Genomic DNA, 114,307 nt, shown 5'->3' on the forward strand with positions numbered 1-114,307 from the left:
GGGTGTAGAACTCCGTGACGGTGAACGGGAGCTCCGAGAAGTCGAGGTCGATATCCTGGGCGTCCCGGATGAACTCGAAGAGGTCGTCGGCGACGAGTTCGACCTGTGCGAGGAGTTCCTCCCACCAGGTGTGGAAGTTCCGGACGTCGCCGACGTGTTTGATGACCTCCTTGTCGGTGAGCGAGCGCATCGTGTTCGAGCAGTAGCCATCCTGGGCGAACCCCTCCACGTAGACGGCGTGCTCGCCGAAGAAGTCGTAGCCCGACGTGACGCCCATCGTGATCGGGTCCGACCGGCCGGGCAGGCGCACCTCGAGGCCGTCGAACATGATGTCCATGTGGACCTCGCCGCCCCCGCGGTAGCGCCGAATCTCGCCGAACATCACCTCGCCCAGCGGCGTCCCGTCGATGGTCTCCTCGCGAAGGACCTCCTCTAGCGGCCCGTAGACGTCGACGGGGTTGATGATCGAGTAGGAGTCAGTCGGGATGTGAAATAGCGACTCTGCTTCGGTATCACCGTCTGCTTCTGCTTGTAGCCGGGATGGCTCGACGATTGCGTTGAACCGCTCTGTTTCGACCCACTCGTCGGTGTACGGGTTGCGATACGCGACTGCTGTGTCGACTGCCTGGGGAATCTCTCGAATCGCCGCACTGAAGCTGATCGGTTCGGGACCCCCGTGTTGCTCGGCGTACCAGTCGGGTAGTTCGGTGACGGTTCGCCCATCGAGGCCTGCGAAGACCGTAGCTGTCTCTGGGTCTTTCATGGATTCCATTCCACAGGCGCAATGCGTTCCGAACCGCGCCTGCACCCATCGCAGGCGCAAAACAAACGCTACGTATCGTCGATATCTGGAGTTGTCCAGATTGATGCGACGCGCTCGGCGAGGTCTTGATTACGTTCCCTGAGATTGTCCTCAGTCCAGCGTTCCAAATCCTCGAAATAGCTGTTCAGTTCGACGTGGCTTTCCATAAGGAGTTCTCGCTTCTCCGCGAACGGCCGATTCGAGAGTTCGGGGTTGTACCCGCTGAGAGTCAAGTTACCTAGTGCGTGTAACCACTGGTCATGAATACGCTCCCACTCTTCGCCGAGCAGATCCTTCCATTCGTCACCCCACTCGTTGTCATCGATGGTCTGGGGCATCACATGCTCTATCGTTAATTCATCGTACTGTACTGGCTCTTGGTGGCCGAACTGCTCTTCGAGCGTCCAGAGAATAAGCCACGTTTTCTTCTTATCCCGGTTGTACATATCGAACCGATTGATATTATCGAAGAGTTCTGCGTCATCAGGCCACCCTTGACTCTCCAGATAGGCGAACAGCGATTCTTTCTCGTTGCCATCTTCGATTGAGCGGGCCGCAATTGGGAACGTCCGATAGTACCCTCGGGTACTACGACCGCAAATGAATCGACGGAGCACGAAGCTCTCTAGTCCGTGAAGGATGTCGAGGAGCTCATCGAGGCTGAGCTCATCGGAGTTCCACCGGTCAAGCAAATTCAGGATCAATTGGTGGGCAGTCCCGATTTCCAGATACTGGATGCGTTCTAGCGCATCCGTCAGCTCCTCACGGGGGGCTGTTCCAGGCCGATGGATCCAGAGGTACAGATCGGCATAGTACGATAATTTGTCAACCAATTCGTGAGGAGTCAGGTCTGCGGTTCGTTGCTTGAACTGATGATAGATCTCATTCTTCTGGACGTATTCACCGTTTCGCATCATATAATCCCGATAGAACTCAGTGAGATCGACCCCGCCATGACGGTCTGTTTCTTCGAATTTTTGCTCGAATGGCATCCAGTGATCGTCGTTGAACTGGTCCTGTTCGGTCAGAGATAGCTGCATAAAGACGTGATTCCGGATAAGATCCGATTCCTCAAGCTGGAGTCCACGCTCGTTCAACGTCTCAAAAATCGCATAGGGATTCTCATCTTCAGACGTCGTAATCATCACCAGTGGAAGCTGCTGGATGATGATTTGTTTGAGCCGATCTAAGGTTTGTAGTTCGTCGTCGCCGTTGAGGTCGTCAATCCGTTCATAGAGGAACTCATAGCTGCTATAGATCGAAGTATCCGCCAAATCCCCATCCACAGATTCCTGTTCAACGATTGCAAAGAGGGCGTCTCGGTCCTCAGCGCGGGAGACGACCTTGAATTTCTCAACCCCGTCTTTGAACTCGTCGATAAGATACTTCTTGTTGATCTCCTCAGCGAAGTTCGTGTACTGTTCGCCTCCGATTTCGGCTGCGTAGTCACGAATAGCGCTCAAAAACAGCGTGAGTGAAATAAGGCGCTGCTGTCCGTCAATCACGAGATATTCGGGAACTGTCCCGGGTCGGTGGTTGCCGGGCATAACGACGAAAGTCCCAATGAAGTGTTCTTCCGAGATTGAGTCGGCTTCCAAGAGATTCTGGATATCAGACCAGAGAGCTTCTAATTCCTCTTGTCCCCACGAATAGTTCCGTTGGAATACTGGTATGACAAACTGCTTCTCGCCCGCAAATACGTTCTGGAGAAATTGATCTTCGGCGTCCATTCGTGAATCTATGATAACCACCTAATGCGAATCTCATAAACATAAGGGAAGTCACCGGATAGAATCGTCCTATACCGCCGTGATTCAGTCCTTTGTAGAGGTCTACGGTTCGGTAGCTGAATATATGGGTTCTTGATCTGTCGTTTCGGTCGCCTGAAGCAGCAACGCCCACCAATTCGCGATTGCATCGTCTCGGCCCCGCGAATAGGGGGTTAATCGAATTTTTCGCTGAAAGGCGCGACGAACTTCACAAAAGGCAGCTGGATGGCCTGTTGTCAGCGACTACTCTCGTTCTTCGAGGACGATTCGCCTTGCCTCAGCTACCAGTCCGTGAGCATCAGCCATTGCTTTAGCATCAAGAGCGACGGCGGCCCCAACACCATCCTCAAGGACGAAGTTCATCTCAATAACGTTCTCGAAGCACTGCACCAAGCAGGTGAGATTTCCGTGGTCTCCGGAATAGGTGTCTTCATAGATTGGAGCAGTTAATGATTCCATCCGAGAATCGTCAATCGCGGATTCAATCTCCTCGGTAGTATATTGCTCAGCGACATCATCCCTGAGATAGACGATCTCGTATGAATTCTCCTCGTATTTCACGATACTACGAAGGTGTCCATCTGTTCGTTGCTCGAAAAAGTTCTCGAGACGGGTGGCCATCCTTGTCGCCATATTACCATCTCTCGTCTCTTTCACTATATGTGTACGGCAAAGAACTCGGCGTAATATTTCAAGTGTTCGACTTTTAGGGGTCAGTACTCCGCTGACGACGGACCTGTTCGGGTATTGGAACCCAGGGGTGTGCTTCCCAGCAATGCCGAGCGTGGCTTTGCGGTGAGTCGAACTCTCTACTACAGGATCCACACTCGTAGGTGGCATCGGGCCAAGGCTCGCTGACGAACATCGCTGTCACCGTCGTCGCCACCGGCTCGGGGGCCTCGCTCCGCGTAACGTACCTGTAGCCGAGAACCGTCCGTTGCCCCATCGCTGTTCGGGCGATCTCGGTTGGCTTGTCCTCGGGGAGATACACCCAGCGAACGAAGTCGTCGACCGATTTCTTGGCTGAGGGCTGGAGGATGAACCATCGCTCGTGGTCATCTCGGAACAGGTAGCGTTCGGTCCCCCTGTTTTGGAGGTATATTGGGTCACCCCTGCCCGGGACGAGCCGTAGTCCGAGCGACGTCGATACCGGCTTCAACAGCTGGTCGACGACCGATGGGCCGTCATCTGTCTGGCTGTCCGAATCAGCCTCCGCTCCGAATTCATCGAGACTGGCATTCGTGGTCACGGGGACCACCTCCCGAGTGAGGCCTGTTCCCGGTCGGACTCAGCTGGAACTTCGCAGAGAAACCGCCACTTTGGCTGCTCTCGGATCTGCTTATCGGGGCGATTTCCCGCTTGGCCGGGGTCCGTTTTACCGGCACAGTGCCAGCCCTTGTCTCTGAGCGCTTTGATCATCGAGCCGTCGAAGTCGGCTCGCACGAACGTCAGCAGGAGCCGAACGCCTCGTCGCCGACCGTGCCGACGCACGAATCGTTCCATCGACCGGGCGAGGGCGGCAGAGGCGAGATTGGGGAAATCGACGCCGATGCAAATCCGTGCTGCCTCGACGATTTCGTTACCCTCGAATCGCGTTCCGTCGTACTCCAGCGAGCGAATCAGCGGATAGCGCCACGTAATCGCACCTAGTAGCTGGTCCTGGTAACAGAGTCCGTGATGGACGAGATTCGTCCGGGGGACATCGTCCATATAGGAGTGATGTGCTTCGTAGATCGCGCCGGCGACATGGCGCGGGATCGATTCGATATGGACGCGCTCTGCGAACCGCAAACCGAGCGGCGCCGTGACCGGCTGCCCCTCCCGATGGATGGGACACGAGCACCCCTCGGGGGTAGGCGTATATTGGAAGCCGGTACTCCGTATTTGGTCTAGAGAGTGAGTTTCGGTCACGAGTCGGTGTCGTCGGTGCGCTCCTGTCGGTCGTTGTATCGCTCCAGTTCACGCCCGATTTTCTCGAGCGCCTCGACACCACGTTCGAGGAGCTGATGGGTGGCTCGCGCCAGTCGAAGCGTCTCCATCAGTGCTCCCCCTCCGGGGGTTCGATGAGGTCGTTGCTCTCTTCGGCGAGTTCTTGGATTACCCGTTCCACGTCAGCCTCCTCGACAACTGTCCGATGTGCGAGCGGGGCAGGATATGCCCGGTCACCCTGGCTGCAGAGCACGACCAGCCACTCGTCGCTTCCATCCCCGAGCACGATGTAGTGGTCGCGATCAGCGCGCTGGAACACTCTTCGATCAGGGCGAGAGACGGCTCGCCAGTTCTCGGGGAGCGTCGGTGACGGCCGTCCGCCGTCGGCGAGGGCGACGACGTCGTCGGTAAGGGTCGCCATCGCGGCGTCGATCTCCTCGCCGGGGAGGTGCCAGCACGCCGCGGCACCGTCGCACTCCAGCTGCGAGACCACTTGATTCCGGAACGCAATGTAGTGCTCACGGGCGAACTGCTCATCGTCGTAGTAGTCGAGTAGGAGTGCGCACGCGAGCTGGGCGGGCCCGCTGCCACTGTATCCCCACTCGAATCCGCTTGGACTGTGGTTAACGAGGTCGAGACTGCGTTCGAGGGAGAGCCGCCGATGCTCCGAGAGGTTCAGCACGACGGCTTGGCCGTCGACGCGGAAGCCGACGTACTCGACTGCGTCTCGGTGAGACTGACCGGGCGATGCAACTGGAACCGATTCCGAACTGGCCATAGGTACATTCCTGTTCATTCGTTGCTCGGGGGCGGTTCGGTGACCCCCGCACCCCTCTCGGGGGCAATAAACACTACCGCCCCGGAATGGAACATGAATTCTAGGCCAATTACTGACCGTAGAAGGCACCGAAACACCTGCTCAATAGACCTGCATAGCACATGGTAAGCTCCGGGTTCGAATGTGACAGTTTCCCCGCCAAGCGGGCTTGGTTATGCTAGTTGAACAAAACAAATCATCCGTCGCTACATAACCCTCCTCAAGGCCGTTGATGGGGGGTAACCAACACGCCTTCCGACTATTCAGTAGGGTAGATCCATTCCGGGATTGTGTTAGGGCTGGACTTGATCGGTCGGACGGATGAGGACTTCGTTGATATCGACATGGGGTGGTTGCGAGACGACGAACGTGATCGTTCGAGCGATGTCGTCCGGCTGAAGGGGACGCAGCCCCGCTGCGTATTCCTCGATACCCTCTTTGATTTCGTCGTCAGGGATGTGTTCGAGGAGTTCTGTCGCGACCGAGCCCGGTTCGATTGTCGCCACCCTGATCCCGTCTGCCGCAACGTCCAACCGGAGTGAATCGCCGAACATCTTCACACCGGCCTTTGCCGCGTTGTAGTGCGACCCGTTCTCCATGAGGAACCGTCCGACGACCGAGGAGAGATTGACGATGTGACCGCTCTCTTGCTCCAGCATCGTCGGAATGACTGCGTGGGTGAGTGTGATTAGGCCAGTTAGATTGACGTCGATAGTGGTCTGAAGCGTCTCCCGATCCGCATCAGCGATGTGGGTGAGAGGCATGTATCCCGCGTTGTTCACGAGAATGTCGATTCGACCGTATTCTTCGGTCGTCGCGTCGACGAGCGCGTCGATGTCGTCGTCGTTCGTAATATCGGTCGGTACGACGAGTGCATCGCCATCGTCCGCTTCGATCTGTGTTTGGAGTGCCTCCAATTCACCTTCCCGTCGTGCAGCGAGGACAACACTGGCGCCACGGGATGCGAGTGACTTTGCCGTCGCCTCACCGATCCCGGAGGACGCTCCAGTGACAATCGCAACCTTTCCATCCAGTTCGGAGCCGAAATCGTCTGACATCAACTGGAAGGAGGAGCATGACGGCGTTGAGGGTGATGCTATCTGGAAAGGGGGTTTATATGGCCGGCTCGCCGAGCGAGGAAGTGAGGAGTCGACGCTCGCCGCGTCGGAGGAGAGCTGACAGTGAGGGTTGTGAAATATCTAGTTCCTCAGCGAGTTCCTCGGCTGTGACTTGGCGCGGACTCTCGTAGTACCCACGGGAGATGGCGAGCCTCAGTGCCTCACGTTGCCGGTCGGTTAACCCATCCTGTAGCTGGTTCTCAGAGCTGGACGGGTCAGGCGTGATAGAGATGAGCTCGAATGAAATCCCGTTGTCTTCACACGTCATACGGAATTCGTTGAACGTCTCGTGGTCTTTGAAAACCTTCGTCTCACGCCAGCCCTCTGGTGTGATGGTCGTCGATTCCATTTTGGCTACCCCAGAGCGACTGTTGTCGAACGACTCGAAGGGAGTATCATCAAGATCGACATGGAGTTCGTAGACGGTCTTGTCGTCTGTTTCTCCGAGTAGGGTTACTTCTTCGACTTCGTCGAGCGCAGCCAGTTCCTTTTCGGAGACGTCGTCGTCGATGTCGATTTCGACGACAAACGCTTGGACATCTGGCTGGAGACAAAGCGCATGCGTACATGTGATTTCGTCCGGCTGGAGTTCCGTCGTGATACTGACGAGTGGAAGAGACGATGATCGGAGGTAAAATTCTGTAGTGACGGTCATTACACAGTATTAGGCGCCTCTGTCAGTTAAGTTCCTGTGTCTACCGGACCAATTTCGATCTCTGAGGTCACAACGGATCAGCTACCCACCAGAGCTGCCGAGATCCCTTCATCCATCAGCCGTACCCAACGCGCCAAGCGTCGGATCTGCTGATTTGCTTTACGGGAAGTTGGGGGTTACATAGACCATTTCCTGTCGGAGGAGTCCCTGTAAACACGGAGTCCCGAACGTTAACTACCGGTGAAGCATACGTCCATGTATGACAATTACGACTGAGTTCTCCCTCAGTTCACCGTCTCTCCCACTGGTCAGCATCACTGAGAAACTCCCGCCAGACCAAATTGAGTGCGTTCACGGACTCTGTTTCGAACAGGACGCCCGGATGTTCATCGTCAAAATTGATTCCGAGATCAACGTCTCAGAAGCCGACTTGGAATCGCTGGACGAAGTCCAAGAGGCGACAACAATCGGCTACGCGGGCGAACAAACCGTCCACAACCTTACGATAGACCTCGACGACGCGATCTCGGAAGTATTCAGTGGGGGCAGTTCCGTAGCGGCCAAACTCGAGCCGACCGTCGTCACACCGGACGGATGGTACGAGAGGAAAGTGTACAAGGACCGTGATGCGTTCATGGAGTCCCGGACCCGCTGTGAGAACTACGGGATCTCGCTCGACCTCATCTCGATGACCTCCACTTCCGCTGCATCGGACGATGCTATCCCGTTTGGGTTGACTGAACGGCAATATGAGGCGCTGACACTCGCGCTCTCTCGTGGCTACTACGAGAGCCCACGCCAGACCTCGACCGAGGAGCTCGCTGCGGAACTCGGCATCTCACAACCCTCGCTCTCGAGACTCCTCAGGCGGGGTGAGCGGCAGCTACTTTCTTCGGCGCTCCAAACACAGGAGCACTTAAACACGGTTTCCAATTAGCACCGTCGCTATCTGACCGTAGTCCCTCTGATCTGGTAGACAGAAACCTACTATGAAGACAGTCGAGCTCAACAACGGCGTGGAGATGCCGATTCTCGGGTTTGGAACGTATCAAATTGAGGATCTCGACGAGTGTGAACGCAGTGTCTCGGAAGCACTCGATACGGGGTATCGACTCATCGATACCGCGGCGTCGTATGAGAACGAGGAGGCGGTCGGGCGGGCAATCCAGAAGAGCGACGTGCCGCGAGACGAGGTGTTCGTGACGTCGAAGCTCTGGGTACAGGACACTGGCTACGAAGCCACCTTGGACGCGTTCGAGCGGTCGCTGGACCGACTGGGCCTCGACTACCTCGACCTGTTTCTGATTCATCAGCCCTACGGCGACGTCCACTGTTCGTGGCAGGCTATGGAAGACCTCTACGAGGACGGTAAGATCAGGGCGATCGGGGTCAGCAACTTCCATCCCGACCGCGTGATGGACCTTATGGTCCACAACGATGTCGTCCCAGCCGTCAATCAGATCGAGACACATCCTTTCTACCAGCGAATCGAGGATGCAGCATTCCTCGAGGAACAGGACATCCAACACGAGTCGTGGGGGCCGTTCGCCGAAGGGCAGAACGACATCTTCGAACACGACGTGTTGACCACGATCGGAGACCGCCACGGCAAATCCGCTGCACAGGTAGTGCTTCGATGGCTCATCCAGCGCGAAATCGTCGCTATTCCGAAGTCGGTTCACGCCGACCGGATCGCCGAGAATTTCGATGTCTTCGACTTCGAACTCACCACGGAGGAAATGGAGACGATTTCGGAACTAGACGACGGAGAAAGCCAGTTCTTCGACCACCGAGACCCGGAGATGGTGAAGTGGTTGGGGGAGGCTGAACGGGACACGTGAGCTGATCTGAGCGCTCTCTCTACGTGACCTATCCGTCTCTCAGACGCGATCTCCGGTATCCCCTTCGCCACTTCAGAGACGACGGGAGTTAAATACGGTTTCCAGATAGCATCGAAGTCTTGGATATCAAACCCGCAATTCGCATACGTACAAAATATGGATGTGACAAACGTTCCGTCCGCTGATAGAGAAGAATCCGATCACCCGGCCCAAGTGACGACGGCGCTCGTTTCGGATGGTGTTTCGAGCGAGTTCGACGGGAATACCGTCCGCTCGGTGGAAGTTACGTTCCGACCGGGAGAACGAACCAAATTCCACACGCATGCTGGCGTACAGGTGTTGTACGTCACTGAAGGCGAAGGAATCGTCGCGACCCGCAACGGAGAACGTGAGGTCTCGGAGGGCGACCTGATCGTCTTCGAGCCTGATGAAGAGCACTGGCACGGGAACACACGGAATGCCGATTCGCCGTTCAGCCACCTCGCCTTCATGGCTGAACCGGACGGATCTGAAGTAACTGCCCTCGAAGAACCATAACCATGGAATACACTACTCTCGGTTCGACCGGAATGGAGGTCAGCCGCATCTGTCTCGGCGGGATGAGTTTCGGCGTGAGCGACTTGCACGACTGGACGCTCGACGAGGAGGGCTCGCGCGAGATCATCGAACGCGCGATTGACCTCGGTATCAACTTCTTCGACACGGCCAACGCGTACTCGAACGGGGAGTCCGAGGAGATCATCGGGGACGTTCTCGGAGAGTACGACCGCGACGAACACGTCGTCGCCACGAAATGCTACTTCTCCACGAACCTCTTCTCCGATGCAGACGAACCACACCCGAACGCGTCGGGACTCTCCCGGAAGACTGTCGAACAGGAACTGGAGAATTCGTTAGACCGACTGGGGATGGATACCGTTGACCTCTACCAGATCCACCGGTGGGACTACGAGACACCCATCGAGCAAACGCTGCGTGCCCTTGATGACGCAGTACGACGCGGGAAGGTTCGATACATCGGCGCGTCGTCGATGTGGACTCACCAGTTCGCCGAGGCACTGTACACCAGCGAGCTCCTGGATCTCGAACAGTTCGTGACGATGCAGGACCACTACAACCTCGCCTACCGCGAAGGCGAGCGGGAGATGTTCCCCTTCTGCGAGAAAGAAGACATCGGCGTCATCCCATGGAGTCCGCTCGCACAAGGATACCTCACCCGTCCCCACGAAGAGATGACGGCAACGACCCGCGGCGAAGAGCTCACCGAGACGCACGAGGAGTACCGGATGGGCGGCGGACCGGCCGTCAACGAGCGCGTCGAGGAACTCGCTGCGGAGAAGGGGGTGACGATGGCACAGCTCTCGCTGGCGTGGTTACTCCACCAGGACGTCGTTGATGCGCCGATCATCGGCACCACGAGCGTCGAACATCTCGAACAAGCCGTCGAAGCACTCGATATCGACCTGACGGATTCAGAGATAGAGTACTTGGAAGAACCGTACGAGCCCCTGCCGATTGCTGGCGCTCCTGTCCCTGGGTCGGAAGCCAACTAGAGCTCGGTGATCTGAGGACTCAGTCACTCCACAATGAGAGAGAATACCCTAAGCACTTCGAACGATTCAGAGATCGATAGAACGAGTCGTCGAAAACTGCTAGGGGCAGCTGCAGTGGCAGGAGGGGGCTTCCTTGCGGGATGCATACACCAGAGCGGGTCCGAGACGGAAGAGCAGAATACCCCCTCCCAGACTGCGGATGAGAACAGCGTGCTGATCGTGTTTTTCTCTCGTACGGAAAACACCCAGGCTGTCGCTGAAATCATTCAGCAAGAAGTGGGTGGAGAGATGTTCGAAGTGTTGCCGGCAGAACCGTACCCCGTAGATTACGACACGCTCGTATCCCAGGTAGACGAAGAGAACGAAGCCGGCTATACACCGCCTCTCCAATGTAACATGGAGAATATCGAGGCGTATGACACCGTGTTCTTCGGTGCCCCGACGTGGGATATGCAATTGCCACCGCCAATGAAGACCTTTCTGAGTGAACACGATTTAGGCGGGAAAACTGTGGTCCCGTTCAATACGAATGGTGGGTATGGCGTCGGGAGTAGTTTTCAAACGATCGAAGATCGCTGTCCCGATGCCGACGTACGGGAGGGATTCTCTACTCGGGGTGGGTTGGAGAGAGATGGTGTGTACCTGGCAATCCGAGACGATCGGAGAGAGGAAGTCAGGGCGGAAGTGACTGACTGGTTCCAGAGGATTCAGATGTAACCTCTGCCTTGCCGGTACCGTGGCCGCACCCTCTCAGGGATTCACCAAACAGGACGGCGTAGCGTTCGGCAACGTATTTGGCAGTTGCAACGTACTGTCCACATAATTGAGGATGGCTGTACTGGACGATCTCTCGGGGTTCGAGTTCGAGGACGTGATGGAGGACGTGTTCCGCAACCTCGGCTACGAGAACGTCCGCCAGGCCGACCGCACGGCTGACGAGGGTCGCGACGTCATCATGGAGGAGGTCGTCGACGGCACGCGGCGTGCGATCATCGTCGAGTGCAAGCACACGGGGACGGTCGGACGGCCGGTCGTCCAGAAGCTTCACTCGGCGATCGCGACGTTCGACTTCGACGGCCCGAAACGCGGAATGGTCGTCACGACCGGCCGGTTTACGAACCCTGCTCAGGAGTACGCCGACCGCCTCCAGCAGAACGACGACCCTCATCCAATCGAGCTGCTCGACGGCGAGGACCTCCGGGAGATCGCCGACGAGATCGGCCTCGACCTCTACAACGGGCGCATCGAGATACTCTGCGACGAGACGCTCCGTCCGTACGACCCGGCCGCCGACGTCGACGCGGCCGTCACGGAGGCGTTCCGCGACATCGAGAACATTGAAGTCGCCGACCTTCCAGAACCGCATTCGTCGGTGACGTTCCGCCCGGTGGTCGCGGTCACCGCGGACACGAACGCTGTCTTCGAGACGTCGGTGGGCGTCATTCACCGGATCAACGATCGGACCCGATTCGTTGCCCACGCCGAACGCGGGCAGCCACAGGTCGTCGACGAAGACGTCGCGACGCTGGTCACCGAGAATCTCCACGCGACGGTCGATCTCGACGCCGAGCAGTTCGGAGAGGTGTTCGACGACGTCGAGGAGCGCCGGTTCGGCCAGACGCAAACGGAGTACAAGGAGTGGGCCGTCGAGCGACTCCAGCAGCACCACACGACGACGGTGACCTACACCGGCGACAACAACGTCACGTACAACAAAACCTGTGAGCCGAACCGCTCGGATATCTCCGTCCAATCAATTGAATCAGTGTACCTCCCCGAGGTTCGACAGACGACCGACATCCAGGAGTACACATATCCCTACGAGTACTACGCGGCAGGCCCGTCACGAGTAACCGCCGAGGGCGGCGTCCATCGGTGCGTCCACTGTGACACGAGCGGCGTCGACGAGACGTACACCTACTGTCCGAACTGCGGGGCCATCGCCTGCACCAGCCACATCAAAACGGAGCGGCTGGAAGGCGAGCCGATCTGTACCGGCTGTGCGGTGACGGAACGGTTTGCGCTGAAGACGAAGTACTTCTACAACGAGGAAAATCTCGAGGCGTTCCGCGAGGAGTACGCCGAGATGCCGCTTCACGAGAAGGCGATGGAGAACAAGTGGCTGGCCGGGGGAAGCGTTGTCGCGACGCTGCTGGTCGTCGTCGGACTACTCGTCATCGGCGGCATCATCTGAGCGGGCTAAGCGTTCACGCCGGCTCAGCGACCAGCTCTTCGAGCGCCTGCTCAAGCGGGCCGTGGAACTGCCAGCTAGCCCGATCGAAGGCTTCCTCGGTCGGACCATCCCAGCGCGGGAAGGCGGAGTGACCACTCACCTTGACGGTCCACTCGGACGGCTCCTCGAACGGGTTCCGGGTCGGGAGCTCGACGACGTAGAGGTACTCCTCGTCGCCGTGAATGCCGTCGGCTGGGTTCTCGACGCCGTGTCCGAGCAGGAACATCGGCTGGTCGAGGTGCTCCATATTGTCCGGCTCGAGGAGATCCGAGGGTTGGTCAGCGTGGATGCTCCGATCACGCCCTTCGTCAACGTAGAGGGTCATCGTCGAGAGCGTGTCGAGGAACAGGAACTGGGCAGCGGCGTATGCAGGCCCGCGCTCTGTTCGTGTCTCGTCGAGCAGCTGCTTCAGCTGGACAAGGTCACGGAGGACGCTATCGGGATACCCGTCCGAGTGGCGGTAGATTTGTGCGATGCGGTCGGTTTCCGACTGTTCGTCTGCCGTCTCGCTCCGTTGGATGAATCGGAGTTGACTTCGTGTCGACATCGATCACCTCCGACGCGTGTGCGCCGGCACCCATCGCCGGCGCAAAAACAACATAACTCGGATATTACACTTGTTCTGCGACTGGGCCGTCGTAATCGTGACTGACGTCGGTCGGATTGGATAGCAGGCAGACCATCATCCCGTCCCGGGTGTACGCCAATCGATGGTCCGTCCGGACGCGTGAGCCATCCTTCCGCCATTTCACCGTTTGGCCGGTCCAGACCCCGTCTGAACACATGTTTGGGACGTTGGGGAACACCTCTTGTTCGAGGACCGTCCTTTCCTCTTCGTCCTCGTACAGGATCGTCCAGCGTCTCCCCGTCATCTCCTCCCGATCGTAGCCCAGGATCTCGGCATACCGCTGATTCACGTAGACGAATCGGCCGTCAGCGTCGATGAGGCCGATTCCCTCGTCGACGACGTCGATCGCCTCGTACACGTCTTGCACACGTTGTTCCGATCGAGACTTCTGGACAAGGTTCCGGATTCGGTTGGCCAAGATCTCGAACTGGTCGATGGAGCCCGATTTCTGGAAGTAGTCAGACGCTCCGACGCTGATGGCCTCGCTGGCGATCTCCTCTGAGCCCTTCCCGGTCAGGAGGACGAATGGACGTTCGAGCCCGCGGGCTCGCATTTGCTCTAGGAACTTCAGGCCGTCCATATCTGGCATGTCGTAGTCGCTCAGGACGCAGTCGATGTCCTCCGACTCTAGGTGAAGCAATCCCTCTTTTACCGAATTACGTGTTACGACTTCGATGTCAGGATCGATCTGTTCCAAGATATCATTCACCAGGTCGGTGAACTGCGGGTCGTCATCGATGTGCAGGACGTCGATCGAATCAGCGTCCTCGGCAGGTCTCTCTTGGAGTTCCCGTTGCGACGTGAGGTCACTCGGAGGGTTGATCTCCTCCTCCATCTCCGCCGTCTGATCTCGGCGGACGATGACTTCGTCTGTGTCCACACTCACAGTACACCCTACCCAACTGAACGTCACACAACCGTCGTCGGGGCGCTGCGGTCGGAGCAGGGCATTCAGCGCGTCGGGATCGACGGTGTCGTAGAGTGGTGATAACGAACACTCGTCCACATCCAAGGCTTCGGCAACCGCCGTGACGACGGCTTCACTTGGTGAGCCTTCTATCTGTTTCCGTATCATCGTTCGGTTGTGACTGTAGAAGCGTGAATCGTCGTAGCTATCTCTTTGGCGCGCATCTTCATTCTCTCATTCGTTGACCGAGGGGATGGTTATTGCTCTCGATTTCGGCACCGTTTAAAAGAGTGCTCCGGCGACACCGACACTGGGTGCGTCATCTGCCCCGTCGATACGGTGCCCTCTCGATAGATCTGGACGCTTTGTCTCGCGTCCCCGTCAGGTACGGAGTCGCCCTCCTTCGTAGAGATCTTGGACGATGCGGGCGGTCCCTCGGCGGAGGCGTTGAGAGAGTGAGCTGTCGCTGATCCCGAGGAGGGCCGCTAGTTCGGCTTGGTCGATTCCTCGTGGGACCTCGAAGTATCCCTCCTTGTACGCCGTTACGAGCGCATCTGACTGCTCGGCGGTGAGCAACTGCTCTTCATCGACCACGGTCGGATTAGAGATTTTGTGGAGTGTGAGGGGAATGCCTTCGGCCCGGAGGACCCGCCGAAATGCGGCCAGATCTGCATGGTCCTTGAACTGGATTCGGAAGTCCCAGTCCTCGTCGGCCCCCTCAGCCTGCAGGAGATCCGCGCCGACATCAACGAGGGACTGGACGAGACCGTTCACGTCAGAGGCCCATTGCACCTCGTACAAGGTCGATTCCGTAGACCCGGAAAGCCGCTCGAACCCCCCAACCAGTGGGCTCTCCTCAAACGAAGCCTCGATCGCGGTTTCCTCGACACCAGTGACCCAGAACTGCGGGATGACGGTCCCCTCCCCGAGCGGCACCCGCCGTTCGAGTTCGACAGTCGCGTCTGGGTGCTCGCGGAGGAGTTGCCCGAGTGCGAATGATTCTGCGGGTACGGAAACGTCAACCTCTGTTATCATGGATCCACGACCTCGCGTCGGATTCTCCTTGGATTCCTCGGCTTTCCACCACCGGTACAGTACAGGTAGTAGTTCGTCTTGTTCTTTGCTAGCATAGGTAAAAGTGATTGGGGTCGCTACTAGCGGAGCTAGCGATTCCTCAGCCCTGTCCGAGAATCGTGTCGGCGGTCGCGGCACCGATCATACTAAAGATCGCACATATGCTGACGGCCCTGAGCGTCTCAAGAGGCGTTTCCTCGAACGTCGAGGGAGCGGCGAAGGCGAATGCGAGGAGTCCGACCGACAGGTACGCCACAAGCATGAGCGAGACGAATCGGCGAGGGATCACTCCGCCGATGCCAGCGTCACTATCCGACCCGATGTTGTGCTGGCTATCAGTCTCGTAGAGGAGCGCGTAGCCGACCACGAACACGATGGCGGTCGTCAGCATAATATGCTGAATTTGCATCCCATCCGCGAGGCGCCACGTCTCTTCGGTTAGCACGAGTGGGCTAGCGACGAAGAGACCGCCGACGATCTGCTGAACGAAGTCGCTGATTCTGAACGGGTGTGATCTCGGCATAGTGCTCCCTTCGTGGAGTGTAGAGATAAGGAACGACTCGTCTCCGTGGGTGGAGTCCGGTTTGGAGGAGGCAATCAGTCGATCAGCGTTATGTCGAAGGGAGATCCCAATCGATTGAATCACGGATGACGCGGGTGATCAACGGTAGCGAGGACACAGGAAGGGGGCTCGGGGATAATCAGCCGTTCGTCCGTCGCTCCTGCTCTTCCAACTCTTCTTCGTGGTCTTCGATGGCCTCTTGGTGGGCTGCCTCGTCACCCGCGACGCGCTCTGAGAGCTCCATCAATCGATCTTCCTTTCCGTAGAGAATGACCGTGTCCCCGGGCTCGATCTCGGTGTCTGGACCGGGTGCTCCAATGTACGCCCCCTCCCGTAAGATGCCGAGCAGGAGGACACCTTCATCGTTGAGGTCACACGAATCAGGTGTTTCGTAGGCGAGCCAGTCGTCCTCCTCTACGTCGATTTCCGCAACCCGGTACTCTTGCTGGAAACCGAGCATTTCTGTATAATCTCGAAGTTCAAGGTCCGTCGTCCGTTCGAGTGACCATTCGATGAACGGAGTCAGCAATCGATTCAACCACTCGCTACGCGCGGCGAGGACGAGTAGAATGACCCCGGTAAGGATGTAGACGAGGTTGAAAGCATTTCCCCCCTGAGCATCGGTGAACGAGAGGACAAGTGACGCGATGACGCTTACTAACCCCACGCTCCCGAGCCGGATGAGCGCCTTGATGATTTTCCGCCGTTCCGGTGTCGCCACTGTCTGTTCCGCCTCTTCTGTCGTATATCCCGCACCGGAGAACGCCGACGTCGATTGAAACGAGGCGATATCCGGAGACAGCCCCGTCATCCGAAGTGCGATCGACCCGATCCGGACGATCAGCAGTGACAGGGCAAAGATGACCAGCAACGAGACAACCGATTCCGTGGCGACCATAACCTGTAGACGTTGGCCGCGATACTAGGTAAAACATCCCCCAGAAGGCGTCGTAGGCCGATTACATCGGAGCTCCTCCCATTTACGTTTGGTCGTGCTCACCGCCTATTCGTGGAATACAGAGAATAGCGCTGTCCGTCGCTGCTCCGACAACATTCGGTATGACGAACGCAGTGGCCCTCAGAGCCATCAGTATGAGCGCCAACTTCTGCATGATCGGCGCTGCAACCCCCGATACAATTCTTGGTCAACGGTGAGCAATTTCCGTGACTTAGATGGAAGAAATAGTGCACCGGTGAACGGCTGGACAAAACATCTTATATTACTGGTTTGGCGAGTTCGATCAGCATACCCCAAAGCGGGGGCATTTAAACGGTAAAAATAGGTTGTCTCAGCAACTTCGCGCTTTTTGCGCTTGCAAGCCGTTACCATGGATAGGTGCAGGTCAAATGAGCCACGCTACAGAGAGCCACACTCCAGAAAGTATACTCACTGTCACGGGAGAGAACTGGTGGCTGGTTGCGCTCCGAGGAGCCCTGGCGATTGTATTTGGTATACTGGCGTTCATCTGGCCGGGTCTCACACTATTCGTACTAGTGGTCCTGTTCGGGGCGTACGCCATCGTGGATGGTGTGTTCGCCTTTGTAAGTGCGTACCGGGCCTCCAAAAATCGCGATACTGCGTGGCCGTTTCTGCTTGAAGGAATTCTCGGCGTCATCGCGGGGATCGTTGCCTTTCTGTGGCCAAATATTACGGCAGTGGCACTATTGTACGTTATCGCTGCGTGGGCCCTGATAAGTGGAGCCCTTGAGCTGTACGCGGCGGTTAAACTCCGCCGGGAACTCGAAAGCGAGTGGTGGCTTGCACTGAGCGGCGTCGCGTCCGTGATCTTCGGGCTTCTCCTCGTCTTCTTTCCTGTCCCCGGGGCCCTCGCGGTAGTCTGGCTGATTGCCGCCTACGCGATCATCTTTGGCGTGTTATTGCTCGCGCTCGCAATCCGACTGCGTCGCTGGCAGAGTAGTGATCGAACACCCAGCGAATCTACGACACCCACCTAGTAGTGGGATTGTTCCTTGTCATGGTCCTCATCACGGAATGTACGACTTGGATGGTGTTTCATCTCAGAGAAGCTATACGAACCTATTATCGTCACAGCCACCAAGGTAGACTATGAGCGTCTTGGCCGAGTTCACACTTTCGTCGGAGGAGTTTCACTTCGGGGAAGTTCTCTCTCGAAACTCCCCAAGGCACGTCGAACTCAAACAGGTAGTCCCGATACAGAAGGGTGCCGCTCCATATTTTTGGGCTGAAGACGACGATGCAGTCCGATTCGAGGAGACACTCCGAGGGTACCAGTGTATCAAGAGTCTCAAACGGATCGATCAGATCGGGGACCACGTTCTCTATCGAATTCAGTCGAGCGAAGAGACAAACATATTCTCCGGTATTCTCGAATCAGATGGGGTTTTGCTCCAAGCGAGTGGGGATACTACGTGGAAGCTTCAAACGCTCTTCAGCGACAGAAAGGAGTTGGGAAAATTCTTTGACTTCTGTGTAGACAACGAAATTAACATTCAAGTCAGACATGTTTATCATCTTTCTAGTACGAACGAGGATGGCGGGGATTTTGGATTAACTTCGAAACAGCGTACGGCTCTCGCAGTAGCTGCCGACCACGGGTACTTCAAGTCACCGAGCGATGTCACGCTTGATGAGATCGGGGACGAACTCGGAATCAGCTCGCAGGCGTGCTCGAAACGCATTCGGAGCGGCGTCGAAAAACTCGTCACAAACGCCTTGGAGACCACGAGGTGACCTCGTCACCGATGATCATATCGGCGGATAACTGGGTAGTCAGAGCAACCCGCAATGCTAACTATTCACACGGGGAATAGTGCATGGGGAGCATGCCCCACGAGAAGCAATGAACACACGGAGTACCGAACGCGTCCGGCCAATCGAGGTGAATTGAATGCTTGACCGACTGACTCGCCAGTTACGGGAGGCGGATATCGATCTCGTTGACAAGGGGGATGAGTACGAAGTATCTGCAGATGTTCCCGGGTTCGACAAGGAGGAGATTACCCTTCGCGTCCGGGATAACGTTCTCTTCATTACGGCCCGGCATGAGGAGTACGAGGGTGAAGGGGAGGGGAGTTACCTTCGGAGTGAACGCGAGCAACGAGCGTTAGTCGAATCCGTCCGATTTCCGGAAGAGATCGATGCCGATCGGGTTACTGCGAACTATCGAAACGGGGTACTCACAGTCACCCTGCCAAAATCTGAGACGCCAGAGATGGAAAGCAGGGAAATAGAAATCGAGTAACTCTCCATATCCGCGAATCGAAGGACCACAAGGGCACCCATGAAGGTGTGCCATCAAATCATCTTTCCGACAACCGGGCGGGCATGCTGTGGCTACTAGGTTCCGAGCGTTGAACGTCTCTGGCAACGCTTCGGAGCGTTCACTGTCTTCTTGATAACTGGGTAGCCACAGCAACCTCTACCGCTATCTACCCCTGTGACAAACACTAACATGGGGTTCTGATTGCAGAACCATACAGACCCCGAAACCAATCATGCCTATTGAGCTCCGTGTCCAGGGATTAGCGCCGGAAGATACCGGCCGTGGAATTGCCCGCCTCGGCCAACAGACCCGTGACGAATTAGGCGTTCAACCGGATGACGTCGTCCAGATAACCGGTCGTCGACGCACCGTTGCGACGGTCCGACCAGCATACGAAACCGATCCCGAGGACGTTATCCGAATCGACGGAAACACTCGGGCAAACGCGGACGTAGATATCGACGACTACGTCGAAGTGACAGAGGTAGATCCGGAAGAAGCTACTTCGATCACGGTTGCGCTCCCCGAGCGCATCATTCTGCGTGGGGCAGAGCCGTATCTGAAGCGTCATCTCCTCAACCGACCCGTCGTTCGTGGCGACACGATCCACCTTCGATTGCTCGGCCAACCGTTCGTCTTTATCGTCACGCAGACGACTCCAACGGGTCCCGTTCTCGTGACCAAACAAACGACCTTGGAGGTTCGCGACCAGCCAATTACCGAGGAAGATCTCGAGGGGGAGCGCTCCGAACTCCCGGATGTCACCTACGAGGACGTGGGTGGACTCGAGCGGGAGCTCGGACTCATCCGGGAGATGATCGAACTGCCGATGCGGCATCCGGAACTGTTCCGTCGCCTCGGCATTGTCCCGCCCAAGGGTGTATTACTCCATGGGCCGCCCGGAACTGGCAAGACTCTGATTGCGAAGGCCGTCGCGAATGAAATCGACGCCAGCTTCTTTTCGTTGTCGGGGCCGGAGATCATGTCGCGGTACTACGGCGAATCCGAAGAACAACTCCGCGAAATTTTCGACGAAGCGCAAGAGGACACGCCTGCGATTGTCTTCATCGACGAACTCGACTCGATTGCGCCGTCGAGGGACGAAGTCACCGGAGAGACGGAGCGACGCGTCGTGGCGCAACTGCTTTCGTTGATGGACGGCCTCGAAGCCCGCGGTGACGTCATCGTCATCGGCGCGACCAATCGTGTCGATGCGATCGACCCAGCACTCAGACGCGGCGGGCGCTTCGACCGCGAGATCGAGATCGGCGCTCCCGACCGGGATGGACGCCTCGAAATCCTTCAGATTCACACGCGGGATATGCCGATTGCGGACGATGTTGACCTGGAAGGGTATGCTGACCGGACGTACGGATTTGTGGGGGCCGACATCGAATCGTTCGCAAAGGAAGCCGCGATGCACGCGTTGCGGCGTGTCCAGGAGGAGATCGACATCGAAACCGACCACATCGAACCGGACGTTCTCGAGGAGATCGAGGTCGCGAGGGACGACTTCGAGGCGGCCTTACAGAACGTCGAACCGAGCGCGATGCGGGAGGTGTTCGTGGAGGTCCCGGACGTCACCTACGAGGATGTCGGCGGGCTCGAGTCGGTCCAACACGAGCTCGTCCGGTCGGTCGAGTGGCCGCTCTCGTACCCGCGGATGTTCGAGAAGATTCACACCGAGGCACCGAGAGGAATTCTTCTGTACGGGCCGCCCGGGACGGGGAAGACGCTCCTCGCACGGGCAGTTGCGAACGCGAGTAACGTGAATTTCATCTCGGTCAAAGGACCTGAGCTCCTCAACAAGTACGTCGGCGAATCGGAACGAGGCGTTCGAGAGGTCTTCCAGCGGGCCCGACAGAACGCCCCGACGATTATCTTCTTCGACGAGGTCGATGCAATCGCCCCCGAACGCGGCGAGTCGTTCGACTCGTAGGTGACCGAACGAGTCGTCTCACAGCTGCTGACCGAACTCGACGGGATCGAGGAGTTACGGGGCGTCTTCGTCCTGGGTGCAACCAACCGGCCAGACATTATCGATAGGGCACTCCTTCGGCCCGGTCGATTGGAGAAAAACATCTATGTCCCAATTCCAGACGACGAGGCCAGGCGAGAAATTTTCGGCGTGCACACACGAGAGATGCCGCTCGCTGACGATGTCGATCTGGACACTCTTGCGGAGAACACAGAAGGGTACACGGGCGGCGATATCGAGGGTATCGTTCGAGAAGCGAGCATGCTTGCGCTGGACGAGGCCGTGACGGCAATCGAACGCGACGGGGTCGAATCGCCCGAAGAACTCGACGAGGCCGCTGACGAGATCATAATCGAAGCGGAGCACTTCGAACAAGCTGTTCGGAAAGTCAAACCATCGGTCACGAAAGACATGCACGAGTTCTACGAGGAACTCGTCGACGATCTGGGTGGCGAATCGTCTGACGAACAGACTGCTCCAGCGGAGTTCCAGTAGCCATGCGCAGCAAATACAGGATCGCGACGGTGATGGGCATCCCAATCGAGATTCACGTCTCACTGCTCGTGATCCTCCCGTTCCTCGCGTGGCAACTCACTAGTCCCCAGTATATCGAAGCGTGGACGGGGATAATTAACGCCATCTCGCCACTGTCGATAACGCCGGACACGTTGCTGTCGGGTTCGACACCCTGGCTGATCGGAATTGCTGGGCCGGTGAGCCTGTTCGTGGGCGTCGCAATCCACGAACTCGGCCATGCGTGGGTCGCGCTCCGATACGATCTCACGATCCGCTCGATCACGCTGTGGCTGTTCGGAGGGGTCGCTCATATCGAGGATCTTCCCACGGAATGGCGCAAGGAGTTCTGGATCGCTATCGCCGGCCCAATCACGAGCCTGCTGCTCGGCGCTCTTGGATACGTGCTCCTTCAGGTGATGCCACCGTCGGCCCCCGTGGCCGGCTTTGTCTTCGGCTGGTTCGGACTGACGAACGTGGGGCTGGCGCTGTTCAATCTGCTGCCGGCGTTCCCAATGGACGGCGGGCGCATCCTGCGGGCCCTGCTTGCTCGCTCGCGGCCGTTCGTGGAGGCAACCCAGCGTGCAGTGCAAGTCGCGACGGTCGTGGCGATCCTCCTCGCCCTCGTCGGTATCTTTACCCTGGATATTCTGCTGCTGCTGATTGCCGGATTCGTCTTCCTCGCTGCTCGCTCCGAGGCGACGATCGTCATGACGCAGGAATTACTGAGTGGTGTCCGAGTCCGCGATCTGATTCGCCCAGAACTGCCAACTGTGCGTGCCGGAACATCGGTCCAGGCACTGATTGATCGGATGTTGCGCGACCGCCGAACCGAATACGTGGTCGTCGATCAGTCCGGGACGGTGCTAGGCGTCGTCACGCTCGCGAACATCCAGACGCTCCCGGAGATGATCAGTCCGGAGACGAAGGTTGATGACGTGATGACCGAGGACCCACCGACGATCTCCAGCGACGATGATGCGTTCAAGCTGTTTCGGAAGCTCGGTGAATCCGACGCACATTGCGTGCTGGTCGAGTACTTAGGGCAGGTTCTCGGACTCGTCTCTGGAGACGACTTCCTGCAGATTCTCGCGCTGATGCAGGGCTCGGCGAGGTTGGATAACGCCCTTCCGCGGGCTCCCACCGGAGAACCGTCACATGCGTTCCGACGAAGTCGGGCTGATTGAGGCGATATCGTTCCCCGTTGGAGGGATGGTGGGCGGCGGTATCTTTGCTGTTCTCGACGTCGGTGCGACTATCGCTGGCGGGTTCGTCTAGGCTACGTTCGTCGTCGCAGGAATCACGGAATGGCGCGGCTACGCCATTTTCTTGGAAGGCAGCAGATTCAAGATGTAGTCGATGACCTCTCGCGGACGTACATCGACGTGGAGGTTGAAGCCGAGTTTACGCGTGGGTCGTAAAATGGGACCCGGTCGCTGGATACGAAGCGGTTCCGCGTCGTCGATGTCCTTGTCGCGGACACCGATGACTGCCATTTGTAATCACAATTCTGACGCGAGAGGAGTTTCTATCGACGGATCTAGCAACGCTCTACCGGTGTCGATTGGAGAGGGAATTGCTATTCCGTGAGCTGCAGACGCAGTACGTATTGGACGAGTTCGATACGAGCAATCAGGATGTTGTGGAAATCCTGCTGTACGCACCGTTGCTGTCGCTGATGGTGAGTTGTGATCTGTTGGATCTAGCCACCGAACAGACGGACGATGAGATCGTGTTTCTGCCAGAACGGTGGGCGGCGACCTTCCGGTCAAATGCCCAGTTCCCCTCCACGAATCCGGCGAGTACCTCGATTACTCGCCATCGTCACTATTGGAACGACGGCTCAAAGGGGTACAGAGGATCTACACGCAACAATCGAGCCTGCAAGAGACACTTGCTACCGCTACGCAATCGGGTTGTGTGTCTTATCTAAAGACGAATGACACGACAACTATTCCGCGACGGACTAATTGACCGAATAGTGGCTGAGACAGCGTATACGACCTCTTCGACAACGGAGTTCACCCGATCGACTACCGAGCTGAATTCTGGGGAGTCCCTACGCTAAATGCCCCACCTCGTCAGGTTCCTCGACGTCGTCGAACTCGCCGCGCTCGACAGGCTCCCAGTCCTCACCCGGCTCTGGACTCCACCAGTCGACCTTGTAGGCACCCGGTGCGCCGAGAATCTTCACGCGTGCCGACCCATCAGGCAGGTCGCGCCGCAGTTTCTCGTCGACGTGGAGGTTCCAGGTGGTGGTAGAATCGAAGCAGGCGAGCACGGCCTCCTCGTAGCCGCGTGTCTCGCGGGATTCCTGGAGTTCGACCTGGGTGTTGCAGTTCTTGCAGAACACCCCCTCGAAGGGGATGTGCGTGAAGACCTCCTTCCCGCAGACGGGACACCAGAGGAACTCGAACAGTGCCTCACTGTGTCGGTCACGTACTTCGAGACTCATTGTTGGACTGACCCGGTCGTACCGGGCCACCCCTCGTGCCCGGCCGAAAAACAGCACACAATGCGGATTCACCCCGCTCACCGCTCGGCGCCGTAAACGATGCGGGAAGGAGCTTCGTATCCACAGTCGGGGCAGTCGTACCACCGCTGGACCTTCGCCCCGTCTGCCGCCTTCTCGCCGACGCGAACGTCGTCGTTCGGACACTCCGGGCAGTTAAGGTCCGGTGCGGGCCGCTCCCGGAGCTCGTCACGGAACGATGTCGCATCCTTCGTCTCGTATCCCCGCGACCAGACCGGGTAGCCGTCGACGAGAATCACCCCGCGCCACTTGTGCCGGTAGGAGTCCGGCGCACGATGCAGCACGGCTCGCGCACCGGTCTCGGTGTTCCGATACGCAAGCGTCGGCGAGCGGCTCTCGCGTCGCCAGTTGGTGATGGGAGGCATTGGTTAGAAGTGGACGTCAGCGGGCACGATCCAGAGCTCTTCACTCTCCTCGAGGAGTCGATCCAGCTGTCCACGGTGGCGAATGCCGGTTCCGTGTTTGGTGTACAGGAAGATCGTCGGGCCGTCGTACGCACCGACCTTGTGGAAGGCGTGCCGGGCGAGGTCCTCGTCACGCATGATCTCCTCGTCGGAGAGCTCGTCGATGGCCTCTTTCACCCGGTTGAGATTGCGCTCGAACTCTTCCTTCGTCGCCTCCCAGCCACGCTCGAGGAGATCCTGGCCGTCGTCGGAGTCGACGGGGGCTGCAGTCGGGAGCTCACCCCATCGCGCCTTCCCCGCAACGGACGTGTCCTCCTCGTCGAACGTGACGTAGTAGTCGAAGACGGCGCCGGCATGTGGGTCCGCGCCGACCAGGCGGTCGAACACCGAATTTCCGGTGGCCAGTGCGTCGTCGTGGGTCGATTCTTCTACCAGAGCGTAAATTACCATGTGCATCTCGAACACCTCGAAACGCCGACGCACCGGGAGTGATTGCTCGCTCGCTCCAGCTGCGCCGGCACCCATCGCCGGTGCAATAACAAACACGGCTCTCATGAGAACTCATAACTGATGATTGGCATCTGAGGCTGTGTGAATGGCTGAACGTAGTATGAGTGGCTTGAGCTATATTGGGTGTGTGATTGATTAGAACAGAAGGGAACTTTTACGGCTGAATGTGTTTGGAATGAAATGAGGATCGCAACCAAATCGGACTTCTCCTCAACACAGTACTGCTGTTTTCGATTCTAAGTAGTTCCAAATACAAAACCAGATACCTGAAAGCAGTCGATCCTACGCGATTTCACCCGGAACGCGTCACGAGTCGGTCAGAAGTTGCCGAAGCACGTAGTGCAGGATACCGCCGTGTTCAACATATCGCACACCGGCGGGCGTCCCGACCTGGGCCGTCACCGGGAACTCGACCGACGACCCGTCCGACCGCTCCGCAGTCACCGTCAACTCGGCCATCGGCTCCAGCCCGTCGTCCAACCCGTAGATAGCGAAGACTTCTGACCCGTCTAGTCCGAGCGCTTCACACGAGTCGCCGTCCTGGAACTGCAACGGCAGCACGCCCATCCCGACGAGATTGTCCCGGTAGATGCGCTCGTAGCTCTCGGCGATGGTTGCGCGAACGCCGAGGAGGTCGGTTCCCTTCGCCGCCCAGTCACGACTCGAGCCGGTTCCGAACTCCTCGCCCGCCATCACGACGAGGGGCGTCCCCTCCTCGTGGTAGCGCTGGCTGGCCTCGAACACGGTCGTCTGCTCGTCCGTCGGCTGGTGAATCGTGTAGCCGCCTTCGACGTCGTCGAGCATCTGGTTCTCGATGCGGACGTTGGCGAACGTCCCCCGCATCATCACCTCGTGGTTGCCCCGGCGGGCACCGTACGTGTTGAACTCGTGAGGCTCGACACCGTGGTCCATCAGCCACTGCCCGGCGGGGAGGTCCGAGCCGAACGGTCCTGCGGGGCTGATGTGGTCGGTCGTCACCGTATCACCCAGTGTCAACAGACACCGTGCATCCTCGACGTTGGAGACGCTAGGTTTCTCCAGTGGGAAGTCCTTGAAAAACGGCGGTTCCCGGATGTACGTCGAGTCCTCGTCCCACTCGTAGACCTCGCCAGTCGGCGCATCCAACGCCTCCCATCGTTCGTCGCCCTCGAACACGGAGGCGTACTTCTCCTCGAACATCGACGGGTCGACGAAGTCGTGGACGGCTTCGTGGATCTCGTCGCTGTCCGGCCAGAGGTCCGACAGATAGACCGGGTTGCCGTCCTCGTCGTACCCCAGCGGGTCGTGCTCCAGATCGATGTCCATCCGACCGGCCAGCCCGTATGCCACCACCAGCGGTGGGCTGGCGAGGTAGTTCGCCCGCACTTTTGGATGGATGCGTGCCTCGAAGTTCCGATTCCCGGAGAGTACGCTCGTCGTCCAGAGGTCGTGTTCGTCGATCGCGGTCTCAATCGGTTCGGGGAGTGGCCCTGCGTTTCCGATGCAGGTCGTACAGCCGTAGCCCACGACGTTGTAACCCAGGTCTTCGAGGTACGGCAAGAGTCCCGATGCTTCGAGGTACTGGGTGACGACGCGGCTGCCGGGTGCGAGGCTGGTCTTGACGTAGTCCGGGACGTCGAGGCCGCGCTCGACGGCGTTCTTCGCCAGGAGCCCGGCTGCCAGCATCACGGACGGATTTGACGTGTTCGTACAGCTGGTGATGGCGCTAACGACGACGCTCCCGTGCCCGATCTCGATTTCGTTGCCGTCGAGGTTCACTGTAGCGCGCTTCGTGAGGGGTCCCAGATTCTGTTTTTCAGTGTCGCCCGCTTGTTGAACGCCGCCGTCAGTTCGTTCGGCGTCGGTTGGTTCTCCGGTCAACTCGGCCTGGGTGTTGCCGCCCTCTCCGAGCCACCGGGCCAGCGCCTCCTCATCGATTTCATCGAGGGCTTCTTCGAACTCGCCGTGGAGTAACTCCCGGAAGTGGCCCCGCATGTCACCCATCTCGACGCGGGACTGGGGCTTCTTGGGGCCGGCGAGGCTTGGAGTGACTGTCGAGAGGTCCAGTTCGACTGTCTCGGTGTATTCGGGATTCTGCTCGCCGAACAACCCCTGGGCGTCCAGGTAGTTCCGGACGAGTTCGATGTGTTTCTCGTCGCGGCCCGTCAGTTCGAGGTAGTCGAGGGTGGCCTCGTCGACGGGGAACATGCTGATGGTCGAGCCCTGCTCGGGGGCCATATTGGCGATGGTCGCCCGGTCAGGGACGGTCAGCGTCTCCACGGCGGGGCCGTAGAACTCGACGAATCGGTCGACGACGCCGACGTCCCGGAGCAGTTCGGTGACGTGCAGTACGAGGTCGGTCGCTGTCGCACCCTCGGGGAGTTCACCCGTAAGTTTGACGCCGACGACTTCGGGGAGGTTCATCGTGATGGGCTGGCCGAGCATCGCGGCTTCGGCCTCGATGCCACCGACGCCCCAGCCGACGACGCCGATGCCGCCGATCATCGGCGTGTGACTGTCCGTGCCGACGAGCGTGTCCGGAAGCAGCCAGTTCTCGCCGTTCTGCTCGCGTTCGTGGACGACCTGCCCGAGATACTCTAGGTTCACCTGGTGAACAATTCCCGTTCCAGGTGGGACGACGCTGAAGTCGTCGAAGGCGTTTTGCGCCCACTTCAGTGCCCGGTACCGTTCGCTGTTGCGCTCGTACTCCAGTTCGACGTTCTTCTCGTAGGCGTCCTCGCTACCGAAGTAGTCCACTTGGACGCTGTGGTCGATCACGAGGTCGATGGGCACCTCGGGTTCGACGAGAGTTGGGTCGCGGTCCTTGCGGTCGACGGCCGACCGGAGCGCCGCGAGGTCTACGACGGCAGGGACGCCTGTGAGGTCCTGGAGGATGACCCGGGACGGCTGGAACGGAATGTCGGCGTCGGAAACGTCCGGTTGCCAGCCAGCGAGGTCACGGATGTCGTCCTCGGTAATGTCCTCCCCATCGGCGTTTCGGAGGACGGATTCGAGCATGACACGGATGCTAACCGGGAGTTTATCAAGTTCACAGAGGCCTTCCTCTTCGAGGACGGTGAGGTCGGCCATCTTGTAGGTCGTTCCATCGGCTTCGAACTCGCGGATCGCATTGAAGGGGTTCATTATTGTGGAATACTTCAAACGGAGTAACGGTTATTCTTGTCCCCGTTCTCGGGAGACGGGATTCGAGCAGTTGGACCTGCCCGAAGGGGTTCAGAGAGCTCGTTGCTCTCGCGTTCGACGAGTGGTACAGTTCTGCATAAGGTGGCACTGCCTTCCTCGCTAGTGTTCATGGGTTCAGGCACCCGTTTCTTGGCCAGTCTTACTGTCCATGCGTTCAGGCGCGATTCGTGACAACCGCATCGCGTTCCCGGTGACGCCGAGGCTCATCCCCATGTCGCCGACGATGACCGCGACCGCGACGCTCACCAGTCCCAGCGGGACGCCGAGTGCAAGCAGGGCCTTCACGCCGAGGCTCGACCAGATGTTCTGGCGGATCACGCCGTTCGCCGTGTGCGACAGCCCGTAGAGATACGGCAGCTTGCTGATGTCGTCGCCCATCAGCGCGATGTCGGCGGTCTCGATTGCGGTGTCCGTTCCGGCCGCGCCCATCGCGATGCCGACCTCAGCGGTCGCCAGCGCGGGCGCGTCGTTGATGCCGTCGCCGACCATCGCCACGTCGCCGTACTCCGCCTGTAACGCCTCCACGGCATCGACCTTCTCGTCGGGCAATAGTTCTGCGCGATACTCGTCGACGCCGACCTGTTCGGCGATCGCACGGGCCGTCCCCTCGTTGTCGCCGGTCAGCATCACGACGTGCGCGACGCCGAGTTCGTGCAGCCGTGCGACCGCCCGTTCGGCGGCCGGCCGCACCTCGTCGGCAATGGCGATAATGCCGATCAATTCGGTATCCGTGCCGACGAGGACGACCGTCTTCCCCTCATTCTCGAACCGCGAGATCGCGCCGTCCTCGAGGTCGGCACAGTCCTCGCGTTCGCACTGCTCGTGGGCCACTTCGGCGACTGCGCCGCCGTCGGCACGGAGGTGGGCGTGCGACAGGTCGAAACCCAACTCCTCGAAGAGGGCGGGCTTGCCTGCATAGTACGTCTCGCCGTCGATGTCTGCGCTGATCCCCTTTCCGGTGATGCTCTCGAATTTCTCGATACTCGGCACGTCATCGCCGGCATCCTTTTCGGCGCGTTCGAGTATCGCCTCGGCGATTGGGTGTTCGCTTCGCTGCTCGAGTGCAGCCGCGTGCTGGAGTACCGTCTCGTCGTTCGTACCGCCAAGCGCTACGACGTCCGTGACCGCGAGTTCGCCCTTGGTGAGGGTACCAGTCTTGTCGAGGGCGATGGCGTCCACCTCGCCCATCGCTTCGAGGTGGTTGCCGCCTTTGATGAGGACACCGTTCTTCGCGGCACTGGTGATCCCCGACACCACGGAGACTGGGGTCGAGATGACAAACGCACACGGGCAGGCGATCACCAGCAGAGTAAGCCCCCGAATGAACCACGCCTGCCAGTCGCCCGCGAAGGTGAACCCGTAACCGGCTAGGTCCACCGACACCGGATCAGCGATAACCAGCGGCGGGATAGCGGCGGTCAGGATTGCCAGCACGACGACGAGGGGTGTGTAGTAGCCGGAGAAGCGGTCGACGAACTGCTCAGACTCGGTCTTATTCGCCTGTGCGCCCTGGACCATCTCGATGATCTGCGAGAGCGTCGACTCCGAGGCGGCCGAAGTGGCCTCGAACTCGAGGTATCCTTCCTCGTTGATGCTGCCCGCGTACACTTCGTCGCCGGCAGCCTTGTCGACGGGGACGCTCTCGCCCGTGATCGGCGACTGGTCGACTGCACTCTCGCCTTCGATGACCGTCCCGTCGAGCGGAATCTTGTCACCGGGGCGAACAACCACGGTCTCGCCCACCTCCACCTCCTCGGCGGGCACCGTGACTTCCTCACCATCGCGAAGGACGGTCGCCTCGTCGGGCGAGAGTTCCATCAGCTCGCGCAGGGAGTCCCGTGCCCTGTCCATCGCATAGTCCTCGAGCAGCTCGGCGATGCTGAACAGGACGGCCAGCGTGGCGGCCTCGACGAAGTAGCCGATACCGGTCGCGGCGATGATGGCCGTCCCCATTAGCAGGTCGATGTCCAGACTCCGGTTCTTCGCGGAGTAGTACCCGCTACGGACGACCGGGATGCCACTGGCCGCGACGGCGCCGAGGAACAGGACATCTGCGATGTGGAGCGGGTACTCGAGGACACTTGCGATGGCGATGTTCTGTCCTGCGAGGAAGAACTCGAAGAGGAGCCCGACGGTGAGGAACGCCGCGCCGAGCCACGTCTTCTTCGCGCGAGGACTCGTCCAGACCTCCGATGGTGGCGCGATGTCGGCGCCGTCGGTCGCTTGGTTGTCCTCATCATCGCCCTCAGCGTCCGAGCCCCCGACGACCTCGTAGCCGGCGCCTTCAATCGCCTTGATTACGTCGGCTTCGCTAGTCCGATTAGGGTCGTACGTGACGTTGGCCGTGCCGGTGGTCGGCTGGAGCGTGGCGTCAGTAATGCCGTCGACACGCTGGAGGCTCTTGTCCACCTTTTGGGCGCAAGAGGGACAGTCCATCTCGGGAACGGCGAGGCGGGCGGTCAGCTCACGTCGCTGTCCGCCGCCGCTCGTTCCTCCTGCTGCGTCCGGATTCTCTGTCATCACGTCACGGTAGGAGCGGGAGTTCGATATGTCTTTGTTGGAATATTCCAACTACGGCCCTCAGTGGGATGCCAGCCGTTCTTCCGCTACCCGCTCTCCGGCGACATGTTGCTTCGCCAAATGTTCTTCCGCCCGACGGAGTCGGTAGGTGAGTGTTGACCGTGGCACGTCGAGATGCTCGGCGAGCTCGCCGACATCGACCTCGCGGGGTGATTCGTAGTAGCCGTGTTCGACGGCGGCCTGGAGAGCAGCCTCTTGGGCTGGAGGCAATCCACTCGGTGTTCCGTCGCTTCCCCTAGCTGATGTTGTGTCCGCTGTGCGGAGCATCTCCATCTGGGCGCACTCCCCGACGGCGACTTTGAGAGCGTCGAAGAACGCCGCCACGTCGCCATCGCCGGAGTGGATGAGTCGCCACGTGTAGTGGCGGCCCTCGTGACGGGTCTCGAACAAGACGCCGTCGCCGAGGTGGTCGCGAGCGATGTGGGGGACTGAGGCGCAGGTCGGAGTGCGCTCCCAATCTGAGTAGAGGATGAGCGCGTCGTCCGTGCGGTCGAGGACGCGGGTGGTCTGTGTGGCGTTGCAGTCCTCGGTGGCGAGACAGTCAGCGTAGTAGTCGCCGTTGAGAAAGGCGTCCTCGATGGCGTTGAGCGCCTCAGGCGTACCGGTGGCATGGTCGACTCGCCAGAGACGCTCGGCAGTGGCGTGCAGCGAGAGCGAGCGAACGCGAGCGTCGGGGTGGTCGGCGAGGGCGTCCGCCACCCTGTTGCAGCCGGGCTCGTATTCGAGAGCGAAGACGAGTTCGCGCATACCCCGTCTAAGGCCTGCTACGACATAACCCATGGCCTGCAGCGTTGTCGACCAGTAGACCTCAGATTACGTCGTCAGGATCGTGAACTTCCTGCATTCGCTGTGCTTCGGCCGCGTATTGCTCCTGGAGGTCGGGGTCATCGACCATGCCAAGATTGCCGGGTTCAGCATCCACTGCTGCTGTCGTATCTCGGACGTCGGTGAAGGACGTGAGTGCGCGTTCCTTCCGATAGTACTGTTCTCCATCGGGTGTTGCGTAGGTGAGGATGATCAGGTTCTGCTCGTCATCGGAGTACGTCCGTTCGACAAGCCAAACACGAACGTCATCTTCAGACTGATTTGACATACTTAGACGTCCCCCGACATCCACTAAGGGATTGGTGTTACGGCTTGCCGAGACTCGCTGTCTCGAAGGGTGACTCTCCGGTCGGAATGAGCAGCTCCTGTCGGTCTCCGACTCGCGCGGCCAGCTTCCGTTTCAGGTACTGTCTCGCCGTCGACGGTGTGAAGACGCCTTTGTCGAGCATGTCGCCAACGACGTCTTTGAGGGCCGCGAACTGTCCCTGGAGGGTGCCGTCGCCGACCGGCTCGCCGTCGTACCAACGCACCGTCGCGAGCGCACCGTTCCCGACCGTCTCTCCCTGTTCGACTGTCTCCGAATCGTACTGCAGGCCGAACCACAGCGTCCGATAGGCGGTCACCTCGAACGTCGTCGACACCACGAAGAACGCCTCGTGGTGGAGGTAGTCGAGATGGTCAGCGACGATCTCGTCGAGGGTGAGCCCGGTGGCACGAGGCTTCGGCTCGACGACCGTCGACGGTCGAATCTCGTCAGCGAGGTAGCCGTCGACGGCATCTGCCTCGAGGCCATCGGCCAGCTCTGCGACGAGCTGTTTCGCCGACTTGGACTCGGTGTCTTCGCCACCGAACGGAGATTCAGCCGAAATTCGGTGCTTGAGCTTGAGGTTCGCTGCGCCCCAATGGCTGTAGTGGAGCGTGTACTGTCCGTCTGTGCGTTCGTACGCAACGAGTGCGCGGTGTCCCATCGAGCAATCACCTCACGGGGCGATCGCGACTGGATCTCCCCGCACCCCTCCCGGGGGAAGAAAAACAAACAGCTGTGACCGGTTCGAACAGCCTACTGGGTTAGTTCTGTCCCGGCGATTATTCATAGTCCTGTACTAATAGTGGGGCAATGTCATTAGAGTCGGAAGAAATTCACCAGCTGCTAGAATGGGCAATTGACTGGCAACACGATATCAGCCGTAATTCGACACCTGATGCGTTTGAAGCAAGCGAACGCTCGTCGTCACCGTGGGCTCGCCATCGTTCAAATTATGCGTTCGAGAAACTAGCACAGGAGACTTTCCCGCTCTATGACTTGGGAATTGCTCCATCTGATATAATGTCAGATGTGATGGGCATCATCCAAGACCTGGCATTCGAATCGGACGCTGAGGTAGACTGGGACGAATATCACTATCCCGTTGAGGAATCGATTGAAGAAGATGGACTGGTATCGACGTACGAGGCAAAAGTCAATCAGGTCATTGCTGAAATCGGGCAGGGTGAGCAACTGGAAACTATCTTCTATTTCCCGTTGAATATACAATGGGCTGGCTCTCCGCCAGAAATTGAGATTTTCGATATTACCTTCCAGCCAATCTCTGAGTCTGAATGGTCTGAGCAGCTTTCAGAATTTAGAAGGTATCCCGACACATTCGGAACTGGGACGGTGGAGTCGCTGTGTGAGGATACAGATTATAGCTATTGGACGACGACTATTCAGTCGAAAGGACGTAGCTATGCAGCGAATAAGCTCAATACTGCTCTGAATCTGTTGTGTGCGAAGATCAATCATACACTCTATTGTTGGGAAATTCAGCGATTGAGCGAGCGGGACCAGTCCTCGCCAGGGAACCCACGGTGGTCATGGATACAAGAACCGATGGCTGTCCTTACAGCTGGCACTGACCATCCATTAGAGGTCGCCATCACCAATAGGAGTTCACCTCGCACTGTGGACTTGGATTGGACTAATGGAGATCTGCCGGAGCGGTTTGAGGAGATCCCGTCCTTCAATTATGGCGCTGATGGACTTGCAGGGATATTCCAAGATGCTCTTTTAGAGTATCAGCGAGCAATGCTCGAGACAGAACGTCAGAATGCATTTTTCGGATTTTGGCGGTGTATTGAAGAACTCACATTAGCTGGGCACGGTGAAAAAAGCGAAATCGTTGACCGGGCGATGTGGGCATATAGTGTCAGTGCCAGTGAGGCCCACGAAATATTTTTCAAAACCATCACTGAGCAGCTCTATGACACACGGAACAAATGGGTCCACGAAGCAAACTGGGGGGACATCTGGGAAATCCATGAACGCGTGGCCAAGTACTTAGCTGATTCATTGATTCAATTATATATAGACGATTTCTATGGGCTGGATCAAAACGTGGTGGCAGAGGCCTTCCGATATGCCCGTATGGAAGAGCCCCAGCGAGAAAAGAAGCAACGCCAGGCCAAACAACGTCTGGAGGCACTAAATGAACTCAATAATATCGAGCAAGACTGTCCATAGTTGATTTGGCGGTTTACAGGTTGGGCAAGTAGTGTGCGAAGCTCTCCGGCGGAGTCCTGAGCTAGCGAAGGTCTCGGAGAACTTCGACCCTCGCGATTCCGATGTCGTGGTCCGTAAGGTCCTAAACTTTCGTAGACCTCAAAGTCATCGTAGCCGTTCTAATTTTCGGCAGGATTTGGAAGCACCTCGTGGGAATCGTTCGTGCTGACGAGCAAACACTGCCTCGTAATGCTCCCGCTGGGACACCGCAGTCCCGTCTTCCTGCTCTGATTTTGTTGCAGTCCTCCCTCTGCCCGGCTTCGTGTCGTAGTGAGGGACGAAGAACGGTACTCGGACAATCGGGTCTGACGGCCACTCGCCGGGTCCTGTTCACTGTTGGCCGCGGACTGAACGCCAGGCACCGACACGGTTTCTGAATCCTCCGTGCCGGCCTCAGAACGGACACGCTCGCAGGTGGGGCGTGATGGAAAGCTGGCGTGATTTCCCCGCGCCGTGTAGACACAGGGATTCGCCGTTTCCATCCGACTCCCAGAGAGGTGTTTTCGTCCGACATTGACCGCGCCGACCACATCTCGGTCGCACTCATACTCACAGCTGGGACAGTAGAAGTGGCCGCCGTTGCGTAACTCGGTGTGATCTGTCGGGGCCTTCACGGTCTTGCCGCGTTCGCCACATCGCGGACAGTAGCGTGATGTCCCCCAGGGATTCACCGTCTCGACGTCGAGCCCGAGGAGGTCACCCTTGTACCGGAGCCGCTCAAGTAACTTCCCATGGGCCCACGTCGAGATGCTCCATGCCGTCACGCCACCCGTCTCTTCGGCCTCAAACTGCCCTAGCGACTCGAGGACGATCGTCTCGCACTCGTGAACGGCCGCGAGCCACACCAGCTGATTTGCTACATCGTGCTGGATCTGGTCGCGGAGACGTCGCTCCTTCCGTCGCGTCCGGCGATATTCGCTGAGGAGGTGAGCGAACTGCTCGGTATGGCTCTTGCCCTGTTGGCGGAGTTCGGCAAGGCGGCTGTCTATGCCCTCGGCGTCGGCTTTCACTCGAAACAGTTTGTCCTTCGCGTGGTGGTCGACGAAGTTGGGTGGCGCGATCTGGGATTCATCTTTCCCGTCTTCAGATCCGTCTAACACAACCGCAGTTGCCTGCTTTTTCACGCCGAGGTCCACAGCGAGAACACGGTCGGAAGTGGTGTCTACGGAGGTCTCGGGAACATCCACTGGCACGTCCAGCGTATAGCCGTATTCGGAGGAATGCAGTGTCGGCGCTTTCAGCTCCCCTGCCTCAAGCATCTCGTTGAACCGTTGGTGGGCTGGGAACCGTATTTCGTGCTCTGTCCAGTCGGCATACGAGTTGGGCGATAGCGAATCCGGCGCCTTCAGCATCACCACGACTTCTCCGTCCGCGGCTTGGACCTCGTGGATGTCTCCACGACTGTCCGGGCCGAAGGGAACCGTGTCGTCGGGCTGGGGACAGTCGACGAGGTCCGTGTATGCTTCAGGAAATCGGCCATTCCGGTCGTAATGATTGTTTAGCTGCTCGACGACGGTTTCGATATTGCTCCACTGGATGTACGGTGAGTCTCCACTATCGAATAGGCGGCTTCGAAGCTGCTGCCATCCAACCCGCCTGATTTTTCGTTCCTCGACAGTTTCGACGATGAACTGGAAGGCACGGTACTTCTCACGATGAGCTTTTAGAATCCGAGTAACACGATGGTAGATACATCGCTTGAATCGGTTGTAGAGGTATGCGTCTGTGTCCTCGAACGGCTCGTACTCGTCGTCTCGGACGTAGGTGTGGTCGTTGCTATCGCGGGACTGAATCGCTTCGAGGTGCCTGTCTCGCCAGTATTCTTCCTTGAGCAATCGACGGAGATGGCGTTGCCCGAGCTCTAGGATTCGGGAACAGGCAGCGTGATACTCTCGGGGAATATGGAATTGTTCAGTGAGGTGGGTCATTTGTTGGCCTCGTGGTTCTCTCCCCCGCACCCCTTCTGGGGGGCAATAAACAGCCTCAGGAGCGAGACATCCGGATTCATCGTTATACCGCCGCTCAGGACTCGATCTGTGTTCCGGCGTCCCCGCTGTCTTCCGGCTGGGAGAGCAGACTCACGTCTTGCAGGAGAGCTCTCGCTGCCTCTATCCGCTCCTGATCTGCGTTGTCGAGTCCGGCCGTCTCGATGCGTTTGAGATTGGTGAGTGAGCGATGCAGTCGATATCCGGGTGTGTTGCGTGGGTCCATTTGAAGCGCCTCGCCGATTCACGGCGCAGAGAAACCTCTCCGGCTGCGGGTAGCTGTCGGACGGGGCCTGCTCGTTAACCAACATTGGTGTGTTTCTGTGTCGCTATGTTGGTTAAGGCGAGTCCTGACCCGCTTTGCTGGGTCCGTAGCGAGCTGAGCCACACACCCGGCACTCCCAGATCGGTTGCCCCGTCCACGCCGCATCCGGAACCGACTCATGGGTCTTGAACCGATGGTTGGTCGCGCGTCCACAGGTTTGACACTCGAGTTCCTGCGTCGTCGGTACCGACGACGCCTGGCGATCAGCCGCAGCCTCGCCAGTGGATTCGGTCAGCGCCATCGCTGGAACCAGCCACACCGCATCGTCGGCGTCGTCGAGGACCGCGTCGAGACGCGACACGTCGCGGATGCCGTCCCCACGCTGGTCGTAGAGGCGCGTCGGGGCCTGCTCCGGACGTTCCGACGCTCCCTGCCCGTGCCACCCAGTCCGGTCACGGGCGGCACTGAGAAGCCGCTCTCCCTCCGCTGCCGACACCTGTACTGCGTCGGGGAGTGAGGGCCATTGCTCGGCCAGCTGGCGCGCCGGCGCCTCGTCGAGATCATAGATGAGCGTGTAGTCGTCGACGGCCGGCTCCGCCTCGTTGGCAGAGAGGAGGTTCGCAGCGGCGCCGCCCTTCGCGACGGCGCCGTAGAACGTGGTCGACTCGACGACCAGGTGGACGATGCCGAGGCACGTCGTCGACGCTGCCTCGTTCGTGCTAGTGGCGTCACTCCCGAGATGGTTAGTGAGACAGAACCGGCATTTCGTCTGGCCGTCTGGGACTGACGCCCCACAGGACCGGCACTCCGTGTTTGATTCAGTCGCGTCGCTCGGATACCCTTTCTCGGTTGTGGCAACGCGCTGCCGATGGGTTGCACTGTCACCGCATTCGCTAAGTTTCTCATCCGGAATATGCGATGCTTCGCCGATCGGTCGGAGTTCTTCGAAGTCCGTGTAGTAGTCGTTCATCGATTGGCTCATGGATTCGTCCGTAATGGTACTTCAACCTGAGGGGGTGGCAATCCTCCTTGAACGGTGTTGTATTCAGGGATGACGCCTCCGCTGAAGGTAACTAGCCCCTCGCACGGCAATTGGAGACAGTCGGTGGTAGTCCTCTATTGCACGCACATCGACCACGTTCCGTCCTCGTCAATTTCGAGAACGGCATCGAATAACGGTCGGAGGGTCTCAACCGTCTTCTCGTCATACGCCTCGGGATCTAGATGGAAGTGCGCTATCGCTCCTGCCGACGAGAGACGCCTGGTAAGGAGATGGAGAAATCTGAACGCCCGATTGAGTTCTGTGGCTTCGAGAAGATCTGTGAGTGAATGGAAGCAGACGACGGGTTGCTCATCGGTACTTTCCCACTCCGAAAGCTGTTCACTAATTCGTATTCCGAGGGTCGTCAGATCCGATGGGTCGAGAACGGTGTTAACCTCTATCCGTTCAGGTGGAAGCGCATTCTTGGAAGGCCGTGATGCAGATGATCGTGTGAAGTCTCCAACATTGATGAGTGAAATACGTGCGGGGGTCTCTTCCTCGAACTCCCATGCGTTGAGTCGGTTCGTGCCTTGGGACTCGTACGTTACCCCGAGCACATTTGCCCGACTGGTTGGGACGGCGGACAACAAGTCGTCGCATCCCTCCTCTTCAGAGTGACTGCTGCTTGGCGCGAGAAACAGCACGTTTGTCTCTTGATCAAGTTCTCTGGACCCAGCGTCCGATGCTCCTCGAATCGTTATCGTGCCATCGTTAGTAACCTCCACTACACACTCATCGTATTCGAACGACACCGAGAGATCTGTCTCCTCTGGCTTGTCGAACAGGGCGTTCAATGCGTCCACATCGATTACGTCTTGTAATGGCGTGAGTGCGGTCGGTTCAACACCTTTGAACCATGCCACTGCTCGAATCACTCCTGTACTCGGACTATCTCCGTAGTTGAAGGATGGGGGGTTGGTCTCGTTGTTTGGTCCCATTGATAGTTACACCGTTGAGTACGATTCTCCCGCCGGGGCCTGTTCGGTGGACCGGAAACGTAATTTGGGGTGGTACATAGATTCCAATTCTCCTGGTCCAATAGGTCTTTTGACTTGTTTGCTTTTTCTGACCGGTCAGAGATATCTATTCTATGAGTTTCCCCAGACCGGTCAGAATACCCTGTGGTAATGGGCGGTCTCATCAGCGATACCAAATTGGATATCCTCCGACAGCTACGTTCTGAACCACTTCACGGCTATGGGCTTGCCGCTGAACTGAACCTGAGTCATGGGTATATCTACACACATCTCGGCGAGCTACAGGAGGCAGGGATGATCGAAGTAGCGGAGGAACGCGACGGGAAGAAGATCTACCGACTTACCCAGAACGGTCAATATTTGGTGAAAGCCTTCGACGATTAACCAAGGTTTCAGAGCCTTCGCGCTACGCGGGGGCTGACGTCGAATCGTCGACCTCCTCTAGTTCGTTCCATCGTGTGCGTATCGTTACTGGCGTTGTCTCCGCCACCTCTGCGAGATCTGTTTGCGTGAGAAATTGTCCCTGCTCTCGAGCAGCCTTATAGAGGCAGGCCGCTGCGACACCTGTCGGTTGGCATCCATTCGAGATAATTGTCTCTTCAGCGCTCTTTGCGAGTTCAAACGCCCGCTGTCGGACCGTGTCAGCGACGTCCAATTCTGACGCAAAGCGCGGAATGAACGACTGCGGCCTCCTCGGTGGGGTGGGAAGCCCTAATTCTGTATTCAGCGTTTTGTACGCGTTTCTCACTCGAGACAGTTCGACGCGTGCTGAATCAGCGACCTCATCGAGTATCACTGCTTGACCGTTACACCGGCAGGCCCCGTAGACGCTGGCCGCGGCGATGGCCTCGATGGATCTGCCACGAAGCAGATCCTCGTTCTGGGCGCTCCGGAAGAGCTGACACGCCTGGTCACGGACCGAATCTGAGAGTTCGAGCGCACTCGCCAGCCGGCGGACTTCGCCCAGCCCGTGTGCGAGATTCCGTTCCGCTTTCGACCGCCAGCGCCCACGGGTCTGCTCACGGCGCATCCGCGCGAGTCGCCGTCGCTTCTTCCCGGAGAGTTCGTTTCCCTTCGCGTCGGTGCCGCGACCGATTTCCGTCGACAGGCCGCGATCGTGGCGAGCCGCAGTAAGTGGGGCGCCTGTCCGCTCGCGCTCCTCGTCGTCGTACGCCCGCCACTCCGGCCCGTGATCGATGCGCTGTTCGTCGATGACCAGCCCACAGTCTTCGCAGATTGTTTCGACCGCGTTCGTGGTGACTCGGCCGTCACATTCGGGGCATTGGTTCGTGCTCGATTCTGTTCGGACGTCTTCGTCGAAGCCAGTTTCGTAGATGTCTCTGGTTGCCATCGTTCTCACCGTGATCGGGGAACTCGCCAGTACAGTGAGCCCCTCACCCATTGAGGGGGACAATAGACTCTATGCGGGACTGCAGCTCCTTCAGGGGGACCGATGCCGCCAAATCCTTATTAACTGTAAATGGGTACTACCCGGTACAAAGAATGCCTCTCTGCCCTGATTGTCGAGATGACGCGATGAAAGGCCTGATCCAGAACGCAGAACAGGTGTGTGACGAGTGCGGGGAGACGTTCTAAAACGATGCCGTTGTGCCCTGACTGTAAAGACGGAGCACTGACCTACAGCGCCCAGCTTGCGGACGGAGAAGAGAAAGACGACCGAACGTGCGACGACTGCGGAGAATCCTTCTAACAACAAAACCATGCCTGTATGCCCCCGATGCAAGGACGAGTCCAGCTTCAATACCATCTCGAAAGGCGACGGCGACCGGACCTGTGACGAGTGCGGCAGAAAGTTTTGAATGACAAACGACGAGGGTAGCGACGAACAGCAAGACGGCAACAGCGATGGGGACCGTAATAGCGATGACGTAGATCTTTCTCAGCTGGCCCTCGAAGAAATCCGGCTTCGATACCAGGAAGAAGCAGAACGGCGAACCTCTGTCGAATCCAAAATCGGTACCGTACTGACAGTCGACGCAATCATCGTCTCTGTAGTCAGCATCTTTTCCCACCTGAACATTATGCACTACGCGGCGATGGCCGTCGCACTGATTTCAGTCTTCAATGGCATTACTGCTCTCTGGGTCCGAGACTACCACAGTCCGGGCCTCAATATCGAAGACTATCTGCAGTACATCGATGATCCGCCGGAACCAGTTCGTCGGGAACTTGTTAAATCGTATCTCACCGTGATTACGGGGAACGAGGAAACTGATGGCCCAGATATGTTCTTCAAAGGGAACCGGACCAGAAACGACGAGAAAATGGCGAAACTGGATCAGTGCTTGAAATTGACTGCTGTCTCCTTGACGTTGATTCTATTACATCCTATTCCGAGACTAATACAGAGTACTGGGTTATTGGAGTACCTACTTTGAGGGTAGTCAGTGACCTTAGTACCATCATTAAACAACCCTTGCCTCTGATTCTGTTGGTTTCGAGCAAACAGTTGGCGAGGATTTTCAGTCCAAACGTTGATGCCCACCGATTCTGAAATCTTTGACAACGTGACTCAGCTATGGTCGGTGCAACAATCAACTCGGTATTCGTAAAAACCGCCCCTTCAGAACTCGAAGACGACGACAACTTAGGGTACGAACTGCAGAAAACCAAAGACGATTACGACAGTCCAGTCATTATCCAGGAAGCCGATATGCGGAACGCACGAGGAAGAAGGTATACTCTGGTGAGCGGCGCACATGTCTTCCCAGAAGATGTCCAAGCCACGATGAAACCGTATTTTGAAAGAGCAAATTTCTCTCATCATCTCAATCCAGGCACCACCGACACCGTCGAAGAACAAGAGGTGCGAGTCATGGTCGAAACGGCGGATGGGGAAAATTACCATATTCAGAAGCTCGATGAAGGACGATACTACGTATCACACGACAATAAACCAGTCAAACCACCAGAGGCCGTCAACAAAAAGGCAGAGAACGTTTTCCCAGACTACGAACCAATGCTCTGATGACTAATCTTGGTATCACTCTCTGAGTTCTCTTACGAGGGTCAAATGGTACCACTCCGGTCGCCAGCTCAATCGTTGGATCTCCGGGGGACATGTGATTCGTTGTCGAGGTCGTGGCTGCGCGCGCAGCGACGTTAGGAGCGAGCACGGAGCGGAGGGTGGGGCGGCGGGGTTAGGGTTGGTCCGGCACACAGCAAAAAAGAACGGCGTCGCGCTCGCCTACTCTTCCCACCACCGACCGCGCTCTGGGAATTCGATCCTGCTCCAGCCCGTAATGGCGATGCTGCACCGCCCCTGGTACCAGTTCTTCTTGACGGCCCGGAACCGGACCGTCTCACCTTCGCTCACGACCGTCTGCCCGGATTTCTCCCAGCAGGTGAACTTGATTTTCCCGCTATCATCCGCTATCAGCCCAACTTGCTGAATCGCGCTACTACTGGGAGACCAGAGTTCGATTATCTCGCCTTCGACCGTCACCTCGCCGACCGGGACGTCCGGCACGTCCGCGATGGGCACGATTGCCCCCGGCGCCGCCTTCAGTTCTTCGAGGGTTTCCAGCACCGCCTTCGTGACGTCCCGCCCGCGCTGCACCTTCTCGGCCAGCTGCTTCGCGACGACCGCTCTCGACCAGCCGCCCTTCACTTCGTCGCTGATCCGCATCGCTTGCTTGTTGACCTCCGCGAGTTCCTCTTGCGTCAGCCTCTCTCGGGGATCCGTGCGCTCCGTCGGCGCCGGCTCGTCACGACCACACTGCTCGCTGACGGCCTCTCGCGTGCGCTGCTCGCGACCCTCCTGCGTTCCCAGCTCGGCCTGGGCACTGATGCGCTCCAATTCGGCTTCCCGCGCTCGAATGCGCTCCTCCTGTTCGAGGGTGACACCGTGAATCCGATCCTCGCTCGTGTCCGCGATCCCCTCCGGGTGGTTCGCATCCACCTTTGCCTGCGTCTCCTGCTCGACCGCCGCCTCGAACTCCGGCGTCTCGTCGACGACCGGGAAGCCGTCCTCATCGACTGCCTGACCGCCCGCTTTCTCGAATGCCTGTTCATCGACCGTAACGACCTTTCCGCTAGCGTTGTTACTTGACATTGGAGTTCACCAACTCCGAAGGCGCTCACGCGCCGACTCCGCGATGCTCCTACATCGCGGTTTTCCGACGACAACGACCGACAGAACCATCTGCGCGCTCTCGCTCGCGCCTTCGCGAGCGCCCTACCGGGCGCGAGCGAGAGCGCGCCTGCATGAGGTGGCCCCAACCAGCACCGCGCGCCGACCCGCCCGGAGCGAGCGGCCAGCGGAGTAAGCGTGGGGGGTGAGCAGCCACGCCGCGCAACCCCTCGCGCTTACCCGCTGGCGTCGAGACCAGATTCATTTTAGCCCGGAACGGGCGCGGGCAGTGCGGAGAGCGCCCGCACGCCCGGAATGGTCGGTCGCGAGCGACGCGGAGGGCGGCAGCGGCGAGCGGGGCGGGCCGATACGTACACACCTGTCCAGCCGGCTATGTCGCTCGGTGAGCCAATCACCGCCCTGGCGGACTCAGAAAGGGCGAGGCCGCCTCGGCCGTCCCCCGACCCCGCAAGCACCGCAGGGACGAGGCGCGCAGCGGCGGTCGCGGGACGTCGAGCGGCCGAGGGCTTTCGGGTGCCATTCCCGATGTCGACCGCGATTTAGCTACTGACCCGTAGAATTCGAGTCTTCGTCGTCGATCAGGACGTCGACGCTCTCTGGTGTCACCGCAAGGCGGATTCCTTCCACCGTGAACTGTACTTCCACGTTCCCACTCGACGAGTTCAAGATCTGCTCGAGTGCTTCGACGTCGACAGCGTCGTACAGCTGGTACTCGTCCCGATCCAACCCACACGCTTCGAGCGTCTCGATAATCTCGACGACGAGGTTCGGCGATGCCCCGGGTCCCGTCCTTGAAGAGCAATTCATCTCAACGTTCGACGCTTAGGACGGCCGGCATTTAAAGACCAATGAGTCAATTGTAGTTGCTTGAAGATTTTCTGGTTGACTTAGCGCGTTCGGGATAGCGTCGGCGCAACCACAAGCGATTATGCGCTTTGACGCCGACTGGATGTCTCGCGCTGATGACCGCATTCTAGAGCATCTCTCCGAAGCCGGCCCCGATACCCCAAAGGAAATGGCGGACAGTGACCGGGTTCGCTTCTCCCGCCAACACATCAATGCCCGCTGCAAAACGCTGGTCGAATACGGCCTCCTCGTCCACCTCGGCAACGGCGTCTACGACATCACGCGATCGGGAGAGCAGTATCTCGCCGGCGACCTCGACGCTCGTGACCTCGATCCTGAATAGCGTCAGCTGTCGCCGGCGACTAGGTCCTCGATGAACCGGAACCCGTTCACGAACGTCATCGAGTCACCGTACCCCTCACTCGCGAGCACGGTTTCGGCTCCCTCGCCGGCCGCGATATCGGTCGTGTAGATGTACACATCGGTCGCCGTTCCCGCGCTGAGGTGTTGGGCAGCTAGGGCAGCAAGGGCGGCGTCCGCACGCTCGACCTCGTCGGCGGGTCGGTCGTCGGCGTTCGCGATGTACCGCTGGACGCCGTCCATCACCCGCGAGACGACCGGCTTGGAGAACTCGAGCGGCGCCGCAACCGTCGCCCAGCCCTCGTCGATAGCAGCGTCGATAGGTGGCGCCTCGACGTCGGGGTCGTCGACGGTTAGCTCCTCGTACACCCGTTCGGGCAGGACGAAGGTGACGTTGTTCCGGCGAGCGAAGCGCCGCACTGCCTGGTAGCGACTGTTCGACGGCTGTCCCATCGCGACGAACAGGCCGGTGTCAGCGATGTGGAGCCGGCTCACGCGTCGTCAGCCGCGTCGCCGTCGATGGCCAACTCCTCGAGCCCTGCCCCGGCCTCCTCTATCTCGTAATGTTCGTGGACGACGGGCCGGAGCGCCTGCAAGATCATCTCCGCCGCCAGCGGCGAGATGTCCAGATCCTCCGCCATCAGCCGGTGGGTCACCTCACCGCGTTCGCGGGCGACAGCGTAGGTGAGCGCGGTCGCGAGGCCGGCGACGCCATGTCGGTCGATGTAGGTGTCGATGTCGGCGTCCGTCTCGCGGCGGCCGACGGCGTCGATGAGCGCCGGCGTGATCGTGTACTCGCGGTCGCCCGCGGCGGTCGTCACGGTCAGGTCGATCTCACGGGCGGCGTACCGGCGGGGCTGCTCGTCGTCGGTGACGTCGACGACGCCGGCGTCGACGAGCCGGTTGACGTAGCTGTAGGCCGTCCCTTGGGCGAGTTCGAGGTCGTCCATCACGTCCTGGACGGTCGCCTCGCCCTCCCGGGCGAGATACGCGTACAACTGGGCCAGCTGTGGCTCCTTGAGGAGGTCAGCGACCGAGAGGAAGTCCTGGACGATGTCGCCGTCCGCGCGGTTTGAGGTGCGTGACACGGTTCGTTCTTGATTACAGTTTACAGTGAACCAGTAATGAGTGTTGGGGTCACTCCACCGGCGCCGTATCGAGGTGGTCCTCAAGGTTGCGCGTCCAGTAGGCGGCTAGGCCACTGGGGTTACAGCGAGCGCAGAGTTGGAGCGTCCCCTTGAGATGCCCGAGTTCAACACAGAACCGCGTCAGTTCCGCAAGCGTGTCGACGACGAGACCGCAGCCGTCACAGGTGACGTAATCGCGCTCGTCGGGATCCGGCCGCGTCTGGGTGGCGCAGTCGACACAGATCGGGTGGGTGACCCGCTCATCCTGGCCCCAGGTGTGCGCCTCGCCAGTCTCGGCGCCGGACGGAGCATCACAGAAGGCACAGTCGACGAGGGTTTGCTGCGTCACTCGGCCTCCGCGTCGGCGTCACGGGCAGCCGTCCAGCCACGATGGCAGACAGCCAGTTGAGTGATCGAGTCGAAGGCGGTACCGCTCGGTTCGTGGACGAGGACTCGGCCCTCAGGAATGGGTGTGACGACATCCGTGCCAACGATATCACTGACCGGCTTTGTTGAAACCCTCTCGCCGTCTTGCGGTTTGCTGAGAAGCCAGTTTCGCATCGAATCCGTGTAATCCGGTGGGAAGAGTCGCTCTTCTCAATGTCAACGCTGAAGGGTTTCAACAGAGCCCACTGACCAGATTGCGGGCCGTCGCGTCGTCGATGTCCGCCGTCACAACGCTGACGGCATCATGATCTTGGGTGAGAAGCGCTTTCTTAAACTGTTCGTAGTCGGCACTTGTGTCATTGCGAGGATTTGAATCAGGCATAGTGAATCGCGCTAGGCGCCTGAGAGCGCGCCTCGCGCCTCATGGCGCCGACAGACTCATCGTCAGTAGCTGGTGGGATAGTGAAGCAGGCCCCCAAGCTTCGGGAGTGTTAACCAACAATTTGAGGTCACTCCCGGGACCGTTGGTTAAGGAAAGTTCCCGACTGTAGAACTGCAGAAGAGAGCACAAATCCGGGGAAAGACGAGATCTGCCTCTGGTGAGCGGCTACCTAGGGACGGTGACTTGTCCCTCTTGCGGTGCTCAGAATCGCTCGAGAAGTTGTTCGTCGATCTCTCTCAGTGCCTATTCGGTCTTAATGGCTCTATTGAAATATTCAGATAGTGACATATTCACAACCCCCGCGTTCAGTACAGATAGACTACTGAACGTCTCTTGGATGGAGATATGAGCCTTCCTTAGCAAGAATCCACGTCGTCTGTAGCTCGTCGTCGGTTGCAGTCTCTGGAAATAGTATGCATTCGTCAGATTCTCGTGAGTTTTCGATTACAACCTGATTGAGTTCAGAGTGACTTGAAATATGGTTTGGAGTATCTTTCATGGGCAATTCAGACATATACGTCGTCCGACACCCGCCCTATAGAAAAATGTTACACCTGATCAATTGATTATAGACGTTAAAAGCAACAATAGTAGGTACCCTTGATAGTCGATACGCACTCTTCAGCAATCAGCTGTTTCAGACCGTGTTGTGTGTGTGAAGAAGGGGATTTCAACAGATCCAACCGAGCGTTAGCCATTGAGACTGGTAAAGAGTAGAAGGCATAGCCGCACTGCGTGAGTAGATGCCGTCGGAATTTCGTGGTATATCCTCGCTCGCCGGGTTGTTTGAAATCGGGTGGGCGATCGGTCTCGAATACTCTGACGGACTCTCGAAGCCAGTACCCACGGTCGGAACCGTTATCGACCTTGTCATCAGTATGGTACTGTTGGCACAGGCGGTCAAAGACCTCCCCGTGGGTACAGCGTACGCTGTCTGGACTGGGATCGGAGCGGTTGGAACAGCTTCGCTTGGAATTGTCCTGTTCGATGAACCAGCACTCGTTCGGATCGCGTGTATCGGTGTGATCGTCGTTGGAATCGTTCGGCTCCACCTTGCATCTGGTGGATACGGATTTCATGTTGTTGAACCGCAGGCACTTCGAACTGGTGGCTGTTCAATTCACGTGACAGGATGAGAATTTCTTCGTTACCGCCAAGCGCTTATAGGCACACAGTGATAGTCGGAACCAATGGGATCCCCTGGACCAGCATCCGACATTACGATCGACGAGATCAGGGGGTTCTTCAGCCGAACCGGCCAACCATCTACCCCGTTTTTCACTGAAGAGGTCGCCGACGCGCTGGAGTGCCCTCGCCAGACTGCCCGTCGCCATTTGGAGGAACTCGCGGAACGAGACGAGATACGAACCAAGGGAGGGACCGACTCAACACGGGTCTGGTGGAACCCCGAACAGCGTCGATCGGGTGGCCAGCAGGCAGATGAGGAACAGTTTCGTGCTTTCGTTAGTGCTGTGGAGGATTACGCGATCTTCATGCTTGATCCCGAGGGCACGGTCGCCTCCTGGAACGAGGGGGCCGAGCGGATCAAAGGGTATTCAGAAGACGAGATCATCGGCAAGCACTTCTCAACGTTTTACACTGACGACGACGTCGCTGACGGTGCCCCCGAGCGGAACCTCGAAGTCGCTGCGGCCGAGGGTCGCGTTGAAGACGAGGGATGGCGAGTTCGCAAGGACGGATCGAACTTCTGGGCGAATGTGACGATCACCGCCATCCGGGACGACGACGGGACGCTCCAAGGGTTCACGAAGGTCACTCGGGATATGACCGAGCGTCGTGAGTACGAACAACAACTGAAAGAACAGGCGGAACGCCTTGAACGGCAGCGCGACGACCTCGAAGCGGAACTGGACGATATCTTCGAGCGAATTGACGACGCGTTCTACGCCCTCGACGAAGACCTCAAGTTCGAGTACGTAAACGAGCGCACCGAGGAGTATCTCGGTAGATCGGCCGGTGAGCTTCTCGGGCGGAAACCGTGGGAGGCACTCGACGTCGATCGATCGGACTCGATCTTCGAACGGTTCGAAACGGCGCTAGCTACGCAAGAGCCGACGAGTTTCGAGCGGTACTCGGAACCATTGGAGATGTGGGCGATGGTTCGGGTGTATCCCTCCGAGTCAGGCTTCTCTGTGTATTTCCGGGATGTAACTGACCGCAAGGAGCGCGAGCGGGAGCTGAAACGGACGCACGAACTATTAGAACACGCAGAACGCATCGCGGACGTCGGTGGTTGGGCAATCGATACGGCCACGAGAGAGCTGGAGGTGTTCTGGACCGATCACCTCTTCGAGATGTTAGACGTGCCGCGCGACAAGGAACCGTCGCTGGAGGAAGCCCTCGAGATTTACCACGAAGACGACCGACTAATCCTTGAAAATGCCATTGAAGAGGCACTCAACTCCGGTGAGCCATTTGACGTAGAGATCAAGTTCAGTACGTCAAGCGGCGAAATGCACTGGCTCCGCATCAAAGGTGCCCCCGACGTCGTGGATGGGGAGGTCGTATCACTCCGCGGAGCAGTTCAGGACGTCACAGAGCGGAAAGAGCGCGAGCGGAAACTGCAGCGGGTTCGAGAGCGGATGGAATTCGCCCTCAACGCGACCGATGCGGTCGTCTGGGATTGGAATGCTGATGCTGACGAGGCCTCATTTTATCCCTCGGCAGAGTCGCTCTACGGAACCACTGTCGAAACTTGGGAGGAGTTCCTTGATGTCATTCATCCTGAGGATAGACAGCAGGTCCAGCAAGCGATCGAGAACGCTCTCGAAATGGACGAATCGAAGAGCGAGGAAGTTCGTATCGTTCGAGACGGAGAGGTGCGGTGGATCGAAGCCCCGGGCCACCCTGTCGAAGATGATGACGGGACGACGCGGATGGTTGGGGTAGCGCGTGATATAACCGAACGGAAGACATTCGAACAGAAGCTCAAGGAGTCGAACGAGCGCCTCCAGCAGTTCGCGTACGCTGCCTCGCACGACCTGCAGGAGCCGTTACGCATGGTGTCGAGCTACCTCCAACTCATCGAAGATCGCTACGGCGACGTGCTCGATTCTGATGGCGAGGAGTTCATCGAATTCGCCGTCGATGGGGCCGACCGGATGCGCGACATGATCGACGGACTGCTCGACTATTCGCGCGTCGAAACGGAGGGCGACCCGTTGGAACCCGTGGATTTGAACGCTGTCGTCGAGGGCGTGCTTGCTGATCTCCAGTTCGAGATCGAAGACCACGACGCCGAGATAACGGTCGAGAAACTCCCGTCGGTTCGGGGTGACGCCAGCCAACTCCGACAGGTACTCCAGAATTTGCTGGAGAATGCCATCGAATACAGCGGTGACGAACCCCCGCGTGTCCATGTTTCGGCGACACAGACTGGCGACGAATGGGTCCTGTCAGTCAGCGATGAAGGGATCGGCATCGATCCTGACGACCAGGATCGGATCTTCGAGATCTTCCAGCGACTTCACACGCAGGATGAACGTGACGGTACGGGGATTGGACTCGCGCTATGCAAGCGAATCGTCGAGCGTCACGACGGCGACATCCGGGTCGATTCGGAGCCCGGTGAGGGAGCCACGTTCTCGGTATCGCTCCCAGCTCCAGAGGATACCTAACTTGTCCGTCGACGCACTGTTCGTTGATCCATTCGCCGTGATGAACACGATTGGGCTCGTCGCGTTCGCGCTGGTTGGTGCGACCAAGGCGATACGCGAGGAGTTCGACATGTTCGGAGTCACTGTGGTTGGCCTCGCTACGGCATTCGCTGGCGGGATGGCCCGTGACATCCTCGTCAATCGGGTTCCGCTTGCACTCAACTCACCCATCGAGATCGGTCTCGGCCTGTTCGGTGTTGGACTGGCCATAGGGGTGAGTGCTGCACTCAAGTCAGCCGACACTCATCTAGTGACTTTGCTCTCGGATGCGATCGGGCTCGCCGCGTTTACCACGACAGGTGCCATCGTCGCAACGCAGGCTGACATCCCGGCCTTCGGCGTTGTCGCAATCGCGACGATCAACGCGGCCGGGGGTGGTGCTGTCGCGGATATCCTGTTGGATCGCTCGCCGTTTATTCTGCTCGATGACTTCTACGCCAGTTGCGCGGTCCTGGGTGGCAGCACATACTGGATTGTCGCCACTGCCGGCGGCTCGAATGGAACCGCTGCAGCGGTGTGTGCAGCAGTAGTCGTTGGAACACGAATTGCTGCCCTTATCTACGGCTGGTCGATCCCAACAGCACAAGTACTGGGGTTAACACGCGAATAGCACCATTCGTGATTCGTGAACCCAGTATAACTCCGGCAGCGTCTCCCCTATAGAATCAATCGAATGCGGTACCCATCTCCAGAGGGAGATTGGTTCGTCGATAGGGTCCTGACGGCGGAGCACCATTATTGCCGAGCGATGATCCAACCAGCCGATAGCGGTAGTTTGATGTATCCAAGCGTCCCCTGTGCTGCTACAGTATACACTAATGGACAAAGTTGTACACTACACTGCTCGCGTCTGTGAGGGAGCGGACCTTGATGCCGAGACAACTCGGGAGGTGACACACCTCCTCTTCGAGGAGGCAACCGAGACACAGATCGGTGCATTGCTCGCTGCCCTCCGTACGAAGGGTGAAACGGGAGCCGAGATTGCGGGGTTCGCGCGGGGGATGTGCGACGTAATGCGGACGATTGACCCCGACCGGTCCCCGCTGGTCGACACCTGTGGGACGGGCGGGGATAACTACGATACAATCAATATCTCGACGACGAGCGCAATCGTCGCAGCCGGTGCAGGTGCGGCGGTCGCGAAGCATGGAAATTACTCGGTATCATCATCCTCTGGCAGTGCCGATGTCCTCCAAGCCGCGGGGGTCGAAATCGATGCCGAACCACGAGAGGTAGAGGCACAGATTGATTCAGACGGGATCGGATTTCTGCTCGCACCAAAGTTTAATCCGGCGATGAGGCAAGTGATCGGTCCCCGTCAGGAACTCGGTATTCGTACGGTTTTCAACGTCCTCGGCCCGCTAACAAATCCCGCTGGTGCGGAGGCACAGTTGGTCGGTGTTTACGACCCGGATCTTGTACCAGTCGTTGCTGATGTGCTTGCTCGATTGGCCGTCGACCGTGCTCTGGTCGTACACGGAGCGGGGCTGGACGAAATTGCTGTACACGACGAAACGATCGTCGCCGAAGTGTCGGGTAGCCGTATCGACCGATATCGAATCGAACCCGAAGATCTCGGTGTCGAAGCGCACGATATTGAGGCGCTCGCTGGCGGGACGCCCGAAGAAAATGCGGCCGATCTCGAGCGTATCGTCACCGGCGCCAGGGCGGGCGCAAAACAAGACGTGATCCTCGCAAACGCGGGGGCGACGATATACGTTGCCGGTCTCGCCGAGTCGCTGGAAGCAGGTGTCGCTCAAGCCCGCACAGCAATTGACTCAGGCGCCGCAGCCGCCAAGCTTGACGACTTGCGTGCCGATTAGCTACTGTGTGTCTATCTCTCGATCTACAGATGGGAGGTCGTTAACCGCCCTATGTCATATACATTCTGAGGCTGTCTGAACATCGTCCCGAACCAGTCGTAAGCGGCAGACCAAACGATCGCCGGAATCCCCGCTGCCGACTCGGCCACCCGGAAGAGATCGCCTCTGCGGTGGTGTGGCTCTGTTCCGAGGACACGTCGTATGTGACCCGGCCAGCCACTCCCCGTCGATGGCAGATACTCGATCCAGTAACTCCGCATGTGGGTTCCCGGGACTCCAGACACGACCGGGGTAACGCCGCTTAATCAGTAGTCCACTTGGCCGATGGTATGGGACTGCCCGTGTCCGAAAGTGGAGAACTCGGAATCATAGTCGTGGGATCGCCTACGATTGAGATTCAAAACATCGTCAGCAGTGTTGACTTTTGACATCAGCTTAACCTCAACGGCTCTGTTGAAATCCTATTCTTCATATATATTTCAGCGTGAAACACATGCTCACTACACGTGCGAACTGAACACTTCAACTCCAGAAAACACTTACCAGTTGTACCAGAAGTCGGATTCATGAATCGGCGAACACTTCTTACTTCGATTTCTGTGGGCGCGGCTACAGTCGCTGGTTGTACTGGGAGGGATGAGAACGATGAAACTGGGAGGAAATATGAGGAGTGTGACCTCAGCATCATTTACTATAGGGAGTTGCCCGAGGATGTCAAGACTGAGGTTGATACTGCCTTCTGAGGGTCAGTACGAGAGCGACGAGGAGTTGCTCTGGCAGCAGGTTGCTGGACCGGATGTGGAAGCGCTCAAGCGGGGAGAAACGTACTATGCCCCGCAGGTAGACGTTGAAAACGGTGTTCACACCCTCCAGTTTGAGGAGACAACGCCACAGTATGATTCAACGAAGCATCTTACTGTACCTGACGTGTCTGAAGTACCGCTAAATATCTCGTTCACTATCAAAGATACAGAGGGAACAGTTCTGAAAGAGGTGGATCGAACTATCGAGGAGAAAGATAATGACCGGAAAGTGCCGGTTGCTACCGAACTTGGAACATATCTGGTAGAGGTTACAGTTGAAGGCTGGGGAACCGTCACTGAGTCGGTGACACTTGAATATACTACTCACCAAGTTTTGTTGAATACCCAAGAAAACGACGAAGCAGAATCATCGTTTTCCGTATCCATAACTCAAAATCCAGCCACCACCCCGGCCAAATGTCAATGGTGAAATTCTATGGCGGGGAGAGAATACCACTCAAATGATTAAGATGCGTGCTTGGCCTTTACTTACCGTAGCAAATGATTATTCCAGCGGTGTGGTGCCGTGGGATCCCGCGTCTTCAGGCGCGAGAGGATGTCAACTGAACAGCACCGTTTCAACAGAACCGATCTATGTGAATATTTTGGCGCATAGTGATCCCATAGAGAGACCACCACCTATTTCGTATATAAATGCTTATTCTCCACGTAGGCATGATTACTTCAGAACACTCTCCAACGATAGAGAACGTCGTCGCTTCAACTGGGGTGGATCGAGAACTCAACCTCGATGCGGTCGCTGAAGACCTCGACGGAACGGACTATGACCAAGAGAAGTTCCCCGGGGCAGTTTACCGGACCCAAAACCCGAAATCCGCCGCATTGATCTTCCGGTCGGGCAAAATCGTCTGCACAGGTGCGAAAAGCACCGACGACGTCTACAAAAGTCTCGACATTGTATTCGATGAACTCCGTGACCTAGGTATCGACGTTCCGTCTAATCCAGAGATCACCATCCAAAATATCGTTTCGAGTGGCGACCTCGGATCTACAGTCAATCTAAACGCTATCGCCATCGGCTTCGGTCTCGAAAACATCGAATACGAACCCGAGCAATTCCCGGGCTTGGTCTATCGCATGGACGACCCCAGCGTGGTCACCCTTATCTTCGCTAGCGGCAAAGTCGTCGTCACAGGAGCAAAAGAACCGGCGGACGCTGGCCGCGCACTCGACGTTATCTCGTCACGTCTCGATGAACTCGGCCTGTTAGACTGACTGATCTCGATCCACTTCCGTTCGTCAGTTGCCGCAGTTGTTTAGATAACGTCACTTTGCTTTGCACGTTGAGGGAAGTCACAATTTGAATGGTCGAAAAGGGCAAACGAAGCGCCGTTAGACAGGTATTCCAGAGCTAGTTAAATATCAGCTCACTTCGCTGGAGTACTGACGACAGGAAACGCAGTAACTGACCACGATCACCAAGTTTGCGGACTGTACTGAGCAATTCAGCCACCCAAATCTGTCCCCTCTGTGAGAGATACAAGTCTTCCATTCAGCATGGTTCCACCAACATCACCGGCATCTGATAGAAGTATCGACGTTAGATTCGCACGTAGAGTGAACAGTAGTTTCATAAGATTATATAGCTAAAGAAGAGGATTTCATCAGAGCAAGCAGGTTGTGTACTAGCGTCTCGGTCATCCCGTCGAATTGAGCGAATCGAATAGTATTAAATTACACCCATCAAGCGACAAATTCCGAGATGGCGGGTCAGAAGGACGTGATCCCATGTACATATGTACATCTACAGTCTTGAGTTAGGTAGAGACCGCAATGAAAGTCGCACTACTCGGTCCTGAAGGGACTTATACCCAGCAAGCAGCAGATGAATTTTTCTCCGACTACGACTACACACCGATCTTTTATTCGACAATCACAGACATCTTTGACTCAGACATCGAGACGGCGATCATCCCCTTCGAGAACTCCCTCGGCGGCGGCGTCGAAGGAATGATCGACCTACTCTGGGAGCGAAATATGACAATCACTGGGGAGCAGGTCCTCGAGATCAATCACTGTCTGCTCTCTAGAGAGAGTGACCTCGAGGCGATTGAACGAGTTCTCTCTCATCCACAGGCACTGACTCAGTGTGAATCGCTCATTCAAGAACACGGCTGGGAGACTGTCGAAGCCCCTTCGACTGCGAAAGCAGCTAACGAGGTCGGACCAAACGAGGCCGCGCTTGCATCGGCGCTTGCTGGAACCATTCACGGTCTGAACGTCCTCGGGGAAGGCGTCCAGGACACGAAATCAAATGCTACCCGATTCCTGATCCTGAATGGACCGATGAACGAAGAAGCTGACAAGACGTCACTGACACTTGACCCAAGTGAAGATCGCCCAGGCTTGCTCCACAGCATTCTCGGCTGTTTCAGTGGGCATGAAATTAACCTCTCATACATTCAATCACGGCCAACGAAACGCGAACTCGGTGACTATTACTTCTACATTGAGGCGGAAACTAATCAGGGGAGCGACACGTTCGAGAAGGCCCATCAGTGTCTAGAGACGTACGCTGCAGTGGATATCTTAGGTTCGTATCGAAGTGCGAACCATCTATAGCAGAGTTAGAAGCTCGTCTCGAATCTCACTCTCTGCTAAACTGCAGTCAGCTTGACTGCTAGATCTGCCAGCATATTTCTTATACTTACCGATTCGGGGAGTAAAGCAAGAATTCAGATCATTTCCGATCTCGATTTAGTCGATGTATTGTGATTCCCATTCACGGCGTTCCTCGATTATTTGCTCTCCCTCGTCTGTAATCGCGTAATAGTTTATGCGTAGGATATCCGTTCGGTCCTCCCCGAGGACGTCTGCGAGGGCGTCGGTCCGGTCGATGAGTCGGTGGGCGCCCGGAACTGGACGCGCTTTTTGTCGCTACTCATTATGTGTACATTGTGAGCTACGCTCGCCTCATGTCGACGACCGATCGGCCGATTGTCAGTCAGACACAGTATCAGTACCCACAAAGCGTCTCTGCTCACTCGGACTGAAGCCGCAGTTTCATCCTGACCGGTAGTAATTGACGGTAGTTCTGACCAAAGATCGAGCAGAGTCGTCGCTGTCGGTGGCGGTCAGCCGCCGACGCGACGGCGTTGCCACTCGCAGGAAGGCTGGCTCGGTCGGGCGTTAGCGGTGGAACCGATCGTCCGGTGGCCGATTTGCAGGGACGGCCCGAGGCACCGCGAGGGCCGTCCATGCTGCTCGGCACAGCATCTTGATGAACTCCTTGAACGACCACGACCAGAGGCGACGCCCGCCACGGCGGGGCGTCGCCACGTATTCCCAATGCAGATACCGCCAAGCGTTCTGTAAATCCGCCGCCCCGAACGGTGATGGATCCGCTTCGATCACCAACAGCACTTTTAGCCAACGTCACCACTTTCCCAGTGAATCGGGAAATTTTAAATATGAACCATCCGCCGTTTCCCGTCTCAGTTTTCTAGTTCTGATGGATCAAGTCGGTACTGTATCATGAGTTCCCAGAACCAACTGATTTGACTTCGGTAGCGACGAACAATGCAGCGAATAGTCCGAACGTCCGGTTTCGAACGAGGGAAAGCGAAACGTCCATGCTACATGAGGTAGAACAGCGGGAAGAGAATTACCCAAACGATATCGACGAAGTGCCAGTAGAGCCCGAAGAACTCCACCGGACGGTTGTCCTCAAGGTAAGCGTCGATGCTCACGATTCGGTAGATCATGAACGCTGCGATGAGTAGGCCAAAGATGACGTGCAGCGCGTGTAATCCGGTCGTCACGAAGTACAGCGAGTATTGGAGTTCGGTGAACCAGTAAATACCGTGAGCGAACTCCTGGCTCCACTCGTAGCCCTTGATGGCGAGGAACGTGAGTCCGAGCAGCAGCGTGACCCCCATCGACGCCAGCAGCCCGCGCTTGTTTTCGCGTTCGGCCATCACCAGACCGAGGATGACCGTGAAACTCGAGGTCAACAGGACGTAAGTATTGATGAGCCCGATCGTCGACGACGGCGGCACGGTCTCGAAGTTACCCCAACCAGCGTGGAGCCGCATGAACACGTATGCCCCGATGACGGCACCGAAGACGACGACGTCCGAAGCCAAGAAGAACCAGATACCGGTCTTCGTCGTGCCGACCCCTTCGAACGGCCAGCGCTCGGCGATGGCCATCTCGGGTGCATTGAACTCCTCACGCCCGTACTGGAACAGCGCGATCCCCAAGATGCCGACGCCGACGAGCGAGATTATTGGATAGAGAATACTCTCCGATCCAGCGGCCGTACCGGGGAGCTCCGCCCCGCGTGCGGTCGCGAAGTCGGCGACGTAGGGAGTCAGTCCCGACAGCCCGAGGAACATGACAAACATACCGAGCCCGATCCCGAACGGCCAGATACTCGCGTGATCTTCGTGGTCAGCCTCAAGCGACTCAGCCTCACCGGTTCGCTCATGGGCGACCGCACCGCCGTCGGCCGCCGTCGCATCGTCGACGAACTCGAGTTCCCCGCTCGCATAGCTGGGCCGGTTCGGCCAGTTCTCGAGCGGCGGCGGCGAGGGAATCGCCCACTCGGCGGTCCGCGAGTATGCCCATGGGTTATCGGGCGCATCGGGCCCCGAGATAAAACTCTTCGCGAGTGTGATGAAAACGAGCAGAACCCCCGTACCGATGACGAAGGCCCCGACGGTCGCCAGTTGGTGATAGAGTTCCGTCCCCTCGGGATAGTGGAAGACACGCCTTGGTGTCTCCCATGCGAGGAACATCGGGAAGTACAGCAGATTGAAGCCGAGGAAGTAGACGGCAAAGCTGAGCTTTCCGAGCCGTTCATCGTACATTTTGCCGGAGATCTTTGGCCACCAGTAGTAGAGGCCGCCGATCAGTGCGGTAACGCCCGCCACCATCACGTAGTGGAAGTGTGCGACCACCCAGTAGGTGCCCCGGAACTCGTAGTCGAGGACCACTGCACCGAGGAAGACGCCCGTGATGCCGCCGATGATAAACAGGATAAGTGCGCCAAGAGTGAACAGGAACGGCGTCGTAAAGCGCACGCGGCCCTTGACCATCGTGTAGATCAGCGCGAAGACTATCAAGTCGAAGGGTAACGAGATACCGATCGTCGTCGCCATGAACAGCGTCTTGATCGGGAGATTGATCGTCGTCAGAAACATGTGGTGCATCCAGACCAAGAAGGACTGCACCGCGACAAGCACCATCGCAATGATAACCCACTTTCGGCCGACGATCCGTCGGCCAGTAAACGTTTGGAACGTCTCGAGCATGATTCCTAACGCGGGGAAGAAGACGATGTAGACCTCCGGATGGCCGAAGAACCAGAACAGGTGGGCCCACAACAGGCTCGAGCCCTGGTCAGTGGCGAAGTACTGTGTGAGCAGGAGGCGGTCGGTCAACATGAGGATCAGTGCGGCCAGCAGTGCCGCGAACGCGAATAGCATCATCCAGACGGTTAGGAGGATCCCCCACGTGACCAGCGGCATGTTCCACAGACCGAGGCCCTCAGCACGACAGCGGTGGATCGTCGTCAGGAAATTCACCGTACTGAGGGTGGTTGACATGACGAACAGGGTCAACGCGAGGATCGTCGTATTGCCGCCCATCGTCAGCGTATAGCCGGGGTTGTAGATCGGCACGTTCAGCGGCGCGTACATGTACCAACCGTTGGCCCACGTCGTCCCCTGGAAGAACGAGAGCAAGACGAGAAGCCCCGAAAAGAGGAAGAACCAGTAACTCAGCGCGTTCAGGCGCGGAAACGCCATGTCCGTCGACCCGATCTGGAGCGGAACGATGTAGTTCCCGAAGCCGAATCCGAGCGGCGAGATGAACCAGAACACCATCAACAGCCCGTGGATCGAGACTGACTGATTGTACTCGGTGTTGGTGAGGAGTCCAGTGCCGCCGAACTCCCAGAGGTGAGCGCGGAACAGCAGTGCGAGGACGCCGCCGGCGACGAGGAAAAACAGCGCCGTCGCGATGTACAGAATTCCGACGTCCTTGTGGTTGGTTGTTACCAGCCACCGCTTGATACTTGTTTGTGGCGGGAGCTCGCTCATGGAGCACCACCTCCTGACCGGTGTCTCGAGTCGACACCGGTTTGGAGCGTGGTGGGGTCGGTTTCGGCCGCAAAGCTACGGTAGAAACGGCTTTCGGAACGCGAGATAAGATTCATAGTCAACACTTCCCACTACGATTAAGCACATTATGATATCCGGTGCACTTGCAAGCAATATTTCTCGTGTTTTGGCCCGGCCGCGATTGAATTTGACTCCATGGAAATCCCGCTAGTATACCTAGGGTGTGAAGTATGTCTTGGAGCCACGAATGTCGTTCTATAACATGCACCCTATGTATGGGAAGGTGACGGACCTCAGATGCGACGAAACAGGAGAATTGGGATCGCAGCCCGGCCGATCGAGATTGGCAGCGAACTCCGTATCACCCAGCCACCTGAAGACATCTGGGTCCATACGTCGCCCCGGCATTATTGACGTGTACATCGCAGGATAGTGTCGCTCGAACTCATCGCTTTTCTCCAGCGACGGTCCTGCCTCAAGTCGCACTATGTCGATCCGTCGACCGCGGATCCGATAAGCGCCAGCCCGACAGATCGGACAATGTCGATCCTCTCGGATGGCGTCGACGTGATCGCATGCCGCGCTGTGGACGACCACCAGCTCGGCCGAGCGGCATCGATACTCAACCATTGTCGTTCACCGTTGAGATCGACGTTGCGTGGACCATGCCGTACATCCGACAGTACTGGCCCGCCGTGGGTCCGAAGTCGCCCAACTCGATGATCGCTGTTGGTCATCCACAGTGCGGGCAACTACTGCCTCGAGAGCCAGTTTCTTCGCGATTCGGCTTGTACTGTTGACTGCCTGTATCCCGGGTCATTGTCCTGAGCCGAGATAGGCATCAACCGCGTGTTCCAGCACGCGGTTTCTCGAAGAACTATCCCCGAGCGTGATTCCTGTCTCCATCTAGACCTTCTACGGCATAAAATACAAATTTCTTTTACCCTTTTAACTTGTAATATCGGCTGATTTAATCGCTATTCAACAGGTCAGAAACAGGTACTCGCATTTTCACGGAGCGAACCGCTAACGTGGTGGGTGAGTAAGCGAGGAAATCACTGGCTCTGTCTCGAAAGTGTCAAAATTCCGTATCCAGAGACGCCGAAGGCGAGGGCGGCGATACCGGCGATAAGAAGAGTATCGGCGTAGCCGACGACCGAGGCGATAGCGATGAACACTGGCGGGCCGAGGGTCGTCCCGAACTGCAGAACACTCGTTCGGATACTCATAACTCCACCGCGGAACGCATCGGGTGCGAGCCTATTCAACGCCGTATCGGTAATTGGTTCCGCGAACCCCTGACCGATACCGAAAAGGAACAGAGCACCGACCAGAACCGGGATAGAACTGGTGATCGCAGCAAGTGACATACCGACACCGTAGGTCACGAATCCGAGCGTGATGAGCCGCGGCGGCGAGAGATGGCGAATGAGACGGGACGACTGCGAGGATGTTATCCCCATCGTTACCGCCGGGAGCCCGAGCAAGAGTCCAATCGCACCTGAAGAGAGGCCGTAGGACTCATCAAGAATGAACGGTACAACTGTGAGCTGTGCGCCATAGAGGATGAAGAAAATGCCGAAGATGGCGACGTACAACCCGAGGGCTGCCCATGTTGGCACCGCTCGAACTGCGTTAGTGATGTACGAGATTCCGGTCGAGTTCACACTACTCGCAGGTTCGGTGAGAACTGCAGAGCCAACGACGGCGACGACGATTCCGATTCCGAAGCAGACGAACGGGACGGTCCACGAGAGTTGCGCAAGGCCACCGCCGAGGAGGGGATAGCCCGCTGCACCGATGGCGATGATCGCTGCGTTGAGACCGATAAGCTGACTCTGTTGTTCTCCCGAAAACAGGTCACCGAGCAACGTCACGGTGAGACTCATGATGGCACTTCCGGCTGTTCCCTGCACGACGCGGAGACCGAGAATCGTCGTGAATCCGTCGACAAATACGACTGCGCTGCCACTTACGCCAAACAAGAACAGCGAAGGGACCAGCACGCGCTTTCGACCAATCCGGTCAGCGATGAGGCCGACGAAGGGCGTGAATACGACGCCGGGCAAGGTAAATGCCGAGATGAGGAGACTCGCTTGACTCGGCGAAATATTCCACGCTGCCTGAATCGTCGGTAGTGCTGGACTGATGAGAGAGACGCCCATCACACTTACGAGCGTACTCGCAAAGATCACGAGGACCGTCCGTGATCGCTGAGTATCTGTACGGGAGCTAGAGAGGCGAAATCTCATAGATAGTATCCCTAGAAAGTCGTGCGTCTAAATACCACCGAATAGCGATACAGGGTCCGTTATCGTAGAACGAGGATACCGCTGGACAGGCAGTCGGTTCGACCTCGAGTGGGCAGTCTGATACGCCTCGGGCGTCCGGTTGATGTCGTTATCAGTGTGGGCGCAGCCACTGATTTAATGGTCGTGTCCACCCGCTGCCGGCGCGTCGATACCGTCATAGAACGGGAGTTCCGGGTGCGGTACGTGGATTCCGACGCTCATTAACCCGTGTGCCAGCAGGACGTACCCTAGGATGACGAATGCGAACCCGAGCAGGCGGTGCACCCGCCGGCGGTGGACGACGTCGACGGCCTCGATAACTGTCCCGTAGGCGAAGACCGCGGGAATCGTTCCGATACCGAGGGCCGCAAGTGCGACCGCCCCGCCGGTCGGCGATCCGATCGCGAACGCGTAGAGGTACGCCGGGTAGAGCACCGGACACGGTAACAGACCGTGTAGTGCCCCCAGTCCGACGATCCCAGGTCCGCTCGCGAGCCGGTCGACGTGACCCGTCAACCGACCAGTGAGCCGCTCGAGCCCCGGCAAGTGAACGCCGCCGGTTGTCCGACCGAGCAGGTAGTATACGCCGGTCGCGACGACGAAACCGCCGACGACGATTCCGATCCCGCCACGGACTACGTCGACGATCGGCGTCAACTGGTCAGTCGTCAGGACGACAGCGGCTCCAAGCGTCCCGAATGCCGCTCCTAGTACGGTATAACTAGCGGCCCGTCCGAGGTTGAACAACGCGTGCTGAGTCACCTCGTGGACCGTAAGGTGACCGCGCTGCCCGCTCGCCGATCCGGTCGCCGTTTCGGTCCCTCCGTCGGTCGCGGGCTCGGTCATCCGACTCGAGTAAAGTGTCACAAGCGGCCCGCACATCCCGATGCAGTGGGCGCCTGCGAGGAGTCCGATGACGACGAAGAGAGCGACGTCGGTGCCAAAGAGCGTGAGGGGATCCATCGTGTCTCGTATCTCGATCGTTCGAAGACGACCTTGTCTCTATCTATACACCTATGGATGTTGTGCGTTTCGGCTTCACCGCTGGCCATCGCCCATGATCATCGACCGGCAGTGGCTACGACCATTTCCGGAACTGTGTCGTTTCGGCGGCGACTGCGACTGAGCCGACCACCCCGACCGCGACGGCCCCGAACTGAAGTAGTGTAGTAAACACCGAGTCGTCGCTGTCACTACTGTGGTCTGTTTCATCGTGATCGTGAGTGCCAGCGTCGGATTCCACGTGAGCGTCGACTGTCTGGGCGACGAACTCGTCGTTAGGCTCACCGGTGATGCGGAGCTCCCAGTCACCGTCCGATGGCAGCGTCTGAACGTCGCATAGGTGCCGTCTTCGGTCTCGGCGAGCTCGACCTGGAACCTGTCACCGGCCTCACTCTCGGCAAGCAACCGGACGGTCCGTTCTGACTCGAGGTAGTCGTCGCCGTCTGTGAACGCGGCCTCGAAGACGACCGGTTTCCCTTGCTGGAGGCGGAGTCGCTCATCGTTCGCGTCACGGTCGGCGGGCGTCGCCATCAGTTCGATATCAACGTCGCCCTCGCGCTCGATAGTCGCCGTTCCGGGACCGTCGTCACCGCCGACAACGGCTGCCGTCGGGACAGAGGTGAGTAGTCCCGAGAGGAGGACGACCAGGACGAGGATCGCAACCTCGAATCGAACAGCGCGGGTGAAGGCGGTGATCGCGCCGTCGTCGGGCTGACCGCCGTCGTCGCGGATCCGCGTCCCGGCGCCGCCCAGCACTCTGCCGACGAATCCGTCGCAATCCGCGTCGTCGGGCGACTCGAGTCGCCGGAGGAGGACGATCCTGGTGAATCCTCCCAGGCCGAGCCCTAGCAGGACCAGCAGCGTCTTCGGCGAGAGGGTGGCGCCGTAGACGCTCTCGCCGAGCGCCGCGAGGGACGGGACGTGCCAGGAGGCGAGACCGAGCCCCGTCGCGACCGCGAGGGTCACGCCGGCGAGCGCCAGCAGCGAGTAACGTCAGATCGCACTCGCGGCAACGGTCGTTCGGTCGGCGGGTGCCGTCTCACGGAGCAGGAGCGGGACGACCAGGGCGAGGACGACTAGGCCGCCGACCCACAGCCCCGCGCTGGCGACGTGCGCGAAGTCAAGGATCGCCCCCTGCAGGCGATTGATCGCAGTGGCCGAGTGGCTACTCCAGCTGACGGCCGCACCGACCCCGATCGCTCCGACCAGCGAGCCGCCGAGCCAGATGCGTCGAGGAATGCCACCGGCGACGACGGCCCCAAAGAGGGCCAGCACGGCGGCAGCGAGGCCGAGCTGAACCAGCCACGCTCGGCTGAGGGGCATGCCGGCGAACTCGAGGACAGTCGCCGTCGAGAGCGATCCCACCGCCGTTGCTCGAGCGACCCGAGTGCGGAGACGGAGACGAACAGCAACGCACTTGCAACGGTGAGCAGCCGCTTCAGTCGTCGGTCGACCGACCGCATCGACGAGCCGACACGATCGGCAATCGGGTAGACGGCGACTCCGGCCGTAATTGGACCACCGACGAGACCGACGAGCGCGACCAGCAATAGTCCCTTGGCGGCGGTCTCACCGGGCGGTACGCCTTCGTCTGGCTCGTCGTCCGCGTATGCCTCGAGGACGGCATCCCGGTCGAGCGGTTCGTCGCCGACGCTGAAGACGAACGACCCAGTCACCGTATGGCCGTCGTCGGCAAGAATCTCCCACTTTACGCTGTACATCCCCTCGGCCGCTTCGCCGTCGGTGGCACTCTCGAGGGGCGTGCGTACGAGCTGAGGGTCGTCGGAGTCAACCGTGGCGTCGCTGCTGACATCATCGCCGTCAGGACCGCTGACGGTGACATCGGCGGTTTGAACTCCATCGCCGGAGAAGGTGAGCGTTACCTCTTGGGGAAGTGCCTCGACCTGTTCGCCGTTGGCGGGATCTGAATCGCTCAGGTAGGCGTGGGCCGCAACCGGCGTCGCAACGCTCGCCAAGACGACGACTACGACCGCGAGTATTGCGAATAGCCACAGCCGGCATCGACTCGCAAAAGCGTGTTCGAGCGATTCGTCCCAACTCATGCTATTCGGGGACGTACTGGACGGTGTCGACGTCGTCCTCGACAGGAACGTACTCGATCAGCTCACGGTCCGCCATGTCGATCACCGCGACGGTGCCGTCGGCGCTTGCGGGCGTGAAGAAGTAGCCGTCGCCCGAGACGCCGGACCGGTGGAGGCTATGCGTGTTTTCTGGGCGTTCGATCTCGCCTGCGTCGATTCGATCGACTACCTCAAGTTCGTCAACGTCGACGACGGTCGCGTCGGGACTCATCGTGTTTGCGGTGAATCCGTATAGCGTACCGTCAGCTTCGTAGTACTCGAGGGCGTCGGGGCCGCCCTCGACGCCGACGGTGCCAACTTCATCGCTGTCCTCGCTCGTCGCGTCGAGGAAGCGAATCTCCTCCTCTCCGATGTTCCCCAGCAGTTGCTCGTCGGGCGTGAGATACATCCCGCCAGCGAGATCGAGTTCGTCGACGACCTCGTTGGACTCGATGTCGACCACGGCGGTCGTGCCGACACCGCCCGAGCGCTCGAAATAGGCAAGGCTGGCCTGCGGGCTATAGCCCTTGTAGTGGGTGCCGCCCTCGTCGCCGAGTTCGATGGAGTCGATTCGTTCGTAGGCGTCCATGTCGATGACGTGCGCCGCTGGGTCGTTGACGTTCGTCGCATACCCCGTCGAGCCGAAGTCTTCGTGATAGAGAAGCTTGCCGTGACCCTCGGCGCCGAGGCCGGCTTCGACGGTCTCGACGACCTCGTGGTCCGTCGTATCGATGACATAGAACGTTCCCTCGGCGTCTGAGTGAGCCCACATCTCCTCGTCGTTCGGGTGGTACATGTGGGTACCGGCGGGGCCCATCGGGACCTCGGCAGTAATCTCACGGGTCTCGATATGGATCACAAGTACTTGGGAGGCCGATGTCTCGATGACGAAGAGCTGGCTCCCATCGTTCGTCACGACCGCGTCACCGTGTGCGTAGCCCTCGACGCCGTCGGTGATCTCGTCGACAACCTCGCCCTCGCCCGGATCGATCAGGCCGATCGTCTCCGGGTCGAACGCGTAGGAGAGTCCGGCACTCCCCTCAGTGTCGGTTCCATTCTCGCTGTTCTCTCCATTCTCTTCAGTCTCATCCTCGTCGCCGCCGAGACAGCCATCGAGGCCGATCGCGAGGCCGCCGCTCAGTACCTGTACGAACTGTCGTCGGTCGGTGGCTCGGTCCATATCGGGGAGACTGCCTAGGTAATCGCGATTGTGGTATGATTTTCGAACCTAGTTCAGTCAGTCGTCGAGCTCCGATCACGAACGTTAGTTCATCAAATAATTCATCTATTTAATCACTTTCGCACCTATTCGACCGATGGGAGACGGAGTAAATTCACTGCTGGATCCCCCGAATCCGATCGACGGTAACCTCAACAAGTCGGATAAAATTGACTGTATCCGGTACGACATCAATAGTACCCCCATTTTCGAGAATGGCACGCTCTGTCGGGCCTCCAATCGCACCGACCACTGTTTCCTCTAACTCATGTTGTAGTGCAGCGACAGCGTCATGTTCGGACGCAATCTGGAAGAAATGATCGACTGTCTTCGGCGATGTAAACAGGATACCATCCAATTCACCGTCTATAGCGTGTGAAAGCGAGTGACCAGCAGTCTCTGGTCGTCGCAGGCGATACAAGTGCGTTTCGTGAACGACTGCACCCGCTGCGTTTAGCCCCTCAATCAATACGTTGCTGCCGTGCGCACTTCGTGCGAGTTCGATGGTTTTTCCGTCGATATCAGCAGATAACTCGTCGACGAGGCCTGTAGACGAGAACGACGATGGAACGACACCGACCGAATATCCGTGGTTGCGTAACGCAGTCGCAGTCTGATCCCCCACGGCACAAACTATGGTTTCCCGTTGTTCCCATCCGTCTGCAGCAGCCAGGTCAACACCGGTTTTGCTCGTGAAAATACAGTAATCTGCGTGCCATGGGCTCTGACCGGTCGGTTCTATCGTAAGCATCGGATCTGGGACCGGCGATACATTGAGTGACCGGAGATACTTGACCGCTTCGACGATTCGGTTGTCGTCTGGACGGAGGACAGCTACTGTTGGCTGGGTCATACTAGTAGGTTAGCTAATGTCGAACTTGTGTGTATCGAGAATGAACTCCCAGTCTTGACGATTCAACCGCACTCCTGCTAAAAATGAGCCGTCTCCTCTGACAGATAGTAGTAGACTTTAAGACAGATACGATCGGCATCTGAACCGTATGAATTCTTCCGACAATGTCCTAGAGTTCTCTCCAGAGGAGCGGTTCCAAATGATAAACGAGGCAACGAATCGTATCTGGGATCACTTAGAGAATCTACCGGATCAGCCAGCTACTGATACCGAGAAAAGTGATGAATTGGCGAAACAGATCTGCAGTTGCAGACTTGATTTCGAATTCGGTCAATAGATACATCGGCGCTTGGCTAACTGCACCGGCACTATCCCGTATCGAAGCGAACGTAATAGAGTGGTTCTGTGAGATTATCGGCTACCCAGAAGAGGCGTTCGGACTCCTTACGACAGGAGGCTCAATAGCCAATCTCATAGCGACAATCACTGCCCGACACGAAAGCCTGTCAGAGGTGTTTCTTGACGGCACTATTTATACAAGCGATCAGTCCCACCACTCGGTAGCCAAAGCCGCAGTATTAGCCGGACTTCCCGCAGAAAACGTCCGTTCAGTCTCAACCGATGAAGAGTATCGAATTGAAGTAGATACCCTCGAAGAGATGATAGAGGAGGACCGAGCTGCTGGAAAACGCCCGTTTCTCGTCGTCGGTAGCGCAGGGACGACTAATACAGGAGCAGTCGATGATCTCGACGCGCTTGCAGAGGTCTGTAATCGGGAGGACATGTAGATTCACGCTGATGGAGCTACGGCGGCTTCTTTACGCTTACCGAGAAGGGGCGCGAGCAACTGGCAGGAATTGAACGATGCGATTCGGTTACCTTAGACCCTCACAAAGGGCTATTTCTTCCTTACGGCACTGGTGCGTTATTGGTTCGGGACGAGCAGTCGTTGACTCACACTCACGCAATCGATGCGGACTATATTCCAGATTGGGATCCTGACTCCGCGTTCGTTGATTTCAGCTATCTCAGTCCAGAGCTCAGCCGTGATTTCCGTGGGCTGTGTGTCTGGTTACCGTTGAAAATGCACGGTATCGAGCCGTTCCGGATGAATCTCGGGGAGAAACTCGAACTCGCGCGCATAGCTACGGCCAAGATCAAAAACATCGATCACGTTCGCGTAGTAGCAGAGCCACAACTTTCTACACTTGCATTCCGTCTCAATCCGCCAGGCGTGGAGGGAGAAGAACTCGATAAACTCAATCAGGAACTACTTAAAGCGATAATCGTCGACAAGGCTGCCTCCCACGTGAACTTTCTCTATCTACATATCGATCCCGCCGAGATAACACGGGACTCACAGCGACAGTCCATATAGGGATAGTGAAAACCGGATGAGTCGCTGAAGTGTCTCTCCCCGAAACCTGCTCGAGGGAATATTCGCAACACTATTCCGGTATGATGGGTAGAGACCCTGAATCGAACGGTGATAGCGATCGAAGTGAGGTAATCCCATCGGACGCTGACTGTGCAGTTATCGATCCGTGAACGCACTCGCAACTAACAGCGGGAACACGAGCGTTGCTTCGGCCTCGACTTGCGTGTAGTTCGTTTGCTCGTCTTTGATCTTCCCCCACGACACCGCTTCGTTCGGTGGCGCTCCCGAGAGAGACCCGTCTCCTTCCATCCCCGTAGAAATATAGACGACGTAGTCTGCACCGCCGCGAAACAGATTCGTCATGATCGCGTGGTGTTTTGGCACACCGCCACCGACAGCTATCAACCCTGTCGTATCTGCGAGCAAACCGTCCTCGATGAGCGAGTCGTAGTCGTCTAGGATTTCGATCCCAACCTCCGAATCGTATCCTTGTCGGTAATAATAGAGAAAGTTACCGACTTCTGAGTCTGTCAGTGCCGGGCAGTAGACGGGGATATCGTTGTCCGCGGCCTGTTTCAAGACGGAATCTTCGTCGTCAAGCGTCTCTCCCAGCTCTCGTGCGAATGCTGTCGGCGTGCGCACTTTGTCGTCCGTGAAAAAGTCGTCGAAAAAATCGTAGAGGTACTCCTCAAGCCACACGTACCGATCAGACGGAACGAAAATATTTCCGAGTCGGTTGATGCCGCGGTCGCGAAGTCTTGCCTCGTCGGCGTCCCACTCACCAATCTTGAATGGTTTTGCGGTCTTAATTACGTCTTCCGTCAACGACCCAGACGTAGTGATGAGCACGTCGATATACCCTTCGCGGACCAGATACGCGACGACTTCACGTAATCCGGAAGAGATGATATTCGAGGTGAACGTGAGGTAGATGGTTGCGTTCTCCTTTTGCATTCGGTCGGCGATATCGACGGCTTCGGCCAATTGTGTCGCTTGAAATCCCGTTGTTTCATAAGCCGCAATAAGGTCGTGAAAGTCGAACTCCCCATGGAAATCATATCCTCGGACGTCTGCCGTGGTTAGTTCGTCGTCACTACCCGGAACAACATGTTCGTGCGATTCGTCTTCCTCCATACGATTCCGTAGCGCGACGACTGATTTGAATGTCTCGAGATGAATCGCTCGCTATTCATTACTAGCGGGAATGTTGGTTAACCTACCAATGGAGGTAATGGTGGGGATAGGAGTAACGGCTGTGTGGCACAACCATCGGTACACCTGTTCAACTGCGAGAGCGGAACGTTTCACATGAGAGAACAGGTCGTGTCGTAGACCAGCAAATATCCAACCGCAGTACTGGAAGCCGCGCCCTTCAGGGCGCGGTGGATATCACCCAATGGTTCCACTCGTGATCAGTAGAAGTATAATTCCAGCTACTAACACCAGTGTTAGCCATCCAAAAAATATTATCGCGGCTTGCCGGCCTGTGACCTGGTCACCGTTAAGGATTTCGTCAAGCTCCATATGCAGTAGTACTCGTCTGGTCGAGATAAATCGTTTGATCTGGTCTGTTCTCTAACTCTATCACGATTCGTTTGACTTGATTTTCCGGAGTTTCTCGAGGAGTTCGCCGGTCGAACTGCCATCGTCGAACGTTATTTTTCCTCGATACTCGTTCGGCTGGTTGTCCGACTCCGATTCAATCTCAGAGATCGCTCGTTCGTGACGCTCGTACTCACGCTGGTCATAGTCACCTATTCCCATGTAAATCCGAAGTTCGCGAGGATTCGTAATCAAGGTATCGGTCACCTCCGGAATAGCGGTATAGACGCTCTAGCAAGCTTCCACTAACATCATATTTAGTAGTACAGTATAATGGGACACAGTCATTTCGCGTTCGATTCCATCCCTATCTATTACAAACGCACGTCTGTAATAGACTCATCCATATACTTTATTCTGTGAATACATGTGAGTACCCTATGGGGGGGGGTGGACTCAACTATCATTGGAGGAGTCAACCCAAAATTCTCTTAGGACATAATAGTACACACATCATGGACAATTTTGACGTACTCTATAAGTTGCTGAAGAAAGTATCCTTGCGGATCGTGAAATCAGAGATTCTACAGCGAGCCTTCCAAACGAAGTCATTATCGGAGTTGTCGCTCGCTCCGGTGAATTTGTGACACCTCGCGGAACGACCGTAATCAGACCGGGCGATCACGTCATTTTGTTCGTTGATACAGATGTACTCGAGGAAGTCATTGGGATTATTTAGCGCGAAATCAACACAGCTTATAGGCCGCAACTGCCAGTACGTACGTATGGCAGACCTCAATCCGACTGCGAAACGAATACACCAGATCAGTCCCGATCCTGTCGAGTTGACGCTTGACGACGGAACGACGGCCATATTTCATATTTCCGGGGCCGAATTCTTTCAGCAGGAATTTCAGGCGGAAGGTGTTTGCGAGGACGATGACGCGGACTATCGATTCATCACGAGCACGGATAACGAATCGGTTCTGGTCGGACGAAAAGGAGTAAACGAATCGGCGTGGACGATGATCGGGACGATAGTTGAAGTCAACAGAGACAGATTGTAATTACCTGTTCGCTACGAATCATACTGCGCTCCCGCTCGCTACGTATCGCAATGTGAGGTAGAATTCTCGTTCTAGTCGGTTCTTCGCCGACCTAACTGCCGTCAGTACGGTTGACGACGGTTAGCAGTTCTCCTGGAATACAACGTGTTCGTCCGGTAGTATATAATAGTCCGGCTTTTCCAAACAATGCCGGTGACGGATTTAGAGTTTCAAAATTACATTCATATCACTGTAATAGAAATCCATCATCTCGTTCCGAAAACAGGAGTGCATATAATGATACAGCATACTCGGATTATTTGCTGAAGCTAGTGATATATCTGACTACTTAGCGATAATCGTCCAAGTATGAATCGCTGATTTCGGTCTCGAGGTCGTCGACGTATTCCATCAGGATCTCCGGCAACTCGGTGGTGTACCGTTCGTCTGTGAATCGATACTTCGGGCCGATGATGGCGATTGCACCGAGAACACTCCCATCAGGACCTGTCACACGTCGCCCGACTTCTCTGAGACCGTCGACGTACTCTTCATCGGCGAATGCAACACCTCGATCGCGAGTCTGCTCGAGTTCCCGGAAGAGTTCGTTCCGATCTATGATGGTGTGTTCCGTCTGTCGAAGGAGTCCCCAGTCGTCCAGTACTGCCTCAACGCGCTCGTCGGAGAACTCAGCGAGAATTGCCTTGCCGGTGGCGACGCTGTGGAGATAGTAGTAGATCCCGGCGGAGGTCGGGGCATCGGAGATGTGTCGTTCCTTGGATGAGAACTGACTATCTGGATGAAACGATTCGTGGACGAGAATGCCGCGATTATCGTTCTCGACGACGAATTCAACCTCTTCGTCGATCCGATCGGAAAGCTCTGTTACGGTCTGCTTCGCCAGCGTATACGCCGTCTTGCGTGACCGCGCGTATTCACCGTGATTGAGGAACCGTAATCCGATGTGATAGACCGCTCCCTCTTTCGTGAGATACCCCTCTTCGAGAAGGGTCTGAAGGTGGAGGTGAATCGTACTTCTCGCGATCTCTAATTCACCGGTCAATTCATCGAGTGTTGCACCCCCCAATTTCTGGATTGTATTGATTACGACCAGTGATCGTTCTGTTGTTTTCGCCGTCTGTTTGGCCATACCTCTCCGTATCAGTTACATCGGTATAAAGATTCGCTCCAATCGGATTATTAAGTACTACTGTCGCTCCTATCAGAAATTTGTATGCGGCACACAGTTAGCGGAGGTGGTCTCGTAGGATTCGATAGCGATACGATCCGTTGTATCCTCTCGACCACTTCTCCAAGTACGGTCGACTTTCACAGAATAACCCGAACAACTCCAGAGAGAACCGGTTGTCGATCTCGTCTTCGACACCCTCGTACAGTACTCGTGATTTTATGTAGGGTCCTCTCGTCGGGTGATCCAGACACTCCGTTTGTAGATACGCTCGCACTATGTCGTCGGTTTCCGCGATGTCGAACGTCTGTAACTGGGATGGGACTTTGGTCATGGTGATCGAGGTGACTCTAGCGGTTACCGGGGTGCGTATAGATAGCTTAGTCCGGATGAACCATAATGATGTTGCTGTGGCCACATCGGCTCCGGATCGATGCACATCCTGTCCTCGTTTCGGGAACGAGGACGGTTACAATAGGTTGCTTCCGGTGATGTACTCTCTTCGGATTCCGACTCAGTAGGAATCGGCTGACCCCGCATATACTGGGACCTCATACGGTTACATGTACTATGAATGATCGCGCTGAAGGACCTCGACCAGCGATATCGCGCCGTGAGCTCTGCATCGCAGCCGGTGGCACGGGTATCTCAGCTCTCGCAGGCTGTTCGACTGAGAAGACGAATCCACCCCAAGCCAAGAATGTGACGACGATAACGGACCACTCGTCGCCAGACCTCGAGAAGTGGGTCGATGAGGTCCCCCGACCGGGTGTCGCGAAACCGTCCGGAACGAAGGACGGGCACCCCCGCTACGAGATAGCGATGCGCGAGATCGAGCAGAAGCTACACCGCGACCTCCCAGCGACGACCGTCTGGAGCTATGACGGGCAGTTCCCAGGCCCAACGATCGAAGCCGAGCAGGGCGAACCGATCTATGTCCGCTGGACGAACGACCTCCCGGACGAGCATCTCCTGCCCGAAGACACGACGATTCACAGCGACATCATTCCGTACGATACGCCGGGTGTACGGACCGTAACGCATCTCCACGGTGGAAACGTCGAGTCCGAGAGCGACGGTCACGCGCAGGCGTGGTTCACTCGAGACTTTCAGAAGACGGGCCCTGAGTTCGAGAAGAAAGACTACTACTACGTAAACGACCAGCCGCCGGCGACGCTGTGGTATCACGACCACTCACTCGGCATTACGCGATTAAACGTCTACGCGGGCCTCGCGGGGTTCTATCTCTTGCGGAGTGACCACAAACGAAGCCTCGGTCTGCCCGAGGGCGAGTACGAAATCCCGCTCGTCCTTCAGGATCGGAGTTTCGAGGAGGACGGATCGCTGTTCTATCCGACGGCCATTTCGGACGAGCAAGGCGGCAGCGACGAATCGTATCCCGATCCGAGTATCGTTCCGCAGTTCTATGGGGACACGTCCGTCGTCAACGGGAAGGCCTGGCCGCGCCTCTCCGTCGAACCCAGATCGTATCGGTTCCGGCTCCTCAACGGGTCGAATAGCCGATACTATACCCTCAAACTCCGCCAGTATGACGAGTCGTCGGGCGAGACTGGTGGGGATGGACCGTCGTTCGTCCAGATCGGGAACGACGGCGGCCTCCTCTCGACGCCGGTCGAGATCAGCGATCGCCTCGAGCTCGGTGCTGGCCAGCGCGCCGACGTCGTCGTCGACTTCTCCGAATACGCCGGCGAGACGCTGCTGCTCCACAACAACGCGCCCGCTCAGTATCGTGGCAGGACGGGTTTGGAGGACGACGACATCGTTTCGCTCCCCGAGATCATGCTCGTGGACGTGAACGAGGCCGGAGATTCACAGGATGCTACTGAGCTCCCCGACGAACTCACTCGTGTTCCCGACATCCCCGTCGATTCGGTTGACAACGAGCGATATCTCACGCTCAACGGCGGTACGGCCGATGACTACGGCCGGCTGCTCCACTTGCTCGGAACGGCTGAAGAACCGGACGGCCTCAAGATCGACGCCCCCGTGACCGAGGAACCTGTGCTCGGTGACACCGAAATCTGGAGTTTCGCCAACCGAAGTGGGATGTCCCATCCGATGCACCTCCACCTCGTACACTTCCAGATGCTGGGCCGACAGCCGATCGGGGACTACGATCCAGCCGAGGATGAGATCGACCTCGACGTGCTCGAGGCGCCCGAGCCGTACGAACGAGGATGGAACGACGTGATCACCGTCGATCCCGGTGAAATAGTCCACGTGATTGTCCACTTCGGAGAGCATGACGGGCTGTTCAACGATCAGACGGGCACGTACATGTGGCACTGTCATATGCTCGAACATGAGGACCACGACATGATGCGCCCGCTCGAGGTTCGACCCCGCACAGACGATACTAGTACTCGTACTGAGTTGGACGCAAGGCGTCGGCCCGAATAGACGAAAGAGGCGACAGAAACGTCTCTCACCGTCGCCTCCAGAATCGAACCTGCTAACAGTGACTTGAGGCCACGAAGATACCCCGTCACTAGCGGAGGAAACGGCGTAATCGAGAACACTCTCGTCCTGCTTACTCCCGATTCCAGATCGTCGTAAGCTCACCGGCGACTTCCGGATTTCTGAGAGTGTCACTATCTGTGAGCGGTCGGTCGTTGACAATGTGCTCGAGGATTTTATACATCGTCTTTCCAGAGTAGGTTTCGGGTAGTTCGGGTGTAAACACAATGCTTGCTGGCCGGGCAAACTCACCGAGGTATTCAGCGACTGCATCCGCAACCGCGTCCCGAATGGCGGTCCGATCCTGCTGTCCTTGCTCAAGCGTCGCAAAGACGCAGAGCTCGGTCTCGCCGATAGTACGCTCAGCGACGGCAGCGGCTTCGGTAACGCCGTCAACGGTCGTTATTGCGGCCTCGAGTTCGGCCGTTCCGATGCGACGGTTGCCGATCGTAATAACGTTGTCGTCGCGGCCGATGATCGTCACGTATCCGTTGTCGTCGACGACGGCACGGTCGCCGGTGAAGTACCGCCAGGAATCCGCCCGTGGGTCCGAAAACGCCTGCCAGTATTCTGCGAGAGCCCAGTACCGGTCTCCCTCGAGCGGAACAAGCATCGACGGCCAGGGACGGTCAATCGTCAGATAGCCGGATTCGCCCGGCGGGAGCTCGCGGCCGTCTTCGTTGACGATCTGGATTTCGATTCCAGGTAACGGAGGTCCGACTGAACCGGGCTTTAACTCGTCGATCCCAGGACGGACCGAGATGAGGACACATCCAGTTTCGGTCTGCCACCACGTATCGACGATTGCGCACCGTTCCTCGCCGACGTTGGTGTAGTACCACTCCCAGGTGTCTGGACCGATCGGCTCACCGACGCTACCGAGCAGGCGCAACGACGAAAGGTCGTGGGACGAGGGAAACGACTCACCCCACTTCATGAACGTCCGGATTACTCCCGGCGTCGTATAGAAGACCTCCACACCGTTCCGTTCGATCATCTCCCACGGACGGTGGCGGTCCGGATAGCGGAGACTTCCCTCTGCGAGGACGACCGTCGCACCCGAGAGCAGTGGCCCGTAGACGACGTAGGAGTGACCGGTAATCCACCCAGCATCGGCCGTACACCAGATCGTGGTCCCCGGCGTGAGGTCGAATACGGTCTGGGCCGTCCACGCGACACCTGTGAGGTAGCCCCCGGTTGCGTGAGTCATCCGTTGCGGTTCGCCGGTCGTTCCTGATGTGTGGATGTGAAAGAGGGGGTCGGTTGCCTCCCGCAGCACTGGGGGCACGTTCGCACCGGTAAACGCCTCGACGAGATCGTCATAGTCGTATTGGTTCCCACCGAGGTGCATATCGTGACTCGAACCGAGTCGATCGACGACGATTGTCGGGACCGATTCCTCGATCGATGCCAGTGCCGTATCGGCTTTCCGCTTCTGATCGATCACGGTCTCCTCACGGAAGCTACCGTCACATGTGACGAGCGCGCGTGAGTCAACACGTTGCATCCGTTCAGCGAGCGCGTTGGGGGCGAACCCCGAAAAAACGACGTTATGGAGCGCACCGATACGAGCACAAGCGAGCATCGTGATCGGTAACTCGGGGAGTTTCGGCAGGTAGATCGTGACGACATCGTCTTCTTCGACGCCGAGATCACGGAGCGCGGCTGCGACAGCTGACACCTCGCGATAGAGATCATAGTACGTATAGGTCCGACGCTCGCCACGTTTCCCTTCCCACCGCAATGCGACCTGATTCTTCCGCTCCTCGAGATGGCGGTCGATGCAGTTTTCTGCGGCGTTCAAGCGCCCACCAACGAACCATCGGTAGAACGGCGCATTTTCCTTGTCCACGATGCGCTCGTAGGGCTCGCTCCACTCGAGCAACGATGCGGCGGTGTCCCAGCACGCCGGCCACGCGCGATCGGGGCAGTCACCATCGGTTGGCTCCGTCGCAGTCCCGTCGCGACCGAATGCTTGTGGAGTCCGAACCGTTCGGTTCTTGGAGGATAGATATACCGGTCTCTCTTCGGTCATAGATTTGTCTCTTAGACGTCCATCCCCCTGTAGATTCTGTTTGTTTGCCCACGGTACTGTGATTTATACATGTGGATAGGGAATACTAGCATAGTGGATCCAAATTGATCTCCGAGAACCAGTTATGGACAGCGACTAAAAGTTGTCAGTACGTGTTTGCCTCAAAGGCTCAACCTCGATACAGTGCGTGACAGAAGTTACTTCGTGGTCTCAGATCACCTGCTAGAGTTCTTCGTAGAGTTTCACTGCTGATGCCACTGACGCGTTTGAGTGTGCTATCAAGGAAAACGCCAATCTAATTCTAAAGGAAACAGCGAGAGTTCCACGGGTCACCTGACCCGTGGGTGAATCGCGTACGCTCGATTAATGTTCCGTCTCCTCGATGTACCGACGAACCACGTCCTCGGAAACAGCACCAGTCGTCCCAATGTAGTATCCATCCTTCCACATTCCACTTCCCCAGAAATACCGCTGTTTGATTTCTGGATGGCGTTTCAGAATCGTTCGGCCCGAGTAGCCCTTGAACTGCTTAGCAATCTCGGCAGGACTCCATTTCGGGTCAGCCTCCACGAACAAGTGAACGTGGTCAGTAGCAATCTCCATCGACACAATCTCGTGACCGAACCGTTCAGCAGTTCCTTGGAACAACTCCGCAAGTTCGTCTCGAACTAGCTCCAACATCCCGTGTCGATACTTCGGGCACCACACGAAATGATACTTACACAAACTAATCGAATGTGCATGACTCCTGTAATCTCCCATCCTGATCCCTACTTTTATCATCATTTGATTCGATAGTCAATGTATGGGTATCGAAGAAGTCACGAAGACCGCACGCACCCGGCTCTGCATAGAGTCTGGTGAGCGGTCGTGGCTCAAAGATGCCCGCTTCACCGCACGAGACATCTCCAACGGCACTCTCGAACTCAAGCAACAAGGCTACTCTCGCACTGAGATTCAGAAGAAAGTTGACCGCGATGACTTCCTGCGGAACAACAAGTGTGCAGTCGTCGGGAAAGCCCTGCAAGCGTGGGACTCCTATAAAGAACTCCTCAATTGGTGGCACGACCAAGACGACACCAACGCCGGGAAACCGTCGCCACCCGCCACGGACAAGAAGGGAGCATACCCACTCGTTATGGCGCACACCGAAGGTTATCGACTCACCTACAACGACGAGGACGACCGCGTTCAGTTCCGTGTGAGTCCGAAGCCGTACAAGAAGGTGAAAGGGCACCTTCGAGGGCGACCGGAAGACCTCAACCTCATCGAGTCGGCCTTCACGGATGACGAGTGGTCGTTGGGGCAGGCCGAACTTTTGTACCGAGATGGCGTGTACTACCTACATGTCACGGTCAAAACAGAGGTTGAAGTGCCTGAACCAGAAGACGCTGACACACTCGTCGGCGTAGATATTAATGAGCGCAACATCGCCCTCACCGCTCTTAATCGTGAGACGATGGACACTCTCGGAACACTCGTGCTTGACTACGGCTCGGTGAAAGCCGAACGCCAACGCTACCACACCATCACCAAACGCTGTCAAGAACACGGCCAACACTCCATCCACCACCAACTCGGGGAGAAAGAAGAACGCTACACCGAGTGGATTCTCCACCGAATGTCCCGAATCGTGGTGGAGTTCGCCCAACAGTTCTCGAACCCAGTCATCGTGTTCGAGGATATGGAAGGTATCCGCGACGAGATCAAATACGGTACATACATGAACCGTAGACTGCACAAACTACCGTTCCACAAGTTCGAGAAATTCGTCTCGTACAAGGCGACGTGGAACGAGATCCCCACGGACACGGTAGACAGTTACTACAACTCGAAGTCGTGTTCGTGCTGTGGACACCGTGGCTACCGCCAAGGTCGGCGGTTCCACTGTACGAATGATTCGTGCGAGGTTCAGCAAGACCACGCTGACCGAAACGCGAGCGTGAATGTGGCGTGGCGAGCGTGGGCGAAACACGCTGGCATAGACGTTGAATCGATTAATTACCGGACTCGCAAAACCCAACCATTTGTTCGGAAGGTGAGCCTGTCTGGGTCGGGGCGCTCTGTAAATCGCCCATCCTCATCCCGCGAAATCGCTTCGCGTGGAGTGCTTACGACGTAGGCTGAGGGAATTAGAAAAGCCACGGGTCACCCGACCCGTGGTCGTTTACGCTGTGAATCTAGGAATGAATTGTATCTCCATCTCGAGATTCAAACTTTATACTCCTGTATCTCCACTATTAAATAACAATGGTCTGGTCTGTTCGGCTCAGGGACGACGAGCATGAAACGAGGCAAACCGAATCCGATGCAACTATCTCTACATGTTCAGAGTGTGGGTCGAGTAGCGTAGTCCGACATTCTGATCAAGGTGAGCGAGTTTGTGAGGAGTGCGGTCTAGTGATTGAGGAAGCAATGGTTGATTCGGGGCCAGAATGGCGAGCATTTAATCACAAAGAGCGACAGGAGAAGTCGCGTGTCGGTGCCCCAACTACTCAGACAATGCACGACAAGGGGCTCACCACCAAAATCGACTGGAAAGATAAGGATGCATACGGCCGCTCGATTTCCTCGAAGAAGCGTTCGCAGATGAACCGGCTACGGAAATGGCAGAGCCGTATCCGGACGAAAGACGCCGGTGAGCGGAATCTCCAGTTCGCGCTCAGCGAGATCGACCGGATGGCCTCGGCACTGGGTGTCCCACGATCGGTTCGTGAGGTAACAAGTATGATTTACCGGCGAGCGCTTCAGGAAGATCTCATTCGCGGACGATCAATTGAGGGCGTTGCCACAGCTGCACTGTATGCTGGCTGTCGGCAAGAAGGTATTCCGCGCTCATTAGAAGAGATCACAGAGGTTTCGCGTATCGAACGAATAGAGGTAAGCCGTACCTACCGATACATCTCGAACGAGCTCGGTCTTGAACTGCTTCCTATCGATCCGAAGCAATACGTACCTCGCTTTAGCTCAAAACTGGACCTCCCACAGGAAGTCGAAGCTAAGGCCAATGAAATCATCGAAGAGACCGCTGATCCATTACTCTCTGGGAGAGGTCCATCGGGATTCGCTGCTGCCGCTATTTACGCTGCCGCCTTGCTTTGCAACGAAAAACGGACTCAGAAAGAAGTAGCAGATGTCGCCCAAGTCACCGAAGTGACAATTCGTAACCGGTATCAGGAGCAAATCGAGATGCTTGGCATACATTAATTGTACTTCCGAAGGTACTCACCCGCCGGGCTTAAGGCATACAATTACGAACAATTTACCATGTCGTCCATTGAGCTCACTCCGAGCCAGAAAAAGATTCTCCGCGCACTAACGAACCTTCACAAGGAGTCCGAGGGCGCCATCAAGGGCGAAGACATCGCCGAGCAAGTTGACCGGAACCCGGGAACAATACGCAACCAGATGCAGAGTCTCAAAGCGCTCCAACTGGTAGAGGGCGTTCCCGGGCCGAAGGGCGGCTACAAACCGACCGCTACAGCCTACCAGGCGCTCGATATCCAGCAATTGGACGACCCAGTCACTGTCGCCCTCGAGCACAAGGGGAACCTGGTCGAGGACGTCGTTGTCGAGGAAATTAACCTCTCGAGCGTCCACCATCCCGAACTCTGTCGCGCGGAGATTCATCTGCAGGGAACCATCAGTGACGTCGATGAGGGTGACCCAATCACCGTCGGCCCAACTCCTCTTTCGAAACTCGTTATTGATGGCCGCGTCGACGGTAAGGACGATACGAACAACATTCTCATCCTCAGAATTGAAGACATGATTGCTCCAGCCGAAAAACCCGAACACTGACCACACACCTTGCCGGTGTCTCGTTCATTTCCTACTCATTCAAATCCACATTGTGAACTCCAGGAGATCGTCGTCGGTTGGTCCACCGTAGACAGTCAAAGCTGGATCGGCTGCCTACGGAGTGAGTGTGAGGCCGTCTTCAGCGACGACCACGTCACCGTCGAAAACCGACTCGGCATCGCGTTGCATTGCGTCGAGGTCACGGTACGGCATGATGTGTGTGAGAACGAGCGTCTGTACGCCGGCGTCCTCTGCGATCTCACCGGCGTCTGTCGCATCGCAGTGATTGGCAGTCAACGTGGACCTGTCGAGTCCTTCTTCCCCTGCTGCGTGCTGTGGCCACACGAACTGTTCGTCCGCGTTCGGGACGCGGTCTTCGTCGACTGGCGCGGTGTTGCAGTCCTGAACGAGGATGTCTGCGTCGGCGGCGAACTCGGCGAGCGACGGGATCTTCCGCGTGTCGCCGGAGAAGACGATTGACGACCCTGTTTCGTGCTCCTCGAAGCGGTAGGCGTACGTCTCGATCGAGTGTTCGACTGGCAATGCGTCGATTTCCCAGCCGTCCATCTGGCGACTGAATCCGTCCGTCACGAGTTCGGTTTCGATATCGGAGATGCCGTCCGTCGGGTAGATATCCTTGCGGTACTCGATGTCTTCCGCGTAAACGTCGTACAGCGCGTCGACGAGCCGGTCGGTGCCGTCTGGACCGTACACCGTGAGCGATCCACGACCGGCCTCAGTCCAGCTTGTGAAGGCGAAGTGGAAGAACGACGCGTTGTGATCCATGTGATGATGGGTAAAAAACAGCGTCTCGATCTCACCCATATCGACGTCGGCGTCCATCAGGCCGTAGACCGTCTTGGGCCCACAGTCGATCATCACCGTGTCGTCTGCGACGTCAATCACGAGACTCGTGCCGCCACGTGCCGAGATTGGGACAGGGCTTCCAGTCCCGACGAGGGTAATTTCCATGGAAGGACGTAGCACGGCTGCGGCTTTGTATGTTCGTGCAGCAAACGAACGATATGAGGAGACGACGTTCGAATTCCAGTTCGAGAACCATGGGGCTACCAACCTGTCTGTACGGCTGGCGGGGCAGAGCAACGCTGAGTATAACGTCGTCGAAACGCTAGAAGCGATCATCGGTCGATACCGATACAGCACACTCAAATATCGACTTTGAACGCTCCTCGGCACATTACAAAACTCACAGGACGCTGATTAAATACAGAATATGCCTACAGAACCTCAAAACGCCGTCCTCGAACACCTAACATCGATCCAACAGTCCTTCACTCTGGACGAGAACATTCAGCAGTACGCGGAACTCCTCATTTCAGAACTCACGACGCAAGAACTGCAGATTCGATCCCCTGCTCGTACGGCTGCAGCATGCTTCCTCATTGCCTGTCGCTTGCGAGAGACTCCGGTTCGCGTGACCAGGATTGCCGACGCTTCCGATGCTACCAAATCAGAGATTCTCAACGAAAAGAAACGCATCTCGGACACGCTGGAGCTCGGAATACCGAATGATGATCCAACTGTGATCCTCGAAGAAGCGTGCGAGGACCTTTCGCTTTCTGATGACATCCAAACTCGTGCACAACAAATAGCAGACTTGGGTGCCGAAGCCGGAGTCACCAGTGGTGTCTCTCCATATACATACGCGGCAGCTGTACTCTACATCACAAGTTCAGCTGCCGACACCGACCTCTCCCAGACCGATATCGCCGACAAATTCGACGTATCGACAGCCACACTCCGAGACAGACGTGACGACCTACTCGACACAACCGGAAGCCACCTGTTCAAACTTCAATACCCGACAGCACCGCCCGAAGCCATCTCGCTCGTCGACGACCTGCTTCACCACGCACAAACCGCTAAATGGGCACAGGGCAAACGTCACATGGGCATCCTCGCTGGAGCATGGTTGTATACCGCGAACAAATATCAAATCGAAACTAGCGTATCAGAACTCGCGGCTCTCACTGGCGTGAGTGAATCAACGATCCGTGCTCGCTCTAAAGACTTTGACCAGCCGTTTTCATGATGACTACTAAATATTATGTACTATCTCTGTTGAATCCCCATTAATTCGACACCTTATCAACTGAATCAGCCGATAGGTGGGTGTGCGAGTCTACCGCTGGTATCCTCTACTGGTCTTCATCAATAGCATCGAAGACATTTTTAGATGAGGGGAATACTTCACTTTGAACATCGTCTACATAAGATTCAACTGCACCTTGGATAACTGAATTTAGGTCAGCATATTGTTTTGAGAGTGTATATGATTCGTCGCTCAGTCCCAGTACGTCGGTGATGACAAGCACTTGTCCGTTTACGCATCGACCTGCACCAATTCCAATAGTTGGAACATCTACTGCTTCAGTAACCTGTTTTCCGGTTTCTTCTGTGACTGCCTCAAGGATAATCGAGAAGGCTCCAGCGTCTTCCAATTCTTCTGCTGTCTCCACCAACGCTTCAACTGTGGCTGAACTTCCATCACCCCGTCCCTGTACGTAGCCACCGCCTATTTGATTCATACGTTGAGGGGTCAATCCGATATGACCCACAACAGGCATTCCCAGTTCTGTGAGACGGGAAACAATTTCGATGGTTGTTTTTCCGTAGGGTGCCGTCTCCAATTTTACAGCGTCAGCTCCTGCTTCCTTCATAAATCGGCCTGCATTCTTGACCGATTCTTCAAGGGAGGTCCCATACGATAAAAACGGCATATCACCAATCACCATTGCATCCTCTACAGCCCTGTCAACAGCCGCAGTATTCGATAATGCTTCGTCAAGCGTAACCGGTACCGTGTCGTCATATCCCAAGTGATTGTCGCCAGCACTATCTCCGACCAAAATCATATCGACACCGCCTTCATCTACTTGCCGGGCTATTGGAGCATCATATGCAGTCAGCATTGTAACCGGTTCACTGTTTTTGTACTTTTCGTGGATGTCCGGGATCGATACGCGTCCCATACAGAGATATTCCCTCACACGGTTGTATAACATTCGTTATCTCCTTCGCCTGTAGCTACCGATTAGGGTGATCGGTCGAGATTGCGAGCAAGGCAGGCGATGGTGAGCTCTCGAAACTGGTTCCACCAGTACCGTGACCGGACGACGCACCGCACTTGCATTTGAGCCGGGAGTTCACCGTCTCGTTCTAACTACGCTGACCATCGAGATCAACATTCAGTCGAGCATTCCACGCCTTGTGGAGCGACGAAAACTCTCTGTGTTTGATGACCGGACGAGCATCCGAATCACGGGCTAATGCACGAACCTTCTGGTCGCCATAACCCTCGTCACCGAGGAGAACTGCGACATCACCAGTGTTCCGCTCAAGGAGCGCCGGCGCGATCTAGGACTTGTGTTTTCGTGTCGTCATTACCTGGTTTCTGATGATAACTTCGCGGGCGCAACCGACGGTGGGCCCACCGAAGCGCCGCGTCCGGATAACCCGCTCAAGATCGGACGCGACCACCGAACGGAAGCCGGCGAAGAGCCGTTCACTTCTCCTCTGACAGTAGCGGCCTGGTCGAATTCGTGACGACCAACAAGCTGCTCGCGCCCATCGCGAGCGCAGCGAAGAGCGGGTTCAGGAGGCCCAGCACGGCCAACGGAATCGCGATCGCGTTGTAGCAGAACGCCCAGCCGATGTTGCCCTTCACCCGGCGGTTCGTCGCTCGAGCGAGTTCGAAAACCGTTTCGACGGACGAGAGGTCATCGTCGACGAGGGCGACGTCCGCGGCGTCAGCGGCCATCGCGGTGCCGCCGCCGAGAGCGACACCGAGGTCGGCGGCGGCCAACGCCGGCGCGTCGTTGGTGCCATCGCCGATCATCACCGTACGGCCCGTTCCGTTGAACCGTTTGACGGTCTCGGCTTTCCCTTCGGGGGGAACGCCCGCGAACACCTCGTCGACGGCGTCGTGCTCGCGAAAGCGTCGCGCGGCCCGAGCGTCATCTCCGGTGAGCACGACGACCGCCGCTCCGTTAGCTGAAATCGCGGTCAGCGTCTCCTCCCAGTTCGGTCGTAGGTCGTCGGCGACGACGATGACCCCTTCGGCGGTCCCGTCGCGACCGACGGCGACCGGAACCCGCCCCGTCTCGCGGTTGTCGGCGATCCGTTCCGCGACGGCCACGGGAACGCCCCAGCCACGATCGCGGAACAGGCCCGGGTGACCGACGATTATCTCGTCCCCATCGACGGCGCCTGTAACGCCGTTCCGGTAGCTATCGAAGGACTCGACGATATCGTCCACCGATCCAGCGTTCGATGAGGACTCGACCGTCCCGCCGTCGAAAACTGCCCGTTCGGCGGCAATAGCTCGGCCGACCGGATGCGACGAGCGCTCCTCCAGCAGCGCCGCCTTCTCGAGCAGATCGGCCTCAAGGTCGGTGTCGACGACGGTCATTTCGCCCGTCGTCAACGTACCCGTCTTGTCGAAGATAACAGTGTCCGCGTCTCGGATCCGCTCGAAGACGCTCTCGTCGAAGACGACGATCGAGCGTTCCAACGCGTCGCGGATTCCCGCAGCGACCGCGAGCGGCGTCGCCAGTCCGAGAGCGCAGGGACAGGAGACAATCAACACCGTGAGCCCGACGAGGAGGGCTGCGGGCCCGCGACCGAGTAGGAGGTAAATGCCCGTGACGATTACTGCGAGGGCGAGAACGACCGGTACGAAGATCGTCGCTAGTTTATCCGCGAGTTTCTGAATACCGTGGGAGCCGCTCTGGAGGTCCCAGACGAGTTCGGCGATCCGGTCGAGACTGCTCGTCGCGTTTTCCCCGACGTGGACGGTCACCGCGCCATCAGTCACCATCGAACCGCCGACGACGGTGTCGCTCACGGTTTTACGTACGGGAAGGGATTCTCCGGTGACGACTGCTTCGTCGACGGCCGCATCGCCGTCAACGATCTCCCCGTCGACGGGAATCCGTTCGCCGGACCGGACCAGTACGCGATCGCCCGCCTCGAGATCCTCGACAGTGACGTCTTCGTGCGCACCGTCGTCGCGAACGCGACGCGTCTCGTCGACTTGGACGGAGGTCAGGTTGGAGAGGCGCTCGGTCGCCTGTTGTTTGATCGTCGATTCGTAGTAATTTCCGACCGTGACGATGACGATGATTGCGACGGTCACGTCGTAGTAGATGTGCTCGCCGCCGATCACGATCGACAGCGTACTATAAAGGTACGCGCTCACGGCCGCGATCGCGACGAGCAAGTCCATGTTCGGGGACCGCGTCCGAATGCTGACGTACGCGCTCTGAAGGATCGGTTTCCCTGTGATAGCCAGGATGATCGTCGTGAGCGCCCCGATGACGACGTAAAATGGCGTCGCGACGGAACTCGCGAGTGCGGTTTCGAAGAACTCCGTCACTCGGTCGCCGTAGAACAGTCCGCCGAAATACGTAGGATAGATGATGACGAGGTATTGCAGCATCACCGACATCCCCATGAGGACGCCGACCGCGACTCGCCCCATCTCCCAGTCATTGGCTCGGCGGCGGCTGAACGAATCGTCTCGAGAGTAGGCGCTGTAACCGAGTCCACTGATTTCGTCCTTCAGGTCGGCCGTCGAGACGCGATCCGGATCGTGATCGATCCGAACCGTATCGGTTACGTAACTCGAGCTGGCATTGCTGACGCCGTCGATCGTCGTCGCGGCCGACTCGATGAACGCCTCGCAGGTCGCGCAGTGCATCCCGTCGACCTCCAGGAACGTCGCTTCGTGATCCGGCGGGACCTCCCGGTCCGCCTGTCGGTCATCACGGGCACTGCGAACGTCTTCGGCCGCAACCTCGTCGACGTCGCCGAGCGCCTCGTAGACGTCGCGACAGCCGACGCAGCAAAACGGCTTCCCATCGACGACGATGTCACTCCCCTCAACAGGGAGATCACAAAGCGTGCAGCCAGTTTCTGTTGTATTCACATCTGACATAAACTATCCGTTAGCGAGGAGTGACGTGAGTCCGTGCGCCATCGATCCCGCCGTAGAACGGCGGTTCGCACCGATTTCGCAGGGACGTGTAGTTCGTTTTCGTCCGGCGGTGGACGGGACACGTTGTCGGACTTCGTAGGTCGTGAAGTGGCTGTCGCGCCCTCCGTTCAATGTGCTCTCACCCATTTGACTCGTGTAGATAGTAACGAGCGGGCCACACGTTCCGATACGATGTGCGCCGACCAAGATACCGATCACGAGAAACAACAGTACGTCGGTGCCGAGCAACGCAACTGGTTCTATAGTTGTGAATGTCGAAAGCGCCACTGATCGATGTAGCCGTTCGAGGAGGTAAGGTATTTCGTATCGATTGGCGACATGTTAAGGTATTAATATTATTGGCGTGCCCTCACAGGCCCTCATACGGATGAGTAAGTCAGTAACCCACGACTGAACAGTAGTTGCTGAAGTGGCCAGACAACGATTGTCGTTGCGGTCGTTGTCTCGATATGGTCGAGACAACTGAGGCAACGCAGGTGACTCGAGCAGTTTCATCACTGCTGTTTCCGGAACTTGACTTCGGGATCGCCGCGAACGGTACCTATCCGAGCGAGGACTTCCAGCGAGCCCTCGCTCGGATCGCATTCGACAACGAGTTCGTCAATACTGGTGCGAAAGCCTATCAGCTTGCCCGTGGCGACGATATTGCTATTGATGCAACCGCTCGAAATCCGCTCGCACGGGCGCTCCTCTACCATTTGCGTGGACTCGACGCGGACGCGGTCGACGACCAGTTCGACCGCGTCCGCGAGGCAATCCTCGAGGAAGCAACTCGCAACCGGATGTTCACCCGGCCGGTCGACGTCGCAATCGACGTTCACGACTGGCTCTATTACGGGGACGAAGAGACTCCTCACGTCTGTACAACGAATCCTGCGCAGGGTACCGATCGTGCGTACAAGGTCGCTACGTATCGTTGATCCGAGCATCCGCTTCACGCTCGGATCGGTAGCTCTGAAAGGCAGCGATACCGACGAGTTGGCGGATGCACTCCGCCAACTCGTCTCAAAAGCCCGCGAGTACGTCGACATCAATCAGCTCTACCTCGACGTGGTTTCTACCGCGTTCACCTCGCATTAGCGCTCGAAGAACTCGACGTTGAGTTCCTGATGCGTGCGCCGCAAACACGAAAGGTACAGCAATTCATTGACGACCATGACAGCGACACGTTCATCACGGAGTACGAGATGGCTCGGTCGAATCCGCCGACGGGCCGGACGACAGTCCGACTCGTCGTCGTTCTGCACCGAACACGAGATGATGACCACTTCTGTCTGGTCACCAACCGCAATCTCGACGTCAGTTCCGACGTCGAGATCGCTTGGCCACTGGCCGAAGCGTATCGCCGTCGCTGGGGCATCAAGACCTCCTATCGGAAGATTACGGAGTTTCTCCCGAGAACATCGTCACCAATGTTCTCGGTACGGCTGTTCTACTTTCTGTTCGCTGTCGCGTTGTACAATCTGTGGGTGTTGACGAACCTGCTCGTGACGCCCCGCCGGGCGGTCAGGACGACTGGATCCGTCCCGACCGCCCTGTTTCACGCGGTTCTCGGGCAAATACTGTACAGATAGCGGTTGTCTCGGCGACTGACTCGGACTGATCAGCCCGAGTCAGTACGCCCCTCCGTACTGGCAAGACTTGGAGAACAACGGCTGACGGAAAGCTTCGGCAGCTGTTACACTCTCTGAGCAGCACTGAGCACGGTTTCACGAAGCTGCAGGTGAAACAAGACTTCAATCTCCGCGGCTTTCCGAATCAAATCAGCAACTACTGTTTAGCCGTGGGAGGATGTCAGCTATCGGATCGCATTTTCCATCACGAGAAATTCAAAGTCATAGTTCTCCTGCGAGACTGTCTCAACGTCTTCATACCCACGTTGGCGGTACATCTCCGGGAGATACGGATGCTCTTCCGGAGTGATCAGCCGGATCGTAGCGTACCCATATGCCGAGCCTGTTCCTCTGCGTAATCAAGTAACTGTCTTCCGACGCCCTCTCTTTTCCAGTTTTCGTGGACGGCGAGTCGACTGAGTTTCACATGGTCTGAATCTGTTTCTTCGAGACAGACACCGCCAATTACATCGCCGCCTTTCTTGGCAACGTAGACCGTGTTCTGCCGAACCAAGCCAGCTATCTTCTTCTCTGATGCAGACTCTGCTTCGTTGGGGAGTCCTAGCCGACGATTTTCCTGATACGCGCTCTGGTATACCTCCGTAAGTTGCTTGACGGCAGCCACTGTTGCTTGTCGAATGTGCGGTTCACTCATTTGTGACGATTATCTATCTGATGAAACATGATAACATAACATCCTGTACTCATCGGCAACTACAGATACAGACTGTGCGAACTTCGTTGTACTTTTCGTTTCCGGTCGCCAAAAGAGCGTAATGGGAATCCAAAGCTACTTTGAATCCGATCTCCGGTTCTACTATGCGGTTGGTGGGTTCGTAATACTGGTTTTCATAAGCGGGATCGCTGTATCGGCGATATTGGAGCTCGCCGTCATTGATCAGCGGCTCATTCCGCTCATTGTCGGATTCTTCTTGTTCATGTTCGTCTACTTTATCTCGGTAAGTGTTCAGGCTCTCGAACCGGATTCGTGACGCGGTCATTTTTGAATATACTGTTCACTCCTTCACCTGTACTGTGATTCAGCCTATCTCCCATACAACGCAAAATGAGGATACGCCAGCTACTCCACACCATTCTCGTCCGGAGAACGGCGAGTAGTCCCCAAGTTCGAAGCACCGGCAGGCGTCGCGTAGTGGCTGGGTTAGTGACGGCTATCGATCCCTCTCAGTCGATTCGGCGGTGTTCTCCTCGGAGGATGGGAGTATCTGGGGTCCGCCCGCCTGCCGACTGTATAGCCACTCTGCCCAAGAGAGTTTGAGTTGACTCGGATCTCGGTTCGGGAACTGCCGTTCGGCCGTCTGACTATAATTGAGCAGCGCGACCAGCAGAACACCTCCAATTATATTGCCGAGTGTGACTGGCACAAAGAACGCTGCAAACGCGGCCCAAAGGCTGGTATTCCCCTGAAAAACAAAGTAGAGAACTTCGCATGCACCCGTAATGCAATGGAACAGGTCGGCCGATGGAATCAGAAACATGAGGAAAATGACAAGCAGTAATCGCGTCGTCGTGTCCCGACTTGCATGCACCAGCCAGACCATCGCTGCGACGATATTCCCGGCGAAAATACCCTTGAAGAAGAGATCCCACCAGCCGGTTTCGAACGCATGTTCGCCGAAACCCAAAGCAACCTCGGCAGCCTGAGGGGTAAAGACGCCCGTCGTTGCGAGGACGAACGCACCGAGAGCTGCGCCGAGAACGTTCGCGACGATAACGATTCCCCAGAGTCGAAGCAGGTTTCGAATACTCGCGATACGCGTCAATACGAGCGTGACGGGTGTGAGCGTGTTCTCGGTGAACAGCTGATACCGTCCAAGTACGATGAGGATAAATCCGACCGGATAGAACAGGTTCCCGATCAGTGGCGCCGACTCGAGTGGAACGGTCGCGGTGACCGCAGATCGTGCGAGAAACGTCAACGTGATTGCAAGCCCAGCAGCTAACCCACTCATGAACAACTGGCGCTTGCTTCTGCTAAACTCCTCGTCCGCGGTGGCGACGAGTCGCTGGAAAATTTCGTCCGCCGAAAAATAATCTCGGATTGCCGCGCCCGCAGCCGGCGCTCCGCTTCGCGACCGTTCGATCGTCTCGCGCATCGACCTGTTACGGTGTCGAATAGAGGCCTGAATCGCACTGAGATCGCCCGCCTGGACGATTGCTTCGAACAGTGGATCGTGCTTGAGGGGACCGTTGTACCGGCGGCCGTTGATGAAGACCGTTGGCGTGCCATTAACGCCGCTGTGTGCTCCGCTCGCGACGTCTTCTTCGATGCGTTCCTCGTGAACCCCAACATCCAACTCTCGAGTGAGCTGTTCGGTATCAAGCCCGAGTTCGTCGGCGTATCTAGTCAGGTCCTCGTCGGTGAGTGCGTCCTGATGCTCGTAGAGGATGTCATGCATCTCCCAGAACATTCCCTGCGCGGCGGCGGCTTCGGCAGCTTCCGCGGCACGCAGGGCGTGTGGGTGAGCCTCCGTGAGCGGAAAGTGCCGGAAGACGAACCGAAGTTTGTCGCCGAGTCGGTCCTGAATACGTTTGATTACCGGGTATAGATCGCCACAGGACGGGCACTCGAAGTCTCCGTACACTACCAGCGTGAGCGGCGCATCGTCGGGGCCGCGCACGTGATCGCGCTCCGTGACTGGGACCGCAAGCGTCGAGACCGTAGATCGACTCATGAACAACTGCAGAAGGCCACGGCTCTCAGGCCCTTATTTCTCAGGATATCTGGCTCCACGACGAATATTGGTTTCCGGTGTGTGACCGCCAGGCGTTCGTTCGGGTAGTCGGACGATATCTTTGCGAGGGCGGCTGAAGCTACGGTCACGTTCCGAAGGTCGCTCGAGGGAGCCGAAACACTCGTACTCTCCGCTGGATCTTGCGTAGTGGGCCGTCGTTTACTACATATCACGGCCATCAGTGAACCGCACAATCGATATAGAGTTAACTGTCTGGCTCTGTCGAGACGCTCAAACGTTGACATGACCAGCCTGCTGAATACAGGATGCAAGTCGGTCATGTTGGATAAGGTCAGAAGAAGGATGGCGTCGCAAGACCGACTGCGAACAAAAGTGAGAACGCGAGGAAAAGCTTCCCGGTCCGTTCTAATGCTGGATTGAGAGCTGCTCCTGTCGTCTCATCACGGACTGTGGTCCACAGTCGCCAGCCCAGCGGCGCAGTCAACAGCGGAGCAAGTGGCAATACACTCTCCCACACACCTGCAAAAACCAGGGGGACGAGATAGGCGAGTACGAGCAGCACAGCATACTCGATTCGGCTCCACCGGTATCCGATCTTCACAGCTAGAGTGTCCTTCCCAGTTTCTCGGTCTGTTTCCAAATCCCGAATGTTATTCACGACGAGGATATTCGTCGAGAGCGCGGCTGCCGGTACACTTGCCACGACTGCGGCGACCGTGACTGTGCCCGCAGGTATCGTGAGCGGAATCAGACGCGCGGAAGCGACTGTCGAAACTGCCTGCACGTAGTAGGTGCCGGTCATCGCAATGAGCCCGAAGAAGATGAACACGAATAGGTCTCCGAGACCGTGATATCCGAACGGATAGGGACCGCCGGTGTACGCGAAACCAGCAAGGATCGAGAGGAGACCGACGACAAGAATCGGAACGCCACCGACATAGACCAGGTAGACGCCGACGAGCGCCGCAAGCGAGAACGCAACGTACATCGCTCGGCGGACACGCGCGGGAGAGATGAGGCCCGACTGCGTAACCCGCTGGAACCCTTCTCAATCCTCTGTGTCAGCACCGCGAATGGCGTCGTAGTAATCGTTCGTGAAGTTAGACCCGATCTGAAGGAGAAGCGCGCCGAGCAACGCAGCAACCGCGGGTCCAGCTGCAAACACACCATCGTGTATCGCTAACCCAACGCCGACGATGACTGGAGAAGCACCTGCCGGTAGCGACTGTGGACGCATCGCCATCAACCACGCCCGCAGATAGGATACGTCAGATTGATTGTCTATCAGTAGATGACTTTCTGGTGATACTATTTCTCTCTGTTGAGATCGACTCTTGGCTACCGATTCTCTCGAGTTTCATTCCGTTCAAGTGAAACCATCTGTCGAACTTACTTTGTGTTGTAATTACCTGCACTCTGATTGTCTCTCAGCTGTGAGCCCGAAAGTGTGAGTTTTGCCTGAGTCTGAAGATATAGGATTCTCCGTGTTGGTCTCGAAGAGTTAGGTTGTTGATTCTACTTGAAGTCGAATCTTGATGCCATCGGGATCAGTAATTTCGATACCGTCGCTGGTCTCGGTGACTGGAATGGCCTGGTCTGCAACCCGCTCCTGAACTGCATCAAGTGCACTCGACTTCGGGACAACCACTTCGAACCACGACAGTCCTCGTCCGTCGCTTGGTGTCGTCCGATGGTGCCACGTGTTGGCTCCGAGATGGTGGTGATACCCACCCGCAGACACGAAGGACGCGGCAGGAACGGTCGTCTGCACCTCGAATCCGAGTGTGTCCACGTAGAAGTCCCTGAACGCGTCCAGCGAAGAGACTTCGATGTGGACGTGACCGATGTCTGTTCCCGACGGTACCCGACTCCCTCCTGTGGCCGCAGCTTCGATGCTGGCGAGGTCGAGTGGCTCGGTGCTGATCCGAACACGACCGTCGTCGGCGATGGGCCACTCCTCGCGGGGGTAGTCGCGGTAGATCTCGATCCCGTTCCCTTCCAGGTCGGTGAGATACAGTGCCTCGCTGACCCAGTGGTCGGATGCGCCGCCGAGTTGCCAGCGGTCCCGTATCCGAGCCAGCGCGTCACCGAGTGCCGCCCGCGAAGGTACTCTGAAGGCGGTGTGATAGAGCCCCACACTTGATTGATGCCGTGAGGGTGCGTCTGTATCGCCCTCCAAGACGAGCAGCGCGGTGTCTGCAACACCGAGTACCGAACGGGTATCGGTTTCGTCGAGCACACTCAGGCCGACGACGTCCCGATAGAACCCGGTCAGCTCATCGAGGTCGTTGACGCGGAGTGCAGTTCGACCGATGTGTGTCCCCTGCGGGAGCGTATCTGGATTCGATGGCGTGGTCATGTTAGACATCTAGAGACCGATGTTGAGTGCGTATGGCCAGGCAGTGCCACTAATCGCAACGAGTACGAGCGCAGCGCCGAAGAGTGTGGCGTTCTTCAGGAAGTCCGTCATCTCAGACTGGTGCTGTTCGGAGTCCCCGACCGTCCAGAAGTCGTGCATGACCGGCGTCACGCCGAGGAAGAACAGCGCGATCGCTGCTGCACCGACGAGCGGGTAAACACCGAGCGCGATGGCAAGCCCGCCTAGGATGAGCATGAGGCCGGATCCGATAACCGCAAGCCGAGGGGCTGGAATACCCTTAGCTGCGGCGTAGCCGCTCATGCCGTCGAGGCCCGTGAAGTGATTGAGTCCCATGAATCCGAGTAGGACGCCAAAGACAAGTCGACCTACCAAGAAGGCGAGGCCACCAACCGTGGTCTCCAGGGCCATCAGACCACGCCCTCCGGCTTGCCCCCAGTCATCTGGACGATCTGTCCCCCCACACCCTTGTTCGAGAGTAAGTGGAGCACTTCATCGACGATAGCTTCGGGGGCCGTCCATTCCGAGAAGTCGGCGTCGGGCATCGCCTCGCGGTTGCCCGGAACGTCGATGAGGAACGGGGCGACCGCGTTGACGCGGGCATCGAGTTCGACATCGAGTGACTCGGTCAGCGTCCGGACCGCGCCCTTACCGACGTCGTACGCGAGCGTGCCACCAACAGGGTCGATCGCGCGGTCGGAGCTGAACAGGACGACGCCGTTTTGCTCGCTGAGGTGGTCTGCGAAGGCCTTGACGGTCAGAAACGCCGTCGTTGCGTGCCGACTGAGCGCGGCCTCGAACGCATCACTATCGGTGTCGTCGATACCACCCATCGAGAACCCGCCAGCGAGGCCGACGATGTGATCAACCGACCCGTGTTCGTCGGTAACAGTCTCAGCGAAGGCTTCGACCGCTGTCTGGTCGGTGAGATCGACCTGATGGTACGATACTGCGTCGGCGTACTCAGCACGGGACTCAACGTCATCTCTCGCCGTTTCAGTGATGTAAGTGCCAACGACATCAGCACCACGGTCAACCAGCGCATCTGTTATGTACGGACCCATGTTACCGGTGGCACTGGTCACGAGTACCGTCGGATTCTGTAGTTCCATTTCATTACCTAGTTTGTATCCAAACCTATTTATAATTCAGGCAACAATAGTGTGACCAGGTAATGGCGACCCAACCACCAGAGGCGGAGGAAGACACCGAGGTTGAACAACTAAATACGGCTGTCTGCAACGTAGTAGGATCAATTGAAGAGATCGGGTCGAAGTGGAAGCTCATCGTTCTCAACGATCTGCGAGACGGCGAAAAGCGGTTCAACGAACTCAAGCGATCAACTGGTGCGAGTTCCTACACGCTCTCGCGTGTGCTCGACAACTTGGAAGAGGATGGTTTCATCGAGAACCGTAAGGAGTTCGAATCGCCTGTCGCAAGCTATTATACGTTGACCGAGAAGGGAGGTGCACTCTGTCCTGTGTTCGAGGCACTCGACGAGTGGGGCGAAGATTGGCTCTCGTAAGTAATTCCAAATTTTAGTCAGAAGCACTACTTGCGGGATTCGTGCCCCAATGGAAGAGGGCAGCCCCGAGAGCGGTGATAATTCCCAATAGGATGAGAGGAAGGATGGACCCACCAGTCATGCGATGGAATGCGCTTATAATGAGCGGGGAGAGGAATGCGGAACCAGCCACGGCAATATTAATCAAACCGACCGTCGCAGTTGCATTCTCGGATCCGAAGCGGGAAAGGACAATTGGTGACCAGAGCGAGGCGAGTGGTCCAAGAGCAATGCCAAACCCGAAGAGAACGACGTATATTAGAAGGTTCGAACGGGCAAATGGGAATCCGAACGCACAAAGACTGGCGAGGACGGCACTTGTCAGGAAGGTCTCGCGCTGACCTACGCGGTCTCCAACGATCCCTCCCCCAACGCGGGTGAAGACGCTGACGCCACCGATGACACTGAGTCCAGCAGCGGCGACGTTGACACCGATACCGTTCGCTGTGAGAATCTCAACAAGGTGGGCGGAGAGTACGTAATACCAGCTAAACGCAAGAGCAAACCCGATCGCGGTACTGAGAAACCGCGAGTTGCTGATTCTCGCGCGGAGCCATACAGCATCAACTGTAGTTGTGTTCTGCGAGTCCCTCGGTGGCCGATGGTAGACGAGGCTCGAGACGAATACGAAAACGGCGGTCACACCAATGACGACAGCGAAGGCGGATCGGAAACCGGTCTGTTCGAACAGCCAGAGCCATGCGAACGGCAGCACGAGTGGGCCAAGACCAATCCCTGTCATCGTGAGACTTGTCGCAAGCCCTTGATAGGCATCAAACCATTGCGGTGCAAGCGAAACGACGATCGTAAACGCGGTACCTCCTGCCGTGCCGAGGAGGACAAAGACGACAATAACACCGAGATACGACTCGACGATTTGCAGGAGTGCAATGGTAATAACGAGGCCGATGCCGGTCATCGCAAGGACAGGCCGGAGAGAGAACCGGGCGGCAAACACGCCGAACAGGCCACCGACCATAAGGAAGACCGCAGTCGTGATCGAAAAGACCGACGAGACCTGTAATGCAGACAGACCGAAGGTCGCGGCGAGACGGTCGGCATAGACGGTGAACGTAAAGACTGCCCCCCAAATCGCCGTGAGGATGCAAATGCCGAGTCCGACGATCAGCCACCCTTGTGCGGAATCAAGTGCCTCTTCATGCGCGTTGGATACCTCGGTCGCCGTCATACTCTGTCCCTCCTAGTGACGTAGTAGCGCGTCGTATATCTGCAAACGGAGGTCATTCTTCGGGATGTTTTGCCATCTAAGTCGGTGGGTTTTGCCAAGTTGCTGTCTGAGATACTCATTACCTACGTTTGTCGCGTTATAAGTTTGGTTATGCCCGAAAGGATCATTTCGTGGGTACGCACGTCTTCCTGCGTCAGGGAGATGTCAGCCTGTCGTTGGCACCACTTCACGGAGCCTCATGTGGCTGATCCCTTACCGATCAAGAATCGCGATCTCTCTATCGCTCTGCACGCGGATCTCGTAGCCACGATACGTGAATTGCACGTAGCCCGATGGTTGGGGCGTATCACCGGTTTCGGAGTGAAAGAGTGTATCCAACGCTTGGGGCTCGATCACCGAATACAGAGGCGGGGACAATTCCACTGGCTCAACGCCTTCCAAGTCGGAGATCAGATCGATGATCATCATACTCGGGTCCTCGGCTGACCCTGCTGTGGGTGACGTTTTCGTTTGAGTCTCTGCTTCCATTACCAACTCGGTTCGCCGTGTGACCCCTCAACGGCATCGTCGAATAGTTCGGCTACTTTTACAAGGAACGGAGCAGTGCCCCAACTGTGCATCGTATCGCGGCCGGTATCAATCCAATTCGGCGGCGAACAGGGAGTCAAATACCGTCGCGTTGATTCTGCGGAGATGGGTCGATAGCGTCGACGGAGCGATGTCAAGTTCGGCGGCGACATCTTTCGCACTGGCACCGCCTTTCTCGTAATAACCCATCCGAGTCGCGACCTGAGCAATCTGCTGCTGACGGTCAGTCAGTGCTGCTTTGATTCTGACTTGTTCATTCATCGGCTGTGCCCCGGAATTCCGGAGAACCTCTAACTCGAATTGGATGTCCTTCTCGCGACAATAGTCCCACAACGCACTGAGGTGGTTCCGGTCGCCTGTCTCTAGCCAAAAGCGCCAGCCCAGATCGGCACTTTCACTGTTGACGACGTGGATACCGAGTTCGTAGAGTGTCGGCGAGACGAATATCGTCGCCGGACCGAGCTGGACACGGTACATCCGTGTATCGCCGAAGTCCATTGTCTGTGTCCACTCCGCAACTGTATGGTCTCGAGCAAGTTCCGTCTCAAAAGCGTGGAACGCAACGTCCGTTACCCGATAGAAGACAGCCGGTTCGTCTGCGGTCGGTGCTGGACGGATAGATTCCTCAGTGATCGTTGCGTGGGGGACTGCTTCGAGCGTTGCCGCTAACGGGGCGTTCGGATGAGTCAGCACAACTTCGGCGATAAAGCTCTGGGGCACTAGGGACAACAGAAGTATCCGTCCATAGGGTAAAGTTTCTTCTGTTCAATTCAGTGGTGTTGCGATACGGACGAAGGATGGAGCAGTAAGATTTACCCTGTTGCCGACCACGGCTACGACCATCCCTTCGCGCTGGATGGGTTCGATCTTTCTGAGCGTTTGAGCCACGGCGAACGCCACATCCGGCGTGGAAAGATGATCGACTGTGTATTCGATGGTTTCTTCGACGCGTTCCACCTCGAGCAGCTTCGTCGCGTACTGCTCGACTTGCCCTGCTGCCTTCGCTAGCCGCAGGAATTTGTCTGTTCGGTCGTTTCGCTCGAGGACGTCAAGGCATGCCACCGCAACGTCGTCGGCGTACCACGGTCACTCGCCCTCCCATAGGTCGGGCGTGTCTCTCGTATCGTCGAGGATACGCTGAAGCTGGCCATCTTCCCACCCGCGGTCCGCTGCAGCGGCCGCGGCACGAAATGGGGATTCGCTGTCGGGCCGAGTGCATGGTATCGTCAGTTCCGTGAACTCGTCTTGACCGCCACTGTCTACAACCTCGAACAAGCCATCAAAGAATGATCGCTACACTGTCCGTGGATTCAACAAGGCAGATTCGTCCGAAAACTAGATTCCCGACTACCACCTCGCGTTCGATCTCGACGAGCTACTATCCCATTTTCTGTGCCGTTCGAACGACAAGCGTTCCAGTGACGGCACCGATAACTGCAACGATGAACAGTGAGCTCGAGTAAAACAGCGCTACTGCTCCGGCGATGAGTAATGGTCGCGGCAATTCACCAGCCGGCACGCCAGCCATCATTGCAGTCAATCCGACCACAGAACCGATTCCAGGGACTATTTGCGCAAGTGCTGCCCCGATGGCTGCACCTCCAGCCAGAAGCGGAAATATTGGACCGCCTTTCCAGCCTGTCTCCAGCATCACGCTCACCAGCATAATTTTGGCGAGCCCAGCCACGAGCAACGCCTCGGCTGTGAGCGGAAGCCCAGCAAAGAGTGCACCGATAGCTTCCTGGCCTGAGAACAGTAATCTCGGCGCAACGGCTCCAGCGAACCCCAGAGCGAAACCTCCAACCGTTGATCGAATGAGGTGATTTTCCTCTCTTCGATGGGCTTGCAATCGATGTCGAAAGCGGAGGTACATCACGGAAACGAACCCTCCGAGTGCCCCAAAGAAAGCTGCCCCGATGAGACGCCATGTCGGATTTGTCGATCGGAACTCGGGGACAGTGTACCCGAAATGTAACCCGTTTCCAGCGGCTACTTTGAGAGTTGTGAGTCCGAGAGCAATCGCAGCAAGCCCCGGTATCCACCGCCACCATAGTGGAACCGGGAGGACGTCGCTCTTTCCGACGGGGTGATTGAGTCTGTCAGTCGCAGGAAAACAGAGATCTCGGAACGACGTACTCGTACCCGCGAGCGTCCCAGCCCACGCAGTACGCATCGCATGTTTCAGCCTCGCGAGAGCGTGTGAGCTCATCCCACCGCCGATCGCCATTAACGCAAGTTCGGGACCGAGACTCGCTCCGAAGGCAAGCGAGACCAGCGAATTTATCGCCCCTTTCGAGATTTCATCATGATCGACGGTCCCGCCACCGCGGATTTCGGCCAGTAATTCCTCGACGTCACCCGGATAGTCGCCGAGATGGATACGCCCGATCCCGAGCGTGATACCTCCGACAGTACAGACGAGAATTGTATACAGCGGGTGATTTGGCAACACTGTGATCACCTCTGGAATTGTTTTCCAGAGGAGAGACGTAACCCAGTAGAGAATGCGAAGGAATGCGCCCGTCATGAGCCCGATGACGGTAGCGAGACAGACTGCGAGAAGGACGACGCGGGAAAGGTTGCAAACCGCGAGCGAGATGGTGCGTCCTTGGTAGCCGTACCTCGATATATCAACCATCGCCGTGTAAGCTACTCTAACGGGATGGAGCAGGAATCAATTTCGTTTTGACTACGACCCGTCTTTAGAGCGATGCTATCCCTTTGCCTTCTGCGGATTCAACAGAGCCGTCTGCTGGATCGTAGGCATTGATGAGTGATTGAGCGTATTCCCAATCTGGGTTGTCTCCGAGCATTGGTTGCTTGAGAGTGGTATTCACCTCGTCAACGGTGTCCCAGTAAATATCGCGGAATCGATTATTGCTGCTTTGTTCACGTACATCTGTGAGGGCTGGGTCCACTGAGCAAGCTGGGTGAAGAGGTCTGAATCCCGACGTGGAATGAGTTGGTCTTCCGGTGTGATCGTTCAGAAGATAGCTCGGATGGAGCAACCATCACTTCCCGAACCGAACGCTAGCAAGGTGACCCTGTTGAAACTTCAGACACTAACAGAATCGGATAGTCTATCCGGCATTGGATAAAATTCTGTGTTTTCTTGTAATTGAATAGATATCGGATGAAATACAATAGAAGCTACACAATCATATACGATTTGATATTATGGCAAAATATTTTGTCAAGGGTATTCTGTAGAAGAGAACCCGTGAATGTTTCGTGTCGTTCGCAACTTAACAATCCACTTCCGCTCACAGTTTCGGAAGATGAGCTATTTTGGGAAATGTTCGAGTTGATTCTGCATCGTATCTATTCTATAGTCATTCAGTCATATGTGTGGAATTCGACTTCTTGCTCGAGAAGTTCGTCGGGAATCCCTGGAACTTCATCGGACCGGACTGGACCCTGTTCCTCGATGACGTCGAGATCGCGGGGAAATTCACGTAACTCGAAATGCAATGAAATACCAGCCTTTGCTCCTTCGCCCAATGCAATCGGGAGTTGATTATGCCCAGGTGTCAGGTCTCCCACTGCATAGACGCGATCGACTGTTGTCTGCCCGTGATCATCAACGACGACCGTCCCATCATCATTGATATCACAGTCGAGGTTGCGGGCTATACCGTTGTTGTACTCGGCACCGTACATGGCAAAACCACCCTTGTACTCGCGAACCATGCCGTCTTCGAACTCGAGGGCTGCTAACCAGCTATCTTTGTCGTTTTGAACGCCAGTGATGTCCTCGTGAATGATATCGATCGGATGGTTCGAGAGCATCGTTGCCGTCTTGTCGCTCCATTCAGGGCTATCATTGCGAGTGAGTAGATCGACATCGTCGGTGAAGTTCAGCATGATCGCAGCTACGTGTGCAGCGCTCTCCCCGTATCCCATGACGTAGACGGGTTCATCGACGAACATGTAGGCATCACAGTGCAAGCAGTAGTGGAGTCCACGGCCGGTCCGCGGTAGTGGCGGTTCTGGGCGGACATCGTTGAATCCCGTCGCGAGAACAACGTACTCTGTGCGATAGTCAGCATTGTTTCCGCAGAGACGGATCGAACCATCCTCATTGCTATCACAGGAGACGAGTAGATCAGTGTGAACATCGCACCCGTACTCCCGAAGTTGGTCTCTACCAACCGAGAGAAATTCGTTCCCGGATGTCTCCTCCGTGACACCCAGTAAATTGTGAACCTCTTGCATCATCGCTGCGCGTCCACCGCCTCGATCGACGACGGCCGTTCGATGACCGAGTCGCGTCGTATACAGCGCTGCGGTCATTCCAGCCGGACCGCCTCCGACGACGAGAACTTCGTAATCGTGAACAGTTGAATCAGTAGCCATCGTCTCTTCGTCCGATATCGACACATAAAATGGTGGTTCGAAATTGGCGTGATATTGTGGATACAGTGACAAAGACAGCGAGTGAGTTCTAGTTCTTGAATTCTATAGACTTACTGAGCAGCCGTTCCTAATCTAATAATTCATAGAATGCATGTTTCCAGCTACAGAGGAATCTCAAATGCGGCCTCTTCTGTTCGCTCGAGCGTCTCGAGGTGCGCTTCGGCATCGAGTGCTGCCATGCTGCCGGTTCCGGCAGCGGTGACCGCCTGTTGATAGTGCGGATCAGCGACGTCGCCGGCGGCGAAGACGCCCTCGACCGCCGTCTCAGTCGTCGCGCGGCCGGCGTCGTCGGTTCGAGTGTAGAGGTAGCCACTTTCGTCGCGATTGACGGTGGTTCCGCCGAGGAACTCGGTGTTCGGTGTGTGGCCGATGGCGTAGAACACGCCGCCGACATCGACGGACTCTCGGTCGACGTCGACGCCGGTCGCGGCCTTCTTCGCGGGATAGCCGTCGGGATGCGAGACGAGCGTCGCGCTGGTGACGCCCTCCTCCTGCGAGCCGTGTATCGCCTCGAGTTCCGTGTTCCAGCGGAACTCGATAGTTTCGTTGTCGCGGGCGCGGTCGGCCATGATCTCGGAGGCGCGCAGTTCCTCGCGACGGTGAACGATTGTCACATTATTGGCGAACTTCGCGAGGAAGAGCGCCTCTTCCATCGCCGAATCGCCGCCGCCGATCACGAGGACGTCGTCACCGCGGTGGAATGCGCCGTCGCAGGTCGCACACGTGGAGAGTCCGTAGCCCATCAGTTCGTCTTCGTTCTCGGCGCCGACCCAGCGAGCGCTCGCGCCGCTCGCGACGATCAGCGCACGCGTTTGCAACGTGTCGCCGTTCGAGAGTTCGAGTTCGAACGGCCGCTCTGCGAGCATCGCGTTTTCGACAGTGCCGTGGGTGAACTCAGCGCCGAAGCGCTCGGCCTGATCCTTCCCGTTTTGAATCAGCTCCATCCCGCCGACGCCCTCAGGGAAGCCGAGGTAGTTCTCGACGTCGGTCGTCAGCGTCAGTTGGCCGCCCGGTTCGGGTCCTTCGAGCACCAACGGCTCGAGGTCGGCCCGCGCGGCGTAGACGGCCGCGGAGAGGCCGGCGACGCCGGAACCGACGATCACTACGTTGCGAACATCCGCGATCGTGTCTGTTTCCTCGTTCATTCGGTGTATCTCTCGATCAGGCTACGGAGTCGGTCTTCCGGCAGCGCGCCGGACTGCTGTTCGACCTGCTCGCCGTCAGCGAAGAGGGCTAGCGTTGGCACACCCCGAACGCCGAACGAGCCCGCGAGTTGCTGGTGTTCGTCGACGTCGACCTTGGCGATCACGGCCTCGGTCGTGTCCGCGAGCTGCTCGAGGACGGGATTGAGCATCTGACAGGGGCCACACCAGTCGGCGTAGAAGTCCACGAGAACGACATCGTGCGCCGTTGTGACGTCCTCGAGGTGGCTTCTCCCCTCGATGTAGATCGGTTCGTCGAGCGATTCTCCGGAGGCACCGCGTGCATCAGTTGCCATCACCACTACGTATGGACTGATAGTGTTTAAAGGTTTTGTGAGAATTGTACAATATATGGGCCATAGTAGAGGCTGTCTTCATTCTTCACACTACGACGAATGAACCGATCCGTGGACCGCGCTAAGTAGAGGTTCGGTGAGGATGATTGAAGAGACGTGACAACGCTTTCGTCGGTCGAACCGTCCCGATCGGTTTTGCACAGTAACCTAACAACCGCTCATTCGACAGAGTCGGCCGACCGATCTGAAATAGCCGCGTCAAAGCGGGTGAAATACCCAACTCGCGTTCCGACGCGCGCGCCGAACGTCAGTCCCCGCTGTTCGACACGGCGTCGCAGCCCTTCGAACCCGACGAAGTGCGGGTCGGGGAGAGACTCACCGATGACGAGTCGACCGTCGGGTTTCAAAACCCGCTCGAGTTCGTCGAGGGCTCGCTCTTGGTCAGGAATTTCCCCGAGGACTAAGATCAGATACGCAGCGTCGAACGTGTCGTCCGGATACGGAAGCGATCGTGCGTCGCTGCGGATCGGTTCGACGTTCGGGTTCCCTTCCTGTCGCATTCGCGTTCGGACGTGTTCGACCATCTCCGATTGGACGTCCACGGCGTGCAGTGTCCCCGACGGTTCGATTGCCCGTGCGACCATCCCGGTATAGTAGCCGGTTCCCGGTCCGACCTCGAGAAGACGTTCACTGGGCTGGGGCTTGAGTACGTCGCGCAGCCGGGAGCGAGTAATGACCGGACGCGGGAAGTTGATCGCGTGGCGCTGGGCGTACGGGCACGGTGATGGGTTCGATCGCCACCGAAGGGCGTATCCGAGTCCGGCGAGCAGCGTGAGTCCGAGCAGGGCGGCGATCGCTCGTACGGTACGACGAGAAACCATAGTACTCCCTTCATCGTGGACGGACTACAGTCTTCCTCAACTGACGCACGTGCTGCAGGCTTGCTGGTGCTACCCCAACTACGACCGTTCTCGAAATCAGTCGTACAGTATGTCCTATACGCTTCGTACACAAGTCGAAGGCGAGTTTGACGACATCGTCGAGAAAACGATCGACACCCTTGAGGACGAGGGGTTCGGCGTGCTCTGCGATATCGACGTCCGGGAAACGCTGAAAAAGAAACTCGACGAGGACTTCCGGCAGTATAGAATCCTGGGTGCGTGCAATCCGCAGTTGGCCCATCAGGGACTCGAGCACGATCTCGAACTCGGGACGTTGCTCCCGTGTAACGTCGTCGTGTACGACGATGACGACGGCGTCGTCGTTAGCGCGGTCGACCCGCAGCGTCTGATTGGTGTCGCTGACGACGACGAACTCGACCCGATCGGTGACGATGCTTACGAACGCTTCGAACGCGTTCTCGAGTCGTTATAGTTCGGGTCCGGTGCAGCCATTCATGATCGCTCCTGTCGTCCCAAGCGAAGGGCGAATTTCACAAAGAAAACAGGGCAGGAGGTGACTGGAAGGATTCCAATGGAGAAGACGTGCCACGGAACCGATGATCGACCGTACAGAACCGATTCGAGTCTGACTGCGCGAACTAGGCCGCGCAGTTATTTGGCCCTAACTCGAGTTCCGTCGCCTCGGACTCGTCCTCAGGTGGCTCCGAACCCGTGTTGATCTCGATCACGCGCTCGTAGTTCGGTGGCTTGTCGGGCGCATTGTCGACCAATCGGTCCACGAACTCGTCCTCGTCCAGTCCCAGCAGGTCGAGGTCGTCGCGGAGGTCACCTAGTCGAGCGCTGATCAGTTCGCCAGGCGAGCCGACCTCGTATTGGTTGTCCTCCGTGACCGACACGTGGCCCGGAAGGATCCGCGTCTCCTCCGGTAACTCGAGGATGGTGTCGTGAATCGATTCGTATAGCAGTTCGGCGCCGCTTGCCGCATCTTCATCGCCGAACTGAAGCTCCGTCCGTCCGACGGACTCGACGAACAGCGTGTCGCCGGTCAGCAGCGCCTCGCCATCGACGAGATAGTTGACCATCTCGGTCGTGTGCCCTGGCGTATGTAGCGTTTCGATCTCGATCCCGCCGAGTTCGATCGTCTCGCCGTCGGTGAGGGGTTCGTAGTCGTACTCGACGCCCCGCTCGCTCGCGTGTTCTCCAAGATGGTAGGGGACGTCCAGCTCCGCCGCCAGTTTCGGTCCGCCCGAGATGTGGTCGGCGTGGACGTGAGTGTCGAGGACGCGCTCGATCGTGAGTCCGGCCTCCTCGGCGACGATCTTGAACTGATCTGTTTGTCTGGTCGGATCGATGACGACCGCCGATTCGCTACGTTTCGATCCGACGATGTAACCGAGACAACCCTTTGCCCGTCGCTGCAGTTGAAGGATAACGAGGTCGTCGTTTTCGGTCTCGACAGGAACGACCTCGTAGACTTTGCTCCAATCCTCCATACCGCCCTTCACGACGGACACGTCGTCGTAGCCGTGTTGCTCGAGTTCGAAGCTGAACGGCGTCGATGTAAGCCCCTTTCCACAGATCGCGACTACTGTATCTCCGTCTTTGGCCTCCTCAACGCGCTCGAGTTCCTCGTCCCCGAACTCGTTGCCCGGACCGAACGGGATGTTCTCGGCGCCGTGAATACGCCAGCCTTCGTAACTATCTTCAGGGCGCGTATCGACGAGCGTGAACGACTCGTTTGAGTCAATCATATCCGCGAGCCGTTCAGGGGAAATTTGGTTCACCATTGGAATCACCTTACAATACTATCTGGTGCGAGGCCGCCGATAGTTCTCATCCCTGCATAGGCATCCTCGGCTACCGGTATGGATTTCGTCCGCTCTCGGGGAAGCGGGTCCTGGTTGGGATTAACCGCGTCTCGCAGTACTCATCTCCGCCGGCGTAATCAACACCCGGTTGGACGTACGGGTATGGTCCGTCAGCGGGCGTATTCTGGACCCATCCGCCGTTGTCGGGCGTCTGGACGAGCGTCGTCTCCTCGTAATCGATCGGCGAGTAGTCCTCGAGGTAGTCGACGACAACGTCAACCGGAACGATGCCGTCTTCAATGTCGATATCTTGGAACGGGAAGCCGCAGTTTCCGAGATCACGTTCGGGATCACCGGGACGGGTAAACGTCGCGATCGAGTAGCGCGCTTCGGGATCGATCGGTTCCCCGTCGACGACGAGATCGACGAGTCTGCGTTCGCGTTTCGCGGTCGGATCGATGATCACCTCCACGTTCGAAGAGTAGTTCCGGACACGACCGTCCTCTTGCTCGTAAACGTACGGTGTGAAGTTGTCAGTGAGGAACGCCTCCATGTGGTTCAGCAGCTGCTGACCGTACGCTTCGCCGCGGGCCACTGGTGCGGTCATCGGAAACGCTTGATATAGGTGCTCGAGCGTTATCTCGCCGGCGGGAACTGCTGGACCGTAACGGAAGCCGTGGGTGACCGCTAATTCGGTGCCGAAGTACGTTCGTAGTGCGTCGGCGAACAGCGCGTTCCAGTCGCTCTCGAGGAACGATTGTCGATCGAGCGACGCCTCCGTCCTCCCGACGACTGTGTCCAGCGGCCGCTCGAGGGTTCCGTCCCCTCGCTCGTAGGAAGTTTCGTCGTCGAAGAACGGCGATCGAATATCCGCAACCGTCCGTTCGGCCATCGGTGCCGGGTCGGATGTGTAGTCGTGGTCTTCGGCGAGACAATAGAGGATGTGGCGAAATGCGACGCCGTCGTCATCGATGTGGAGGTCCACGCGTCCAAGTCCGTCGCCCGTTCCTGATTCGACGACGAGCGTCTCCGTCTTATCGATCAGGATCGGATCGTGAGTGTACTCGTGAGTATGCGCACTGAACAGAACATCGATACTCTCGATGTCCTTCGCCGCTTGGACGGCCCACGGCAGTCCGATCTCGGTGACCGCGAGGACGACATCGGCACCCTCGTTGCGTACGGATTCTGCGGCTTCCTCGAGCAACGCTGGGTGTTTTCCGAACCGGTACTTTCCCTCATGGAACGCCGGCGCCATACGGTCGACGTAGACGTTCGTCATCCCGACGATTCCGACGTCGACGCCGTTCGCACGTTCAATCGTGTAGGGGTCGAACAGCAACCCGTCCGCATCTGGCCCGTAGAGGTTGTTCGCTAACACCTGCGCCTCGAGTTCGTCCATCAGGTTCCGCAGGTTCCTGTCCTCGGCGGCCTCGTTCCCAAAGTCCCAGTTCCCCGGAACGTACACGTCCGGATCGACGTGCTCGGTTATCGGTTCTAGCATCGCCCTGCCCTTCGTGTACGTCGTCACCGCGGTGCCGTGGAACGTGTCGCCGCTCATCAGCGTAAGCGTCTCATCGGTAGCCGAGCGGATCTCTTTGAGTTTGCCGGCTAACAGCGGGATCCCGCCGCCGCGCCGGAGGATCCGGTCGTTGCCACCGAAGTCGAAATCGGGGCTCGATTCGGGATTATCGTAGTAGACGTGATATTCGGGAACGAGCTGGCCGTGCAGGTCGCTGACGTGGAGACAGACTACGTCCGGTACTTGTCCCTGATCGCGGTCAGCCGCGTCCGATCCGTCGAGCCGTTTCCACTCCTTCATGTATTCCGTGTCGAGATCCATGCGATGCTCTTTCACCACCTACGAGAGCATGTACTCAAGCCGTTACCCTGCATTGTGCTCCCGCGATTCCCACTCTTGCTCCAGTCCGTCGAGCAGTCGATCGATGTCGTTTGCAGTATTGACTGCGTGGACGGACGCTCGAACGGCGGTCGGAGATGGCAGTGCTCGAACGACGATCCCGTCGGCAGCCAGCCGTTCGACCGTCGTCGCCGGATCGTCAACATCGATGGTCACGAGCCCCGACTCCGGCACTGAGGGGCTGAGAAGACGGTCAACGGGGACACCGTCTACTAGTCGACCGGCGAGACGGCGGACGCGGTCTTCGATCTGGTCGATCCCGACTTCATCGATCACGTTGATTGCTTCCCGGAGCGCGACGTGGGGTGCCGGGTTCGCTGACCCAACTTCGAACCGACGTGCGCCGGCTGCGTACTTGTAGGGATCGTCGGATGGCGTCTCGACGCTTCGATAGCCGACCGTTCGCGGCTCGAAACCCTCAGCGACGTCACGGTCGACGTAGAGGAAGCCGCCGCCCCACAGCCCGAGCAGCCACTTATGGCCGGCAGCAGCGACCGCATCAGCACCCCACTCCGCGACGTTCATTGGTAGTTGTCCGGGGACCTGTACGGCGTCGACGAGCGCAAGCGCACCAGCGTCGTGGGCGATATCAACCAGTTTCCCTACCGGAAGCTGCGTCCCGTGGGTCCACGTGACCGCGCTGAAGCAGGCGACTCTGGCATCCGTGACGGCCTCGGCGAAACGCTCGAGATCGATGCGGCCGTCCTCGGTCTCGACGATTCGAACCTCGACGCCTTCCCGCTCGAGGCGTTGCCACGGGAGGATTCCGGCGGGATGCTCGAGGTCCGTCCGCACGACGATGTCGCCGGGCTGCCAGTCGATCGCGTTGGCGACGGCGTTGATCCCAGCCGTCGTACTCTCGGTGAGCGCGATCTCGTCCGGGTTGGCGCCGACAAACGACCCGACCCGCTCTCGAGTCCGGTCAAACGCTCGGAACGCCGTCTCGTAGGGGTGGTCGCCAACCGGTGACTCGTACTCGTGCTCGCGGACGAACTCGTCGGCGGCATCGACGACATATTTCGGACTTGGACCGTGAGCGCCGAAGTTGAGATAGGTTCCCTCCTGTAAGGCAGGGATATCCGCCCTGAACTCGGTCGGCGTCATCGTCGGACTCGATTGCATACGGTATCTTACGAACGCAGTAGATAATATTCTTGGGTTTACTATGAAATACTGAGAGCAGTCGCCGTGAACGAGCAATTCACCGACGAGTAACGGGGGTTGCAAGAAACCGGTCCCCAGCCCCATCTCGAACACTTCGTTCATCCGGAGAACCGTTCCTGGCGATTCGGCAACAACTATCGTGACCACTGAACGTTATTGCACACCTGATCGGAGGCGACAGTATTATATTATATTGGGACTATAGTACAATACATGTCTGAACTAGGAGGCGACGACACTGGGGAACAATTGGGAATCGTACTCGAAACCAGCGACCCCGAACGCGCGTGGAACGCCTTTCGTCTTGGAATCACCGCACTAGAGAACGGAAACGACGTGTCAGTGTTCCTGCTCGGCGACGGTGTCGAAGCCGAGGAGATCACGGACGATCAGTTCGACGTACGGAATCGAATGGAGGAGTTTGACGAGGCCGGCGGGGAGTTGCTGGCCTGTGGCACCTGTCTGGACATCCGAAACAGCGATGGGAGCGAGGTCTGCCCAATCTCGACGATGAACGATCTCCTTGAGGTCGTGACGACTGCCGATCGAGTGCTGACGATCGGATAGTGATCGGTTCCGGATACCCTGCACAGCGGAGCGCTCGAGCGTCGGAGTGCTATCCGGATGGATCCATCCTGTCGACTGCAGACGCCCATACTTCGGGCAGGCGCGCGTACACCATCGCGTTCCCGATGAGCGCGTCGACGGTCGTGTACTCGTCGACCGCGTGGACGGTATCCGTCGCGAGCGCGAACTCTACCGTCGGAACGCCGGCGTTTCGAAGTGTCTTCGCGTCGCCGCCGCCGGTCGCGACGAGGAGGTCGTCGTAGGGCTGTTCGTCCGTCTCGTCGCAGGTCTCGACCGTCACCGTCTGCGCGTCGAGATCGATACCGACGACCTCTGCGCTCATTCGCAGGTCGACATCCCGTCCCTCCCGGAACTCCTCGGGCGTCACGGTAACGAGGTCGTCCAGGTCGTCCACCGCGCCCTTCACGTAGTAGGGCATCCCGCAGGCGGCGTAGGAGACCCACTCCCCTTTCTCGAAGACGATCACCTCCCGCTCGGGATCCTCGCGTTTCGCCTTGCTCGCGGCGCTCATTCCCGCGGCGTCACCGCCGATAACGACGAATGTCTCAGTCATACGTGAGGAATAGGACGGTAGCGCCTAAGGTATTTCTGTATATACCCAATACTATACAAACTAATACAGATATTGCTTCGATAGCATCTCTCGTCACGAGTCTCTGTTCGACGAGTTCGGTACGGTCTCCAATGTCACGATCAGTGTGGAAGCGTCCACCGCTTGCGTCGATGGATTACTCGAGGTCAGCGTTTCGCTCCACACTCGGGGACCGCTGCGCTTCCCGGTCCGCGTCACGGGCCGAACACGAACAGTTCGAGCGCACTCGGATCAGTAGCGCGATGACGCCGAGCACTGCGAAGATCACCGCTCCCTGTACGACTCCAGCGATCATTCCGACTGACGTCCCGCCGGCGATGGCGGCGGTCCCCGGTCCGATACAACAGAGGCTCGCGAGCCCTGCCAGCCCGAGCAGCGATTGACTGGAAACGTCCGAACTCATACGTGAATTTGAGGACAGAAGGGAATATGTGTTCGGTCGATTTTCCGAGTCAGCGATTGCGGTCTCAAACTGACCGCCCGCCCGATATCCCTCTGCTACGTGCCCACTCGCTTGTCGAACGATGCAGGAGGCTCCTACACGCGATTCGTCCGCCCGGTTTTCGCTGGAGCAGCGCACGGTAGTGTACTCCCACGAATCGACGGTTGTCCCGTAACGGTCGACGGTGGAACCCAGAACTGATTTTTGTGGTGAGCCCAATACTATACACGAATGACGCTACCAATCGATCCCAGTCAAATCGATCCGGACGACATCGGTGCGAAACAGACGACCCTCGAGATGGACCACGAGGAGGCGATCGAGCGCGTCCGCGAGGTATTCACCGACGCGGGGTTCGGCGTTCCCGTCGAGTTCTCGCCGTCGGAACTGCTCAACGAGAAGGTCGATGCCGACCGCGACCCCTACTACGTCCTCGGTGCGTGTAATCCGTCGGTCGCCGACCGGGCACTCGAGGCGACCGACGGGAAACTCGGTGCGCTGTTCCCGTGTAACGTCGTCGTCTGGGAGGAAGAACCCGGTCAACAGCGCGTCTACCACGTCTCGATCATGCGGATCGCGCGGCTCGTCGGAATAGCATCGAACGACGACGAGATGGAAGACATCGTGGCGGAGACCGGCGAACTGGTCGATACTGCGTTCGAGGACCTGTAACCATGGGATATCACACGTTCGACGCCGAGCGAGCGGACAAGTTAGAGGTGGCCGGACGGCGCTATCGGTTCGTCTCGGCCGAGGAGCTGCTGTGGGCGCTCTCGCTCTCGCCGGACGACACCGTCGCTGACCTCGGCAGTGGGACCGGCTTTTTCACCGACGACGTCGCACCACACGCCGGCGAGGTCTACGCGGTCGACGTTCAGGAGGAGATGCACGAGTACTACCGGGAGAAGGGCGTCCCGGAGAACGTCGATCTCGTGACCAGCGACGTGAGCGACCTGCCGTTCGACGACGGCGGCGTCGATGCCGCGTTCTCGACGATGACCTACCACGAGTTCTCGAGTGACGCGGCGCTGGCCGAAATTCGCCGGGTCCTCGCTGCCGACGGCCGACTCGTCGTCGTCGATTGGGCAGCCACCGGAACCGGCGAGAACGGGCCGCCGGTCGACGAGCGCTACAGCGCCGACGAGGCGGCGGACGCCCTCCGCGAGGTCGGGTTCGCCATCGAACACGAGGCCGTCCGACCGGAGACCTTCCTGCTGATCGCGACGCTCGAGTAAGGGTGGAATCGGTGTCCTGACCGGAACAGGGACGAGTATTCTTCCCTTGAAAGAGAATTACGCGTCTCTGATCCGTTCGATCGCCTCGTCGAAGCGCTCGATGGGCTGTGCGCCGACGAGCGTCCCGACGGATTCGGAGTCCGGATCGAAGACGGAGAATGTCGGCGTCCCCCCAACGCCAAACGAGCGTGCTTGCTCGCTATCCGCGTTGATCTCGTCTTCGAGCGCCGATCGTCGATCGTCGAGACACGACTCGAGCGAGTCGGCGTCGACGCCGTCGACCGAGCGCGTGTACTCGAGGAGATTCTCGGCTGTGGCCCAGCCGGAGTTCTTCTCTCCCTGTTCCTCGAAGATCGCCGCATGCCAGTCCCAGTACGTCGATGGGTCGGCGTCGCGAACCTGGTCCCATACGCACTTGCCGCCGATCGCGGCCGTCATCGAGTCAGCACCGAAGTACGGCAGCGAGATGAATATGATTCGGACCGTACCCTGTTCGACGTACTTTCGAATGAGGTCGGGGAGCGTCTCCCGTTCGAACTGTTCGCAGAACGGACACTGGAAGTCCGTCCAGTAGTAGATATCGAGCGGTGCATCGGACGCACCCATAATCGGCTTCCCCTGCAATTCGACGCCGAGGTTCGATGTCTCGTCGCTCGAGTGAAACGACGGGGAGAGGTCGTGAGCTGCGTCGTCGGATCGTGTGAGATAGTAAGCACCGCCGACGCTGAGAGTTCCAACGAGACCCGTAACGAGAGCGCGACGAGACGGCTGATCGAGCGACATCGATTGTTCGCGCTCACATTTATGCTACCGGCCCTAAACGGATCCGCCGATTTGCTAGGCCAGCAAATCGGATCGGGATCTCGTCCGTTCCGCTCCGATTTGCCCATTCACTCGCTCGCGACGGTCCGACGATGAGCAGTGATCGAACAGCGGAAACGGTGTCGAGCGCAACGAGTGTTTCGAGCGATCGAATCCGGTACTACGAGTCCACGATCTCGAGCGTCCAGTCGCCGTCGGCCTCGATGTTGAGCCAGACGGGGCCGCCCGCCTTGTACGACCGCGAGTTATCGAACTCGCCGGTCCGATGGACGAGTATCTCCCGACTGCCGTCCGCGTCGTAGCCGTCGACGATGAACGTGCCGTCACCGTCATGTGTTGCGACGACCCTGATGCCGCCCTGGGTCCACAGCGGTCCGACAAACGCCGATCCCGTCCCGGTCGCCTCGAGCGGGAGGTCCTCTAGTTTGTCGGCGTCGACCGCCGGCTGTGAGAGGTCGATCGACCACGCGCCGTCGGTGTCGACCTCGAGTCTGTAGGCGTCGTCGTCGACGGCCATGATCGACTCGCCGGTGGTATTCCCGGACGTGGTCAGCAGATTCTCGTTGCGCCCGATACCGTCGGGTTTCGTCACGTCGACGGCGATCTCCCCGCCGTCGTGGGAGACGTTCGCAACGAGCATCCCCTCGTTGAGGTCGAACGTGGCGGTGTCGCCAGATCCGGATCCTTCGAACGTGTGGGACTGGCCCGCCTCGAAAATCGTTCCGCTCGGTCGCTCTCTGTTCTCGGTTTCGTCGGTGCCGTCAGCGCGCTCGAACGTCTCGTCGACGAGATCCGAGGGTGTAATGACGTCGAGGCCGCGGTGCTCGATGTGATCGAGGAGCAGTCCGAAATCGTCCAGTGACATTCTATTTTCGTTGACACCGATGTCTTCTTCGTCGACGATCCGCGGGACGCGTACCACGGTGAGATGGTTGTACTGATCGGAGAGGTTGGTATGGCGGCGAACACCGGTGTGAAGCGCGGGACCCCAGATGAACGGGATCATATGCATCTCGGTCGGTGGCACGCTCGTCGTTCCGGCGTTGGACAGGAACGTCGTCTCGTGGATCTCTCTCGTGAGCCCGTAGGTCGTCGCATCCATCCGGTCGTCAGGAACGAACAGGTGACGCGATCCGTCCTCGAAGCCCTCGTCTGCGAGCGCGTCTCGAGCGGTTTCGAGGATCCGTCGCTGCTGGTCCTCGGACTGCTCCGGCAGGGGCGTCGACACCTGCGGGAGCGAACAGACGTCCCAGCCGCGGTCTCGGAGGTCGCGTAATTCGGTGCGCCCCATCCGACCGGCGGCTCCGATTTGCTCGGGGCTGACCGGAACCGCCGCGGTCCAGTCGCGCTCCTTGAGCATCTCGGCCGCAATGTCGTAGTGCGAACCGTGGCCGCCGTAGAACGCGAGGATTGCGGCACCGTTGGCAGCCGATTCGGTTCGGCGGAGGTCGTCGACCAGCAATTTGGTCGGTCCGCCATCCGGCCCGTCCGCGATGATATTGAGACCGGTGACGTTCGACAGGTCCGGGTCTTCCCCCGGCTTCTGCTGATAGCCACAGTCCATTCGGAACCAGCCGTCGTATCCGTCCGGAACGATTCGAATACTGGTGAGGCGTTGGCTCTGCGTCGGTGCAATGAATTCGACGATGATTCGATCAGCGGATTCCGGTTTGACCGCCAGCGAGGTGTCCCAATCCTTGAAGTCGATTCCGTCGTCGAACCGAATCTCCATGCCGGCCGTCGCCTCGTTGCTCTCGATGACCGCCGCCTGCGATCCGAGTCGCGCCTCGTCGGAAGCGGCCGAGAGTTCGCCAGTTCGGGCGGACCACTCGCCGAGGTCCTCGAAGTCAGAGATCACCTGTCCACTCTCGATAGCGGGCCAGTTCGTGGGGCCGGACGCCATTTCGCCCCTGCCGATTCCGTTGCCGTCGTCGTCCGATAGGATGTCCATACAGCCGGCGAGCGTCGTCGATGCGGCACCGAGTGCGGCGAGCATTCGCCGTCGGGACGACCCCCCGTTTGCGTCGCGTTCGTGAGCCATTGTAGATAGGTTACTCGTCGTTACGTTCTCTCTCCGATGGCGTAAACGGAACTGCTGATTTGCTGACCCAGCAAATCGGAGTCGGTGACTTCAGTTGTCCCTGCATTGGTGCAACTAGATGTTTACGCGCGATTCGATCAGCGGGTACCTGACGAACCTCGCTGCAGCAGTCTCGTACCCGTTCGAGACGTGGCGAGGGACGATCGGACTGGTACTCGTGACGGTCGCCACCTACATCCTCCTGATCCTGAGTACGATGCCGGAGTTCTCGCTCCAGATGCTCGGCGATGGACTCCACTGGTTCGAATACGTCCTCGTCTCGCTCACGGAGACGGTCTACCGGACCGACGGCTGGTCGGGGCTCGCGGTCATCGTCCTCTACGCTCTGCTCTCGGGCGTCGCGGTCGTCAATGTCGTTGCGCAACTACAGATCGTCGGTCTCTCGAGTCTCACCGACCTCTCCGGCGTCGTCCCGGGGCTTCTCGCATCGGGCTGTGCGAGCTGCGGTGCCGGCCTCCTCGGCTTTCTCGGGTTCGCCGGGGGACTGGCAGTACTCCCGTATGACGGCGCGTTGCTTCGCGTCGGCGGGCTCGCCCTCTTGGTGTTCTTCCTCGGACGAGCGGGCCATCCGGAACACTGTGCGATCACGACGGAGGCAACGAAGTGACATCCTCGCCCGCCCTAAAGGGCGGGGCTTCCTACAAGGGAAGCCCTACGTCGGAGGTTTCAGGACTCGAAGGCCGCAAGCGTCGTCTGTCGGGATTGCCGACTCAGCGTGCGGTATCCTGTGGCCGTGTCACAACGGCTCCCATTCCGTGGCGAGTCATCGCGTTCCGGTTTCCAAGGAACGCTCTCTCCCCATGGATCGAAGCGATCGGCGATATTCGCAGCCGCGTTGATATCCGCCTGAAACGTCGAAATGTGACACTCCGCGTTCGTACACTTGAACTCAGCTTGCGATCCCCGGCGGCCGATGTGACCGCACGCGTGGCAGGTCTGGGACGTGTAGCTCGGGTTCACGAACTCGACCGGAATGCCGGCTTCGAGGGCCTTGTCCTCAATCCGGTCTGTGAGTCGGGCAAACGCCCACGAGTGCAAGCGTCGGTTCATGTACTTCCCGTAATCCAGATTCTCGCGGATGTACGTCAGGTCCTCGAGTACGATTACCGGGTCGTCGAAGGAGTCAGCGTACTCGACGGCTTCGTGGGATGCCTTCTCGACGATATCCGTGAGGGCGTTCTGGAAGTAGTCGAAGCGTCCATCCACACGCCACTCGGCGGTGTCACGCTCTTGCAGTCGCTTCAACGTCGTGTACATCTCCTTACGGAGTGCTCGCGCACGACCGCCATCGTAGATGTACGGTTGGATCGGAGTGTCGCTCTGACAGGCACAGCCCGTCAGCAGTTTGGACTCGCCAACATCGAAGCCAATTCGAGTCGGGTCGTCCGGGGTCTCTGGTTCGGCTACGTCGTACTCGACTGTGACGTGCAGCATCCAACTGGTTCGGTACTGTTGCAGTCGGAACTCGCCAACTGTCGCACTCTCGTCGAGAAGATCGTGCCACAGCGATTCCTGTTCGGGGTTGATCCGAAGCGGAATCCAGAATGCGTTCCCACGTCCTGCCTGCGGAACGCGCCAACAGAACTCGTACGCACGTTCGTCGGAATGGTCGATTCGAAACCCCCGGTTCGTGAACCGAACCGGATGGTCGTCAGCCAACTCCGACGCGTTATACGTATCCCGAAGCTTCGGGACGTAGTTCTT

Annotated in this window: 103 protein-coding genes and 13 pseudogenes (2 of these 116 only partly in view); 42 read left to right on the forward strand and 74 right to left on the reverse strand. The window is 57.7% G+C overall.

Going from position 1 to position 114,307, the window contains the following annotated elements:
• The 8 genes from FEJ81_RS18890 to FEJ81_RS18925 form a co-directional block, all read right to left on the reverse strand.
• On the reverse strand, positions 1-763 hold the 5' portion of the coding sequence (locus tag FEJ81_RS18890; protein ID WP_138246861.1) for a hypothetical protein. Its footprint begins 395 nt before the window's first position; only the first 763 of its 1,158 coding nucleotides appear in the window; its start codon is at positions 761-763; its stop codon lies off the left edge, out of view.
• A gap of 68 nt (positions 764-831) precedes the next feature.
• Positions 832-2,532: a DUF262 domain-containing protein gene (locus FEJ81_RS18895; protein WP_138246862.1), complete on the reverse strand. Its 1,701-nt coding sequence runs from the start codon at positions 2,530-2,532 to the stop codon at positions 832-834.
• Between the two features lie 282 nt (positions 2,533-2,814).
• A complete protein-coding gene (locus FEJ81_RS18900; protein ID WP_138246863.1) occupies positions 2,815-3,204 on the reverse strand; it encodes a hypothetical protein in 390 nt (129 codons plus the stop codon).
• A gap of 73 nt (positions 3,205-3,277) precedes the next feature.
• Positions 3,278-3,820, reverse strand: a complete 543-nt coding sequence (locus tag FEJ81_RS18905) for a hypothetical protein (RefSeq protein WP_138246864.1) — start codon at positions 3,818-3,820, stop codon at positions 3,278-3,280.
• Positions 3,821-4,478: 658 nt separating this feature from the next.
• Positions 4,479-4,610: a hypothetical protein gene (locus tag FEJ81_RS24255; RefSeq protein ID WP_008458061.1), complete on the reverse strand. Its 132-nt coding sequence runs from the start codon at positions 4,608-4,610 to the stop codon at positions 4,479-4,481.
• Complete coding sequence (locus tag FEJ81_RS18915; protein ID WP_138246865.1) at positions 4,610-5,296, reverse strand: DUF6166 domain-containing protein; 687 nt, start codon at positions 5,294-5,296, stop codon at positions 4,610-4,612. Before FEJ81_RS18915 ends, FEJ81_RS24255 begins: the two co-directional genes overlap by 1 nt.
• Positions 5,297-5,610: 314 nt before the next feature.
• Positions 5,611-6,375, reverse strand: coding sequence for an SDR family oxidoreductase (locus FEJ81_RS18920; protein WP_138246866.1), 765 nt, complete (start codon positions 6,373-6,375; stop codon positions 5,611-5,613).
• A gap of 55 nt (positions 6,376-6,430) precedes the next feature.
• Entirely contained in the window at positions 6,431-7,090 is a 660-nt protein-coding gene (locus FEJ81_RS18925) for a helix-turn-helix domain-containing protein (RefSeq protein WP_138246867.1), read from the reverse strand.
• A 259-nt stretch (positions 7,091-7,349) separates the two neighbouring features.
• Between FEJ81_RS18925 and FEJ81_RS18930 the strand changes: the two genes are divergently transcribed.
• The 6 genes from FEJ81_RS18930 (at position 7,350) to FEJ81_RS18955 (ending at position 12,678) form a co-directional block, all read left to right on the forward strand.
• On the forward strand, positions 7,350-8,027 hold the full coding sequence (locus FEJ81_RS18930; RefSeq protein WP_175416490.1) for a helix-turn-helix domain-containing protein: 678 nt from the start codon (positions 7,350-7,352) through the stop codon (positions 8,025-8,027).
• Between the two features lie 52 nt (positions 8,028-8,079).
• Positions 8,080-8,931 (forward strand): aldo/keto reductase, encoded by an 852-nt coding sequence (locus FEJ81_RS18935; protein WP_138246868.1) that lies wholly within the window; start codon positions 8,080-8,082, stop codon positions 8,929-8,931.
• Positions 8,932-9,087: 156 nt separating this feature from the next.
• Positions 9,088-9,468 carry a cupin domain-containing protein gene (locus FEJ81_RS18940; protein ID WP_086215018.1) on the forward strand — a complete coding sequence of 127 codons (381 nt, stop codon included), beginning with the start codon at positions 9,088-9,090 and terminating at the stop codon, positions 9,466-9,468.
• A 2-nt stretch (positions 9,469-9,470) separates the two neighbouring features.
• Entirely contained in the window at positions 9,471-10,484 is a 1,014-nt protein-coding gene (locus tag FEJ81_RS18945) for an aldo/keto reductase (protein ID WP_138246869.1), read from the forward strand.
• A gap of 33 nt (positions 10,485-10,517) precedes the next feature.
• Positions 10,518-11,201 (forward strand): flavodoxin, encoded by a 684-nt coding sequence (locus FEJ81_RS18950; protein ID WP_229504793.1) that lies wholly within the window; start codon positions 10,518-10,520, stop codon positions 11,199-11,201.
• A gap of 112 nt (positions 11,202-11,313) precedes the next feature.
• Positions 11,314-12,678, forward strand: a complete 1,365-nt coding sequence (locus FEJ81_RS18955; protein ID WP_138246870.1) for a restriction endonuclease — start codon at positions 11,314-11,316, stop codon at positions 12,676-12,678.
• A gap of 13 nt (positions 12,679-12,691) precedes the next feature.
• On the opposite strand, the gene FEJ81_RS18960 is transcribed toward FEJ81_RS18955, so the two are convergent.
• The 5 genes from FEJ81_RS18960 to FEJ81_RS18980 all read right to left on the reverse strand — a co-directional run bounded on the left by FEJ81_RS18960 (position 12,692) and on the right by FEJ81_RS18980 (position 16,786).
• Positions 12,692-13,264, reverse strand: coding sequence for a hypothetical protein (locus tag FEJ81_RS18960; protein ID WP_138246871.1), 573 nt, complete (start codon positions 13,262-13,264; stop codon positions 12,692-12,694).
• A gap of 64 nt (positions 13,265-13,328) precedes the next feature.
• Complete coding sequence (locus FEJ81_RS18965) at positions 13,329-14,420, reverse strand: response regulator (protein ID WP_138246872.1); 1,092 nt, start codon at positions 14,418-14,420, stop codon at positions 13,329-13,331.
• 213 nt (positions 14,421-14,633) lie between these two features.
• Entirely contained in the window at positions 14,634-15,287 is a 654-nt protein-coding gene (locus tag FEJ81_RS18970; protein ID WP_138246873.1) for a helix-turn-helix domain-containing protein, read from the reverse strand.
• Between the two features lie 139 nt (positions 15,288-15,426).
• The gene (locus FEJ81_RS18975) at positions 15,427-15,849 is read right to left on the reverse strand and encodes a DUF2391 family protein (RefSeq protein WP_138247161.1); all 423 of its coding nucleotides are present in this window, start codon (positions 15,847-15,849) and stop codon (positions 15,427-15,429) included.
• A gap of 178 nt (positions 15,850-16,027) precedes the next feature.
• Complete coding sequence (locus tag FEJ81_RS18980; protein WP_138246874.1) at positions 16,028-16,786, reverse strand: TrkA C-terminal domain-containing protein; 759 nt, start codon at positions 16,784-16,786, stop codon at positions 16,028-16,030.
• 449 nt (positions 16,787-17,235) lie between these two features.
• Here FEJ81_RS18980 and FEJ81_RS18985 point away from each other — a divergent pair, with 449 nt between their 5' ends.
• From FEJ81_RS18985 to FEJ81_RS19010, 6 genes and pseudogenes are all read left to right on the forward strand, one after another.
• Positions 17,236-17,844 (forward strand): HdeD family acid-resistance protein, encoded by a 609-nt coding sequence (locus FEJ81_RS18985; RefSeq protein WP_138246875.1) that lies wholly within the window; start codon positions 17,236-17,238, stop codon positions 17,842-17,844.
• A 112-nt stretch (positions 17,845-17,956) separates the two neighbouring features.
• Positions 17,957-18,601 carry a helix-turn-helix domain-containing protein gene (locus FEJ81_RS18990; RefSeq protein WP_138246876.1) on the forward strand — a complete coding sequence of 215 codons (645 nt, stop codon included), beginning with the start codon at positions 17,957-17,959 and terminating at the stop codon, positions 18,599-18,601.
• Between the two features lie 157 nt (positions 18,602-18,758).
• Positions 18,759-19,112 carry an Hsp20/alpha crystallin family protein gene (locus FEJ81_RS18995; RefSeq protein WP_138246877.1) on the forward strand — a complete coding sequence of 118 codons (354 nt, stop codon included), beginning with the start codon at positions 18,759-18,761 and terminating at the stop codon, positions 19,110-19,112.
• A gap of 259 nt (positions 19,113-19,371) precedes the next feature.
• Positions 19,372-21,606 (forward strand): annotated as a pseudogene (locus tag FEJ81_RS19000) (CDC48 family AAA ATPase).
• Positions 21,607-21,608: 2 nt separating this feature from the next.
• Complete coding sequence (locus FEJ81_RS19005) at positions 21,609-22,811, forward strand: site-2 protease family protein (protein WP_138246878.1); 1,203 nt, start codon at positions 21,609-21,611, stop codon at positions 22,809-22,811.
• Positions 22,812-22,923: 112 nt separating this feature from the next.
• Positions 22,924-23,598: pseudogene (locus tag FEJ81_RS19010) on the forward strand (IS4 family transposase); the annotation flags it as partial.
• Between the two features lie 85 nt (positions 23,599-23,683).
• Here the strand turns inward: FEJ81_RS19010 and FEJ81_RS19015 are convergent.
• From FEJ81_RS19015 to FEJ81_RS19050, 8 genes are all read right to left on the reverse strand, one after another.
• The gene (locus FEJ81_RS19015) at positions 23,684-24,079 is read right to left on the reverse strand and encodes a DUF7567 family protein (RefSeq protein WP_138246879.1); all 396 of its coding nucleotides are present in this window, start codon (positions 24,077-24,079) and stop codon (positions 23,684-23,686) included.
• A 77-nt stretch (positions 24,080-24,156) separates the two neighbouring features.
• On the reverse strand, positions 24,157-24,522 hold the full coding sequence (locus FEJ81_RS19020; protein WP_138246880.1) for a DUF7568 family protein: 366 nt from the start codon (positions 24,520-24,522) through the stop codon (positions 24,157-24,159).
• Positions 24,523-24,525: 3 nt separating this feature from the next.
• Positions 24,526-25,017 carry a hypothetical protein gene (locus FEJ81_RS19025; protein ID WP_138247162.1) on the reverse strand — a complete coding sequence of 164 codons (492 nt, stop codon included), beginning with the start codon at positions 25,015-25,017 and terminating at the stop codon, positions 24,526-24,528.
• Positions 25,018-25,377: 360 nt separating this feature from the next.
• Entirely contained in the window at positions 25,378-28,194 is a 2,817-nt protein-coding gene (locus tag FEJ81_RS19030; RefSeq protein WP_092635704.1) for an aconitate hydratase, read from the reverse strand.
• Positions 28,195-28,368: 174 nt separating this feature from the next.
• The gene (locus tag FEJ81_RS19035; RefSeq protein WP_138246881.1) at positions 28,369-30,774 is read right to left on the reverse strand and encodes a heavy metal translocating P-type ATPase; all 2,406 of its coding nucleotides are present in this window, start codon (positions 30,772-30,774) and stop codon (positions 28,369-28,371) included.
• A gap of 60 nt (positions 30,775-30,834) precedes the next feature.
• Positions 30,835-31,581: a helix-turn-helix domain-containing protein gene (locus FEJ81_RS19040; protein WP_050051691.1), complete on the reverse strand. Its 747-nt coding sequence runs from the start codon at positions 31,579-31,581 to the stop codon at positions 30,835-30,837.
• A gap of 61 nt (positions 31,582-31,642) precedes the next feature.
• The gene (locus FEJ81_RS19045; RefSeq protein ID WP_006183450.1) at positions 31,643-31,927 is read right to left on the reverse strand and encodes a hypothetical protein; all 285 of its coding nucleotides are present in this window, start codon (positions 31,925-31,927) and stop codon (positions 31,643-31,645) included.
• 37 nt (positions 31,928-31,964) lie between these two features.
• Positions 31,965-32,627, reverse strand: coding sequence for a DUF6735 family protein (locus FEJ81_RS19050; RefSeq protein WP_138246882.1), 663 nt, complete (start codon positions 32,625-32,627; stop codon positions 31,965-31,967).
• Between the two features lie 149 nt (positions 32,628-32,776).
• Here FEJ81_RS19050 and FEJ81_RS19055 point away from each other — a divergent pair, with 149 nt between their 5' ends.
• On the forward strand, positions 32,777-34,159 hold the full coding sequence (locus FEJ81_RS19055) for a hypothetical protein (protein WP_020931526.1): 1,383 nt from the start codon (positions 32,777-32,779) through the stop codon (positions 34,157-34,159).
• Positions 34,160-34,317: 158 nt separating this feature from the next.
• Here FEJ81_RS19055 and FEJ81_RS19060 read toward each other — a convergent pair whose 3' ends face one another.
• The 3 genes from FEJ81_RS19060 to FEJ81_RS19075 all read right to left on the reverse strand — a co-directional run bounded on the left by FEJ81_RS19060 (position 34,318) and on the right by FEJ81_RS19075 (position 38,428).
• The gene (locus FEJ81_RS19060) at positions 34,318-36,126 is read right to left on the reverse strand and encodes a zinc ribbon domain-containing protein (protein ID WP_138246883.1); all 1,809 of its coding nucleotides are present in this window, start codon (positions 36,124-36,126) and stop codon (positions 34,318-34,320) included.
• Positions 36,127-36,521: 395 nt separating this feature from the next.
• Complete coding sequence (locus FEJ81_RS19070) at positions 36,522-37,418, reverse strand: biosurfactant protein 1 (RefSeq protein WP_138246884.1); 897 nt, start codon at positions 37,416-37,418, stop codon at positions 36,522-36,524.
• 146 nt (positions 37,419-37,564) lie between these two features.
• Entirely contained in the window at positions 37,565-38,428 is an 864-nt protein-coding gene (locus FEJ81_RS19075) for a DUF7504 family protein (RefSeq protein ID WP_138246885.1), read from the reverse strand.
• A 189-nt stretch (positions 38,429-38,617) separates the two neighbouring features.
• On the opposite strand from FEJ81_RS19075, the gene FEJ81_RS19080 reads away from it, so the two are divergent.
• A complete protein-coding gene (locus FEJ81_RS19080; RefSeq protein WP_009488097.1) occupies positions 38,618-38,851 on the forward strand; it encodes a PadR family transcriptional regulator in 234 nt (77 codons plus the stop codon).
• A 22-nt stretch (positions 38,852-38,873) separates the two neighbouring features.
• Here FEJ81_RS19080 and FEJ81_RS19085 read toward each other — a convergent pair whose 3' ends face one another.
• The gene (locus FEJ81_RS19085; RefSeq protein ID WP_138246886.1) at positions 38,874-39,818 is read right to left on the reverse strand and encodes a transcription initiation factor IIB; all 945 of its coding nucleotides are present in this window, start codon (positions 39,816-39,818) and stop codon (positions 38,874-38,876) included.
• A 469-nt stretch (positions 39,819-40,287) separates the two neighbouring features.
• Between FEJ81_RS19085 and FEJ81_RS19090 the strand changes: the two genes are divergently transcribed.
• Together FEJ81_RS19090 and FEJ81_RS19095 are read left to right on the forward strand one after the other, a co-directional pair.
• The gene (locus tag FEJ81_RS19090; protein ID WP_138246887.1) at positions 40,288-40,866 is read left to right on the forward strand and encodes a hypothetical protein; all 579 of its coding nucleotides are present in this window, start codon (positions 40,288-40,290) and stop codon (positions 40,864-40,866) included.
• A gap of 140 nt (positions 40,867-41,006) precedes the next feature.
• Positions 41,007-41,456, forward strand: coding sequence for a hypothetical protein (locus tag FEJ81_RS19095; protein WP_138246888.1), 450 nt, complete (start codon positions 41,007-41,009; stop codon positions 41,454-41,456).
• Positions 41,457-41,675: 219 nt separating this feature from the next.
• On the opposite strand, the gene FEJ81_RS19100 is transcribed toward FEJ81_RS19095, so the two are convergent.
• Together FEJ81_RS19100 and FEJ81_RS19115 are read right to left on the reverse strand one after the other, a co-directional pair.
• A complete protein-coding gene (locus FEJ81_RS19100; protein WP_138246889.1) occupies positions 41,676-42,542 on the reverse strand; it encodes a DNA-binding protein in 867 nt (288 codons plus the stop codon).
• Between the two features lie 582 nt (positions 42,543-43,124).
• On the reverse strand, positions 43,125-43,388 hold the full coding sequence (locus tag FEJ81_RS19115) for a HalOD1 output domain-containing protein (protein WP_138246890.1): 264 nt from the start codon (positions 43,386-43,388) through the stop codon (positions 43,125-43,127).
• Positions 43,389-43,509: 121 nt separating this feature from the next.
• Here FEJ81_RS19115 and FEJ81_RS19120 point away from each other — a divergent pair, with 121 nt between their 5' ends.
• Positions 43,510-43,770: a MarR family transcriptional regulator gene (locus FEJ81_RS19120; protein WP_138246891.1), complete on the forward strand. Its 261-nt coding sequence runs from the start codon at positions 43,510-43,512 to the stop codon at positions 43,768-43,770.
• Between the two features lie 2 nt (positions 43,771-43,772).
• Here the strand turns inward: FEJ81_RS19120 and FEJ81_RS19125 are convergent, their stop codons facing one another.
• From FEJ81_RS19125 to FEJ81_RS24550, 5 genes are all read right to left on the reverse strand, one after another.
• On the reverse strand, positions 43,773-44,282 hold the full coding sequence (locus FEJ81_RS19125; protein ID WP_138246892.1) for a hypothetical protein: 510 nt from the start codon (positions 44,280-44,282) through the stop codon (positions 43,773-43,775).
• On the reverse strand, positions 44,279-44,875 hold the full coding sequence (locus FEJ81_RS19130) for a DUF7437 domain-containing protein (protein WP_138246893.1): 597 nt from the start codon (positions 44,873-44,875) through the stop codon (positions 44,279-44,281). The genes FEJ81_RS19125 and FEJ81_RS19130 overlap by 4 nt, the downstream gene beginning before the upstream one ends.
• A gap of 49 nt (positions 44,876-44,924) precedes the next feature.
• Entirely contained in the window at positions 44,925-45,263 is a 339-nt protein-coding gene (locus FEJ81_RS19135; RefSeq protein WP_138246894.1) for a DUF7558 family protein, read from the reverse strand.
• Positions 45,260-45,475 carry a hypothetical protein gene (locus tag FEJ81_RS24430; protein ID WP_138246895.1) on the reverse strand — a complete coding sequence of 72 codons (216 nt, stop codon included), beginning with the start codon at positions 45,473-45,475 and terminating at the stop codon, positions 45,260-45,262. The genes FEJ81_RS19135 and FEJ81_RS24430 overlap by 4 nt, the downstream gene beginning before the upstream one ends.
• Before the next feature lie 587 nt (positions 45,476-46,062).
• Positions 46,063-46,257, reverse strand: coding sequence for a DUF7511 domain-containing protein (locus FEJ81_RS24550; protein WP_463605662.1), 195 nt, complete (start codon positions 46,255-46,257; stop codon positions 46,063-46,065).
• 240 nt (positions 46,258-46,497) lie between these two features.
• Here FEJ81_RS24550 and FEJ81_RS19150 point away from each other — a divergent pair.
• The 7 genes and pseudogenes from FEJ81_RS19150 to pheA all read left to right on the forward strand — a co-directional run.
• Positions 46,498-46,813: pseudogene (locus tag FEJ81_RS19150) on the forward strand (DMT family transporter); the annotation flags it as partial.
• Between the two features lie 120 nt (positions 46,814-46,933).
• On the forward strand, positions 46,934-49,381 hold the full coding sequence (locus FEJ81_RS19155; RefSeq protein WP_138246896.1) for a PAS domain-containing sensor histidine kinase: 2,448 nt from the start codon (positions 46,934-46,936) through the stop codon (positions 49,379-49,381).
• 40 nt (positions 49,382-49,421) lie between these two features.
• Positions 49,422-50,030: a trimeric intracellular cation channel family protein gene (locus FEJ81_RS19160; protein WP_138247164.1), complete on the forward strand. Its 609-nt coding sequence runs from the start codon at positions 49,422-49,424 to the stop codon at positions 50,028-50,030.
• Between the two features lie 208 nt (positions 50,031-50,238).
• The gene (gene trpD / locus FEJ81_RS19165; RefSeq protein WP_138246897.1) at positions 50,239-51,243 is read left to right on the forward strand and encodes an anthranilate phosphoribosyltransferase; all 1,005 of its coding nucleotides are present in this window, start codon (positions 50,239-50,241) and stop codon (positions 51,241-51,243) included.
• 645 nt (positions 51,244-51,888) lie between these two features.
• Positions 51,889-52,476, forward strand: coding sequence for a hypothetical protein (locus tag FEJ81_RS19175; protein WP_138246898.1), 588 nt, complete (start codon positions 51,889-51,891; stop codon positions 52,474-52,476).
• Between the two features lie 245 nt (positions 52,477-52,721).
• A complete protein-coding gene (locus tag FEJ81_RS19180) occupies positions 52,722-53,282 on the forward strand; it encodes a TATA-box-binding protein (protein WP_138246899.1) in 561 nt (186 codons plus the stop codon).
• Between the two features lie 558 nt (positions 53,283-53,840).
• Positions 53,841-54,629 carry a prephenate dehydratase gene (pheA, locus tag FEJ81_RS19185; RefSeq protein WP_138246900.1) on the forward strand — a complete coding sequence of 263 codons (789 nt, stop codon included), beginning with the start codon at positions 53,841-53,843 and terminating at the stop codon, positions 54,627-54,629.
• Positions 54,630-54,764: 135 nt separating this feature from the next.
• Here the strand turns inward: pheA and FEJ81_RS23860 are convergent.
• The 9 genes and pseudogenes from FEJ81_RS23860 to FEJ81_RS19230 all read right to left on the reverse strand — a co-directional run.
• Positions 54,765-54,848: pseudogene (locus tag FEJ81_RS23860) on the reverse strand (PadR family transcriptional regulator); the annotation flags it as partial.
• Between the two features lie 348 nt (positions 54,849-55,196).
• Positions 55,197-55,382, reverse strand: a pseudogene (locus tag FEJ81_RS19195) (ISH3 family transposase); the annotation flags it as partial.
• Positions 55,354-55,479, reverse strand: a pseudogene (locus FEJ81_RS19200) (IS5/IS1182 family transposase); the annotation flags it as partial. The pseudogenes FEJ81_RS19195 and FEJ81_RS19200, both read right to left, overlap by 29 nt.
• Before the next feature lie 163 nt (positions 55,480-55,642).
• Positions 55,643-58,111 (reverse strand): cbb3-type cytochrome c oxidase subunit I, encoded by a 2,469-nt coding sequence (locus FEJ81_RS19205; RefSeq protein ID WP_138246901.1) that lies wholly within the window; start codon positions 58,109-58,111, stop codon positions 55,643-55,645.
• Positions 58,112-59,187: 1,076 nt separating this feature from the next.
• The gene (locus tag FEJ81_RS19210; protein WP_138246902.1) at positions 59,188-60,384 is read right to left on the reverse strand and encodes an MFS transporter; all 1,197 of its coding nucleotides are present in this window, start codon (positions 60,382-60,384) and stop codon (positions 59,188-59,190) included.
• A 174-nt stretch (positions 60,385-60,558) separates the two neighbouring features.
• Entirely contained in the window at positions 60,559-61,386 is an 828-nt protein-coding gene (locus tag FEJ81_RS19215; protein WP_138246903.1) for a sulfite exporter TauE/SafE family protein, read from the reverse strand.
• 115 nt (positions 61,387-61,501) lie between these two features.
• A pseudogene (locus tag FEJ81_RS19220) lies at positions 61,502-63,488 on the reverse strand (copper resistance CopC/CopD family protein).
• 1 nt (position 63,489) lies between these two features.
• Positions 63,490-64,686, reverse strand: coding sequence for a YncE family protein (locus FEJ81_RS19225; protein ID WP_138246904.1), 1,197 nt, complete (start codon positions 64,684-64,686; stop codon positions 63,490-63,492).
• A gap of 154 nt (positions 64,687-64,840) precedes the next feature.
• Positions 64,841-65,578: a uroporphyrinogen-III synthase gene (locus FEJ81_RS19230; protein ID WP_138246905.1), complete on the reverse strand. Its 738-nt coding sequence runs from the start codon at positions 65,576-65,578 to the stop codon at positions 64,841-64,843.
• A gap of 281 nt (positions 65,579-65,859) precedes the next feature.
• Here FEJ81_RS19230 and FEJ81_RS24260 point away from each other — a divergent pair, with 281 nt between their 5' ends.
• Positions 65,860-66,366 (forward strand): pyridoxal phosphate-dependent decarboxylase family protein, encoded by a 507-nt coding sequence (locus FEJ81_RS24260; RefSeq protein ID WP_267877940.1) that lies wholly within the window; start codon positions 65,860-65,862, stop codon positions 66,364-66,366.
• 29 nt (positions 66,367-66,395) lie between these two features.
• Positions 66,396-66,956 (forward strand): annotated as a pseudogene (locus tag FEJ81_RS24265) (pyridoxal-dependent decarboxylase); the annotation flags it as partial.
• 156 nt (positions 66,957-67,112) lie between these two features.
• On the opposite strand, the gene FEJ81_RS19240 reads toward FEJ81_RS24265, so the two are convergent.
• The gene (locus FEJ81_RS19240; protein WP_138246906.1) at positions 67,113-68,090 is read right to left on the reverse strand and encodes a deoxyhypusine synthase; all 978 of its coding nucleotides are present in this window, start codon (positions 68,088-68,090) and stop codon (positions 67,113-67,115) included.
• 99 nt (positions 68,091-68,189) lie between these two features.
• Here FEJ81_RS19240 and FEJ81_RS24435 point away from each other — a divergent pair.
• Positions 68,190-68,288: pseudogene (locus tag FEJ81_RS24435) on the forward strand (RNA-guided endonuclease TnpB family protein); the annotation flags it as partial.
• Between the two features lie 57 nt (positions 68,289-68,345).
• Here the strand turns inward: FEJ81_RS24435 and FEJ81_RS24270 are convergent.
• Positions 68,346-68,480, reverse strand: coding sequence for a hypothetical protein (locus FEJ81_RS24270; RefSeq protein WP_267877941.1), 135 nt, complete (start codon positions 68,478-68,480; stop codon positions 68,346-68,348).
• A 60-nt stretch (positions 68,481-68,540) separates the two neighbouring features.
• The gene (locus tag FEJ81_RS23865; RefSeq protein WP_138246907.1) at positions 68,541-68,720 is read right to left on the reverse strand and encodes a DUF5786 family protein; all 180 of its coding nucleotides are present in this window, start codon (positions 68,718-68,720) and stop codon (positions 68,541-68,543) included.
• 331 nt (positions 68,721-69,051) lie between these two features.
• Between FEJ81_RS23865 and FEJ81_RS19255 the strand changes: the two are divergent.
• Positions 69,052-69,237: pseudogene (locus FEJ81_RS19255) on the forward strand (TrkA C-terminal domain-containing protein); the annotation flags it as partial.
• 46 nt (positions 69,238-69,283) lie between these two features.
• On the forward strand, positions 69,284-69,565 hold the full coding sequence (locus tag FEJ81_RS19260) for a transcriptional regulator (RefSeq protein WP_138246908.1): 282 nt from the start codon (positions 69,284-69,286) through the stop codon (positions 69,563-69,565).
• Between the two features lie 328 nt (positions 69,566-69,893).
• On the opposite strand, the gene FEJ81_RS19265 is transcribed toward FEJ81_RS19260, so the two are convergent.
• A complete protein-coding gene (locus FEJ81_RS19265; protein ID WP_138246909.1) occupies positions 69,894-70,694 on the reverse strand; it encodes an IclR family transcriptional regulator in 801 nt (266 codons plus the stop codon).
• 609 nt (positions 70,695-71,303) lie between these two features.
• Between FEJ81_RS19265 and FEJ81_RS19275 the strand changes: the two genes are divergently transcribed.
• Entirely contained in the window at positions 71,304-73,154 is a 1,851-nt protein-coding gene (locus tag FEJ81_RS19275; RefSeq protein WP_175416491.1) for a multicopper oxidase family protein, read from the forward strand.
• 130 nt (positions 73,155-73,284) lie between these two features.
• Here FEJ81_RS19275 and FEJ81_RS19280 read toward each other — a convergent pair whose 3' ends face one another.
• Positions 73,285-75,246, reverse strand: a complete 1,962-nt coding sequence (locus FEJ81_RS19280) for an acetate--CoA ligase (protein WP_138246911.1) — start codon at positions 75,244-75,246, stop codon at positions 73,285-73,287.
• Positions 75,247-75,609: 363 nt separating this feature from the next.
• Positions 75,610-76,008: an IS200/IS605 family transposase gene (gene tnpA, locus FEJ81_RS19285; RefSeq protein ID WP_138246912.1), complete on the reverse strand. Its 399-nt coding sequence runs from the start codon at positions 76,006-76,008 to the stop codon at positions 75,610-75,612.
• A 43-nt stretch (positions 76,009-76,051) separates the two neighbouring features.
• Between tnpA and FEJ81_RS19290 the strand changes: the two genes are divergently transcribed.
• The 3 genes from FEJ81_RS19290 to FEJ81_RS19300 all read left to right on the forward strand — a co-directional run bounded on the left by FEJ81_RS19290 (position 76,052) and on the right by FEJ81_RS19300 (position 79,047).
• A complete protein-coding gene (locus FEJ81_RS19290; protein WP_138246913.1) occupies positions 76,052-77,368 on the forward strand; it encodes an RNA-guided endonuclease TnpB family protein in 1,317 nt (438 codons plus the stop codon).
• Between the two features lie 128 nt (positions 77,369-77,496).
• Entirely contained in the window at positions 77,497-78,453 is a 957-nt protein-coding gene (locus tag FEJ81_RS19295) for a transcription initiation factor IIB (RefSeq protein ID WP_138246914.1), read from the forward strand.
• A gap of 60 nt (positions 78,454-78,513) precedes the next feature.
• Positions 78,514-79,047 (forward strand): Rrf2 family transcriptional regulator, encoded by a 534-nt coding sequence (locus FEJ81_RS19300; RefSeq protein ID WP_138246915.1) that lies wholly within the window; start codon positions 78,514-78,516, stop codon positions 79,045-79,047.
• A 114-nt stretch (positions 79,048-79,161) separates the two neighbouring features.
• On the opposite strand, the gene FEJ81_RS19305 is transcribed toward FEJ81_RS19300, so the two are convergent.
• Positions 79,162-80,190 carry an MBL fold metallo-hydrolase gene (locus FEJ81_RS19305; RefSeq protein ID WP_229504796.1) on the reverse strand — a complete coding sequence of 343 codons (1,029 nt, stop codon included), beginning with the start codon at positions 80,188-80,190 and terminating at the stop codon, positions 79,162-79,164.
• A 91-nt stretch (positions 80,191-80,281) separates the two neighbouring features.
• Between FEJ81_RS19305 and FEJ81_RS19310 the strand changes: the two genes are divergently transcribed.
• Positions 80,282-81,100 carry a transcription initiation factor IIB family protein gene (locus FEJ81_RS19310; RefSeq protein WP_138246916.1) on the forward strand — a complete coding sequence of 273 codons (819 nt, stop codon included), beginning with the start codon at positions 80,282-80,284 and terminating at the stop codon, positions 81,098-81,100.
• A 106-nt stretch (positions 81,101-81,206) separates the two neighbouring features.
• Here the strand turns inward: FEJ81_RS19310 and panB are convergent, their stop codons facing one another.
• From panB to FEJ81_RS19325, 3 genes and pseudogenes are all read right to left on the reverse strand, one after another.
• Positions 81,207-82,040: a 3-methyl-2-oxobutanoate hydroxymethyltransferase gene (gene panB, locus FEJ81_RS19315; protein WP_138246917.1), complete on the reverse strand. Its 834-nt coding sequence runs from the start codon at positions 82,038-82,040 to the stop codon at positions 81,207-81,209.
• A gap of 62 nt (positions 82,041-82,102) precedes the next feature.
• Positions 82,103-82,455, reverse strand: a pseudogene (locus FEJ81_RS23870) (transposase); the annotation flags it as partial.
• Positions 82,456-82,573: 118 nt separating this feature from the next.
• The gene (locus FEJ81_RS19325; RefSeq protein WP_138246918.1) at positions 82,574-85,006 is read right to left on the reverse strand and encodes a heavy metal translocating P-type ATPase; all 2,433 of its coding nucleotides are present in this window, start codon (positions 85,004-85,006) and stop codon (positions 82,574-82,576) included.
• A gap of 509 nt (positions 85,007-85,515) precedes the next feature.
• Here FEJ81_RS19325 and FEJ81_RS23880 point away from each other — a divergent pair.
• Entirely contained in the window at positions 85,516-85,986 is a 471-nt protein-coding gene (locus FEJ81_RS23880) for a hypothetical protein (RefSeq protein WP_229504797.1), read from the forward strand.
• A 1,003-nt stretch (positions 85,987-86,989) separates the two neighbouring features.
• On the opposite strand, the gene FEJ81_RS19340 is transcribed toward FEJ81_RS23880, so the two are convergent.
• Positions 86,990-87,334, reverse strand: coding sequence for a GNAT family N-acetyltransferase (locus FEJ81_RS19340; protein WP_229504798.1), 345 nt, complete (start codon positions 87,332-87,334; stop codon positions 86,990-86,992).
• A 121-nt stretch (positions 87,335-87,455) separates the two neighbouring features.
• On the opposite strand from FEJ81_RS19340, the gene FEJ81_RS19345 reads away from it, so the two are divergent.
• The gene (locus tag FEJ81_RS19345) at positions 87,456-87,671 is read left to right on the forward strand and encodes a hypothetical protein (protein ID WP_138246919.1); all 216 of its coding nucleotides are present in this window, start codon (positions 87,456-87,458) and stop codon (positions 87,669-87,671) included.
• A 180-nt stretch (positions 87,672-87,851) separates the two neighbouring features.
• On the opposite strand, the gene FEJ81_RS19350 is transcribed toward FEJ81_RS19345, so the two are convergent.
• The 5 genes and pseudogenes from FEJ81_RS19350 to FEJ81_RS19370 all read right to left on the reverse strand — a co-directional run bounded on the left by FEJ81_RS19350 (position 87,852) and on the right by FEJ81_RS19370 (position 92,885).
• The gene (locus FEJ81_RS19350; protein WP_138246920.1) at positions 87,852-89,375 is read right to left on the reverse strand and encodes a formate/nitrite transporter family protein; all 1,524 of its coding nucleotides are present in this window, start codon (positions 89,373-89,375) and stop codon (positions 87,852-87,854) included.
• 352 nt (positions 89,376-89,727) lie between these two features.
• A pseudogene (locus FEJ81_RS19355) lies at positions 89,728-90,639 on the reverse strand (1,4-dihydroxy-2-naphthoate polyprenyltransferase).
• A gap of 258 nt (positions 90,640-90,897) precedes the next feature.
• Positions 90,898-91,755 (reverse strand): VOC family protein, encoded by an 858-nt coding sequence (locus FEJ81_RS19360; protein WP_138246921.1) that lies wholly within the window; start codon positions 91,753-91,755, stop codon positions 90,898-90,900.
• 9 nt (positions 91,756-91,764) lie between these two features.
• Positions 91,765-92,184 carry a DoxX family protein gene (locus FEJ81_RS19365; RefSeq protein ID WP_138246922.1) on the reverse strand — a complete coding sequence of 140 codons (420 nt, stop codon included), beginning with the start codon at positions 92,182-92,184 and terminating at the stop codon, positions 91,765-91,767.
• Positions 92,184-92,885: an SDR family NAD(P)-dependent oxidoreductase gene (locus tag FEJ81_RS19370; protein WP_138246923.1), complete on the reverse strand. Its 702-nt coding sequence runs from the start codon at positions 92,883-92,885 to the stop codon at positions 92,184-92,186. The genes FEJ81_RS19365 and FEJ81_RS19370 overlap by 1 nt, the downstream gene beginning before the upstream one ends.
• A gap of 62 nt (positions 92,886-92,947) precedes the next feature.
• Here FEJ81_RS19370 and FEJ81_RS19375 point away from each other — a divergent pair, with 62 nt between their 5' ends.
• Positions 92,948-93,298, forward strand: a complete 351-nt coding sequence (locus FEJ81_RS19375; RefSeq protein ID WP_138246924.1) for a winged helix-turn-helix transcriptional regulator — start codon at positions 92,948-92,950, stop codon at positions 93,296-93,298.
• A gap of 13 nt (positions 93,299-93,311) precedes the next feature.
• Here FEJ81_RS19375 and FEJ81_RS19380 read toward each other — a convergent pair whose 3' ends face one another.
• The 9 genes from FEJ81_RS19380 to FEJ81_RS19420 all read right to left on the reverse strand — a co-directional run bounded on the left by FEJ81_RS19380 (position 93,312) and on the right by FEJ81_RS19420 (position 101,909).
• Positions 93,312-94,526 (reverse strand): MFS transporter, encoded by a 1,215-nt coding sequence (locus tag FEJ81_RS19380; protein ID WP_138246925.1) that lies wholly within the window; start codon positions 94,524-94,526, stop codon positions 93,312-93,314.
• A gap of 252 nt (positions 94,527-94,778) precedes the next feature.
• Positions 94,779-95,054, reverse strand: coding sequence for a HalOD1 output domain-containing protein (locus tag FEJ81_RS19385; RefSeq protein WP_138246926.1), 276 nt, complete (start codon positions 95,052-95,054; stop codon positions 94,779-94,781).
• Between the two features lie 108 nt (positions 95,055-95,162).
• A complete protein-coding gene (locus FEJ81_RS19390; RefSeq protein WP_138246927.1) occupies positions 95,163-95,834 on the reverse strand; it encodes a helix-turn-helix domain-containing protein in 672 nt (223 codons plus the stop codon).
• Between the two features lie 45 nt (positions 95,835-95,879).
• Positions 95,880-96,176, reverse strand: a complete 297-nt coding sequence (locus FEJ81_RS19395; protein ID WP_138246928.1) for a hypothetical protein — start codon at positions 96,174-96,176, stop codon at positions 95,880-95,882.
• A 316-nt stretch (positions 96,177-96,492) separates the two neighbouring features.
• Positions 96,493-97,752 carry a chloride channel protein gene (locus tag FEJ81_RS19400; protein WP_138246929.1) on the reverse strand — a complete coding sequence of 420 codons (1,260 nt, stop codon included), beginning with the start codon at positions 97,750-97,752 and terminating at the stop codon, positions 96,493-96,495.
• Positions 97,753-98,450: 698 nt separating this feature from the next.
• Positions 98,451-99,470, reverse strand: a complete 1,020-nt coding sequence (locus FEJ81_RS19405) for an NAD(P)/FAD-dependent oxidoreductase (RefSeq protein WP_175416492.1) — start codon at positions 99,468-99,470, stop codon at positions 98,451-98,453.
• A 161-nt stretch (positions 99,471-99,631) separates the two neighbouring features.
• Positions 99,632-100,675, reverse strand: a complete 1,044-nt coding sequence (locus FEJ81_RS19410) for an NAD(P)/FAD-dependent oxidoreductase (RefSeq protein WP_138246931.1) — start codon at positions 100,673-100,675, stop codon at positions 99,632-99,634.
• Positions 100,672-101,028: a thioredoxin gene (gene trxA, locus FEJ81_RS19415; protein ID WP_138246932.1), complete on the reverse strand. Its 357-nt coding sequence runs from the start codon at positions 101,026-101,028 to the stop codon at positions 100,672-100,674. Before trxA ends, FEJ81_RS19410 begins: the two co-directional genes overlap by 4 nt.
• Before the next feature lie 218 nt (positions 101,029-101,246).
• A complete protein-coding gene (locus FEJ81_RS19420; protein ID WP_138246933.1) occupies positions 101,247-101,909 on the reverse strand; it encodes a class I SAM-dependent methyltransferase in 663 nt (220 codons plus the stop codon).
• A gap of 109 nt (positions 101,910-102,018) precedes the next feature.
• Here FEJ81_RS19420 and FEJ81_RS19425 point away from each other — a divergent pair, with 109 nt between their 5' ends.
• Positions 102,019-102,402, forward strand: coding sequence for a DUF302 domain-containing protein (locus FEJ81_RS19425; protein ID WP_138246934.1), 384 nt, complete (start codon positions 102,019-102,021; stop codon positions 102,400-102,402).
• Between the two features lie 166 nt (positions 102,403-102,568).
• Here FEJ81_RS19425 and FEJ81_RS19430 read toward each other — a convergent pair whose 3' ends face one another.
• From FEJ81_RS19430 to FEJ81_RS19440, 3 genes are all read right to left on the reverse strand, one after another.
• Positions 102,569-103,717, reverse strand: a complete 1,149-nt coding sequence (locus tag FEJ81_RS19430) for an MBL fold metallo-hydrolase (RefSeq protein WP_138246935.1) — start codon at positions 103,715-103,717, stop codon at positions 102,569-102,571.
• A gap of 70 nt (positions 103,718-103,787) precedes the next feature.
• Entirely contained in the window at positions 103,788-105,581 is a 1,794-nt protein-coding gene (locus FEJ81_RS19435; protein WP_138246936.1) for a bifunctional metallophosphatase/5'-nucleotidase, read from the reverse strand.
• A gap of 42 nt (positions 105,582-105,623) precedes the next feature.
• Positions 105,624-106,781, reverse strand: coding sequence for an aminotransferase class V-fold PLP-dependent enzyme (locus tag FEJ81_RS19440; protein WP_138246937.1), 1,158 nt, complete (start codon positions 106,779-106,781; stop codon positions 105,624-105,626).
• A 255-nt stretch (positions 106,782-107,036) separates the two neighbouring features.
• On the opposite strand from FEJ81_RS19440, the gene FEJ81_RS19445 reads away from it, so the two are divergent.
• Positions 107,037-107,390 carry a DsrE family protein gene (locus FEJ81_RS19445; RefSeq protein ID WP_175416493.1) on the forward strand — a complete coding sequence of 118 codons (354 nt, stop codon included), beginning with the start codon at positions 107,037-107,039 and terminating at the stop codon, positions 107,388-107,390.
• 136 nt (positions 107,391-107,526) lie between these two features.
• Here the strand turns inward: FEJ81_RS19445 and FEJ81_RS23885 are convergent.
• Positions 107,527-107,964: pseudogene (locus FEJ81_RS23885) on the reverse strand (FAD-dependent oxidoreductase); the annotation flags it as partial.
• A 175-nt stretch (positions 107,965-108,139) separates the two neighbouring features.
• The gene (locus FEJ81_RS19455) at positions 108,140-108,406 is read right to left on the reverse strand and encodes a hypothetical protein (protein WP_006111129.1); all 267 of its coding nucleotides are present in this window, start codon (positions 108,404-108,406) and stop codon (positions 108,140-108,142) included.
• Positions 108,407-108,676: 270 nt separating this feature from the next.
• Here FEJ81_RS19455 and FEJ81_RS19460 point away from each other — a divergent pair, with 270 nt between their 5' ends.
• Positions 108,677-109,117, forward strand: a complete 441-nt coding sequence (locus FEJ81_RS19460) for a DUF302 domain-containing protein (RefSeq protein ID WP_138246938.1) — start codon at positions 108,677-108,679, stop codon at positions 109,115-109,117.
• 2 nt (positions 109,118-109,119) lie between these two features.
• Positions 109,120-109,680 carry a class I SAM-dependent methyltransferase gene (locus FEJ81_RS19465; protein WP_138246939.1) on the forward strand — a complete coding sequence of 187 codons (561 nt, stop codon included), beginning with the start codon at positions 109,120-109,122 and terminating at the stop codon, positions 109,678-109,680.
• Between the two features lie 57 nt (positions 109,681-109,737).
• Here FEJ81_RS19465 and FEJ81_RS19470 read toward each other — a convergent pair whose 3' ends face one another.
• Both FEJ81_RS19470 and FEJ81_RS19475 read right to left on the reverse strand, forming a co-directional pair.
• Positions 109,738-110,463: a DsbA family protein gene (locus tag FEJ81_RS19470; RefSeq protein ID WP_138246940.1), complete on the reverse strand. Its 726-nt coding sequence runs from the start codon at positions 110,461-110,463 to the stop codon at positions 109,738-109,740.
• Positions 110,464-110,662: 199 nt separating this feature from the next.
• A complete protein-coding gene (locus FEJ81_RS19475) occupies positions 110,663-112,543 on the reverse strand; it encodes a polysaccharide deacetylase family protein (RefSeq protein ID WP_175416494.1) in 1,881 nt (626 codons plus the stop codon).
• Positions 112,544-112,661: 118 nt separating this feature from the next.
• On the opposite strand from FEJ81_RS19475, the gene FEJ81_RS19480 reads away from it, so the two are divergent.
• On the forward strand, positions 112,662-113,210 hold the full coding sequence (locus FEJ81_RS19480; protein ID WP_138246941.1) for a hypothetical protein: 549 nt from the start codon (positions 112,662-112,664) through the stop codon (positions 113,208-113,210).
• 59 nt (positions 113,211-113,269) lie between these two features.
• On the opposite strand, the gene FEJ81_RS19485 is transcribed toward FEJ81_RS19480, so the two are convergent.
• On the reverse strand, positions 113,270-114,307 hold the 3' portion of the coding sequence (locus FEJ81_RS19485) for an RNA-guided endonuclease TnpB family protein (protein WP_138246942.1). The gene runs 198 nt beyond the window's last position; 1,038 of the gene's 1,236 nt are visible here — the last part of the coding sequence; the start codon falls outside the window, past its right edge; the stop codon is at positions 113,270-113,272.

This window comes from Natrinema versiforme (genome assembly GCF_005576615.1).
GTDB classification, from domain to species: Archaea; Halobacteriota; Halobacteria; order Halobacteriales; family Natrialbaceae; genus Natrinema; species Natrinema versiforme_A.

Bases quoted from the DNA above. Each gene is read 5' to 3' on its own strand.
- FEJ81_RS18895 (WP_138246862.1), bottom strand. From the start codon at position 2,532: ATGGACGCCGAAGATCAATTTCTCCAGAACGTATTTGCGGGCGAGAAG.
- FEJ81_RS18900 (WP_138246863.1), bottom strand. From the start codon at position 3,204: ATGGCGACAAGGATGGCCACCCGTCTCGAGAACTTTTTCGAGCAACGA.
- FEJ81_RS24255 (WP_008458061.1), bottom strand. From the start codon at position 4,610: ATGGAGACGCTTCGACTGGCGCGAGCCACCCATCAGCTCCTCGAACGT.
- FEJ81_RS18915 (WP_138246865.1), bottom strand. From the start codon at position 5,296: ATGAACAGGAATGTACCTATGGCCAGTTCGGAATCGGTTCCAGTTGCA.
- FEJ81_RS18920 (WP_138246866.1), bottom strand. From the start codon at position 6,375: ATGTCAGACGATTTCGGCTCCGAACTGGATGGAAAGGTTGCGATTGTC.
- FEJ81_RS18925 (WP_138246867.1), bottom strand. From the start codon at position 7,090: ATGACCGTCACTACAGAATTTTACCTCCGATCATCGTCTCTTCCACTC.
- FEJ81_RS18930 (WP_175416490.1), top strand. From the start codon at position 7,350: ATGACAATTACGACTGAGTTCTCCCTCAGTTCACCGTCTCTCCCACTG.
- FEJ81_RS18935 (WP_138246868.1), top strand. From the start codon at position 8,080: ATGAAGACAGTCGAGCTCAACAACGGCGTGGAGATGCCGATTCTCGGG.
- FEJ81_RS18940 (WP_086215018.1), top strand. From the start codon at position 9,088: ATGGATGTGACAAACGTTCCGTCCGCTGATAGAGAAGAATCCGATCAC.
- FEJ81_RS18945 (WP_138246869.1), top strand. From the start codon at position 9,471: ATGGAATACACTACTCTCGGTTCGACCGGAATGGAGGTCAGCCGCATC.
- FEJ81_RS18950 (WP_229504793.1), top strand. From the start codon at position 10,518: ATGAGAGAGAATACCCTAAGCACTTCGAACGATTCAGAGATCGATAGA.
- FEJ81_RS18955 (WP_138246870.1), top strand. From the start codon at position 11,314: ATGGCTGTACTGGACGATCTCTCGGGGTTCGAGTTCGAGGACGTGATG.
- FEJ81_RS18960 (WP_138246871.1), bottom strand. From the start codon at position 13,264: ATGTCGACACGAAGTCAACTCCGATTCATCCAACGGAGCGAGACGGCA.
- FEJ81_RS18965 (WP_138246872.1), bottom strand. From the start codon at position 14,420: ATGATACGGAAACAGATAGAAGGCTCACCAAGTGAAGCCGTCGTCACG.
- FEJ81_RS18970 (WP_138246873.1), bottom strand. From the start codon at position 15,287: ATGATAACAGAGGTTGACGTTTCCGTACCCGCAGAATCATTCGCACTC.
- FEJ81_RS18975 (WP_138247161.1), bottom strand. From the start codon at position 15,849: ATGCCGAGATCACACCCGTTCAGAATCAGCGACTTCGTTCAGCAGATC.
- FEJ81_RS18980 (WP_138246874.1), bottom strand. From the start codon at position 16,786: ATGGTCGCCACGGAATCGGTTGTCTCGTTGCTGGTCATCTTTGCCCTG.
- FEJ81_RS18985 (WP_138246875.1), top strand. From the start codon at position 17,236: ATGAGCCACGCTACAGAGAGCCACACTCCAGAAAGTATACTCACTGTC.
- FEJ81_RS18990 (WP_138246876.1), top strand. From the start codon at position 17,957: ATGAGCGTCTTGGCCGAGTTCACACTTTCGTCGGAGGAGTTTCACTTC.
- FEJ81_RS18995 (WP_138246877.1), top strand. From the start codon at position 18,759: ATGCTTGACCGACTGACTCGCCAGTTACGGGAGGCGGATATCGATCTC.
- FEJ81_RS19005 (WP_138246878.1), top strand. From the start codon at position 21,609: ATGCGCAGCAAATACAGGATCGCGACGGTGATGGGCATCCCAATCGAG.
- FEJ81_RS19015 (WP_138246879.1), bottom strand. From the start codon at position 24,079: ATGAGTCTCGAAGTACGTGACCGACACAGTGAGGCACTGTTCGAGTTC.
- FEJ81_RS19020 (WP_138246880.1), bottom strand. From the start codon at position 24,522: ATGCCTCCCATCACCAACTGGCGACGCGAGAGCCGCTCGCCGACGCTT.
- FEJ81_RS19025 (WP_138247162.1), bottom strand. From the start codon at position 25,017: ATGCACATGGTAATTTACGCTCTGGTAGAAGAATCGACCCACGACGAC.
- FEJ81_RS19030 (WP_092635704.1), bottom strand. From the start codon at position 28,194: ATGAACCCCTTCAATGCGATCCGCGAGTTCGAAGCCGATGGAACGACC.
- FEJ81_RS19035 (WP_138246881.1), bottom strand. From the start codon at position 30,774: ATGACAGAGAATCCGGACGCAGCAGGAGGAACGAGCGGCGGCGGACAG.
- FEJ81_RS19040 (WP_050051691.1), bottom strand. From the start codon at position 31,581: ATGCGCGAACTCGTCTTCGCTCTCGAATACGAGCCCGGCTGCAACAGG.
- FEJ81_RS19045 (WP_006183450.1), bottom strand. From the start codon at position 31,927: ATGTCAAATCAGTCTGAAGATGACGTTCGTGTTTGGCTTGTCGAACGG.
- FEJ81_RS19050 (WP_138246882.1), bottom strand. From the start codon at position 32,627: ATGGGACACCGCGCACTCGTTGCGTACGAACGCACAGACGGACAGTAC.
- FEJ81_RS19055 (WP_020931526.1), top strand. From the start codon at position 32,777: ATGTCATTAGAGTCGGAAGAAATTCACCAGCTGCTAGAATGGGCAATT.
- FEJ81_RS19060 (WP_138246883.1), bottom strand. From the start codon at position 36,126: ATGACCCACCTCACTGAACAATTCCATATTCCCCGAGAGTATCACGCT.
- FEJ81_RS19070 (WP_138246884.1), bottom strand. From the start codon at position 37,418: ATGAACGACTACTACACGGACTTCGAAGAACTCCGACCGATCGGCGAA.
- FEJ81_RS19075 (WP_138246885.1), bottom strand. From the start codon at position 38,428: ATGGGACCAAACAACGAGACCAACCCCCCATCCTTCAACTACGGAGAT.
- FEJ81_RS19080 (WP_009488097.1), top strand. From the start codon at position 38,618: ATGGGCGGTCTCATCAGCGATACCAAATTGGATATCCTCCGACAGCTA.
- FEJ81_RS19085 (WP_138246886.1), bottom strand. From the start codon at position 39,818: ATGGCAACCAGAGACATCTACGAAACTGGCTTCGACGAAGACGTCCGA.
- FEJ81_RS19090 (WP_138246887.1), top strand. From the start codon at position 40,288: ATGACAAACGACGAGGGTAGCGACGAACAGCAAGACGGCAACAGCGAT.
- FEJ81_RS19095 (WP_138246888.1), top strand. From the start codon at position 41,007: ATGGTCGGTGCAACAATCAACTCGGTATTCGTAAAAACCGCCCCTTCA.
- FEJ81_RS19100 (WP_138246889.1), bottom strand. From the start codon at position 42,542: ATGTCAAGTAACAACGCTAGCGGAAAGGTCGTTACGGTCGATGAACAG.
- FEJ81_RS19115 (WP_138246890.1), bottom strand. From the start codon at position 43,388: ATGAATTGCTCTTCAAGGACGGGACCCGGGGCATCGCCGAACCTCGTC.
- FEJ81_RS19120 (WP_138246891.1), top strand. From the start codon at position 43,510: ATGCGCTTTGACGCCGACTGGATGTCTCGCGCTGATGACCGCATTCTA.
- FEJ81_RS24430 (WP_138246895.1), bottom strand. From the start codon at position 45,475: ATGCGAAACTGGCTTCTCAGCAAACCGCAAGACGGCGAGAGGGTTTCA.
- FEJ81_RS24550 (WP_463605662.1), bottom strand. From the start codon at position 46,257: ATGTCTGAATTGCCCATGAAAGATACTCCAAACCATATTTCAAGTCAC.
- FEJ81_RS19155 (WP_138246896.1), top strand. From the start codon at position 46,934: ATGGGATCCCCTGGACCAGCATCCGACATTACGATCGACGAGATCAGG.
- FEJ81_RS19160 (WP_138247164.1), top strand. From the start codon at position 49,422: ATGAACACGATTGGGCTCGTCGCGTTCGCGCTGGTTGGTGCGACCAAG.
- trpD (WP_138246897.1), top strand. From the start codon at position 50,239: ATGGACAAAGTTGTACACTACACTGCTCGCGTCTGTGAGGGAGCGGAC.
- FEJ81_RS19175 (WP_138246898.1), top strand. From the start codon at position 51,889: ATGAAACTGGGAGGAAATATGAGGAGTGTGACCTCAGCATCATTTACT.
- FEJ81_RS19180 (WP_138246899.1), top strand. From the start codon at position 52,722: ATGATTACTTCAGAACACTCTCCAACGATAGAGAACGTCGTCGCTTCA.
- pheA (WP_138246900.1), top strand. From the start codon at position 53,841: ATGAAAGTCGCACTACTCGGTCCTGAAGGGACTTATACCCAGCAAGCA.
- FEJ81_RS19205 (WP_138246901.1), bottom strand. From the start codon at position 58,111: ATGAGCGAGCTCCCGCCACAAACAAGTATCAAGCGGTGGCTGGTAACA.
- FEJ81_RS19210 (WP_138246902.1), bottom strand. From the start codon at position 60,384: ATGAGATTTCGCCTCTCTAGCTCCCGTACAGATACTCAGCGATCACGG.
- FEJ81_RS19215 (WP_138246903.1), bottom strand. From the start codon at position 61,386: ATGGATCCCCTCACGCTCTTTGGCACCGACGTCGCTCTCTTCGTCGTC.
- FEJ81_RS19225 (WP_138246904.1), bottom strand. From the start codon at position 64,686: ATGGACCGAGCCACCGACCGACGACAGTTCGTACAGGTACTGAGCGGC.
- FEJ81_RS19230 (WP_138246905.1), bottom strand. From the start codon at position 65,578: ATGACCCAGCCAACAGTAGCTGTCCTCCGTCCAGACGACAACCGAATC.
- FEJ81_RS24260 (WP_267877940.1), top strand. From the start codon at position 65,860: ATGAATTGGCGAAACAGATCTGCAGTTGCAGACTTGATTTCGAATTCG.
- FEJ81_RS19240 (WP_138246906.1), bottom strand. From the start codon at position 68,090: ATGGAGGAAGACGAATCGCACGAACATGTTGTTCCGGGTAGTGACGAC.
- FEJ81_RS24270 (WP_267877941.1), bottom strand. From the start codon at position 68,480: ATGGAGCTTGACGAAATCCTTAACGGTGACCAGGTCACAGGCCGGCAA.
- FEJ81_RS23865 (WP_138246907.1), bottom strand. From the start codon at position 68,720: ATGGGAATAGGTGACTATGACCAGCGTGAGTACGAGCGTCACGAACGA.
- FEJ81_RS19260 (WP_138246908.1), top strand. From the start codon at position 69,284: ATGGCAGACCTCAATCCGACTGCGAAACGAATACACCAGATCAGTCCC.
- FEJ81_RS19265 (WP_138246909.1), bottom strand. From the start codon at position 70,694: ATGGCCAAACAGACGGCGAAAACAACAGAACGATCACTGGTCGTAATC.
- FEJ81_RS19275 (WP_175416491.1), top strand. From the start codon at position 71,304: ATGAATGATCGCGCTGAAGGACCTCGACCAGCGATATCGCGCCGTGAG.
- FEJ81_RS19280 (WP_138246911.1), bottom strand. From the start codon at position 75,246: ATGACCGAAGAGAGACCGGTATATCTATCCTCCAAGAACCGAACGGTT.
- tnpA (WP_138246912.1), bottom strand. From the start codon at position 76,008: ATGGGAGATTACAGGAGTCATGCACATTCGATTAGTTTGTGTAAGTAT.
- FEJ81_RS19290 (WP_138246913.1), top strand. From the start codon at position 76,052: ATGGGTATCGAAGAAGTCACGAAGACCGCACGCACCCGGCTCTGCATA.
- FEJ81_RS19295 (WP_138246914.1), top strand. From the start codon at position 77,497: ATGGTCTGGTCTGTTCGGCTCAGGGACGACGAGCATGAAACGAGGCAA.
- FEJ81_RS19300 (WP_138246915.1), top strand. From the start codon at position 78,514: ATGTCGTCCATTGAGCTCACTCCGAGCCAGAAAAAGATTCTCCGCGCA.
- FEJ81_RS19305 (WP_229504796.1), bottom strand. From the start codon at position 80,190: ATGATCGCTTCTAGCGTTTCGACGACGTTATACTCAGCGTTGCTCTGC.
- FEJ81_RS19310 (WP_138246916.1), top strand. From the start codon at position 80,282: ATGCCTACAGAACCTCAAAACGCCGTCCTCGAACACCTAACATCGATC.
- panB (WP_138246917.1), bottom strand. From the start codon at position 82,040: ATGGGACGCGTATCGATCCCGGACATCCACGAAAAGTACAAAAACAGT.
- FEJ81_RS19325 (WP_138246918.1), bottom strand. From the start codon at position 85,006: ATGTCAGATGTGAATACAACAGAAACTGGCTGCACGCTTTGTGATCTC.
- FEJ81_RS23880 (WP_229504797.1), top strand. From the start codon at position 85,516: ATGGTCGAGACAACTGAGGCAACGCAGGTGACTCGAGCAGTTTCATCA.
- FEJ81_RS19340 (WP_229504798.1), bottom strand. From the start codon at position 87,334: ATGAGTGAACCGCACATTCGACAAGCAACAGTGGCTGCCGTCAAGCAA.
- FEJ81_RS19345 (WP_138246919.1), top strand. From the start codon at position 87,456: ATGGGAATCCAAAGCTACTTTGAATCCGATCTCCGGTTCTACTATGCG.
- FEJ81_RS19350 (WP_138246920.1), bottom strand. From the start codon at position 89,375: ATGAGTCGATCTACGGTCTCGACGCTTGCGGTCCCAGTCACGGAGCGC.
- FEJ81_RS19360 (WP_138246921.1), bottom strand. From the start codon at position 91,755: ATGACCACGCCATCGAATCCAGATACGCTCCCGCAGGGGACACACATC.
- FEJ81_RS19365 (WP_138246922.1), bottom strand. From the start codon at position 92,184: ATGGCCCTGGAGACCACGGTTGGTGGCCTCGCCTTCTTGGTAGGTCGA.
- FEJ81_RS19370 (WP_138246923.1), bottom strand. From the start codon at position 92,885: ATGGAACTACAGAATCCGACGGTACTCGTGACCAGTGCCACCGGTAAC.
- FEJ81_RS19375 (WP_138246924.1), top strand. From the start codon at position 92,948: ATGGCGACCCAACCACCAGAGGCGGAGGAAGACACCGAGGTTGAACAA.
- FEJ81_RS19380 (WP_138246925.1), bottom strand. From the start codon at position 94,526: ATGACGGCGACCGAGGTATCCAACGCGCATGAAGAGGCACTTGATTCC.
- FEJ81_RS19385 (WP_138246926.1), bottom strand. From the start codon at position 95,054: ATGGAAGCAGAGACTCAAACGAAAACGTCACCCACAGCAGGGTCAGCC.
- FEJ81_RS19400 (WP_138246929.1), bottom strand. From the start codon at position 97,752: ATGGTTGATATATCGAGGTACGGCTACCAAGGACGCACCATCTCGCTC.
- FEJ81_RS19405 (WP_175416492.1), bottom strand. From the start codon at position 99,470: ATGGCTACTGATTCAACTGTTCACGATTACGAAGTTCTCGTCGTCGGA.
- FEJ81_RS19410 (WP_138246931.1), bottom strand. From the start codon at position 100,675: ATGAACGAGGAAACAGACACGATCGCGGATGTTCGCAACGTAGTGATC.
- trxA (WP_138246932.1), bottom strand. From the start codon at position 101,028: ATGGCAACTGATGCACGCGGTGCCTCCGGAGAATCGCTCGACGAACCG.
- FEJ81_RS19420 (WP_138246933.1), bottom strand. From the start codon at position 101,909: ATGGTTTCTCGTCGTACCGTACGAGCGATCGCCGCCCTGCTCGGACTC.
- FEJ81_RS19425 (WP_138246934.1), top strand. From the start codon at position 102,019: ATGTCCTATACGCTTCGTACACAAGTCGAAGGCGAGTTTGACGACATC.
- FEJ81_RS19430 (WP_138246935.1), bottom strand. From the start codon at position 103,717: ATGGTGAACCAAATTTCCCCTGAACGGCTCGCGGATATGATTGACTCA.
- FEJ81_RS19435 (WP_138246936.1), bottom strand. From the start codon at position 105,581: ATGGATCTCGACACGGAATACATGAAGGAGTGGAAACGGCTCGACGGA.
- FEJ81_RS19440 (WP_138246937.1), bottom strand. From the start codon at position 106,781: ATGCAATCGAGTCCGACGATGACGCCGACCGAGTTCAGGGCGGATATC.
- FEJ81_RS19445 (WP_175416493.1), top strand. From the start codon at position 107,037: ATGTCTGAACTAGGAGGCGACGACACTGGGGAACAATTGGGAATCGTA.
- FEJ81_RS19455 (WP_006111129.1), bottom strand. From the start codon at position 108,406: ATGAGTTCGGACGTTTCCAGTCAATCGCTGCTCGGGCTGGCAGGGCTC.
- FEJ81_RS19460 (WP_138246938.1), top strand. From the start codon at position 108,677: ATGACGCTACCAATCGATCCCAGTCAAATCGATCCGGACGACATCGGT.
- FEJ81_RS19465 (WP_138246939.1), top strand. From the start codon at position 109,120: ATGGGATATCACACGTTCGACGCCGAGCGAGCGGACAAGTTAGAGGTG.
- FEJ81_RS19470 (WP_138246940.1), bottom strand. From the start codon at position 110,463: ATGTCGCTCGATCAGCCGTCTCGTCGCGCTCTCGTTACGGGTCTCGTT.
- FEJ81_RS19475 (WP_175416494.1), bottom strand. From the start codon at position 112,543: ATGGCTCACGAACGCGACGCAAACGGGGGGTCGTCCCGACGGCGAATG.
- FEJ81_RS19480 (WP_138246941.1), top strand. From the start codon at position 112,662: ATGTTTACGCGCGATTCGATCAGCGGGTACCTGACGAACCTCGCTGCA.